Below are 114,409 nucleotides of genomic sequence, written 5' to 3' on the forward strand. Positions count from 1 at the left end.
TAGGGGGGACAGGTGTGAATTAGGGGGGACAGGTGTGAATTAGGGGGGACAGGTGTGAATTAGGGGGGACAGGTGTGAATTAGGGGGGACAGGTGTGAATTAGGGGGGACAGGTGTAATTAACGCGTCTGGCTGGTGTCTGCCATGCGCGGTCGGCGCCTCGCGTTAATTACACCTGTCCCCCGGCCTTAAATGCGCACCCGCTTCCCCCGACGCGGGACCGGTGTTAAGTCGCTCACCTGTCTGAGCCACCGGAAATATGAGCCCCGCCCCATGACCGACACTGCCCTGATCACCACCATCGATACCGCCTGGGACAATCGTGACAGCGTCTCGACCGACACGACCGGGGAAGTCCGCGACGCCGTGGAGACGGCTATCAATCTGCTCGACAGTGGCCAGGCTCGCGTCGCCTCTCGTGGGGATGACGGCAATTGGGTGGTGCATCAATGGTTGAAGAAAGCCGTGCTGCTGGGCTTTCGGCTCAACCCGATGGATTTGATCGAGGGCGGTATTGCCGGCGCCAAATGGTGGGACAAGGTGCCGTCCAAGTTTGACGGCTGGGGCGAGGCCGAGTTCAAGGCCGCCGGCTTCCGCGCCGTGCCACCCTGCGCCGTGCGCCGCGGAGCCTTCATCGCGCCGGGTGCGGTGCTGATGCCGTCCTATGTCAATCTGGGGGCTTATGTCGGCGAAGGCACGATGATCGACACCTGGGCCAGTGTCGGCTCGTGTGCGCAGGTCGGTGCCAATTGCCATATCTCGGCCGGGACCGGGATTGGCGGCGTGCTGGAGCCCTTGCAGGCCGACCCGGTGATCATCGAGGATAATTGCTTCATCGGTGCCCGTTCCGAAGTGGTCGAGGGCGTGATCGTGCGCGAGGGCTCGGTGCTGGCGATGGGTGTCTACATCACCCGCTCGACCAAGATCGTCGACCGCGCCAGCGGCGACATCAGCTATGGCGAAGTGCCGGCCTACTCGGTCGTCGTGCCCGGCGCCCTGCCCGATCCCAAGGGCGGTCCGAGCCTGTATTGCGCCGTCATCGTCAAGCGGGTCGACGCCCAGACGCGGGCCAAGACCTCGATCAATGATTTGCTGCGCTAGGCAATGATTTGCTGCGCTAGGCAATGACTTGCTGCGCTAGGCTGTTTCGTCCAGCCAGGCTTCAACGCCGCGCGCGGCTGCGAGACCGGTGGCGAAGCTGGCCTGCAACAGATAACCGCCCGTCGGCGCATCCCAGTCAAGCATCTCACCGGCCGCAAAAACGCCCGGCGCGGCTGTCAGCATGAAGTGATCATCAACGGCTGAGCGCGCGATGCCACCGGCCGAGGAAATCGCCCGGTCGAGATCGCGTTGCGCCGTCACCCGCAGGGGTACGGCCTTGATCAGGGCGGCCAGCGCCGCCGGATCGCGCGGCAGTTCACCGACGGCATCGCGCAGGACCGAGATCGCCTGCGGCGTCAGCCCGGCCTTGCGCAGCGTGTTGGTCAGCGATTGCCCCTTCTTCGCCTTGCCCAGCCACGTCGCGAGATCACCCGCATCGCGATGCGGTTTGAGGTCGAGCTGGAGGGTGACGGTATCGCCATTCGCCAGCGCCGAGCGAATGGTCGAGGACAGGGCATAGACGGCACCGCCCTCAAGACCGTAGCGCGCGATCATCGCCTCGCCGGCGACCCGTTCATCGCCCAGCGACAGGGCAATGGTTTTCAGCGGCGCACCGGCGAAACGGTCCTTGGTGATCGCGCTCCAGTCGATATTGACGCCGCAATTGGAGGCCGAAAACCCGACCAGATCGACGCCGCGTGCCGCCAGCGCCTCGGTCCATGCCCCGTCGGACCCCAGGCGCGGCCAGCTGGCACCGCCCAGGGCGAGCAAGGTGGCTTCCGGTGACGCCGTGACCTCGCCGTCCGGCGTCTGGAACACCAGTGCGCCATCGTCGTTCCAACCGGTCCAGGTGTGACGCAGGTGCAGCTTCACACCGTGCAGGTCCAACCGCTCACGCCAGGCCCGCAACAAGGGCGAGGCTTTCATCGCTTCGGGAAACACACGCCCGGACGAACCGGTAAAGGTCGCTTGGCCCAACCCTTCACACCATGCCCGAAGGTCGGCGGGGCCATGTTGTGAAATCGCCGGCCCAAGCCAGTCAGCGGCCTCGCGATAGCGACCCAGAAAGGCCGGCAGCGGTTCGCTATGGGTCAGGTTCAGCCCGCCCCGCCCGGCCATGAGGAATTTGCGCCCGGGGGTCGGCATGCGCTCATAAAGGCCGACCTCGTGGCCGAGCGTGGCGAGATGTTCGGCGGCGATCAGCCCGGCCGGGCCGGCACCGATGATGGCGATATGTCTTGGGCGGAGTGTGCTCATGTCCCCTGTGTAGCGGTGGTCGCCCCGGACCGCCATCTCGCGCTGCGCCAGGGGTGAGTCCGGGCTGCGCTGATGCGTCGCTACCGCTTCGGGCTCGAATCTGGTCACATGGGGCAAATCACACAACTAGGGGCGCGCCATGAGCGAAGACACCATCCGGGAAAAGCCGACCGCCAAGGATCCTGCGGCGCCATACGGCTCGGCCGACAATCCGTCGGAATTTGACGTGCTGCACCGCATGGGTACGGACGAACCCTATTTCATCATCCGGGGCGGCGACCCGCTATCCGACGCCCTGGTCGAGCTGCACGCCTATATCGGGGCCGGCCAGTCCGGCGCGGCGCATGACACGCTGGAGCGCATCCTGGCCCTGACCTCGCAGAAGCCGCCCCGCCCTGTCGGTTCACCCAAATACCGCGAGACCTTCAAGATCTCGGTCTCGATGGAGCGTTTCCGCGAGACCCACGGCCGGTCGCACTAGTCGGGTCCGTGAGGGCCATCGTTCATGTCAGGTGCGCTGACAGTCCGGCGCGGCACGCCCGCTGACAATCCCGCCCTTGGCGAGGTGATGTTCGACGCTGTGCGCAACGGGCCCAGCCTGTACACGCCAGCCCAACAGGCCGCATGGGTTCCGGAACCGCGCGGCGGCACCGATTGGGACGAGCGCCTGGCCCGCCAGTGCGTGTTTCTGGCCGAGCAGGCTGGCCTCATCCAGGGTTTCCTGACGCTCGACCCGCCCGATTATGTGGATTTCGCCTATATCCGCCCGGACTGCCAGGGCAAGGGCCTGTTCCGACGCCTGCATGACGCCCTCGAGCAGGAGGCCGGACGCCGCAAGCTGTCCGGCCTGCACGTCCACGCCAGCCTCATGGCCCGCCCGGCCTTTCTCGTCGTCGGCTATCAGGTCACCGCGGAAGAAACAGTCGAGCTCCGCGGCGAGCATTTCCGCCGCTTCGCGATGCAAAAAGTGTTGTAGAACACGCACCGACCCAACCTTGCCCGCCCGACGATAAGTCGGGGAAGTGCGCCGGAAAGTGAGCACGATTACGTCCATGAGGCTTGCCGCACGGAATCCGGCACGGAATGCGGCTTTACCGCCGCGCGCCGCCGGCACGGCAACATGTCGGCTCAACCATGGATCACTTCCCCTCCAGTGAGCTGAACATCGACCCGGTTCTGTGCTCGAGGTGGTGAACGACAAGAAACGCCGGCGTCACACGTCAAAATCGTGCCGCAGAACACTTCCTTATAAGGGATGCTAATGGGTCGATCAGCCGACCCTTGGCGGTCTTTACCAAGTGGTCGCCATGGCCTCCCATGCGTCGCTCCTGCGGCAGTGTGTGTCGATGCGCTCTCGACGCTCACCTTCGCCAATGCCCCGGTACAGAAGCTCAAGAAGCCCCTTATAAGCCGTCACGCCCCTTGACGAAGCTTAATATCCCTTACAAGGAAAAATGGATGGAGGCTGGCATGAGACAAATGGACGAAGAGACCGGCTGGTTGAAGCTTGATCTCGATGCCCATAGGGCATTGGAAGCTCGACGTGTTTCGCTGGAAGAGAGCCAGCTGGACATACTGAAACGCGCGCTCTTGCGGGCCGATGGCACGGCAAGCGCTGGCTCAACGGCTGGGCCAATGTCTCGCAAGCAAGCCGCGCATTCCCCGCTGAAAGCCCCCCCGGCGGACTGGCATGACAAATTTGGCGAATGCGATCGCAGAACAGGGCATTTTCAGGTTCAACTGCACGATTATGTTCAGTTCGCGGACAGCCAGAAGGCCGCTTATCGACTGGCGTTGGTCTGGATGGAGAAGACATACCCGGGAACTCTGGCCCGATTGGCGAGCCATCCGGGAGGGCGGGGACGGCGGATCGTCGCAGCCGACCAGGAAACGCTTTATACACGGTCTCCCGAACTGGCGAAAATGGCTGAAAAACTGACCGACGACTGGTATGTCGATGTGAACCTTTCGAAGGCGCAGAAGCTCTCTCGCCTTCGGACCGCCTGCCGCATCACCGGCCTCGAATTTGGCAAGGACCTCGTCGTTGACATCTGACCCCTCGAACGACCTCGCCAACCCCCTGCCGCTGGCCCAGGCGCTGATCCGTCGTCCGTCGATCACGCCAGCCGATGCCGGTGCGCTGGGTGTGCTGGAAGCCGCACTGGAGCAATTGGGCTTCGCCTGCCGGCGCTACCCGTTCGGCGAGGTCGACAATCTCTATGCCCGCCGCGGCGCTGCCTCGCCCTGTTTCCTGTTCGCCGGGCATACCGATGTGGTTCCGCCCGGTGACGACGAGGCCTGGCAGAAGCCGCCCTTTGGTGCCGAGGCCGGGGATGGTGTGTTGTGGGGGCGCGGCGCCGCCGACATGAAGGGCGCCATCGCCGCGATGGTCGCTTCGGTCCGGCGCTTTCTGGATACCTGTGAACCGGACGGCTCGATCGCCTTCCTGATCACTGGCGACGAGGAAGGCCCGGCGATTCATGGCACCAAGGCCGTGCTCCAGGCGCTGGCCGAAGAGGGCGAAACCTTCGACCATTGCCTGGTCGGCGAACCGACCAATCCCAATGCGCTGGGCGATACCATCAAGTCCGGTCGGCGCGGATCGCTGAACTGCACCCTCACCGTGACCGGCCGACAGGGGCATGTGGCCTATCCCGAGCGGGCGGAGAATCCGATTCCGGCCCTGCTCGACCTGCTCGGTCACTTGCTGGCCCGCAAACTGGATGACGGCGTGGCGCCTTTCCAGCCATCCAATCTGGAAGTGACCTCGGTCGATGTCGGCAATCCGACCACCAATGTCATCCCGGCGACCGCGACGGCCCGATTCAATATCCGCTTCAACATCGCCCATACCGGTGACGCCCTGTCCGACTGGATCCGGGCCGAAGTGGCGAAGGTCGATCTGGATTTCGACGGCCGGATCGAGGCCGATATCCATGTGACCGGCGAAGCCTTCCTGACGCCGGCCGGCTCCTTCACGACCCTGCTCCAGGACTGTGTGGAAGCGGAAACCGGACGCCGCCCGGCACTGACCACCGGCGGCGGCACCAGCGATGCCCGCTTCATCCAGCTTTACGCACCCGTCGCCGAATTCGGCCTGGTCGGAGCCACGATGCACCAGGTGGACGAGCGTGTTCAGGTCAGTGACATCGAGACCCTGACCGCCATCTACACGCGTATCCTCAAAGGCTATTTCAAGGATGTCCCGGCATGATCCGATTGATCGCCGAAGGCTGGCAGGGCATGCAGGGTGCCTTGCGCACCCTCACCTTCCGCGAGGGTGGCGAGGCGATGTTCGACGTCTCTATCGGCGGCTTCTGGCGTTCCTTCGCGGCGGCTCTGTTTGTGCTCCCCCTGGTCACGCTGGTCTTTTTCGAGCGGGCTCATCTGGGTGTCGGCATCAACGCGGCCATGTACTATCTGATCTTCGCCGCGACATGGCTGAGCTTTCCGCTCGCCGCAGCTCTGGCCGTCATGGTGATCGGGGCGAAGCCGCGCTATCTCGCCTGGGTCATCCTGCACAATTGGGGCGTGGTCTGGCTGTATCTGGTCATCACGGCGATCTGGTCTCTGCAGGTCGCCGGTATCATCAACGCCGAGTTCCGCGACTTCCTGTTCTTCCTGTACGGCTATCTGCGCATTCTGGTGCACTGGCGCCTGGCCTATGTGGCATTGGGCGTCCCAACCATCACTTCAGCCTTCACTGCCGCCGTTCCGGCGCTGGTCTCCTACATTGTGCTGGTCGGAATCAGTCAGGCCTTTGCCGCCTCGGCAGCCGCAGCGGCCAGCTAGACCGGGTCAGGATAGTCCACGGCCGTCAGGTACAGACCGTGAGCCGGCGCGACGGGCCCGCACTGGCTGCGGTCAGCCGCATCAAGCGCGCGTTTGAAGTCGCGCGCAGACCATTTGCCCACCCCGACCTCGACCAGCGAGCCAACCATTGAACGCACCTGTCGATGCAGGAAGGAGCGCGCCGAACAGGTCAGCTGAACCTCTTCGCCATAGCGCGACACCGATATCGCATCGAGTGATTTGACCGGGCTCTCGGCCTGGCACTGGGCATCGCGGAACGTGGTGAAATCATGTTGGCCGAGCAGCGCCTGGGCGGCACGATGCATGGCTTCGGCGTCGAGCTTGCGGGTGACCCGCCAGACCTGCCCCCGGTCCAGCGTCAAAGGCGCCCGCCGGTCGATCATCCGGTAGAGATAATGGCGCTGGGTGGCCGAGAAACGGGCGTGAAAATCCTCGCTCACGCGCACCGCTTCGATCACCGCCACCGGATCCGGTTTGAGATGGTAGTTGATGGCATCACGGACCTTGTCGGTGGAGAGGTCCTTGGCCAGGTCGAGATGGGCAACCTGGGCCAGGGCATGGACACCGCTATCGGTACGACCGGCGCCATAGACGAGGACCGGCGCGCCATCGAGCTTCTCCGCGGCCCGCTCGAGACTTTCCTGCACCGACGGCGCATTGTCCTGACGTTGCCAGCCCGAAAAGGGCCCACCGTCATACTCGATGATGATCTTGTAGCGCGGCATCAGTCGAGCACCGTCCCGGCGGGCAGCGAATTGCCGTTGAGGAAGGTCGCGGCATCCATGGCACCCTTGCCTTCGCGTTGCAGGCGGACAAGACGCAATGCGCCGTCCCCACAGGCAATTGTCAGGTCTTCGATCACCGTGCCGGGCGCCGCCTTGCCGTTGTCGGCCTCGGCCAGCAGCACCTTGACCCGCACCGGGCGCTTCTCGCCCGGCATCTCGAACCAGGCGCCCGGGAAGGGCGACAGGCCGCGTACATGACAGGCCAGTTCACTGGCCGGGCGGGACCAGTCAATGCGGGCCTCGTCGGACGAGATCTTGCTCGCATAGGTGACGCCCTCGCTCGACTGTGGCACGGCCTCCAGCGATCCGCGCTCCAGCGCCGACAGGGCACGCGGCCACATCAGGGCACCGGCATCCATCAACCGGTCATGCAGGCTGGCAGCGGTGTCGGTCTCTGTGATGCGCACGGTTTCCGACAGCAGGATCGGTCCGGTGTCGAGCCCCGCCTCCATCTGCTGCAGCTGGACACCGGTCAGCGTGTCACCGGCCATAATGGCGCGCTGTATCGGCGCCGCGCCGCGCCAGCGCGGCAGCAGCGAGGCGTGCAGGTTGAGACAGCCCATGCGCGGCGCATCAAGCGCGGCCTGCGGCAGGATCTGGCCGTAGGCGACCACGGCAGCCAGATCGAGGTCCAGCGCGGCAAACGCGTCAATCACTTGCGGATCGCGGAAACTGGCCGGCGTCGAGACCGGAATGCCGAGCACCTCGGCGAGCTGGTGCACGGGCGTTTTTTGTTCCGCCTGGCCCCGCCCCCGACGGCGGGGGGGCTGGGTGAAGACATGCACTACGTCATGTCCGGCCGCGGCAATCTCGGCCAGCGAGCGGGCGGCAAAGTCGGGGGTGCCCATGAAGGCGAGACGTAGGGTCATTGGCTCTCGGCGCTCAACGAGGAAGGGACGGTGCCTGTGTTATCGCCCCGATGGCGCAAACGCCAAGCTCGCTTTCCAGCCGCCGCAATAATTCGTGATAGGCGGGCCAAAGTATCCGCTACCCGGAAATTCGGCGAAATGATAAATCGCTGCCGCGTGCCAATCATGGCACGAGGGTCAAGGACACCCCCATGCGTATGCAAGTTACCGCTGCCATTTTCGGCGGCGCGCTTCTGATGGCCTGCTCGGCACCGGACACGGTTTCCGCCGCCCAGGACAGCGCCGAAACATCAATTCCGGCGACCAGCGAAACTGTCACCGATACCCAGTCAGAGATGACGTCCGAACCGGCCCCGGCCAACGTCGACATGACGGTTGCCGAGGTCGCCGCCGAGATCAGCTGCACACAGGAATATGCGCCGGTTTGCGGTGCTGATGGCGAAACATATGGCAATGCCTGCGAAGCCGCAGTCGCCAACGTCGAGACGGTCGCCACTGGCGAATGCCATGTGGACGAAGTCCCGCAGGACTAACCGCAGCTCACCACCATCGCCCTCCAGGGTTCAATCTCGCAGGGCAATACAGTCGCGGGCCGGTTCCGGAGACGGGGCCGGCCCGTTTCTATTCAGCGCCCCAGGGCGGCGGAGGGGTATCGACGGGATTGGTCAGGTCGAATTGCGCCGCGAAATGCCGGTCCGGACGGTCCAGCCCATAGGTGAAACTGGTCTCGGTCAGGGTCATAGACCAGATATTGTCCATCGAGACCGCGATCCCCTCACGGTCAAACAACATCCGGCTGAATGGATCGGCCGGAAATTCGGCGCGCCCGTCGGCAGGCGGCTCGGCCGTCGATCCGCCATACTGGGACAACACATCCTCACTGCCGTCCTCGTGCCGGTGGTCATGTTTGAGCTGCAACCCGCCCGAGACCCGCGACAACACGAATGTACGCGACCGGTCATCGCCGACATGCATCGGCATGCGGATCTGGGTAGCGGAGCATTCGCGCACATGAAGGGTCAGCGTCTGGTCGGCCCAATCGGCGTCGCGCGGGTCGTCGGTTATGACGCGCCCCTCAAAAGCCTGTCCGCACAGCTGCGAAAGACTGGCGAACAGGGAGGTGTCCTCCGGTGGCCCGGCCTGGGAACAGGCCGTCAGGACAAGTGGCACAAGTGCAAAACAGGACGCGCGCATGATTTTCTCCTCGGTCCGGACCAAACTGCCCGATCCCTTCCATCATGGAAACTGTGACTTTCGGGCCGGTGCATGGCTCTGACCGGAAAAACGCCTATCTTGTCCTGCATTGACTGGCCCTGACCGGCCGCACCTGCAGGACGTCACCACCATGCCCTCCTCTGACACCCTCACCCGAACACGCCGTATCACAAAGGTTTCCCGAGGCCTGCCAACCTCGGATGGAGCCGGCGTCAAACTCACCCGCATGCTCGGACATCGCGGTCTGATGGACCTCGACCCCTTCCTGATGCTCGACCAGATCCGTTCCGATGACAGTGCGGACTACATGGCAGGTTTCCCCAATCACCCGCATCGCGGCTTCGAGACGGTCACCATCATGCTGGAAGGCCGGATGCGTCATGGTGACAACAAGGGCCATTCCGGCGTGATCGAAGGCGGGGGCATCCAGTGGATGACCGCCGGGCGCGGCATCGTGCATTCCGAGCAGCCGATCGAGGATGAGGGCCGCCTCTGGGGTTTCCAGCTCTGGGTCAATCTGCCCGGCGCGCTGAAAATGACCGATCCGGGCTATCAGGAGTTTGACCAGTCACAGGTCCCGGTCGAAACCCGGCCCGGTGCCAGCTTGCGCGTACTCGCCGGCACCAGCTCGACCGGCGTCACCGGCCCGGCCCGGTCCGTCGCCATCCAGCCGACCCTGATCGACATCGTGCTCGAACCCGGCGCCACGCTTGAAGAGGCTATCGATCCCGGCCACACGGCCTTCATCGCCGTCTACAAGGGCATGGTCTCGACCGGCGAAGGCCGGGTCGAGGATCCGGACCTGGGCGTGCTGGAAGATGGTGACCGGATCGAGCTGAAAGCCGGGCCGCAAGGCGCCAGCCTGCTGCTCGTCGCCGGCAAGCCGATCAATGAGCCGGTCGCCCGCTATGGCCCCTTCGTGATGAACACCGAAGCCGAACTGCACCAGGCGGTAACGGATTTTCAGGCCGGCAAGTTCTGAGCCCTAAAAAGGGGACAGGTGTAATTAACGCGCGGCTCCACATTTGATCATGGATCCAACCTGGCGCTTTAATCCTGAAAAGGGGACAGGTGTAATTAACGCGCGGCTCCACATTTGATCATGGATCCAACCTAGCGCGTTAATTACACCTGTCCCCTTTTCAGGCCGCGTCGCGGTCTTTCGACTTTTCGACCTTCTTCACCTTCTGCACCGCACGCTGGCGTTTCAGGCGGGAGAGGTAGTCGATGAAGAGCACGCCTTCCAGGTGGTCCATCTCGTGCTGGATGCAGACGGCAAACATGCCTTCGGCGATCTCGTCCTGCGGGTTGCCGTCATAGTCCAGATACTGGATGCGGATCCGGTCCGGGCGTTCGACCTCGTCATAGACGGTCGGCACGGACAGGCAGCCCTCCTCATAGGGCTTCAGCGTGTCGGACGGGTCGGACAGGACCGGATTGACGAAATAGCGTGGCTTGGGCTCCTCGTCGGAACCGGCAAGGTCCATCACGATGATGCGCTTGGGCACGCCGACCTGGATTGCCGCCAGGCCGATGCCATCGGCGGCGTACATGGTCTGGAGCATGTCATCCATCAGCTCGCGGAGCTCGTCATCAACCCGGTCAACGGGTTGGGACACTTCCTTGAGCATCGGATCGGGGACGGTGAGGATATCGCGTATGGCCATTTGCCCTAGATAGTCGCACTGGCTTTCAGGATCAAGAATCGACCGCTTCCGGCGCTGTCAGGGCTGGCTTGGGGACAGTTTTGCCGTCTCCGCCATGTGACCCCTCGTCTGCGCCCGCCGACTCCAGGTATTCGGCCGGCAGCGATTTGCGGGCATTGGCGCCCAGGGATTTGAGCATTTCGGTCTGCCGCACCAGATTGCCGCGCCCCTCGACCAGCTTGCCCTTGGCGGCCGCCCAGGCGTCCTTGGCCCCGTCGATCCGCTTGCCGATGGTTTCGAGATCGCCGACGAATCCTTCAAACTTGTCATACAGCGCACCAGCGCGATCGGCGATGTCGATGGCGTGGCGGTTCTGGCGGTCAATCGTCCACAGATTGCCCACCGTGCGCATCGCCATCATCAGCGTCGTCGGCGTGGCGATCATCACATTGCGGTCCCAGGCATAGGCCGACAGCTCTGGGTCATTTTGCAAGGCCAGCGAGGCCGCGCCTTCCAGGGGAATGAACATCAAGGTGAAGTTCACGCCCTCATAGAGCTTGGCGTAATCCTTGTCCCCCAGCGCCTTGATATGGGCGCGGACCGAGGCGATGTGCTGTTTCAGCGCTGCCGCCCTGGCTTCGTCTTCCTCGGCATTGACGCAGCGTTCGAAGGCGGTGAGCGAAACCTTGCTGTCGATCACCAGTCGATGCCCGCCCGGCATGTCGACGATCACATCGGGTCGCAGCAGCGCGCCGTCGGCATTACGTTCGGTCGACTGGGTGTGGAAGTGTTCGTTCTCGATAAGGCCGGCGCGCTCGAGAATCGAGGCCAGTACCATCTCGCCCCAATCGCCCTGCACCTTGGACGAGGAACGCAGCGCATTGGCCAGTTTCTGGGCGTCCTCTGACATGCGCGAGGCATCCTTGCGCACGGTTTCCATCAATTGCTTGATCTCGCCGGCATGCCCGTGGCGCTGCTCGGCGTCTTTCTCCACTTTCGAGCGGAAATCGGTCAGCTGTTCGCGCAGCGGCTTGAGCAGCGTCTGCAGGCTTTCCGTGCTCTGCTTGTTCAGCTCGGCACCGGAGGCCTTGAGAATTTCCGCGGCGGTCAGCTTGAACTGGTCGTTGAGGCGCTCGCGGGCCTTTTCCAGTTCGGCGAGCTTCTCATCGTGATGGCGCAAGGCTGCATCATGCTCGGTCTTCAGCGCTTCATGGCTGGCGTTGAGCCCGTTGCGCTCGGCCGTGACGGCTTCCAGGGCGGCCCGCAGACGGTCGCGTTCCTCGACCACCCCGTCGAGCCGGGCCAAAGCTTCGCGCGCGGTGGCGAGTTCGGAGGCGGCGCGTTCCTGCCGACTGCGCCAGTCGTCGCGCTCGCTGCGCAGCCGCTCCAGGTCCGGGTGTTCCGTCGTGCCGGCCGGGTCGGATTTTCGTTGCAGCAACTGGCTGCCGGCAAGCACCACCAGCAAGACGGCCATGCCAGCCAGGATCAGCCAGGTTTCCGGGGAGATGTCTGAGAGGGTCACGATAGCAGTCGCCTTCCTGTTCGCGGTCATTCTGGACGAGTCGCCCCGGTGCGGCCAGTCATCCGCCCGCACAGCAGACACGCTGACAGCCCGCAGCGACAAAACCTGTCACCCGCCTTCCTGTCGACAGTCACCTGCTCCGGCCCGCCACTTGCTTGGTATCGGGCAGGGAGTACCGGGAGGACAAGCGTGCGGACGAAAACCGTTTCAATCGAAGACATTTCCGCGAGTCAGATCGCACAATGGAACCGTTGGGCGTCCCCGAACGGGAAACTTGTCAGTCCGTATCTGCGGTTCGAATTTGCTGAAACCGTCGCCCGCGCCCGCAGTGATGTCCGCGTCGCCATCATCGAAGACGGCAACAAGACCATCGGATTCTTCCCGCATCACAAGGCCCATGGCGGCATTGTCAGACCGGTCGGTGCCCCGATGAGCGATTATCAGGGTGTGCTCGCGGCCGACCCGGCGGCCATCCCGCCACAAGCCCTGGCCCGCGCGGCCGGTGGCTCGGCGCTGGTGTTCGACAACTGGCACGGCGACCTCGGCGCACAGAACCGCGACGCGCGGACCAGCAGCGGCAGCCATATCGCAGCCATCGGCGCTGACGGGGCAGAGTTCCTGGCGGACCGTCGTGTCCACCACAAGGACCATTTCAAGAAAATGGCGCGTCGCCACCGCGCCGCAGAACGGGACCTCGGTCCGGTCCGCGTGACCCTGGGCGATCCGGACGGCAAGGCGTTTGCTGCATTGAGCGCATGGAAGCAGACCCAGTATCGTGACACCGGCAAGCTCAATGTGTTCGGGATTGACTGGGTTCAGCGCGTCCTTGGGGATCTGCGCCAGCGCGAGGGCGAGGCCTTCTCCGGCCTGACCGCCGCGCTGTGGTTTGGCGATCGTCTGGCTGCGGTCGAGTTCGGCCTGGTTGCCGGCGACGTCTATCACTCCTGGTTCCCGGCCTATGATCCGGAATTGTCGCGCTATTCACCCGGCCTGCTGTTGCTGCACGGCCTGTTCGAGCAAGCCCCTGAGCGCGGCATTGCCCGTGTCGACCTGGGTCATGGCGGAGACCATTACAAGAAATACTATTCCAGCTACACCGTACCGCTCGGACAGGGCCGCGTTCTGGCTCCGGGCCTGGCCGCACTCGGCATCCGGACCTGGGAATTGGCGGAACAGACCGTTGAGCGGCTGCCCGGCAAGGTCGGAGCCCTCCCGGGGCGCCTGCGCCGCCGCTGGGCCCAGGTCAGCGCCTTCCAGCCCCAGCTGGCGCCGCGCCTGGCCAGCTTCGCCGGATCGATCGCACTGTAACGGGCGGCATACCGCATGCCGCATGCCGCATGCCACAGCGCCCCATGCCACAGGGTGTGGTCGTGACTACCGTGTGCGCGCCGATGCGCTAGACTCTGCTCCGGACCAGCAAGCACGGAGTGAACCCATGCGCATTGTTGCAAGCCTCGCCGCCACCGCCATTCTGACCTCTGGCGGTTTCGCCCAATCCGATATCCATGAGACCGAACAGGCTGATTTCCGGGTCGAGACAATTGCCGGTGGCCTGGCGTTTCCCTGGTCCGTCGCCTTCCTGCCCGATGGCGACATGCTGGTCTCCGAGCGTGAAGGCCGTCTGCGACTGATCGAGGACGGGATCTTGCGCGCCGCACCGGTCGCGGGCCTGCCGGACATTCTGGTCGAAGGTCAGGGCGGGCTGATGGGCCTGGCGGTCCACCCGGACTTTGCCGACAACCGGCTGGTCTATTTTGCCTATGCCGAAGGACGGTCCGGCGCCAACCATACCGCGCTTGGTCGGGGACGCCTGAACTCCGATGCCACGGCACTGGAAGCGGTCGAGACCCTGTTCCAGGTCAATTTCGAGAAGGAGCGCGGCTATCATTTTGGCGGCCGGCTGCAGTTCCTGGCTGACAGCACGCTTTTGCTGACCCTTGGCGACGGCAACCGCTATCGCAACGAAGCGCAGAACCTGAACAACCACCTGGGCACCATCGTCCGCCTCAATGATGATGGCACCGTGCCGTTCGACAATCCCTTTGTCAGCGCGCGGGGCGCCCGTCCCGAAATCCTCTCCTTCGGTCATCGCAATGTGCAGGGTATCGCCATCAACCCGCAGACCGGCTCGGTCTGGGCCCATGAACACGGCGCTCGCGGTGGCGACGAGATCAATCTGATCGAGCCGGGCAGCAATTACGGCTGGCCGCTCGCTACCTATGGCGTCAACTACAACGGCACGCCGATCTCCGATGACACCCACGGCGAGGGACTTGAACAACCGATCTGGTTCTGGGACCCGTCAATCGCGCCCTCCGGACTGACCTTCTACGACGGTGAAGGATTCGAGAACTGGCGCGGCGATGCCTTTGTCGGCGCCCTCGCCGGCTCCATGCTGGTGCGCTTTGAAGTGGAAGGCGACCGGGTCATATCGAGCGAGGAATTGCTGGTCGACCGGGGCGAACGCATTCGCGATGTCGCAGCCGGACCGGACGGCAATCTCTATGTCCTGACGGATTACCGGGAGGGTCAGGTGTTGCGGCTGGTACCCATCATTCCCTGAGCCGGCACGCCCCGCGCCGGCAGACGGGTTCAGCCTCTGAAATCGGTCAGTTTTCGCCCTTCGGCGATATTGCGCAGCAAATAGACGGCGGGCGTATCGAAAGCTGCGACCAGGAGTTTCACGATCACCTGCCCCAGGACGAGGCTGCCGATCACCGACCAGGTCTGGACACCGGCAAAGGCGACGGTGATGAAGATGGCGCTGTTGAAGGTTTGCGAGACCATGGTCGACACGTTGTTGCGCAACCACAGCCGGTTCTTGCCGACGTGTTTCTCACGCATGTGGTGGAAGATCAGGACATCGGCCAGGGCGCTGATCCCGAAAGCGACCATGCCGGCGAAATTGGTCCGGTTGCCGGATGAAAACACCTCGACGAATGCGGCTTGCTGGCCGTCGGTCCAGTTTCCGGCGGTGGTGATGAAAGGAAACACGTCTTCGGCATGCATCGCATACAGAAGCAGGAAGAGGATGACGAAGCGCATCAGCACGCCTGTCAGGACCACACACAGGGCATACCCCCTACCCCAGACTTCGGAGATCACATCGGTGGCCAGATAGGTCAGACCGAAGGCCAGCGTGCCCGCCGGGACCAGCACGGTGAGCGGGCCAAGATGAAAGGCCTGGATCTTGACCGCCGTGATCGCGGCCAGCACCAGCGACACCATGAACAGGCCGGTACAGAAGAACAGCACGAAAGCGCGACGGGTCACGCGGTCTGCCGGCAGGCCTCCATCGGTCGCTGTCGTCGAAATCGGTTCTTGCATGCCTGCCTCCCCGGGCGCCTGGTCAACAAGGATAGAGCGATTTGGGTCGATGAATAGGGTTATTCAGACACTTGACCGGCTGCGGAAGGCCGCAGCGAGGGTTCCATCGTCGAGATAGTCCAGCTCACCGCCAACCGGGACGCCCCGTGCCAGCGACGTAATCGACACATTGCACCCGGCCATCCGGTCGGCCAGGTAGTGTGCGGTTGTCTGGCCATCGACCGTGGCGTTGAGTGCCAGGACGATCTCGCTCACCTCGTCGCGGGCCGAACGCTCGACCAGCTTGGTGATGTTGAGGTCTTCAGGTCGCACGCCATCCAACGCCGACAGCACGCCGCCCAACACATGATAACGCCCCTTGAAGGCTCCGGCCCGCTCCAGTGCCCACAGATCGCCGACGGTCTCGACCACACAGATGGCGGCGTCCAGCCGGTTGGGTGCCGCACACACCGTGCACGGATCCGCCACATCCATATTGCCGCATTCACTGCAGGCGCGGATTTTGTCGGCCGCATCCGCCAGGGCTTCGGCGAGCGGCCGCATCAGCGCGTCTTTCTTGCCAAGCAGGTTTAGCGCCGCGCGTCGGGCCGAGCGCGGGCCAAGGCCGGGCAGCTTGGCCAGCAGCGATATCAGGCGTTCGATTTCCGGACCGGCGGAGGCTGTTTTCATGGCATGAGCGGTCCGGTCAGAACGGCATCTGCATGCCGGGTGGCAATTGCAGGTCGCCGGCCGCGTCTTTCATGATGTCCTGCTGGGCGTCCTCGCCCTTGCGGCGGGCATCGGCATGGGCGGCCTTGAGCAGGTCCTCCAGGATCCCCGGCTCGTCCGGATCCATGACACTCTTGTCGACATGGATCGACACCATGTCGCCCTTGGCGGTCAGGACCACACGGACAAGCCCGGCTCCGGCCTCACCCGTCACTTCGGTTTCGGCCAAGCGTGCCTGGGCCTCGGTCATTTTCTGTTGCATGGCCTGCGCCTGCTTCATCAAGCCCATCAGGTCCTTCATGCGCGTTTCTCCGTCGTTTCCTTGCTGTCAGTTTCAGCGGCCGGTTGGGGATCGCGGACCTTCACGATCTCGGCGCCCGGGAACAGCCGCATGACCTCGACCACGGCCGGGTCATGGCGGGCCGCTTCGAGCCGTTCGGCCTTCAGACGCAGGCGACGCTCGGACCAGGTCTCGCCACCTTCCAGCGAGCCATCGGCCAGGATCATCCAGCGGTCGCCGGTCCATTCCAGCAGTCGGCGTGACAGGCGTTGTGCCAGGTCGCGCGGTGCGTCCTCGATCGGCTGGAAGGTAAAGGAGCCAGGCTTGAAAACTGCCGGACGCACATAGCGCTCGACGTCCGACTGCAGGCCGATATCACGCTTCTCACGCAGCAGGTCCATCAGCGCTTCCCAGGTCTGCGGCCCGGAAAAAACCGGCGCATCCTGTTCAACATGAGCCACCGCTTCCGGCTCGGTCAGCGCCCGATGGGCAGCAGTGTTCCGGTCTGCCGCTGCGGTCGCCGGCGCGGCGGCCGGCTCAGGCTTTCCCGGCGCCTCCGCGGCACCGGCGGCCGGACTGCTTGCACGTGGCAGGCCGGCGAGCAGGCGTGCCGCATCCTCGGGCGGCGGCAGGCTTGCGGCCGAGGCCAGTCGCAGCACGGTCATTTCAGCCGCCGCCAGCGCGTCCGGCGCAGCGCGGACGTCATCAAGACCGGTCAGCAAAATCTTCCACATCCGGGTCAGCTGACCCAGCGACTGGCTCTCTGCAAGCGCCACGATCCGCGCCACGGTATCGGCAGCCTCGCCCAGATCGGCACCCGGCCCGGCGGCCTTCACGCGGGAGGTGGCGTGGACATAATCCAGCAGGTCACGGGTGATCACGACCGGATCGCCGCCGGCATCATGCAGGGAGGACAGCTCGGCCAGGGCATCGGCGGTCTTGCCGGTCAAAGTCTGTTCCAGCAGGTCGAGCACACGGGCGCGATCGGCGAGGCCCAGCATGTCGCGGATCTGCGGTGCGCTGACGGGTCCGTCTTCCTCGCTCCCCTGGACAATGGCCTGGTCGAGCAGGGACAGGGCATCCCGTACCGACCCTTCAGCCGCTCGGGAGATCAAGGAGAGGCCGTCACGTGCCACCGACGCGCCCTCGAGACCGCAAATGCGCTCGAGATGGTCGGTCAGGACTTCGCGATCGATCCGCTTGAGGTCGAAGCGCTGGCAGCGCGACAGCACGGTCACCGGCACCTTGCGGATCTCGGTCGTCGCGAAGATGAACTTGGCGTGCTCGGGCGGTTCCTCCAGCGTCTTCAACAAGGCGTTGAAGGCGGAGGCCGAGAGCATGTGGACCTCATCGATGATGTAGACCTTGTAGCGGGCCGACACCGGGGCGTAGCGCACGCCATCGAGGATCTCACGGATGTCACCGACGCCGGTGCGCGAAGCGGCATCCATCTCCATCACATCGACATGGGCCGAGCGGCCGATGGCGTCGCAATGACGCCCTCTTTCGGTCAGCGCCATGGAGGGCGCGTCAACCGCATCGGTCTCGAAATTCAGGGCGCGGGCGATCAGGCGCGCGGTGGTGGTCTTGCCGACACCTCGGACCCCGGTCAGCATGTAGGCGTGGGCGATCCGGCCGGCGGCAAAAGCGTTGGTCAGGGTCCGCACCATGGCGTCCTGGCCAATCAGGTCCTCGAAGGTGTCGGGGCGATATTTGCGGGCCAGGACCTGGTAGCCGGGCGTCGGGCCGGTTGCGGGAATGTCGAGCCCGGGCATCAACGCTTCGGTCGCTCCGGTGTCTGCGGCTGGGAGCGGCGTGTCGTCCATGACGTCCTGTCGGCTGGTGCGAGTGGAGTGCGGGTCGGGCGCTGCAACCCCCACGACGCCCCCTCGGGTCGTCGCGTTCGAGCCTAGAGCAAGATTCGCGTTCCGCGAAGGGCGATACGGGGTTTGAAGTGGAAGACCGGACAGCGACCCGAGCAAAACTCGTTACGGCTGCTTCCTTCCGGACCTGACCGGGTTGGCGAGGCGCTCGTCCACCGCCGATCTTCCGCGCTCTATATCGCGCGTGAGACGTCCCGGTGCAAGGCATGGCTTCATTGTGTCTGCAGGACCTCTCCCTCTCCTCTCATCGCGGCCGCCTGCAGGAAGCGAGCATGGTCATCGAGCGCTTCGATCAGGGCCAGGTTTCCGCCGGCCTCGAGCAGGACGTCGCGCCAGTAACCGGTCACCCGGGCCTGGGTCTCCAGCCAGTCGCGCACGGCGAGGCCGGCATGGGCTGCGGAGCGCGATGCGGTTTCGGGTCGTTCACAAGCCATCATGATCCTCCTGACCCGACAATAAATGCGACTCATTCTCAAAAACAAGCGGAAAGATGACAGGCTGGCTGCTTCGCGGCAGTTTTGCGGACCGCTTGATGAAGCGCGCAGGAGGAGACTCGATGATCCCGCACAACCTGGTTGGCAGTGCCGCGGTGTTGCTGACAACCGATCTCGCCCGAGCGGCGGCCTGGTATCGCGAAGCACTCGGTTTCACATGTCCGCTCGAGACAGCGAGCGGGCAGACCTTCGTGATCGCTGAACGGGATGGTGCGGCCATCATGCTGAAGCGATCCGACACCGTGCCACCCCCAAATCGTGACTTCACACCCGGGCTGGACCTGTTCGACGCCTATGTCTGGGTCCGCGACCTGAAGTCCGTGGAGGACGAGTTGAGGGATCGAGGCACGCCGCTTGTTGAAGGCCCGGTCAAACGTATTTATGGCTGCACGGAGATCGCGGTCCACGACCCGGATGGACACCGCATCGTGTTCGGATATTGCCCATGAATGATCGCACCCTGCTCGCCGGACGTGATCCGTTGGTTTTCGCCGGATCGCCGCTTGATCGCGGTGACCTGCTCCGCCGCGACGAGACCGCGATGGCAGACCTGCTGACCGGAGATGACGGCTGGTGGCTGGGACTGGTCGATGGCGACCCGGTCCTGCAGCAGAGCGGTGGCCTGTTCTGGTTTCGCCGCAGCGAGATTGCCGGACTGGCGGACCTACAGACCGGGTTGTTCCTCGGACACTACGCGGACCTACAGACCGGGTTGTTCCTCGGACACTACAAGGACTCGCCCTGTTTCGCCGCGGTGATCACCAAGCCCGACACCCTGCCGCTCGACGGCGAGATTACCCCGGCCCGCCAGGCCGCCATGGCACTCAGTCATGACGAGGCTGCCATCTATGCCCAGGCCAAGGCCCTGTTTGCCTGGCATGAACGCCATGGATTCTGTGCCGCGTGTGGTCACGCAACCCGGATTAAGTCCGGTGGCGCGCGCCGGGTTTGCGGGGCTTGCGACAGCGAACACTTTCCCCGCGTTGACCCGGTGGTGATCATGCTGGCCACCGATGGCGACCGCTGCCTGCTCGGCCGACAGTCATCCTGGCCCGAGGGAATCTGGTCGGCGCTCGCCGGCTTTGTCGAACCGGCGGAAACGCTGGAAGAGGCCTGCGCCCGCGAACTGGAAGAAGAAGCCGGTGTGAAGGCCGACATTGCGGCGATCCGCTATGTCATGGGGCAGCCCTGGCCCTTCCCGTCTTCGCTGATGATCGGTCTCATCGCGCCGGTGCTCGACGCGAGCCTGACCATCGACACGCACGAGCTGGAACAGGCGCGCTGGTTCAGTCGCGACGAGGTCCGCGACATGCTGGCGACCCGCCATCCCGATGCGGCCATGCCCCCCTCGATCGCCATCGCCCGGCGTCTGGCGGAGTTATGGGCAGACCAAGCGATCTGACGCCCAGCCCTTTTAAGGGACAGAGGGGCCGCGCACTGGCGCGACCCCTCCGAACCGATATCAGCCGCCGATGCGACGGACGTAGGAAACACCGAAGAAATCGGCTTCGCCGCCATCATCATAGTCAAAGCGGGTGTAATCGGCGCGGACACCATTGCGGGCGTCGAAGAAATATTCGCCGCCAACACCATAGGCCCAGGCTTCATCGCTGGCGCTGAAATTCAGGCCGGCCGCCGATGCGTCGGCTTCGGTCGTGGTGTATCCGGCGCGCAGGAACACCGAACCGTCTTCATTCGACCAGGGACGGACGACGCCGAAGACGCCGGCGACATAATCGAGGCTGACATCGCCGGTGAGGCCGCCAACGGTGAGGCTTTCATCGCCCAGACCGATATTGAGCTGGCCTTCGACACCCAGATAGCGGGTGAAGTCATAGCTGCCGCGCACGACAACCGTATCAAAATCGACACCGTCAAAATCGGCGGCTTCATAGCCGGCGCCAAGACGGATCTGGCCTTCCTGGGCCGAAGCGCCAGCGGCGAGGGCCAGGACGGAGAGGGAGGAGACGAGTACTGTACGGAACATTTGGATTACCTTGTTGAGTTTTATTGGCTGCACGCCATTGGCGCCCCCAGCGGCTGGCTATCTGGTGGTCGAATAAGACCGGATCAAGGCCAACCCCGAACAGAGTGCAGTCATCGCTTCATTCGGACGCCGATGCGCCACAGGGATCACACGTGGCGGGGCCCGCTTTCCGGTCGTGCGTCGCGATACCGCATGCAGATGAGCGCGTTGCGGTGTTGCCTGCGAGCGCGGCGCGTGCCAAACACGGGTCGATTTTCAACCTGCTGTATTTGGGGGCGTCCATGGGCGAACTCTTCTGGAACAAGGTTGCCGGCGTCGTGCTGGCAACAGTGCTGGGTGTCCTGGCGATCACCGAACTGGGACATCTCCTGGTTCCGTCGCATGCGGCCCACGAGCTGACGGCCGAGAACACCGCTTACCCCGTTGACTGGGCCGCGCTCGACTCCGGCCATAGCGCCGAAGTGATCGAAGAAGGTCCGACCGATTATGGTCTGGTCCTCGCGGCTGCCGACATCGGCGCCGGTGAACGAGCCGCGCGCCGCTGTGCGGCCTGTCACTCCTTTGACCAGGGCGGCGCCAACGGTGTTGGCCCCAATCTCTGGGGCATTGTGGGCGCAGACATCGCGAGCCATGACGGCTTTGGTTATTCCGGCGCCCTGCAGGGCCTTGAAGGCAACTGGACCTATGAGGCGCTCGACGCCTTCATCGAAAGCCCGGCCGGTTACGCTCCCGGCACGGCCATGTCCTATCGCGGCCTGGGCAATGACGACACCCGGCTCGAGTTGATCGCCTATCTGCGGTCCCTGTCCGACACTCCGATGCCGCTGCCGGCGCCGCTGGTCGAAACCGCCTCGGCCGAGGCTGTTGACGACGCCATGGGCACCATGACCGACGCGGTCGACGAAGCCGTTGAGGCAATGACCGAGGTTGTCGAGGACGCCGTCGACCAAGTGGCCGGCCCGGATGACGACAGCGAAGGCGACAATCCGTAGTCGCGCCTGAACTGGCATCACAATGATCAAAGCCCCGGATGACCTGTCCGGGGCTTTTTTGTGTCTGGGATTCGGGCAGCCGGTCAGCGCGGCCGGTAAATCGCCCGCACCGGGTTTTCGGCCGCGCGGATCCGGGCCTCGGCCTCGACAAAGGGTTCCAGCGTCACATCCATGCTGGTCGCATTGGCATGCAGGAGGTGTTCGCTGTCGGTCATGATGCCGACATGCCCCGGCCAGAACACCACATCACCACGCCGACGCTCCGCCGTGTCGGTGACGTCATCCCAGATCGCCCTCAGCGCCTTTTCCTGCTGGTCGGCATCGCGTGGCATCGTCTGCCCGGCCGCCTGCAGCGACATCTGCACGAGGCCGGAACAGTCCAGCCCCAGACTCTCCTTGCCGCCCCACAGATAGGGGGCCCCCAGAAACGCCTCGGCGACCGCGACGAAATCCGTCGCGGTCTCGCCAACCGGCGCACAATGAGCCTCCACGACCCAGCCCAGACCGACTGCCTCAACAAAACGCCCCTCTCGGCGCCCCGCCGTGAAACCCGCATTCAGGCTGAGAAGATGGTTCGGCGGCGCCTTGATGCTCGGTTCTGGAAAGGCGTAGGTCCGCAAAACGCTGATCACATGGTCAACAGGCCGGATTGTGTCAGACAGTCCGGACCACTCGACCCAGCCGACATATCCATCAGCCCGGGATTGTCCCCAGGCCCAACCGTCGCGGGTTTCCAGCACAGCGAAGATGTCGCCGGCCAGGACCTGGTCGTCCATTGCGGCGGACGGGTCGGGTGCCTTGCGGATCGGCAGGGCCGGAAGGATGACCTGATGATCGACCGGGGCGACGAAGCGCTCCGCCTCGACATGCCCCCTCAGCTCATCGGATGCGAGGTCGGGCCTCGCGGCTGTGACACGGGGATCCAACTGGGACATGAACGCGTTTCCTCGGCACGGTGGGCGACGGTCTCGCCATAATCGTACAGGAAAACCGCCCCCTTTACAGTGCGGTGCACCGATACGTCGCGCTTGTCGTGGCGATCGCGCTTGCGCCGCACAAAGCCTTGCCGTTCGAGCACGTCCAGCGCTCGCGTGACGGCTGGCTTGGGCAGGTCGAGCTGACGGGCCAGGTCGCGGATGGCGTGGGGTCCGGGCTTCATGAAGATCGACAAAAGCAGGGCGAACTGGCGCGCCGTCAGGTCAGCCGCTGCCCCGCGCACGGCATCGGCCGATACGCGTCGCATCATCTCAAGCGATGTCATCGCCTGTGACGGCATGGCTGACTCCAAAAACAAACCCGATCCGAGTGATCAGGCCTTATTCTGGAAGCGCTCCTTGAGCATTTGGTAAACGGCGCGCGCCGCATGCATGTCGCCGCCCTTGGGGCGTCCGGGACGGGGTTTCGGGTTCCAGGCAAAAATATCGAAATGGACCCAGCGCGCATCGCCGACGAAGCGGCGCAGGAACAGCGCCGCGGTGATCGAGCCGGCCATCGGGGTTGCGGCGCTGTTGACCAGGTCGGAAATTTCCCCGTCCATTTCGGATTCATAGCCGTCCCAGAGCGGCATCCGCCACAGGGGGTCGGCCACCTCGCCGGCCGATCGGGCCAGCGCCGCCGCGATGTCGTCGTCATCGGTATAGAAAGGCGCCACCTCCGGTCCCAGGGCCACGCGGGCGGCCCCGGTCAGGGTGGCGAAATCGAGCAGGAGCTCACACGGTTCCTCGACGGCGCGCGCCAGGGCATCGCCCAAGACCAACCGTCCCTCGGCGTCGGTATTGTCGATCTCGACGGTCAGGCCCTTGCGCGAGTCAATGATGTCGCCGGGCCGGAAAGCGCCTGCGCCGACCGCATTCTCGACCGCCGGGACGAGCAGGTGCAGGCGTACCGGCAGTTTGCCAGCCATTACCATGCGCGCCAGGCCCATCGCGTTCGCACCGCCGCCCATGTCCTTCTTCATCAGGCGCATGAACTGGGCCGCCTTGAGGTCCAGCCCGCCGGTGTCGAAACAGACGCCCTTGCCGACAATCGCCAGGCGCGGATGGGCCTCATCGCCCCATTCCAGCTCCAGCAGTCGCGGCGCCTCGCCGGCGGCACGACCAACGGCATGGATCATCGGGTAATTCTGGGCCAGCAAATCATCGCCGCGGGTCACCCTGACTGTCGCCCCGAAGGTATCGGCCAATGCGCGAAAAGCCGCTTCCAATCCCTCCGGACCCATGCGGTCGGCGGGCGTATTGACCAGGTCCCGCGTCAGATGGACCGCCTCGGCGATGGAGTTGGCCTCATCAAAGTCGGCCCCGTCCGGCGCAACAAGGCGTGCAGCCTCGCGCGGTGCCGGCTTGTAGGTCGTGAAGGTGTAGCCGCCCAATGCCCAGGCAGTCGCGGCCAGGGTTGGCTCGAATGCGTCGGGCAGATTGACCAGCTGCCAGTCACCCTCCGGCAGGGTCAGTGCCGCGGCGCCAAGGACGAAGGCGTCCCGGCCGGCACCGATCCCGAACAGGGCCTGCACCTCACCGCCGTCCGGCAGCAGGACGATCTGTCCCGGCTTGCCCTTGAAACCGGCGGCCAGACTGCGCTGGTCTGCCGGCAATTCCGCAACCGCAGCATCGACCCCGGCCTCACTGACAAGGCGCAGTTTGCGGGCTTTGGAGGTGGATGAAATGAGGGCGGTCATGATGGTTCCTTTCGCGTGTCCGGGCGTGTCGGACGGATTAACCCATTCTTGACCGGCGCGGCCCAGATTCAAGTCATGCTCAACAGTGGCCCGGTTTCTACCATGCGCAAACTCTTCGCCTTCGCCCCGCTTGGCGCCCTTTTGCTGGCAGCCTGTGCAACGACTGCTCCGACAGAGCAGGAACAGGCGGTCATCGATTCGATGAATGCCAATTCGATCGTCCCTGCCTCGGCCACCGAACGACAGGCGGTACGCAGTCAGGACGTGCTCACCCAGGCCGCCTTCTGGGCCGAAGCCCATGAGCTCAACCCGACAGACCTCGAGGCCGCGCTGGAACTCTCCCGCGCCTTGCGTCAGCTGGGCAATCATCAGCGCGCGGCCGAAGTTGCCCGCCAGACGCTGGCGCTCTATCCCGAGAATGCGGATCTCCTGCTGGCCCATGGCAGCGCCTTGGCGGCCGCCGGACGGGGTGCCGCGGGGGTCGAATCGCTGCGCCGTGCCAGCCAGCTCGAGCCCGGGCGCTGGGAGATCTTCAACGCGCTCGGTATCGCCCTGGAGCAGGCCGGCCAGAGCGACAGTGCCCGGACGGCCTTCCGCTCCGCGCTGAGCCTGTCACCGGGTCAGCCGTCCATCCTGTCCAATATCGCCATGTCCTATGTCACCAGTGGTGATCCGGACACCGCCGAGCGGATGCTGCGCGAAGCCATGATCCGCCCCGGTGCCGATGCAACCGTGCGACAGAACCTGGCCCTGGTGATTGCCTTGCAGGGACGGTTCGATGAAGCCGAAGAGATGGCCCGCATCGATGTGTCGCCGCAAATGGCCGAGGCCAACATGGCCTATATCCGGTCGATGCTGACCAGCCGACGCCGCTATGACGCGGTGCGCGAGAACTAGGACGCCGCCACAGGCCGCCCCTTGAGCAGGCCGAGTGCGGTGATCATAACTACCGCCGACAACGCGACCAGATTGATCGTCACACCGAGATAGCCGTTCATCTCCATGCCGATGAACGGATTGCCGACCAGCAGCAGCCAGTCGACCATCATCGCCAGGAAAAACCCGCCATAGGCGAAGGCTGACCATTTCGACCGCATCAGCAACAGCACGATGGCGATGATCGACGCGATCAGCGCGACGATGAAGACGCCCTCCTGAAGCATCGACATGCTGGCAACATAGCCATGCGCGTCAAAACCGAACCAGTCGGACGGCCAGGTCCCGGTCCGGACCAGCAATTCGAGCAGACCCCAGCGTCCGTAGGTGAAGGGCCCGTAGGCACACAGCAGCACTGTGCCCCAGTAGAGCGCGACCTCGCGCGTGATTTTCATCAGTCTGATCCGCCCGTGTTGTGCGTCGCCTCACCCCGCCCCGGTTGTACACCGGCGCCTGGCAGATGCCGAATAGCAATATTCAGCCGGCGTCGCTGGGCATCGGCGGTGGCGGCGGCGGTGGCGGAGGCGGCACGTCCTGCTCGTCCACGGCCTTGAGGGGAAAGTCCTTGCGCAGCAGCGGCGTGACCAGTGTGTGGTCAAAGCGGAAATCCTCGACCAGGGCCCGCATCTCGACCGGAGCCCGACCGTCCTTGCTGGCCTCGCTGCTGCGATAGAGCGCATACAGGCGCAGATAATTCTTGTCGTCACGCGACAGCGAGGTGTCGTCGAGACGGGAACAGACTGTGATCAGCTTTTGCAGCCCCGACTTTCGCTTGCCGGCCTTCAATTCGATCATCGCGCCGGCCAGGCCGACCTTCCAGCCCATGTCGACGAAATGGGTTTTCGGTGCCAGGGACAACGCCTTGCGCGCCGCGCCGGTATCGCCGGTGACCAGCACGCTCATGGCTTCACCCACAGCGGCATCTGCGCTGCGGATTTCCTCGCGGAGCTTTTCAGCTGTCTTGCGCCCGGAAAACATGGGCTGTGTCCACCTGTTCAACATGCTCGATACCATTCAAGTAACGCGCCAGAACGGATTCGTCACATGCTTTGGAAGCGGATGATAGCCGGGCCGAGGATGACCACGAACAAGACCGGCAGGAAGAAGATGATCATCGGCACGGTCAGCTTGGCCGGCAACGAGGCGGCTTTCTTCTCGGCGGCGGCCAGGCGCATGTCCCGATTTTCCTTGGCCATGACCCGCAACGCCTGACCCAGAGGGGTACCGTAGCGCTCGGCCTGGATCAAAGAGGTACAGACCGCCTTGACGCCAGGATGATTGGTTCGCTTGGCGAGGTTCTCATAGGCCACACGGCGGTCTTGCAAATAGGATAGCTCGGCGGTGGTCAGGGACAGTTCCTCTGCCAGTTCAATGGATTGCGAGCCGACCTCGCTGGACACCTTGTGGAAGGCGGCCTCGATCGACATGCCACTCTCGACACAGATCAAGAGCAGGTCCAGCCCGTCCGGGAATGCGCCCATGATCGACTGCTGACGCTTGGCAGCCAGATTGGAAAGGTAGAGGTTTGGCGCGTAATAGCCCAACAGGCCGAGCCCGAACGAGAAACAGACCCGGGTGATTTGCGGCAGGCCGAAATCATTGATCATGAAGACGTAGAACAAAGCCGCTCCGAACAGGAGAAAGGGCGACAGCAGGCGGAAGAAATAGAACGTCATCGCCGGCCGTTGCCCGCGCATGCCAGCCTGCGCCAGCTTCTCGTGCAGGGCCGGGTCTTCGAACGCTTTTTGCAGATCGAGCGCCTCGACCACCTTGCGCACCAGGCCCTTGGCCTCGGCACCCCGGATCGTTCCCTTGCCGGACATGGCGGCAGCATCCAGCGCCGCACGGTTCTTGCGGCGCAGCTCTTCGCGGCGGTTGTTGACCGACTTGATGCGCTTGTCGAGTTTGTCGGACCCGAGGCCCGGCGAGGTCAGGGTGACAATGGTCGCAAACACCAGGATGGCCGCGACCATGGCGATCAGGGAACCCGGATCGGTCAGGAAGTCGCGTATCTCGGTGAAGCCGATGCCGAACATGCCCGCCTCAGATCTTGAAGTTGATCATGCCGCGCATGACCATGATGCCGATGAACATCCATGTCAGCCCGCCCAGCAGCATCAACTGACCGGTCGGATGGGTGAACATCGAACCCATGTAGGACGGCGTGGTTGCATAGACGATACCCATCACGCCCGGCGGCAATGAGCCGATGATCGCGGCCGAGGACTTGGCCTCCGAGGACAGGGCGCCGATCTTCTCGCGCATCATTTTTCTCGACCGCAGCACCACCGACAGATTGCCCAACGTCTCGGCGAGATTGCCGCCGGTCTTTTGCTGGATAATCAGGACGGTGCGGAAGAAATTGAGCTCGGGCAGCGGCATGCGCTCACACATCCGGTCCAGCCCGTCTGGCAGCGCAACACCGACCGCGATGCCCTCGACCAGTTTCTCGAACTCGGTGCGGATCGGCTCGGGGCTCTCGACCGAGAGGATTTTCAGGCACTCATTAAGCGGCAGGCCCGATTTCACGCCGCGGGTGATCACGTCCAGCGCGTTGGCGAATTCGCCGGAGAATTTCTTCTGGCGACGTCCGCGCAGAAAGCCTAGCCACCAGCGTGGCAGACCCAGACCGCTGACCAGGCCGATCCCGCCCGTCACCAGCAGGCTCTGCCCCGTTATGAAGGCGATCAGCAGGCCGGCGACCGCCATGCCGGCTGACACCATCCAGAATACGGCCGGTGTGAAGGACATGCCGGCCTGCTGGATGCGGGCCTTTATCGACAGCGATCTCTTGCGCTGGTCGCGCTGGCGCTGTTCGAGATCCTTCAGCGATTCCTGGACCTGGCGCTTTCTCTGCGCCGCCTGGTCGAGCGCGGAGGTCTGACGGCGACCGCGATTGAGGCCACCGACACCGACAGCCCGGTTCATGCGCTTTTTCGATTGCGCGTCCCCGACGGCGCCAACAGCCACCCAGCCGACACCGCCCACTGCCATGAAGGCGGCGACGGCGGCGATGATGAAGGCCATGTCTCCATTCATCGCGATCAGGCCTCCGACGCGTCGAGCGCGTTGGCGAGCTCGCGTTCGAGGCCGAAATAGCGGGCGCGATCCCAGAATTTCGGTCGCGCGATACCGGTGGAGGCGTGCTGGCCGATGATCTTGCCGTGCTCGTCCTCACCCTTGATCTCGTAGAGGAAGAGGTCCTGGGTGACGATGACATCGCCCTCCATCCCCACGACTTCGGTGATGTGGGTGATCTTCCGCGAACCATCGCGCAGGCGCGCTGCCTGGATGATGACGTCGATCGATCCGACAATCATCTCGCGGATGGTCTTGGCGGGCAGGTTATAGCCCCCCATCGTGATCATCGACTCGATCCGGGACATGGCTTCGCGCGGCGAGTTGGCGTGCAGTGTGCCCATCGAGCCGTCATGGCCGGTATTCATGGCCTGCAGGAGGTCAAACGCCTCCGGGCCCCGCACCTCGCCGACAATGATCCGCTCGGGACGCATGCGCAGGCAGTTCTTCACCAGATCCCGCATGGTGACCATGCCGGACCCTTCCAGGTTCGGCGGCCGGGTCTCCAGTCGCACGACATGGGGCTGTTGCAGTTGCAGCTCGGCGGCGTCCTCACAGGTCACGACCCGCTCGTCTTCCTCGATAAAACCGGTCATGCAGTTCAGCAGCGTGGTCTTGCCCGAGCCGGTGCCGCCCGAAATCAGGACGTTACAGCGCGAGGCGCCGATGATGGACAGAACCTTGGCGCCCTCCGGCGTGATGGAGCCGAACTCCACCAGGTTCTGCATCTGCAGTTTGTCCTTTTTGAATTTCCGGATGGTCAGCGTCGGTCCGTCCAGCGCCAGCGGCGGCGCGATGACGTTGACGCGGGAGCCGTCCATCAGGCGCGCGTCACAAATCGGCGAGCTCTCATCAACCCGGCGGCCGACCTGGCTGACGATGCGCTGACAGATATTCATCAGCTGGGCATTGTCGCGGAAACGGATATTCGTTTCCTCGAGCTTGCCGTTGACCTCGATGAAGACCTTGTCGGCGCCATTGACCATGATGTCGGCGATGTCGTCGCGGGCCAGGAGCGGCTCCAGCGGACCAAAGCCGAGCACGTCGTTGCAGATGTCCTGGAGCAGTTGTTCCTGCTCCGCAATCGACATGGCGACGTTTTTGATCGAGATGATTTCGGTGACAATATCGCGGATTTCCTCGGCCGCGGTTTCATTGTCCAGACGCGCCAACTGACCCAGGTCGATGGTGTCGATCAAGGCGTTGAAGATCGTCGTCTTGATGGCGTAATATTCTTCGGACCGACCGCCGGGCTCGGCAGCCCGCACGGTGCGCTTGGCAGCCTTGGGTCCGGTATAGGCCCCGGGCGCCGGCTTCGCGACCGGCTTGGGGGCAGAGGTCGCCGGTTTGGCCGTCCCGCCCTTGGGGGCCGGCGCAGAAACCGCTTCCCGGCGCGGCGCAGGATCCGGACGCGCCTCGGCCTTTGGCGCAGCAGGCGGCGGCGTCAGCGGGGCGGTCGTGGGTGTCGGTCCTCCGGCACGCTTGCCGAACATGGGCTAACTAGCCTCCGAAAAGTTTCGCGATGAGTGAGCGTTTGGGTGGCGCTACCGGTGTCCGGCCGGAAACGAGACTGGCGAGGTGCGAAAAGCCCTCTGCGGCTTTCGACTTCGGATCGAGTTCGGTGATCATCTGGCCGTTATTGGCGGCCTTGCCGAACAATTGCGGTTCGAACGGCAAAACCAGCGTCGGAGGTGTCCCCAGCGCCTCGGCAAAATCCTTGATCGGAATCTCGGGACGCTTGGGCATGCCAGCCATGTTGATCACCACACGCGGCGGCTCGTCGTTCGGACGGGCACCGGAGACCAGGTCAAACAGGTTCTTCGCATTGCGCAAGGAAGCCAGGTCGGGCGAGACCGTTACCACCACCTGGTCGGCGGCCAGCAAGGTCTGCTTGACCCAGGGCGTCCAGATGTGTGGCAGGTCAAGTGCGACATAGGGCGCTTGCCGACGGACCTTTTCCAGCACGGTCTCATAGTCCTGGGGACCAAAGTCCCACTCGCGATCGAGTGTGGCCGGGGCCGAGAACAGGCTGAGCCGATCGGTGCAGCGGACCAGCAAGCGGTCAAGCAAGGCATCATCAAGCCGGTCCGGCTCGGCGAGCGCGTCACCGAGGGTCTGGGCCGGGTCCTGATTGAAATCGAGCCCGGCCGTACCGAAAGACAGGTCCAGATCGACCAGGACAGCATCCGACTGCATGCCCTCGGTCATGGCCCAAGCGCAGTTGTGCGCGATTGTCGACGAGCCGACCCCGCCCTTCGAGCCGACAAAGGCAATGGTCTTGCCGGCAAAGGGTTGTTCGGGATCGAGGAAGAGTTCGGAAATGGTGCGAATGACGTGCATCGGCGTCATCGGCGGCACCAGGTATTCACTGACACCGCGCTTCATCAGTTCGCGATAGAGGCTGATATCATTGGCGGCGCCGACGATGATCACCTTGGTTTCCGGGTCGCAGACCCCGGCCAGCTCCTCGAGCTGGTCGAACAGGCCACGGCCCCGCATGCCGCTTTCGATGATCAGCAGATTTGGCGTGGTCTCGTCATGATAGCGCTCGATGGCAGCCGGCAGTCCACCCAGCTCGACCGTCACATGAGCCTTGGCCAGGCGGCGGTCGCCGGCGGCGTTATGGATCAGGGCGCCGGTCTCCGGACGCTCACAGAACGCGCCGACGGAAATACGCGGAACCGGCTGGTCGGAGACATCATTGCCGACCTCGCCATAAAGGGTTTCACCGACCGTCAGGCTCGCGACTTCCTCTTGCAGGTCCTCGAATACCGGATCGATCACGCGCCCCTGGGGTTCCGGCGCCGGGGCAGTCGCCGGTGCCGGTTCGGGGTCCGCCAGAAAGGGATCAGCATCGCCGAAATCATCGCTGATATCATCGCTGATATCATCGGCCGGTGCCGCGTTGGTCGGGCGCCGGTCGAGTTCTTCACGGGTCGCTTCACCCAGCAACAAACGCTCGACATCGGCCGCGTCGAGGAACGGGTCATCACCGTCCAGGAAAGGGTCTTGCTTCATAGCGCGATTGGCATCTGACATGACGGGCCCTCCCTAGTTGCCGCTGCCGACGCGGGACACGGCACCACTCTCGTGATCGCTGCGTTCGCTGGCCGTGGACTGGCCTTCGCGATAACCGTCGATCACGGTCTGGCGGCGACCGGTATCGCCGGCCTCCAGGTCACGCGCCGCGACGAGGTCGCGCGGATCAGCGACCATGGCGGCCAGGTTGACAGCCATGGCGCAACCGAAATTGGCGTGATGCAGATTGTCGAATTCCAGCGCCATCTGGTCCCAGCTGCCATCGCACTCGGCCGGCGCCTCGGCGGCGTAGCGGGTGAAGGAGAAGATCAACTCGCCATTCTGGCGGCCGCGAGCGTCATAGGCGCCACCGGCGATGACCCGCCAGTCAATGCCCTGGTCGTAGAAGAAGGTGCGCGCTTCGGCGATGGCGCCGATGGCTGCGTCTTCATTGCCGGCACCCTGGGGATAGCTGATCACCAATGGTCCATGGCCGCGCGCCTTGTATTCATTGGCGACCGCAGCGAGCAGGCCCTGTTGCGCCCAGGTCAGACCGCTGTCACGCGGGTCGACCGCAAAAGCGGCACGATAGGTTTCCGACACGGCGCTGGCCTGCGGCAGCCCCAGGCCTGTCGGCGCGGTTGTCGCGCAGGCTCCGAGCGTCACAAGGCCGGCCAGTCCGATCAGGGCACCGATTGTTCTCTTGTAGGCCACCATCACCAACTCCACTACTCGAACAGGAAACCGACCGGGCCACTCCAGCCGCGCTCGCCCGTATCCGATCCGGGGACCGAATAGGCGCGATTGATGCGGCCAAAGAGCAAGCCCGAGGCTTCACTGGCATTACGGAAACCGTCCGCAGGCGTCTGCAACTGGTTCGGGTTCGTCGGGTCGACCAGATAGGGCGTCACCAACACGACCAGTTCGGTTTCCTGGTTTTCATAGTCCCGCGAGCGGAACAGCGAGCCCAGGACCGGCAGGTTCTGAACGCCGGGAACCCCGTCGAGGTTCTGGCGTGTTTCTTCCTGGATCAGGCCGGCCAGGACCAGGCTGCCGCCTGATGGCAGCTCCACCGTGGTCTCGGCGCGATTCACATTGAGCGCCGGAATCGTCAGGCCCGGGACCGTACCGATGACATTGCCGTCATCGTCGAGGACATTGTTGGACTGGAAGGTGAGCGAGCCCTGGCTCGTCAGCTCGGAGACTTCGGTGGAGATGCGCAAGGAGATGCGACCTTCCGACAGGACCACGGGCGTGAAGCCCAAGCCGACACCGAAGGGTTTGTATTCAATAATGATATTGCCGTCACGATCGCGTCCGACCGGAACCGGGAATTCACCGCCTGCCAGGAAGTTGGCGCTTTCACCGGTGATCGCGGTCAGGTTCGGCTCGGCCAGGGTGCGAACCAGTCCGACACGCTCCATGGCCTGCAGCATGGCGCTGACCGATTCGACGCCACCGGTATTGCCACTGACCCAGTCGAGCATGGCGCTGGTGCCGCCAAGAAAGCGACCGACCCGCGAGAAATCGGGATTGGTCGACACACCGAAGCCGAACTCGCCGGTTGTACCGGCGGTCGACAGGTTGACGCCCAGCTGGCGCACGATGGTGCGCTGCATTTCGACAATGCGAACCCGCAACATGACCTGCTCGCGAGCCTCGACGGTGATCATCGACAGGATGTTGTCGGGGTTCTCGACCCAGCGCTGGGCGATGCGCAAGGCGGCATCGGCGTCGGCGGCACTGGGTGCACGACCGGACAGAACGATATGGTCGTTCATGGCCTCGACCTCGACCCGCGCATTGGGCAGGAACCGATCAATGGACTCCTGAAGCGGCGACAGGTCGCGCTCGACCCGCAGGTCAAGGTCCAGGATCAACTGGCCATTGGCGTCGAAGAAGAAGGCATTCGTCTGACCGATGCCCATGCCCATGATGTAGGCGCGACGCGGCGTCCGCACGATGGCTTCAACCACCGCGGGATTGGTAACCAGGACATCGGCCACATCGACCGGCAGGTGCACCACGGCAGCCTTGGACAGAGGCAGGTCCAGCGTCTCCGAAACCGGACCGTTGCCCGGCTCGCGGATATAGACCTGCATGGTATTGCCACGTTCGGTCCCGGCCGGTTGCGCGGCAACAGGCGCGGCAACGGCCAGGCTGGCCAGCAGGAGCAGGGTGCGGATCATCATCTCGGTCCTCATTCGTCCCCGCCCAGTGCAACTTGCTGGGCACGGCCATAGCGGATCAGGGTGACGGAGCTGGAACGACGCTCCTGGTAGGACGGCGCCGGGGCCTCCGGCAGTTCACCACCGGACACCAGTACCGGCGCTCCGGTATTGTCGGTCAGACTGCGCAGAACGAGCGCGATCTCGCCGCGGGCAACCGCGACAGACACGGCCCGCGCCTGGTCCGGCGTGAGCTCGAGCGTGGCGGTTTCACCGACCACGACATCATCATCGGCGTCACTGGAGAAAGACTGGTCGATCGCCAGCACACGGGCGTTCTCGACAATCGTGCGGGCAACAAAGGCCCGACCGGCCCCACGACGGCCCTCGGACTCTTCCTCGAAGGAAACGATCACATCAACGCGGTCATTGGGCAGGATAAAGCCACCCGCCCCGGTTTCCGCGGAAATCGGGACAGCGACGGCCCGCATGCCGGGCGTCAGGACGGCAGCCATGAACCCGGCATCGCCGGGCTGTACCAGCCGGCGACCGGTGATCGGCTCACCCTGGCTGATCGGTGCTCTCACAACCGAGCCGGCGAAGTCGGCGATCGTCTGCCCGCGGTTCTCAACCACATAACCCGGTGCCAGCGCTTCGTCCGGCCAGGCCTGCCAGTAAAAATCAGCCGCACCGATTCGCTCGCCGATTTCGACGTCGCGGCGTGCAGCAAGGATGCGCACAGCCGGCCTCTGCTCGACCTCGACGACTTGCGCGGATTCGTTGCTGGACATGGCTTGGCGAACAAAAAATGCCACGGCAACCGCGGCCAAGGCGGCGGCAGCAAGAATGGCGATGCGGACGGCGTTCATCAGGCGTCTCGAACCTCTCAGGCACACGAATACGTATGCTAGGAGACGCTGAATTCCTCAAAGTCGCGTTAATGCTTCCGGGAGAATGCCGCCTAACCCGACCTTTTGTCAGGGCCACTAAAACGCGCATCAAATGCGTTTAAAATGCCGCCCAGAAGACGGTATTGGGCAGGCTCCAGAAAACACCCGCCGCGATGGCGATTCCGTAAGGAACCGGGGCATTTGCGCCAAGCGCGGTCCCCTCGACCCGGTCCGCCAGGGTCGGCAGTCGCGGTGCCAGCCAGCGCACCGCCAGGAGCAGGATCACCAATACCCCGCCGGCGAGCACGGTATGGATAAGAAATGCAAGGATTTCCGGCCAGCCAAACCAGAGTGCTGCCGCGGCGAACAGTTTGGCGTCGCCGCCGCCGATCCAGCCCGGTGCGAAAAGGGCGAAGCCGATCACCAGCGCGATGGCTCCACCCAGCAAATGATTGCCGGCCTCGCCCCAACCCAGGCCGGCCGCAAGTGCCGCGACCGGAAAGGTCAGGATGACCAACCCGCTCAGCCAGTTCGGTATGGTGAAACTGGTCGCGTCATAGAAGGCGGCGGCCAGCATCAGCCCGGCCAGGACCAGTATCGTGATCTGCATCAGCATGCGTGAAATCCCCGCTCATTCGTCGGGGCAGAGACTGACGTCGAAGACTTAATGAGCGGTTGGCAAAACGAAACGGGGCCGCTCCGATTGGAGCGACCCCGCCATTCGTGTCACATTTGACGGACGCTTAGAGCGCGCCGGCAACCGTGTTGAAGTTGTCGCTGACGCCCGTACCCAGGGCTGTCACGGCGCCGATAATGACAACGGCGATAAGGGCGGCAATCAGGCCGTACTCGATCGCGGTGGCGCCAGACTCGTCTTTGAAGAAGCGTGAAATCATTTTCATTGGTGTTACTCCCGTGTTTTTTTTCCCAACCATCAGGAGCCGATCCGTCCCGACCCCTCCTGAACGAGACCCAATAAACACGAGAAGGATTTCGACCGAGTAAAAATTCGTACTTAACAAAATCTATAAATGCGGCAACGTGCGCTATAGTTAATACTTGGATAATCACACCCCTCATTGAAGAACTCAAATTTTGGCAGCTACGTTTAGAAAAGATTCAGACGCGCGCGCGAGGATGGCCATCACATTTTTCACTCGCGGCTCGGAGCCCTGCCATGTTCAACCGGATTGCCACAGCCTTCACCCTGGCGATTGTTTGCGTCGCGTCTGCGGCGGCTCACGATCTCGCCGTTCCGGTCGAGCACGCCGAGGTGATCCGCTTGCCCGCCGAGGCATCTGCCATCGTGGTCGGCAATCCGTCCATCGCTGACGCCATGGTCCATGATGGTCGAACCCTCGTGGTGACCGGCCGCCTGCAGGGCCGTACCAATGTAATCGCGCTCGATCGCGTTGGTCGCATCATCTATGAACGCGACATTGTCGTCTCCAATCCGGTCGAAGGCCAGGTCGCCCTGTTCCGCGGCCCGAACCAGAGCACGCTGTCGTGCGGCGCGGTGTGCGACGAGATCCCGCGGGTCGGCGGTGATGCGACCCGAACCGAAGTCCTCACCGACCAGCAAGGCGCCCGCCTGGCGACCGTCGACGCCGCGATGGCCGGTGACGCACCACAATAAACGGCACCACACTCAACCGGGCCCGGGCATTGCGGGCACCTGAAGGGCACTCCGCCATGACCCCCGCGTCAGACACGGCATCCACGAACCGGCCTGCATCCCGCATCGCGCGCTTCGCGCGGGCGCAGTCCGGCGCGACCGCGGTCGAGTTCGCGATGATCGGCGCGCCGTTTTTCCTGCTGCTGTTCGCGATGATCGAAATTGCCGCCGTCTTCTTCACCAGCACAGTGCTGGAGAACGCCGTTCTGGAATCAGCGCGAAAGATCCGCACCGGCGAGGCCCAGACCGGTGGCATGTCCCAGGCCGGCTTTCGCCAGGAAGTCTGTTCGCTGATCGAAGCGGTCGCCAATTGCGACAATCTGGAGATCGACGTCCAGGTGTTTGAGGACTTCGACACTGTCGATCAGTCCAGCCCGATCCAGGAAGACGGAACCATCGATACCGACGAGTTTGGCTGGCAGCCCGGCGATGCCGGTGACATCGTGCTGGTCCGTGTCTTCTACCGCTGGTCCTTGATGACCCCGAATTTCGGTGGCGCCCTGTCCAACATGGAGCACAACCAGCGCCTGATCACCTCGGCGACGGTTTTCCGCAACGAGCCGTTCGATGACTGAATTCATCACCCGCTTCATACGCAGCGTCCTGCCCGACGCCCTTGGCCGCCTCTGCCGTGACCGGCGCGGTGTGTCTGCCGTGGAGTTCGCCTTGATCGCGCCCTTCATGATCCTGCTTTATCTGGGCTCGGTCGAGATCAGCCTTGCGCTGTCGATCGACCGCAAGATCACTTCGGTGTCCAGCGCCCTTGCCGACCTTGTGGCCCAGGACGACGTCGTCACCGATGACGAGATGCGTGACATCCTCAATGCCGGCTCGGTGATCGTTGCCCCGTTCGATCCGGTCCCGCTGGAGATCCGGATCACCTCCATCCTCATGGACGCGGCCGGCGAGGTCGAGGTTCAATGGTCGGACGCTGACGGCATGTCGCCCTATGCCGAAGGCAGTGCCCTGGCAGTCCCTGCCGGGGTCCTGCAGCCCAATCGCTCGGTGATCATGGTCGAGGTCGAGTATCGCTATGAGACCATGTTCGGCGAGCTGGGCGTCAATCACTTCGATATTTCCGAAATCTTCTACCTGCGGCCACGACGCTCGATCGTGGTGTCACGCAGCTAGCCGAACAGTGCGTTGATCCGGGCCGGCAGCTCGCCGGAGCCAAGGGTGCGTCCGTCCAGCTCGACAACCGGTACCGCGCCGAACGCGGCATTGGTGACAAATACCGCCTCGGCACCCTCCAGCACATCCAGTCCGAATGCCCCGGTCTCGACCGGCATCGAGTCCAGTATCTCGGCGCGCACCGTTCCGGCCAACACACCGCAGGCCGTCGCCGGCGTGTAGACCTCACCGCCGATCAGCCAGAACAGGTTGGCGCAATCGCAACCGGATACATTGCCGCGCGTGTCCAGCAACAAGGCCATGTCCGCGCCCTGCCCGCGCGCTTGCCGACGGGCCTGGATATTGTCCATGTAAGAGAGCGTCTTGTGACGCGCGGCCACACTCGCCGGCGAGCGCCGGATCTCGCTCAGCGCCAAGCGGATCGAAGCAGGAGGTTGCGACCGGGGCGCGGCAGTCAGGGTCAGCGACGGGACCAACCCGTCCGCCCGCTCCAACCCGCGCAATCCTGGCCCGGCGGTCAGGGTAAGGCGCACGATGGCGTCCTTCAGCGCATTGCGAGCCACCAGTTCTGCGACCAGCTTGGCAATGCTGTCGCTATCGCGTGGCCCCGGCAGGCCCAGCTCGGCGGCGCTACGGGTCAGTCTTGCCATGTGGCGATCCAGCCGGACGACCTTGCCCTTGATGACATGCATGGTCTCGAACAGCCCGTCGCCCAGAAGGACGCCGCGATCAGCCAGCGCCCAGCCGGTCTGGCCGGTTTCCAGCCAGTCCCCGTCCTTGAAGACAATGCCCGTCATCGCTCCTCAGCTCCCAATGCCCGCCGCAGGGCAGACACCTTGGTCAGTGTTTCCTCATACTCGGACACCGGATCGCTGTCGGCGACGATGCCGCCACCGGATCGCAGGCTTGCCCGCCAGCACCCGCCACCGGTCTCCCGGCGCAGGGCCGCGGTCCGGATCATGACGTTGAGGTCCATATCGCCGCTGTCGCAATCGATCCAGCCCAGCGCACCGCAATAGGCGCCGCGCGGCTCACCCTCGAGTTCGGAAATGATTTCCATCGCCCGCACCTTGGGTGCACCGGTGATCGAGCCGGGCGGGAAGCTGGCGGCCAGCAGGTCCAGGACATCATGGCCGTCGGCCAGATCGCCTTCGACCACCGAGACAAGATGATGGACATTGGCGTAGGTCTCGATGTCACACAGCACCGGCACCCGGACCGAGCCGGGACGGCAGACCCGCGACAGGTCATTGCGCATCAGATCGACGATCATCAGGTTCTCGGCCCGGTCCTTGGCGCTGGCGGACAGTTCCACCGCCAGTTGCCGGTCCTCGACCGGGTCGGCGGCCCGCCGCCGGGTGCCCTTGATTGGCCGCGCCTCGACCCGTCCGCCATCAACCCGCAAGAAGCGCTCGGGCGAATTGGTCAGTACGATCCGGTCGGGGTCCAGACACAGATAGGCAGCGTGCGGCGCCGGCGAATTGGCGCACAATCTCCGGAATACCTGCCACGGCGTCCCCGCCGGATCGAGGCAGACATCGAACGCCTGTGACAGGTTCACCTGGAACACATCACCAGCGTGCACATAATCGCGGGCCTTGCGGGCCGCTGCGAGATAAGTGTCCTGACTCCAGCGTGCCGACCAGCTGGCGGTTCCCGCCGCATCGATCGGATCGGTCGGGTCGGCGAGCGCCTCGATTGCGTCTGCCAGTTTTCCGGCTGCGTCCCGACAGCGCCCGCGTATGACGAGCGTGCCCGCCGCCTGGTCGAACTCGGCCCAGGCCGGATAATGCGCCATCGCGAGCGGTGGCCAACGCGGATCGAGATGCGGCAGGCGCTCGAAGGCGGCGGCCAGGTCGTATCCCAGCAGACCGGCCCACATGCCGCCCTCCTGCCGGGCGGCGGCCGCAAACCGGTCAAACCCGGCCCGACCCTCGCCGCTCAGGACATGGTCCGGGTCGACAAACATCCGGGCCCGTCGCTGCCGGCCATCATGCAGGAGCAGCGCCTGCGCCTGATCACTCCACGGGGCAAACACCGCGACCGGATCACGCCAGGCCAGGAAAATCTCGTGTCGAGAGACCGTCATCGGCCGTGCCCGGCCTAGCCCGTCAGCCAACGCGCACGCAGCGCATCCCGCTCGTGCTCGGAGATGCCCAGATGCTCGCGAACATAATGATAGACACCGCCCATCACCTCGAAGGCCTGGCGCAGATAGTCACCATCGACACCCAGGAAAGTGCGCATCATGGCCGGTTCCATCGCCTGGCCGTAATCGGCCAGGATGCGTTCACGGATACGCGGGATGATGGCGTCGAAATCGACCGCCTGGTTGGTCATTTCATAGTCGGCGACAATCGTGTCGGCATCGACCCCCAACTCGTCGAGAATGATGGCGCAGAATATGCCGGTCCGGTCCTTGCCGGCGGCGCAATGGACCAGAAAACCGGCCTCGGCATCGCCGGTCGCCAGGGCCCGGTAAGCCTCGCGATAGACGTCCATATTGCCCGCTTCCATCGGAATGCGGCGATAGGCCGAGAGCATGTAGTCACGCACGCCTTCGGTCGTGTGAACACCAGTGCGCAGGAAGCGCAGATGCGGCGGTTCGCCGGTGTCACCCTTGTCGGAGGCCAACACGCGCGGTGCGATCGGGTCGGGCCAGTTGGACGGCTCATTGGTGCGTTCGCGCGGCTTTCGCAGATCGGCCACGACCTGGATCCCCAGCCCGCCGATATGATCCCAGTCAGGAGCACTGGCACGGGAGAAGTGGCCCGAGCGATAGAGCCCGTCCTTCACGCGCGCGCCATCCAGGCCGTCATAGCCGTGGAAATGCCGGAAATTGTGGACGCCCTCGAGCGATTTGATACGTGTCATATGTCGGAGGTACGCAATCGCAGGCAGGGCGGCAAGGGAGGCCGCCGACAATTTGCCATGCGACCAGAATGTCCCGCCACTGGATCAGCGCGTATCAACCCGCCTCCGGTTCGCGCAAATCATCTAACACACGTCGATAGTAGCTGATCAAAAAACGCTCTTGGGAAGCCAGTTCGGTGAAACCGATCTGCGTGAAGCGCAGGCTGGGGAGCAATGGCTGGGCGTGCATTACCTGAGGCCCCGCAAAAAGGAGTTCCACGATCTGGCGCCAGGTCGATTCGACACCGTAAGCCTGCATGTCATAGACCCGCGCCACCGCGGCGACGCGCTCATAGGGCAGGACATCCAATCGGCCGTGCTGTTGGGCGTGCTCCCAGGCGAAACGCGATAGGCCGGGCGGATTGACCCCACGAAACATCAGCATCATGAGATCATCAAACACCACACCTTCGGCCAGCTCCGGCGAGCTCTCGATCTCGGCCAGCCGCGCGCCAATGCGCTCGACCACCTCCTCGTGATAATCAACGACCGCTTCCAACGCCTCGATATTGGCTTCGATCTCGGCCACCACACGCCCCATCGCGGCCTCCGCCGCGCGCCGGTCGGCGACATCCTCGCGCCATTCATTGACGATGAAACCGAGCACGACCGCAAAGACGATCAGCGTGCCCTCAACAAAAGCCCGGCCGAACCAGGAGGGGAGAGAAGGCGTGCTGGCGGTCGACATGCGCGGGTTCCGGTATTGTTTCAAACGAGACTATGCAGAATTGCCGCCGGACAACAACAGGACGCGTGCGTGGTGCGTCCCTCTGTTTATGACGGTGAGCGCCGGGCCGGCGCCTTGAATATTCGCGCCCGGCGCGGAAACATCCATAGATCGCTTGTCAGCCAGCAGGCCGCATCCGCTTCTTGAGGTCAAGGGCGCCGCAGGCGCCGCTCCGCGGGCATGCCCCTTGAGCTCAAGAAGCGGATGCGGCGAACTCTCGGCAAGCGGTTTATGGGCAGGTGTGCGCCAAGGCGCTGGATTTTAACCCCAAAACCAGCCCCGTTTTCCTCCCCATGACATGGGGACGAAAAACACACCCCTACCGGAACGGCGGCTCGTCGAAACTCCGTAACTTGCGTGAATGCAAGGCCTCGCCCTCGTCGCGCTTCAGGATCTCGATGGTCTCGATCCCGGCGGCCAGGTGTTCGGATACCGAGCGCTGGTAGAAGAGGTTGGCGGCGCCCGGCAGTTTCAGCTCACCGTGCAGCGGCTTGTCGGAGACGCAGAGCAGCGTGCCATACGGAACGCGCAGGCGCAGGCCGTTGGCAGCGATGGTGGCGGATTCCATGTCAACGGCGATGGCCCGGGACTGGTTGATGCGTCTCGCTTGTGCGGCGTAGCGCAGCTCCCAGTTCCGGTCGGCATAAGTTGCAACCGTGCCGGTGCGCAGCCGCGCTTTCAGCGCTTCGCGATTATCGCCGGAGACCGAGGCAACGCCCTGTTCCAGGGCGATCTGGATCTCGGCGATCGGCGGGATCGGGACTTCCAGCGGCAGGTCCTCGTCCAGCACCGCGTCATAGCGCAGATAGGCGTGGGCGAGCACGTAATCCCCAAGGCGCTGCGAGTGACGCAGCCCGCCGCAATGACCGATCATCAGCCAGCATTGCGGACGCAGCACAGCGAGATGGTCGGTGATCGTCTTGGCATTCGACGGACCGACGCCGATATTCACCAGCGTGATGCCACGACCGCCCGGGGCGATCAGGTGATAGGCCGGCATCTGGAAGCGGCGCCAGGGCGCGCCTTCGACCACGGCATGGGCGTTTGGCGTCGACGCATCAACACGCACATTGCCCGCCGCCGAGAAGGCTTCGTAGTGATTGTCTTCCTTCAGCTGGCGGATTGCCCAGGCGGTGAAGGCATCGACATAGCGGTGGTAGTTTGTGAACAGGATGAATTGCTGCGTGTCTTCATAGGGCGTGCCGGTGTAGTGGCGCAGCCGTTGCAGCGAATAATCGACCCGCGGCGCCTCGAACAGGGAGAGCGGCTTGACCGCTTCCTGCTGCATCACCTTGAGCCCGTTGGGCAGGTCGTCATTGACCTTGGACAGGTCGGCATAGGGGAAATGACGGACCAGATCAGCCGGCGAGGCCGCGTCCATGTCCAGGTCATCGGCGCCGTCGAGCACATAGGAGAAGGGGATTTCCGTTTCTGACGGCCCGGTCTCGATGGTGATCTCGTACTGGTCGGCCAGCAGGGTCAGCTGCTCGATCAAATAATCGGCGAACAGTTCGGGGTGGGTGATGGTGGAGGCATAAAGCCCGGTATCGGTGAATTTGCCGAAGGCGCGACTGACCGGTGGCGGCGGGCCGTCCGGCTCATAGGTCACGCGCAGCTCAGGATAAACGAAAGCCCCCGACTTTCGCGTCGCTTCTGTCGGCGGCGGTCCGCCATCAAGAAAGCTTTTCAACGCGGTCTGGAGGCGTTCAACGGACGTCTGGTAGAGCGCTTCGAGTTGCTCCACCGCTTCAGCGGGTGTCTTTGCGACCTTATAGTCTTTTTTCATCGCCGCTCTCATGCCTGATTTTGCGCTCCGGATAAAGGGCAAACCCGCTTCCCGGAATTGCAGGCTGCCAAAACTCCATGACAATCGTAATCAGTGATTGGCCTTGCGGCGCCAAGCGGATATGCACGCGCGTTGCCCGGCAACGGCACCAGACTGGAGAATTCAACATGGAACATGCGCGAAATTGGGTCGTCCTGAAATTTGGCGGCACCAGCGTTCAATCGCTGGCTGATTGGCGTGTGATCTCCAAACGGATCGAAGCCGTTCGGGCGGAGGGCAAGCGCGTCTTCGTGGTGCACTCGGCCATCGCCACCATTTCCAACCTGCTCGACACGCTGGTCGCCCGCGCCATCGAGGGTGAGGGCGAAGCCGAGCTGGACACCATCAAGGCGCGCCATCTGGCGCTGGCCGACGAGCTCGGCGTGGACGGCAAGACCCTGCTGGCCGACCACTTCGACGCGCTGACCCGGTTGCGCGCCGGCCTTGCCCTGACCGGCGATGCCTCGCCGCGCCTGAAAGCGCGCATCATGGCCCAGGGCGAGCTGATGGCGACCCGGCTCGGCCAGGCTTGGCTGGCCCGGGGCGGTACCGACTCGATCTGGCTGGATGCGCGCCACCATCTTGCCGCCCTGTCCGCTCCGGGTGCGCGCGGTTATCTGGCGGTCGATTGTGAGCATGATCGCGATGACGAGCTGATACGCCTGTGCGCCGAGCTGCCGCCGGTCATCATCACGCAAGGCTTCATCGCCCGGCGCGAGGATGGCGACACGGCGCTTCTGGGACGCGGCGGATCGGACACCTCGGCCAGCTATTTCGCCGCCAAGCTGGGCGCCGAGCGGATCGAGATCTGGACCGATGTGCCCGGCTTCTTCTCGGCCGATCCGCGCCTGACCGGCGCCGCCCGCCAGATCCGCTCCCTCGCCTATGCCGAAGCCCAGGAACTGGCCTCGATGGGTGCCGGCGTGCTGCATCCCCGTGCCATTTCGCCGGTCCGCAAGGCCGGGATCGAGATGCAGGTGTTGTGCACCCACCGCCCGGAGATGTCCGGCACCACGATCTCGGTCAATCCGTCCGAGGATGCGCCGCGCCTGAAGGCCGTGTCGGTCAAGCAGGGCGTGCGCCTGATCACGCTGGAAACCGACGGCATGTGGCGCGCTTCGGGCTTCCTCTCGAAGGCCTTCGAACCCTTCTCCCGCCATGGAGTCTCGATCGACCTGGTCTCGACGTCGGAGACTTCGGTCACCGTCTCGCTTGACGACGATCCGGGCCTGACGCCGGACGTGCTCGGCGCGCTGGAAGATGACCTGGCCGGGATCGCCCGCGTCGAAATCATCGAGAACTGCGCCGCCGTCAGCCTGGTCGGACGCGGCGTTCGCGCCCTGCTCGCCCAGTTCGGCCCGGCCATGGAGGCCTTCGCCCATTATCCCGTCCGCCTCGTCTCGCAAGCGGCCAACGATCTCAACCTCACCGTCGTCGTCGATGGCGACCAGGGCAAGCCGCTGTGCCGGCGCCTGCACGACCAGCTGATCCAGCCACGGCCCATGGACAAGACGTTCGGCCCCTCCTGGCGCGAGATCGGTGAGAACCTGACCGAGACTTCACCGGCGGGCACCGGCACCTGGTGGCGGGCCAAGCGTCAGGCCTTGCTCGATCTCTGCCCGGTCGATGGTGCGACCTATGTCTATGATCTGGAGACCGTGAAGACGCGCGCATCCGCCGTTGCCGGGCTGAAAGGACTTGATCGCGGCTGGTATGCGATGAAGGCCAATGGCCATCCCGACATGATCCGCACCGCGGTTGAGGCCGGGCTGGGCGTCGAGTGCGTCTCGATGAATGAGGTCCAGGCCGCCCGCAAGGCGGTGCCGGACCTGCCCGTCGACCGCATCCTCTTCACGCCCAATTTCGCGCCAAGGGCGGAATACGCGCAAGCGCTGGAGATGGGTATCCACCTGACCCTCGACGGCCTCCACCCATTGCGCGCCTGGCCGGAGATTTTTTCCGGCCGCAAGATCACGCTGCGGATCAATCCCCAGCGCCCCGAAGGCCATCACAAGCATGTCCGCACCGCCGGGCCGGAAGCCAAATTCGGTCTGCATGCCGACGAGCTGGTCGAGGCGCGCAAGCTCGCCGCCGAGGTCGGGGCCATCATAAATGGCCTGCACGTGCACTCGGGGTCCGGCATTTCGGATCCGGATCACTGGCGCCGCGTCGGGCTTTTCCTGGTGGAGACGGCGCGCGACATGCCGGATGTCGAAATCCTGGATCTGGGCGGCGGTCTCTCGGTCGACGAAGCCTCCGGCGTGCGCCGGATCGACATGGCGGCGCTGGACCAGGTGCTGACCGACCTCAAAACGGCCCATCCCAAATACCAGCTCTGGATCGAGCCGGGCCGGTATATCTCGGCCGAGTCAGGCGTTCTGCTGGCCCGCGTCACCCAGCTCAAGCACACGCCGGATGCGCGCTTTGTTGGCATCAATACCGGCATGAACTCGCTCATCCGCCCGGCGCTCTACGGCGCCCGCCACGAGATCGTGAACCTGACCCGCCTCGACGAGGCACCCGCCTGGGTCGCCGATATCGTCGGCCCGATCTGCGAAACCGCCGACCGCCTCGGTGCCCAGCGCCTGATGCCGGAAACCGAGGAAGGCGATGTCATCCTGATCGCCAATGGCGGCGCCTATGGGCGGGTCATGGCGTCGAGCTATAATATGCGCGAGCCGGCGGGTGAGGCGGTGATCTAGGCGGTGATCGAGGCGCTGCCCTCACCCGTGCCGGCGCTTGTTTGACGGCCGAAACGGGTCCGGATGCTGGCATAAACCGTCAGGCCTGTGACCGTCAGGACCGGTGCCAGCAGCGCCAGCGGCGTGCGCAGGACGGGCGGCAGCACAGAATTATTGCCAAAGAAGAAGATGAAGCTGGCGATGAAGAGGGCAAAACCCATGCGCCAGACATGCCGGGTCAGGCGTTGGCGGTCATTCGCAGGTCCACGCCGCAGGGCGAAGACATCGATGCCCGCGATCCAGAACGCCACGCCACCAAGGCTGTAAAAAGCCACGGGCGGCAAGTCGTTCAATGTGCCCGAGGGCAGGCTGGCGACCACCAGGCCAGAGCCAACAGCCGCCATGGCGACCAGGGAGATCACGCCAGCGGCGAGCCGCTCGGCCCGGCCGGCGATCCGGGCGGCGGCCATCCAGCCGGTCGTCACGGCATGTCCGGCCAACAGGGCGAGAAAGGCCGTGAACAGGATCGAGCGGGACAGGCTCATATACAGGCCGCTGGCGCACAGGAGCAGCATGCAGACCACAAACACCCGCCCGGCCAGGCGATGAGGAAGACGGCCCTTGCGGGCAAGAAACGCCGCGCCGCCCGCGACAAGACAAATCACACCGACGAGGAAATGGAGCTGTCCGACAAGCGGCAGGTTGCTGATGGTACTGATCATGACGCCTCTCCCGGATGACGGCGTGACCGCTTGAACAGGGTGCGGACAAGGAACAACAGGATCAGCAGGGCCGTCAGCCCCTCGGGCGCCGACAGCAACCCGCTCTCTCGCACCGGCTCGGGAAAGACGCGGGCGCCCGGACCAGTAAAGAAGGAGCCGACGGCGATGAAATAGGCCAGACCCATGCGCCAGAGATGGCGGGCGATACGGTGACGCGGCGACAGCGGGCCGCGCACCAGCAGCGTCAGATCGGCGACTGCGCCCAGCGCCGACATCATGGCCAGCATTGCATAATCCTCACCGGCAAAGCCGAGCAGACGGCCGGTCTCTGTCTGCAGGGCCAGAACGGCCAGTGTCACCAGCCCGGCCGTACCGGCAAGGATGGCGACCAGGGCCGTCCACTCGAAACCACCGGGGCGACTGGTGCGCCAGCGCGCCGTCCGCCACCCGGTCAGAACCAGATAGGCGCCCAGCAGACCGGCAAACGCCGTGATCAGCAAGCGCTCGGGATCAAGCAGTCCGATCACGGCGCCGGACAGCGTCGTCGCCAGCATCGAGACCAGGAAGACCGTGCCCGCGGCCCGGTGCACCGGCTTGCCCTTGGGCGCAAGGAAGGCCGTCCCTCCCGCGCCGACACACAGCGTGCCGGACAGGATGTGAAACAGTGTGAGCAGTTCAGGCAACATGCTGGATTCCCGATTTTGGCTGTGTCAGAGAGCGAGGGGGTCAATCTGTCCGCGCGTGCACGATCCCGCGCCCCGCCCTGCAGGCGCGGACACCGGACATGTCCGGTCCAGCCGGTCCGGACAGACAGACGGACAGACAGACAGACAGACAGACAGAACCGAGCAGAGGCCATTGCCGACATGACCACACCCGCCGCCGTCGACTTGCTGCCGCTTGTTCTGGCCTCGGCCGCGACCGGACAAGCGCTGCTCGGCCTTCTGGTGGTGCTGACCGGCCAGTCCGGCGAATTGCCGCGACGCTGGCTCGCCGGCCTGTTCGCCATGCTGGCCATCCTCGCAGCCGGCCCGGTGATGGTCGCCATCCAGCCCGCCGGAATGACGCTGATGGCCGGCCTGGTACTGGTCGCGCTATACGCGTTACCGCCGCTGTTCTGGGGCTATGTCAGGGCGCTGACCCGACCGGGCAGGAGCGGCGGCGCGTCCCTCCCTGCCTGGCATCTGGCCGGACCGGGCCTGGCCCTGGTCAACGCCGTGCTGATCTGGACGCTGCCGGCGGGCAATGTCGAATTCATGCTCACCAGCGGAGACCTGCCCGGAGGGGCGCAGGCCGCAATGGCGGTTCTCGGCGTGTTTGTCCTGGTCATCGCCTGGAGTTTCGTGTCGGCCTTTTATGTCTGGCGCATCCTGGCCCGATTGCAGGCCTACCGCCGCGCGCTGCACGATCACTTCTCCAACACCGGGCGCCGCGAACTGGCCTGGCTGCGTGTCATGATCCTGGCGATCATTGTCGTCTGGCTGGCCATCATCGCCCTGCTTGTGTGGGACAATCTTGTCGCCAGCCTGGCAGTGCCGCCGGTCGTTGGCAGCCTCATCATCATGGTGCTCACGGCGATGCTCGCAGCCCGTGGCCTGTCACAATATCCAGGACTGGCGGCGGTCGAACCGGTCAACCAGGAGGCGGACATGGACACAGACGCCTCAGCCAGCGCCTCGGCGGCTGAAGCCGCGGATGAGGACGCGCGGCGGGCCAAGTACCGCAAATCAGCCCTTGAACCGGATCACGCGGCACGCATCGCGGCGCGGATCGAGGCGGCCATGACCCGGGATGCGCTTTATCTCGACCCCAACCTGTCCCTGCCCAAGCTGGCCAAGGCGGTCGCCGTGCCGGCCAATCTGGTGTCGCAAGTCCTCAACCAGACCCTCGACACGACTTTCTTTGATTACGTCAATCGCTGCCGGATCGAAGCGTCGCTGCCGCGCATCCTGGCCGGCGAGGACACCGTCCTGACCATTGCGCTCGATGTCGGTTTCAACAGCCGCTCGACCTTTTATACGGCTTTCAAGGCGGTCACCGGCCAGACGCCGCGGCAATGGCGTGCAAGCCGGAGCACTGGGCCGGGATGAGGCCATGCGGTCTGGCTTCCACCGTCAAACTTGTCTCCCCGTCATCCCGCGGTCACGACAACGTCGTGATCCGGGGGACCTCAACCATCCATCTGACGGGGAAGCGAAGGTCCCCCGGATGCCTGCTTTGCAGTCACCGGGGGATGACGAGAGTTTGGAGGGGAGGTGAAGGCGCGCGCGGCGCGGACTGGGCCATAAATCCCTTGCCGGGAGTTCGCCGTATCCGGGTCTTCAGCTCAAGGGTGAAACCGCGAAGCGGCGGCTGCGCCGCCCTTGACCTGAAGATCCGGATACGGCCCGCTGGCTGACAAGAGGTTTATGGAGGATTGTGCGCGTGGCGCCCTCATAGAAAAAGGGCCCCCGGCATCTGCCGAGGGCCCTCCGATACGGTCCGGGTGGCGACGAATTACTCCGCCGGCTCTTCCGTCTTCTCCGTCTTCATCTTGTCGAACATGCCCCACACGCCTTCGTCGCCGTGCCAGTCGCCCTTGGTGGCGCCCTTGGAGTATTCGGTGGCTCTGGCTTCAAAGAAGTTGGCGTGTTCGACGCCGTTGAGGATTTCCGACAGCCAGGGGAGCGGGTGTTCCTTGACGCCATAGATTTTGGGCAGGCCCAGCTGGCCGAGGCGCCAGTCGGCGATATAGCGGATATAGGTCTTGATATCGTCCGGCGTCATGCCTTCGACGTCACCGGCCTCGAAGGCGAGATCGATGAACTTGTCTTCCAGGCCGACCACGGTGCGGCAGCACTCGGTAATGTCGTCCTTGACCTCTTGCGTGAGGGCACCGGTCTCCTCGGCGAAGGCGTGGAAGAGCTTGATCATGCCTTCGCAGTGCAGGCTCTCGTCGCGGATCGACCAGGTCACGATCTGGCCCATGCCCTTCATCTTGTTGAAGCGCGGGAAATTCATCAGCATCGCAAAGGAGGCGAACAATTGCAGGCCTTCGGTGAAGGCCCCGAACATCGCCACGGTACGCAGGATGTCGGCTTCGTCCTCGACGCCGAAGCGCTGCATGTAGTCATGCTTGTCGGCCATGGCCTGGTATTCCATGAAAGCCGAGAACTCCGAGTCCGGCATGCCGATGGTCTCCAGCAGGAGCGCATAAGCGGCAATGTGGATCGTCTCCATGTTGGAGAAGGAGGCCAGCATCATCTTCACCTCGGTCGGGCGGAAGACGCGGCTGTAGCGCTCCATGTAATTGTCATTCACCTCGACATCGGACTGGGTGAAGAAGCGGAAGATCTGGGTCAGCAGATTGCGTTCGCCATCATTGAGCTTGGTCGCCCAATCCTTGCAGTCCTCGCCCAGCGGGACCTCCTCCGGCATCCAGTGGACCTGCTGCTGCTTCTTCCAGAAGTCATAGGCCCACGGATAGCGGAACGGCTTGTAGGAATGACTGGTCGTCAGGAGGCCCGGCAGGGTGTCGGTTTCAGTGGTCATGGTTTCGGCTCTCCTGCTTGGCGTCGGCAGCCTGGATGGCGCGCGCCCGAATCAATGCGATGAACACAACATATTGTGTTCGAGGTTTCCAAATCGTCTACAGCTTGATGACGCGCAGACGGATCCTGACTGTGGAAACTGCCCGATTCTCGAACGGGTGGGCAGGCTTGGAGTCATCACGAATTCTGTCAGGCAGAGGAACGCGGCCAACATGCAGCCCGGGATCTACCAGCGCCAGTTCACCGTTACGGCACCGAATTCCTCGGTTTCGTCAAATGAGCGGACGCCGGCGACATGGCGGTACTCGCGGCGCACATAGGCCAGCGACAGGTCGGCTTTGCCCATGCGCATGGCGATCCCGGCCTGGGCATCGCCAATCACTTCGCGCTGGGTGAAATACATGGCGTTCTGGAAGTCGACGCCTTCGGCCGGATTGTAGAGCAGGGCCCGGCGGTCGGCACCGGCGAACGCGTACCAGCTGGGACTGGCGGCCCGATTGTCCTCACGCAGGTATTGCCCGACCCGTACTTCCGCACCGGCGCTGGTCGCCGAGCCGTCCGGCCCGACGCTCACTGCGGCGCGCGGTGTAAAGCTGACATCCAGCTCCTCACCGGGGCCGGTCGACTGGAAGGACCGTTCATAGGCCACGGCGATGGTCGGCTCGCGCTGGCCGCGGTCAAGCACGACCGGCGAATAGCTGTCGCCCCGCGCGGCAAACAACTGGTGGGCGCGATCGCCGCGTGTGTCCTCGAGAACCGCGACCTCGATCACACCGGCATTGCCGAGGTCAATCCGGGTGGCGCCAGTGGGCGTCAGGCCCGCAAGCGGGTTGCCGCTGAACGGGTCGTCGCTCAGCGCCAGCGCCGACAGGGCCACGCGGGCCGCTTCGGGAGACAGCGGACGCACGTCGCCATCAATGGCGATCTGTTGTTCGATCATCTGCGAGGACGAGGCCCAATCGGACGCAGCGTCACCCGGCTGGGTCAGCACCCACGACACACCACCGAGCGCAACCAGCCCGGCCGTCATGATCTGTGATGTGCGCCCCAATCGCATCCCGCGTCTCCCCTTGGCGCGACCTTGGGCAATCTGCGGCACCAACGCACGCTGATTCACCCTTGAGGCGAAAAGGTTAACGGCGCCGGTGATCCGGGTCCATCAAAACGCTTGCTGCAATGCGAGATCACGGCCGCCGGATATGAAAAGGGGCGCCTTGCCGCGCCCCTTTTCTGCCGGCCCCTCCCCCTCGAAGCGACCGGCGATAATCCGTCATTCCCGCCTTCCGGCAGGCGAACCTACTGGCAGGCGAGGCATTCCTCGTAATCGGTCGGGGCGGCCTCGGCCATCGAGGCCTCGGCATCCGACTTTTTCTCGGAGCCGGCATAGGCGGCGCGCTGGATCGACTTGGAGCGGCAATAGTAGAGCGATTTCACGCCCTTCTCCCACGCCGACCAATGCAGCATGTGCAGGTCCCACTTATCGACATCGCCGGGCAGGAAGATGTTGAGCGACTGCGACTGGCACACATAGGGCGTGCGGTCGGCGGCATGTTCGATCACCCAGCGCTGGTCGATCTCGAAGGCGGTTCGGAAAGTCGCCTTCTCGTGCTCGTCGAGGCAATCGAGGTGCTGGACCGAGCCCTCGGCTTCCAGGATCGACGCCCACATGCCAGGCGTGTTGAGGCCCTTGGCTTCCAGAACCGCTTCCAGTTGCGGATTCTTGACCGTGGTCGAGCCGGACAGGGTCTTGTGGGTGTAGACATTGGCCGGGATCGGCTCGATGCCGGCCGAGACACCGCCACAGATGATCGAGATCGACGCCGTCGGTGCGATCGCCAGCTTGTGCGAGAAGCGGGCCTTCACACCCGAGGCTTCGGCATCCGGGCAGGCGCCGCGCTCCTCGGCCAGCTTGACCGACGCGGCATCGGCGGCGGTGCGGATATGTTTGAACAGCTTGAGGTTCCAGGACTTGGCCATGGCGCTCTCGAACGGCGCATTCATCTGCTGCAACAGGGTGTGCATGCCCATCAGGCCCAAGCCCACCGAACGCTCCTGGATGGCCGAATAGACGGCGCGGTCCATCTCTGCCGGTGCGCGGTCGATGAAGTCCTGCAGCACATTGTCGAGGAAGCGGTAAATGTCCTCGATGAAATCGGGATTGTCCTTCCACTCCATGTATTTCGCCGCATTGAGCGAAGACAGGCAGCAGACCGCCGTGCGCTCCTTGCCGTTCTGGTCGAAGCCGGTCGGCAGCATGATCTCGGCACACAGGTTGGATTGGCGCACCTTCAGGCCCAGCTTGCGCTGGTGGGCCGGCAGGGCCCGGTTCACCGTGTCGGAATAGATGATGTAGGGCTCGCCCGTCTGCAGGCGCAGCTCGATGATCTTCTGCCACAGCTTGCGGGCATTGACCGTCTTGACGACCTCACCGGATTTCGGGGATTTCAGTTCGAACTCTTCATCATCACGGACGGCTTCCATGAAGGCGTCAGAGATGTTGAGGCCGTGATGCAGGTTCAGGGACTTGCGGTTGAAATCGCCGGACGGCTTGCGGATCTCGAGGAATTCCTCGATTTCCGGATGGTGGATGTCGAGATAGACGGCGGCCGATCCGCGGCGCAGCGAGCCTTGCGAGATGGCCAGGGTCAGGCTGTCCATCACGCGGATGAAGGGAATGATGCCCGAGGTCTGGCCGATCTCGCCGATCTTCTCGCCGATCGAGCGAACATCGCCCCAATAGGTGCCGATCCCGCCGCCATTGGACGCCAGCCAGACATTCTCGGTCCAGGTACCGACAATGTCGTCGAGGCTGTCGCCGACCGAATTCAGGAAACAGGAGATCGGCAGGCCGCGATCAGCGCCGCCATTGGACAGGACCGGCGTCGCCGGCATGAACCAGAGCTGGGAGATGTAATCATACAGACGCTGGGCGTGCTCGGTATCGTCGGCATAGGCCGTGGCGACGCGGGCAAACATGTCCTGATAGCTTTCGCCGGGCAGGAGGTAGCGGTCTTCCAGGGTCTTCTTGCCGAATTCGGTCAGGAAGGCGTCGCGCGAACGGTCGATGCGCACGCTTTCAACCACGCGCAAATGGGTGGCGTCGGCCGCCGGTTTGGACGTTGTGGACTTGGGCTTGCCACGACGGGTCGTGGAAACGGTCTGCCGGGCGCCGTCCGGTGTCTGTTTGGCGGCTGTATCCAGTGGCGTCATGGTAAGTCTACTCCCCAAGCCCGAGGCAAAAAATCCCTGCTGCGACAGCCCCAATGCTGCGCACCGAACCAACCCAAAGGTCGTATGAAAATCTGTATAGTGTGCCGCTGTCGCCAGCCGACCCAACATATAGTGGATCAATGCCGGGGCACTGGTCAACGGGGAGAATGATCCTTGAGCGGATTTTTTGGTTAACAAGCCGCTAATAAGATATGCGCCCCGTCACACATCGTTAACGGGGCGCATCTGCGTGTCCAACAAGGATTAACAGCGGTTAACCCCGGCTCATTCCAGATTGAGCAGTTCCGGATCTCCGCCCTGTGCCGCAATATTGATGGTAACCGTCCGCTCACCCGCAAAGCGATGCAGATAGTGCGGTCCGCCCGCCTTGGGACCCGTGCCAGACAAGCCCTCTCCGCCAAACGGCTGGACCCCGACAACGGCCCCGACCATGTTGCGGTTGACGTAGATATTGCCCGCCGGAACCAGCGACTGAATTTGCCTGTGGAAAGATGACAGGCGCGAGTGGATGCCCAGGGTCAGACCATACCCCTTGTCGGCGAGCTCGGCGGCAATGGCGGTCAATTCCTTGCGCTTGTAGCGAATGACATGGAGAATCGGGCCGAACACCTCGCGCTCGAGCAGGTCCAGCGACGGCAGCTCCACAAGGGTCGGACCAAAGAAGAAGCCGGTGTCGAAACGCTCACCGACATCGATCTGCTTGATGATCCGTGCGCCGGCCTCCATCCGCTCGACATGGCGCAGCAGGATCTCGCGGGCCTCATTGTCGATCACCGGACCGACATCGGTCGCCGGGTCGGTCGGGTCGCCGATCTGCAACTCGTCCATGGCCCCGGCCAGCCCCTCGATGATCTCGTCCGCCGTGTCCTCCGGCAGGAAGATCACACGCAGCGCCGAACAGCGCTGCCCGGCCGACCCGAAGGCGGAATTGATGGCATCATCGATGACCTGCTCTTTCAGGGCTGTCGTATCGACAAACATGCCGTTGAGACCGCCGGTCTCCGCGATCAGGGGCGCGATCGCGGTTTCACGGGCGGCCAGCGACCGGTTGATCAGGCGCGCCACCTCGGTCGACCCGGTAAAGGCGACACCGGCCGTGCGCGGGTCTGTGGTCAGCGCCGCACCGACAATCTCGCCGCGCCCGGGCAGCAGGTGCAGCACATCGGCCGGCAGGCCGGCTGCGTGGAACATCTTCACGGCTTCAAAGGCGATCAGCGGCGTCTGCTCGGCCGGTTTGGCGAGCACGGTATTACCGGCCGCGAGGGCGGCAGCGACCTGGCCGGCAAAGATCGCCAGCGGGAAATTCCACGGACTGATGGTGACGAAGACACCGCGCCCCTTCATGCCCAGGTGATTGGTCTCGCCCGCCGGTCCCGGCAGCCGCACAGCGCTGTCGAACTCACGCTCGGCCTGGGCTGCATAATAACGACAGAAATCGACCGCCTCGCGAACCTCGGCAATGCCGTCGGCGAGGGTCTTGCCGGCCTCGACCGCCATGATCGCCAGCAACCGGTCCATGTCCGCTTCCATGGCATCGCCCATGGCGCGCAGGATGGCGCCACGCGCCCGTCCCCCGCGCTGGTCCCAGCCTGGCTGGGCCGCGACCGCACTGTCAAAAGCCGTATCGACATCCTCGACCGAGGCGTCGACCACAGACCCGACCTGACGCGCCATGTCGACCGGCGACATAACCTGGTGGGCGGCGCCATCGACCGCGTGTCCGGCGACCAGGGGTGACGCCATCAGCTGGTCTTCACGGTTGAACGCCTCGAGCGCCCGCGCCACCCGATTGCGGGCGGCCGCCTGGGCCAGGTCCAGCCCGTCGGAATTGGCGCGCTCCTCGCCATAAAGGTCGCGTGGAAGGGCGATCTTTGCGTGACGGTTTATGGTTTCGGCGGCTTCGAACGGACCACCGGCGACCTGCTCCACCGGCACTTCGGGATCAAGGAAGGAGTGGACGAAAGAGGTGTTGGCGCCGTTCTCGAGCAACCGCCTGACCAGATAGGGCAGAAGGTCCTCATGACTGCCGACCGGCGCGTAGACGCGAACCGGAATGTCCGGGTTCAGCTGGCCGTCGGCGTCGTAAAGGGCGTCGCCCATGCCGTGCAGACGCTGGAACTCGAACGAGTCGACACCGGCCTGCTGGGCCAGTTCACGAACAGCGGCGAGCGAATGGGCGTTGTGGGTCGCAAACTGGCCATAGATCGCATCGGGCGCGCCCAGCATCACCCGGGCGCAGACGAGATAGTTCAGGTCGGTCGCCGGCTTGGTGGTCCAGACCGGAAAGTCCGGCCAGCCATTCTGGTGACCGAACTTGATCTCGCTGTCCCAATAGGCGCCCTTGACCAGACGGACCATGAAGCGGCGCTCGCTGGCCCGGCCCAGCTCGATCAGGGTCTCGATCACCCGGCGGGCGCGCTTCTGGTAGGCCTGCACGGCCAGGCCAAGACCGTTCCAGCCGGCCAGTTCCGGCGCCCGGGCTAGCTTGTCGAGCAGTTTCAACGACAGCACCAGCCGATCGGATTCCTCGGCGTCGAGGCAGAAACTGATATTGTGGGACTTGGCCGCGACCGCCTGTTCGAGCACCAGCGGATACAGCTCCTCCAGCACCCGCTTTTCCTTCACCGCCAGGTATTTGGGATGGAGGGCGGAAAGCTTGACCGAGACTCCATGGACCCGCTCGACCGGTCCGTCCTCGCGAGCCTTTCCGACCGCGGCGATCGCTTCCAGATAGCGCTTGTGATAGCGCGCCGCGTCCTTGGCCGTACGGGCGCCCTCGCCCAACATGTCGAAGGAGCACAGCTCTCCCTCGCCCTTCTTGGCTCGCTTGAGGCCTTCCTTGATGGTCCGGCCGAGAACGAATTCCTCGCCCATGATCCCCATGGCGCGGAAGACGGCGGCACGGATGACCGGTTCGCCCATTTTCTGGGTCAGCTTGCGCAGATAGGTGCCCGGACTTTTGCGGGCCTCCGGTTCGACATCGATGATATTGCCGGTCAGCATCAGCCCGAGGGTCGAGGCGTTGACCAGCCAATTCTCCGACCGTCCCATGTGCTCCGACCAGGCACCGTCGGATATCCGTTCGGCGATGAGCTTGTCGGCGGTCGCCGCGTCAGGCACGCGCAACAGGGCTTCCGCCAGGCACATCAACGCCAGGCCTTCGCGGTTGGAGAGGGTGAATTCCTGCAGGAAGCTGTCCATCAGCCCGCGCGCCCGCGACGACTCGCGGGCCGTCCGCACCAGATCGATCGCAGCCTGGCGCACGCGTTCCCGGGCCGCTTCATCCAGCCCGGTTGCGGCTGCCAGGTCGCGGACAGCCGCCGTCTCGTCGGCGAATTTCACCGCATCAAGATCATCCCATCGCATCATGTCTCGGGCCTGGACATTCATGGCGGAAACTCCCTGTTGGGCAAGTGATTGGCGCGGACAATGGTATGGCGTTTTGACAAGAGCAAGCGAAGTCTTCCGCTCGTCTGTCTTCGGGCCCACATGCCTTGGGCGGGGCAAACAGCGCACGCCCTTCGACTTGGAGACAATCATTGCGTGGCGACCGGTTCAAGCCCGCCCGGATCACAAATTTCTTGCCCGCCGGGCCATTCCCGGCGGCGAAGTCTCCCGGTTCCGGCGGCCTGCTTTTTCACAGCCCGGCACGGCAACCGCTTTCTTCGCTTCAAGCCGCGACATTCGCCGCTATGCTGACAGCTGACTTTGTGACCCCGTTCCGCTACATCCGCAGCGCAACAACCGGAACTGCCCGGCGCCTCGTGCGCCCGACCCGACACAGGATGCCATGACCGACGCCACCAAAACCCCGTCCTCTGACACCGATCTCGAAACCGATCTGGATACGGATACCGAAATCGAAACCGGCAATGGCGGCGATGAACGCCCGCAGCGTATCATGCTGGTCACCGATGCCTGGGAACCACAAGTGAACGGCGTCGTACGGACGCTGTCCCGAACCGTCGAAGAAGCCCGGGCCATGGGTCACCAGGTCGAAGTGATCCATCCCGGCCTGGGTTACAAGACGATCCCGATGCCGACTTATCCGGAGATCAAGTTGGCGCTTGGTGCGCGCAAGGACATTGCCCAGCGCTTCAAGGCCTTCGAGCCGGAAGCGATCCATATTGCCACCGAGGGTCCGCTTGGCATGGCGGCGCGGCGCATCTGCGTGAAGTGGAAACTGCCGTTCACGACCAGCTACCACACCAAATACCCTGAATACATCAATGCCCGCTTCCCCTTTGTTCCGGTTGGCCTGGGCTATGCCTTCATGCGCTGGTTCCACAACGCCTCTGGACGGGTGATGGTCACCACGCCGTCCATGCGCGACGATCTCGCCGGGCGCGGCTTCAAGAATCTCACCGCCTGGGCCCGCGGCGTCGATATCGAATTGTTCAACCCGGACAAGCGCTTCATCGGCGGCGAAGACGTCTATGCCGGCCTCGAACGCCCGATCTACGTCAATGTCGGCCGGATCGCGGTCGAGAAGAATATCGAGACCTTCCTCAAGCTCGACCTGCCCGGCACCAAGGTTGTGGTCGGCGACGGTCCGCAGCGCGAGGAGTTGCAGGAACGCTATCCCGACGCGGTCTTCCCGGGACCGAAATTCGGTGCCGAGCTGGCGCGCTGGTTCGCCGACGCCGACGTCTTCGTCTTTCCCAGCTGGACCGACACGTTCGGCCTGGTCAATCTGGAAGCGATGGGCTGCGGTACGCCGGTCGCGGCCTTCCCGGCCCATGGTCCCAAGGACATCATCCCGGGGTCGGGCGGCGGCTTCATCAATGACGATCTGCGTCAGGCCTGCCTGGACTGTCTCGAAATCAAGCGGGAAGCCCCGCGCGCCCACGCTGAAAAGCATTCCTGGCGCCAGTGCGCGATCGACTTCATCACCAATCTCACCCCGCACCCCAAACCCGAACGCCGCCGCTTCTGGCGCCGGCTGCGCAAGCGCAAGACGCTGTACTAGGGGTTAGTCGCCGCCCCGGTCCAGGTCCGCTGAATCGATCTCGTAGTCGAGAATGTCAGCGGGCTTGCATTCGAGCACCAGGCAGAGCCGGGACAAGGTGTCAAAGCGGACTCCTCGCACATGTCCGCGTCGCAGCAGCGACAGCTGGGTTTCGGATATGCCGATCTGTTCGGCGACATCGCGAGCGCGCACCTGTCTTCGGGCGAGGACAAGGTCAAGTGTGACGCGGACCGGCATCAGACGAATCCGTCCAGATGCGTCTTCATCACCGCCGCGCGACGCGCCAGCATGACCAGCGCCAACCCCACGAGGGCGATCGCCAGCGCATTAACATCAAGCGCGAACTCAACTCCGCGCATCTGCGTAAAACCATTGCCGATCAGGTAGATGAGGCCCGGCTGAACAATCACAACTGCCACCGCACCCAGCATTAGGGACGCGCCCATGGCCTGAAGACCCCGGATCATCGCCTCGTCGAACGCATTCCCTCGGTCGAGATCGGCGAGGACATTGGCAACGGACCACACAGCCCACAGAAAGAAGGCCGGCGCAATCAGGCCAACCAGTCCAGCGGCCATCCGGGTGCCCACCCCGGGCCCCGGTGATGACAGGGCCGACAGATCGACCTGGCCAGCGAACAGGACGAGCCCGAGCCCGCAGACGCCGACGCGAATGAGAAGCGGGGTGGACAGATTTGGCATGCGAAACCTCCTCGCAGAAAATTTAATCCGGAGGTCAATATATTTAGGTTTTAATTAAAATCAATCTACAAACAAAAAAGGGGGCGGCACTAGGGCCGCCCCCTTGATAGCAATCGAGAAGCGAGACCTATTCCGGCGACTGGGTCATCGCGGTCAGGTTGACGGCGGCGTCGCGGGTGGCGTCGCGGTCGGCGTCGGGCAGCGGGATCAGGCCGCGATCGGTGAGATAGCCGAACTCGCCCCAGGAATCCTCGGAGGTAAACTCTTCGACATAGCCGGCCAGGCCCGGGATGATCGCGGCATGCTGGTTCTTCACGTAGAAGAAAAGCGAGCGCGAGACCGGGTAACTGCCATCGGCAATGGCTTCGAATTCAGGTGCAACACCGTCGATCGAAACAGCCGAGATCCGGTCGGAATTCTGGTCGAGGAAGGAGAAGCCGAAGACCCCGAAGGCGGTCGGCGTGTTGACCAAGGTCTGGACGATCGCATTGTCATTCTCGCCGGCATCGATCCAGGCGCCGTCTTCGCGGATGCGGCTGGCGATCTGCTCGAAGCGGTCGCGGTCCGTGTCGCGCAGCGCGTCCATGCAGGCGATATGGCGGGCGCCGTCCTGCAGGGCGAGCTCGACAAAGGCGTCGCGGGTGCCCGAGGTCGGCGGCGGACCGAACACCTCGATGCGCTGGCGCGGCAGCGACGGGTCGATATCGGACCAGCGGGTGTTCGGATTGGGGATAAAGCTGGAGCAGCTCTCATCGGCCGGGACTTCGGCGGCCAGGGCCAGCCAGACCTGGTCGAGCGTCATGTCGATATCGGCCACACCGCGATCGGCAGCGCCGATGACAATGCCGTCAAAACCGAACCGGACCTCGGTGATCTCGCGCACGCCATTCTCCTGGCAACGCTCATACTCCGATCCCCGCATTCGGCGCGACGCGTTGACGATGTCAGGGTGTTCGGTTCCGACGCCCGAGCAGAACAGGCGCAGCCCGCCACCGGAACCGGTCGATTCGACGACCGGGGTCGGCTGTCCGGTCTTGGCACCGAAGCTCTCGGCGACCGCCGTCGAGAAGGGGAACACCGTCGAGGAGCCGACGATGCGGATCTGTTCACGCTGTTGCGCGTCTGCGCCGCCAGCGACCATTGCCACCGCAAGGGCGGCTGCGAGTTGAGCTTGGAGTTTCATGTCTTCAATTCCTTGCCACTAAACGATACGGGGCCGGTCAAGCCGCACCCGGGTTGATCAGAAGTCCCACTGCAGTCGAAGCTGTGCGCCCGACACGTCGGTGTCGGCTGCGCCCGGAACAGACAGCTGGCCGTCAACGAGATTGGCCATGATGCGAACATGGTCTTCCAGATACCAGTTCACGCCCAGGGTCCAGTTCGTGAGTTCGCCCGCCGCCACACTGTCGAGGTCGGCACGGTCGTAGCGCACCGCCACTTCCCAGGCACCGGCACCGCCTTCGGAAACGGTGGTGGTCGGACGGGTGCGGCCGAACTTGCCGGAGCTGGCCGAGTAGGAGCGCGTTTCGCCGGTAATGAACCAGGCGAAATTGATGTATTGAGCGCTGAAATCCGGGTCACCGGTCGGGCCGTCCAGGGTCTGGTTGAACCACTCGGCCTCGACGTGGAATGGACCATTCACGGCGGCGAATTCCAGGCCCCAGAAGAAGGACGTTTCGGCCTCGCCAAGCGGCCGGCCCGGACGGAAGTCCGCCGTTACGACGCGGTCTGTGATGTGGGTTTGCGGGCGGACGCGGATGCGGGTACCGGCATCGCCATAATCCATGTGGCGGACCGATGCTCCAAGATGCACAGTGGCATCATTGGTGTTGAAGGTCCGGGTCGCGCGGGCCGAGATGGCCGAGCTATCATCGAGTTCCAGCGACTGGGACAGGTCGCCCGGGCGGCCGCCATAAACACCGGCACTGAGCGAGTAATTGTCGCCACCGCGCGCCAGAGTTACACCGACGCGGCGATCCAGGCCGAACAGGTCGGTACCCAGGCCGCGTTCCATAAAGGTGATATAGCGCGACGAAGTCAGCTCCTCGATCGAATTGGTGGTCTTCATGTGACCGACCTTCACGTCGAACAGGTCGGCGTCGAAGGTCAGGTAGACGTCGTTGGCGCCAATGGCTTCATTGATCCAGTCGAACTCGGCCACATAATCAACGCCACCAAACGACCCCGTGACGCCCAGCCGGGCGGTGCGGATTTCGCTGTCGGAGTAGTCGGTTTCGACACCGGCGGTGTCGAAGGTGATGTCGCCATAATCGAGGAAGACCCGGCCCCGGAAGGTGAAACTGTCACCACTATGCGGATTGGACCAGGACGGCACGCCGTCAAATTCCCAACCACCCGCCTCCTGGGCGGAGGCTGTGGGCGTGGCTGTGGCGGTAGCGATAAGGGCAGTGCTGGCAGCCAAGAAGGTGCTCGCAAGAAGACGTCGGGTCACGATGTTATTCCTGATCATCAGGACGCCGCATTGTTTCGCGGTGTTGCAGGCACAAGGCTTTGCAGCGGCGTCGGTTGCTTGGGACTTTTGCTACGGTTTCGCGTTTGATGGTTCGCGAGAACTCGTAGTTCGACTCGATGACAGTTTTGCTACGGACGAATGACACGTTTGTTGCAGTTTTGGGTCGGCACAAAAAAGGCCCGGAACGCCAGCGCTCCGGGCCTTTCTCGATTACTCCCGACTGATCAGGTCAGACGCTTGCGCAGCAATTGTGACATCATGTCGATCGCGCTGACCGCCACGACGATGACGATCACGATGGCGGCGGTTCGCTGGTAGTCGAAGGCACGGACAGCCTCGAACAGGATCTGTCCGATACCGCCGGCGCCGATCAGGCCGAGGACCGTCGCCGAGCGCGCGTTCGACTCGAAGCGGTAGAGGCCGAAGGAGGTCCACAGCGGCGCGACCTGGGGAATCACCGCCCAGATCACTTCATGGATCGGCCGCGCGCCGGTCGCCCGCACGCCCTCGACCGGACCGTGATCAATCGACTCGACCGCCTCGGAGAACAGTTTGGCCAGCACACCGGTGGTATGGAAGGCAAGCGCCATCACACCGGCCAGCGGCCCCAGTCCCACAGCAGCAATAAAGACCAGCGCGATGATCAGCTCGTTGATCGAGCGGCAGACATCCATCATCCGCCTGACCGGTTGGACAACCCAGCCCGGCGCCACGTTGCGCGCACTCATGAGGCCGAACGGAATGGCCGAGACCACCGCGATGAACGTCCCCCAGATGGCGATCTGGACTGTCACGACCATTTGCGGAATGGCCTCTTCCAGCCCGCTCGACAGGGCTTCCCAATAGGTCGCGCGCGAAGCGCTGTCGGCAATGTCCCCCGGCAGGAAGCCGCCAATGAACTCGCCCATGTCGCCGGCATTCTCGACCAGCAGGTAGGCGCGATCCATGTCGGCGGAGTTGAAGCTCCAGACCAGGATGACAATCGTTCCTGCAGCAATCACCGCATTGGCGATGCGCTCCATCAGCGGAACCTTCGGCCCCGGGCCCCGCGGCGATGAAGCCCAGAGCAACAGCACCAGGCCGCCAACCGCGACGACCATCAGGATGCCCCCCATCAACCAGTCGACACCCGGCTCCTCGGTCGCGGTCTGATTGCTGGCGGCTTCCGCCATCTGCTCAAAGGAATTGCCCTGACTGGTGAGCCCGGAATTGCCAGCCTCGACTTCCGCCAGTCGCGCCTCGAGCGCGGCGATGCGCGTCGCGCGCTCCTCGTCGGTCAGATCGCTGTCATTGCGCAGATTGGTCAGGTCGCGAACGATTTCCAGCTGGACGATGGGGTCCAGATGCGCGTTCGAGGCCGGCAGGAAGGTACCGAAATAGAGCGGGTCGAGAATGGCCCGCGCCTCGGCGATTTCCTCGGCTGTACCCATGCGGCCGTAATTCATGAAGAAATACTGCAGCCGCTGCTTGGCTTCGACATCGAGGTCGGCCCGCCAGATGATCGGGTCGGTGCCGATCATCGGTGAGCGCCAGATCTCGCGCAGCCGGTTGAACATCTCCGGACGCGACCGCTCGAGCAGAACCATGTTTGTGGTGTTGTTGGTGCCGACATCGATCAACCCGTTGGCGACCGCCACCGCATTGGCCTCGTGATTGGCGTTGCGGACCGAGTTGTAGCACTCGTTGGGGTCAATCCCGCGCGGCGCGAAGATGAAGGCCGACGGGACCAGATATCCCGACGTTGAGTTGGGATCGCCCATGCCGAAATCGAGCGTGCCGTCGCAGGCGAGGATATCGTCCAGCGACTGGATCGGGCTTTCATTGGGGACCAGAAGCACCGAGTGATAACCCTCGGAGCCATCCGGATAGGTCGCCTTGGCGAACACTTCGCCTCCGGCGCGGCGTACGGCCTGCAGGCCGGAGAAATTGGAGAACCAGGCGAACTGGACGCTGTCATAGCGCATGGCCTGGATCACGCCGGCATAGTCCGAGGCATAATAGGGTTCGATGTCATAGCCGGTCCATTCCGACATCGCTTCGATGAAGGGCCGCCAATTGGTCTCCTGGGTGGAAGAGGATTCGGTGGCGATGATGCCGAAGTTGAGCACCCGGCGCGGGCCGTCGATCGGGCTGGCTGCAGCGTCGCCCCCGCTCGCCGAGCGGGGTTCATTGGCACTGCCGGAACAGGCGGCCAGCGACAGGACAACCAGCACCAGAAGGGCTTTGGCCAGGAGGCGGAAAGGTTGGGTCACAATCGTGCTCATCACGCGTCTCCACCTTCGAAGGCGGTCTCGAATTCGGGGCCGTAGATTTCAATCAGCTTGTCACGGGACAGTCCGTCCGCCGGCCCGTCATAGACGATCCGGCCCTTGTTCAGGGCGACGATGCGGTCGCAGAAACGCGAGGCGTAATCAACCTGGTGCAGGGTCACAACGACGGTCAGGCCGTCATCCTGGTTCAGCTCACGCAGGGTCTCCATGACCTTGCGGGCCGAGACCGGGTCGAGCGAGGCGATGGGTTCGTCGGCAAACAGGACTTTCGCGCCCTGGACCAGCGCGCGGGCGATGGCGCCGCGCTGCTGCTGGCCACCGGACAGGTTGGAGGCGCGGCGGGCCGCGAAACTCTCGACACCGACACGGGTCAGCGCGTCCATGGCGGACTGTTTCACATCGTTGGGGAAGATACCCAGCACGCCGCGCCAGGTCGGCAGCCGGCCCAGCGCACCGACCAGCACATTCTGGAACAGGGACAGGCGGCCGACCAGATTGAATTGCTGGAAGATGAAACCGAGCTGGACCCGGTTGCGCTGGACGCCACCCGACAGCTTGCCGCGTTGCTGCATGGTCTTGCCGAGAACGGACACGGGTCCGCTGTCCGCGTCCGCGACCTGCAGGGCTGCCGCGACACGCAACAGCGTCGACTTGCCCGAACCGGACGGACCGATCAGGGCGACCATCTCGCCCGGCTTGACGCCCAGGCTGACATCGTCGAGCGCCTTGGTTTCGCCGAATGTCATCCGGAGATTTTCGGCTTGGAGCGCCAGCGCGGCGTCTGTCATGGTGTCGTCCCTCATTGAGTCCAGACCTTGTGGCCCATGCGTATTACACTTTTGTGACAGGACGGGAATGATTCACATTCACCTCGCAACAGCCGTCCTTGCCCTCAGCCTGGCCTGGCTCGCCTGGATTGATGCGCGCAGCTTGCGCCTGCCGGACATTGGCACCCTGCCCCTCATCCTCGCCGGTGTCATCCTGAATGCGGTCTGGCTGGGGACCCCCTGGACATCGCTGATCGGGGCCGGGCTGGGCTATGGCAGTTTCGTGGCGATCGAGATCGGCTATCGCCAGCTGCGCGGCCGTGACGGGCTGGGGCGCGGCGACGCCAAGCTGATGGCCGCCGCCGGCGCCTGGTGCGGTGGCTGGCTGCTGCCCCTGATCGTGCTGATCGGCACCGCCAGCGCGCTCGCCTTCATCGGCCTGCTGGCCCTGGTCAGGCGCAGCATGCCCGATGGCAGCCAGCCCTGGCCGTACGGCCCCTGGCTGGCACTGGGCTTTATGCTTGGTTGGCTGCACCGCGCCTACGGGCCGGGGCTTTATCCCGGAATCTGACCGCGCCGACCGGCACCGGCCACACCGGCATGACGTCGCGCGACAGTCCATGCCGGAGCAAAAAATCAGGCCTCACAAATTTCCCGCTTTACACACCCGGAAATTGACTTTAATCGCGATTTTCCCGGCGGAGGTGACGATGCCGGATTGGGTTAACAACGAGCAGGGGGTCACGTGAATTGCACACGTACCATACTCCCCTGGACCTGGTCCGTTCGCGGCACGTAGAAAGTCCGGTCGTCTGTGTACGTCCTGACCGTGTTGCCGAAGCAGGACGCTGGTTCCAGGACAATTTCCCGGGCGAAGTCCTCTACGCCGTCAAAGCCAACCCGGCGCCCTGGATTCTCCAGGCGCTGCACAAGGCCGGAACGCGGTTTTTCGACGTCGCCTCCATCCCGGAAATCCAGCTGGTCGCGACACACTGCCCGGGCAGCCGCATGGCCTACCTGCATCCGGTCAAGAGCCGCGAGTCAATCCGCCGTGCCTATTACGAGTTCGGCGTGCGCATCTTTGCGCTCGATTGCGAGGCCGAGCTGGCCAAGATCCTGGAAGAGACCAACCACGCGGACGACGTCACGCTGATCGTGCGGCTGGCGGTCTCCAATGACGGCGCGATGTTCTCGCTGGCCGGCAAGTTCGGCGTGCCCGCCTATGAGGCTGCCGAGCTGATCCGCACGGCGCGCGCCCATGCCTTTGAGCTGGGCGTGAGCTTCCATGTCGGCAGCCAGTGCATGCAGCCGTCCGCCTATCGTTCGGCGATGATGGAGGCCTCGCGCCTGATTGCCCAGGCGGGTGTCACCGTTGACATTGTCGATGTCGGAGGCGGTTTCCCGTCCATCTATCCCGGCATGCAGCCGCCGCCGATGGACGACTACATCACCGCCATCGAAGACGCCTTCGAAGAGATGATGGTGCTGGAGAATGCCGATCTGTGGTGCGAACCCGGTCGTGCCCTGGTGGCCGAAGCCGAGTCGGTTCTGACTCGTGTCGAATTGCGCAAGGGTGACGCGCTCTATCTCAATGACGGCGCCTATGGTCGCCTGTTTGATGCGGCGCACGCCAAATGGCCCTTCCCGGTCCGCCTGCACCGCCCACGTGTCAGCCCGTCCGATGACGACAGCGGCGAGCAGACCGCGTCCTTCCGCTTCTTCGGGCCGACCTGCGACAGCCTGGATGCCATTCCCGGCCCGTTCGAACTGCCGGCCGACATCCGCGAGGGTGACGTCATCGAGATCGGCATGCTGGGCGCCTATGGCACCGCGCTGGCCACGGATTTCAACGGCTTTGGTGCGATCGAACGGGTCGCGGTTGAGGATATGCCGTGGCCGTCTATGTTCGAGGCCCAATCCGACCTGGCCGAGGACGACGATGCCAAGGTCATCAATTTTGCCCGCGCCCGCCGGCGCCGCCCGCGCCTGAAACGGCGCGCTTGAGGAAACTGACATGAGCGACAAATCCAACCGCAAGGCCGAGTTGCTGTCCAACCCGGTCGAACACATCGACATCACCGCGTTTGACGGCCGTTCCATGATTGACGCCTGGGAGAAGATGTCCTTCACCTCGCGCGATGCGGCACGGGCTGCGCGCATCCTGGAGCAAGCGGTCGCCGATCCGGATTGCTCGGTCATCCTGACCCTGGCCGGCTCCACGTCGGCCGGCGGTTGCATGCATGTCTGGCGTGACATGGTGCGCAACAACATGGTCGACGCCATCGTCTCGACCGGCGCCTCGATCGTCGACATGGACTTCTTTGAAGCGCTCGGCTTCAAGCACTACCAGGCCCGCGAGATCCCCGACGACCGCGAGCTGCGCGATCTCTATATCGACCGCATCTACGACACCTATATCGACGAGGAAGAGCTGCAGGCCTGCGACGCCGCCACGCTGGAAATCGCCGATCTGCTGGAACCCGGCCCGCGCTCCTCGCGCTCCTATATCAAGGCGATGGGCAAATGGCTGGCCGACGGCAATGCCAAGAAGGAAGGCTCGCTCGTCCAGGAATGCTATGAGCAGGGCGTGCCGATCTTCTGCCCGGCCTTCTCGGACTGTTCCGCCGGTTTCGGTCTGGTCAAGCACCAGGTCGAGCGGATGAAGGCCAATCAGCCCTACCTGTCGATCGACAGCGTCGCCGATTTCCGCGAACTCACCGACATCAAGATCAAGGCCGGCAAGACGGGCCTGTTCATGGTCGGTGGCGGCGTGCCCAAGAACTTCGCCCAGGACACCGTCGTCTGCGCCGAAATCCTCGGCGTCGAAGTCCCCATGCACGCCTACGCCGTCCAGATCACCGTCGCCGACGTGAGAGACGGCGCCTGCTCCTCCTCAACGCTGAAAGAAGCCTGCTCCTGGGGCAAGGTCGATGTCGCCCTGGAACAGATGGTGTTCGCGGAAGCCTCGACGGTGGCCCCGGTCATCGCCTCCGACGTCTACCACCGCCGCGACTGGGAAAAGCGCCCGCGTCACCGGTATGGGGATATGTTCCAGGACTAAGCGCTTGGTTCTGCGTCAATGAAAAGCCCTGGCGGGGACGCCGGGGCTTTTTTTATTGCTCAACGGTCGTCGGGGGCTCGATCAACGAAGTGTCGTGTTATCTGATCTGCCTGAGCAATCCGGCCTCGCAACCTTCGTTGGAGGGATTGCCGTTCACTAGGGTGACGAGCCTTATCAAGTCCTCGCTTGAGCGCCGCCAACTTCTCGTGCTGACGATTCGGTAAAAGCAAAGTCTCGCCACTAACAATGACCCCAGTCACGTCAGCTGTAGTATCGATCAGACTACGCTCTTTGGCTTTGCTGTATCTGAATCCGAATCGAAACAGGCACGACTTGACCGACCAAATTGTCTTTTCGCGCACCACCCTGCCTGAAATTGTAATATCATCGGCGTAGATACTGAGAGTAGCACCTGATCCTGTTACTATTTGATCGATTTCCGCCCACATATCTTCATACGCGAAGTAGGCCATGACCGGGCTGCACGGACTTCCTTGAGGTAAATATCCCTTGAAGGTGACCAATTTAGTGAGGAGCGCCGCGACATCTGGCGAACATTTCATTCGCTTATGAAAGAACCAATACACGCGCTGGCTTGTGCACGACGGGAAAAAATCTTCGATATCAAGCAACCGAAATGCGACAGCACCGACATGTCGTGCCGCATTGTTTACATATGACCGCCCTCGAACGGGCGCCATTAGGAAATCCGGCTTTTCAATGCGTTGAAGAAGGGCGGCAATCCGCCTCTGAACGGATTTCAGATTGTCGTGGGGAGCATCAATTCGTCGCGTTCCACCATTTTTCTTCTGCTCGTCCCAGCTAGAATATCGATCAGTGGAACGACCAAGTTCCTCAAGGGCTTTTACGGAAGCAGGAAGCAAGCTTGCTAGCTTGCTACGACTGCGGAGCTTGAAAAGACACGACTGATCGAGAGGATGACCGGTCATCCTACGCGAGGTCCTCTACCTCTGTTCTAGTTTCCAGCCACCTCAGGAACCCTAAAATTTTATCTGAAATTGCCGACTTGCCCGGATCAGATTTTGATACCGTCGACGAAGGACTCTCAATGCTCTCTGCGAAGAACATAATCGATGAAACTGGGACGCGGAACACTTCTGCATAGCGCTGAATGACGTCCAGAGATGGAGTTCGATTGCCATTTTCAATCTCCGAAACATGGGATTTTGAAATGCCAAGCTTCTCAGACAGCTCATATTGTTTCAAGTCGTGGAAAACCCGCAACAGTCTCAACGCTTCCGAAATCATTATTTTCTCCAATTACATAGGGTGTAATCAGGTTAGCGACTTACCCGTCCGCGGCACCAATAAGGTTCCGCATAAACCGCCAGAGGCGGTAAACGTGTGGCCCCAAAATGAAGGCCCAGCGGATCAAGCTCTTTGAGCGAAGCCAAGTCGGCCAAGCTCGCTTGTTCTGCCTCAGTCGCCGCTGTCGTCGTTCAGTTTCCAAATCGACCATGTCAATTTACTCCGAGTTGCCTTTGACGGAATTGCCAAAGGGTCTTCACCAACTCGGAGACGGATCACGACTAGCTTCACCATCATACACAGACACGACCCGTCTTTGGTCGTGTCTGCTTCGCTCTTCCCGCGAGGAGCGCCACGGTGACCTGGGCGCCCTTCTGGGAGGGAAGTGATAGAGAACCGAAGTTCCCCTCGGGGCTTACACGCCCCCACATCTAAAGACTTCTACTTCCGAACGCGTTGCGCCCTGAACAGTTGGAAGATAGTCGGCCGAATAGCAAACCGCAAGAACTAAGTTCACTTTCAGTGATTTTATTTTGAGCGTTGGGGTTGGAACTCCCGGCAGCGCTCTTCTCATGCCAGCCATCCAGCCGCATCCGCTATTCCAGCTCAAGGGTGGAACCGCGGCGCGGCATCTTCGGCGCCCTTGACCTTGAGAACCGGCTACGGCGCATTCTCTGCAAGGGATTGAGGGTGTGGTGCGCGCCCGGGGGCGCATCATTTCAATCCCACCCGACCGTCATCCCACGGTGACCGCGAGGCGGGCATCCGGGGGACCTGTGCTTCCCCGTCGACAGGCTGGCTGAGGTCCCCCGGATCGCGGCCTTGCCGCGACCGTGGGATGACGGTGATTTGAGAGTGCCTGCCCAGTATGCAATTATAAATAGCATGAAAGATCGCGAAGGCACTATTGCCGTCTACATGATGGCGAACCGTTTTGACGGGGTGATTTATACCGGTGTCACGGCCCACCTTCTTTGGCGTATCCAGCAACACAAGGACGGGACTGCCTCGAAATTCACGCGACGATACCGGTGCACCAGCCTAGTCTGGTGGGAGCCGCATGGCGTGATTGTCGAGGCCATTCACCGCGAGAAACGGATCAAGAAATGGTCGCGCCAGTGGAAGGTCAATCTGATCGAGGCTCGCAACCCGCACTGGTTGGACTTGTGGGACGAGCTGTGGGCCGTACCGCCAAACCCGAAGCTCGATCTGGGGCGCTGAAACGTGATGCTCGCCCCAATCCCACCGTCATCCCCCGGTGACCGCGCAGCGGGCATCCGGGGGATGACGGGGGGTTGGGGTTCTGGGGTTGAGGAGTGGGCGCTCGGGGCCGGAACGCTGCGCGTGTCCTTCGTCCCGAGCCGAGACCGCGCTGAGCCCGACTTATCCCCGCTGTGACCCCTTTTCCTTCTCCCCGGGGAGAAGGTGCGCGTAGCGCGGATGAGGGGGAAAACGCCTGCTCTCACCGGGATTTACCCCTCACCCGGCCTTCGGCCACCCTCTCCCGAGGGAGAGGGAAAGGGCGTTTTTTCAGAAAACTTGTCCCCACCCCTTTGACCCCACCGCATACTCACCCCGTTCCCACGTCACCTGAGGCCCGGACTGGTTATCCGGGGGCGTGGGGAGGACGGAGCTCGTCCGGTTGGGTGGCGTTGACCATCACCTGACCCGGCGTGGCCATCGGTTGGACGGCGGCACAAAGCTCGACCGCTTCTTCCAGCCGGTTTCGAGACGGGACCCGCAAGGGGACCGAGTAAATCTCCGTGTGCGAGGTGCCCCCGGCGCCACCCATACACACTCACATAGCAAGGCTCCGGAACGGCACCTCGCACCCCTCTACTGCCCAAACCGCCAGGCCTTCACGCCATGGCGCGGTGGGGCTTGTCATCCACCTGTTCCATCTATGAAAGGACCTGCCATGTCACGTCGCCTCCCCTGCCAACACCGTCGGAATTCCGGCTTGGCGCATTCGCGCCTCCGACCGGCCGGGGAGGCGCCCGACCCGGGCCTCCGTGACGGTGCGACGACCGGGCGCCGATGCCTGGGCGCGGCGGCGGTGGCGCTCAATTCCGGTGATGACGTGGCGGCGCTGAAGCTGCTCGGCCTGGCCAGGGATTTCATCGCCCAAGCGCGCGCCAATGTCGCGCTGGCGCGTGAGCAATTGCGGCTGGCGGCGGAAAACGAAATTGCCGAGCGTGATGCTGAGGTCGCCTGGTACAAGGCGGCCGGAATGTCGGTCGAGGAGGTCGAGCTCGATCTGCAGATCCGCGAGGATGCCGAACGCATCCGACGGGCGCGTGAGGCTGGCGATCCCGATCCCGAGCCGCGCTGGCCGGAGAGTTGGGAGCTGGTGGAGGGTGGCCGCAAGCCAGAGGCTGCGGCAAGGGATTGAGGGTGCGGTGCGCGCCGGTTGGCGCATCATTTCAATCCCAATCCACCGTCACCCCACGGTGGCGGCGTCGCTGAGGTCCGCTGTGTTCACGGCGAAGCGGGGGGTTCGGCGCGAGCGTCGCGTGCGGGTTCACTCCCCGGCGGACGGGTTGCGAACAGGAAGAAGGCGATCGCGACCGGGATCAGCGAGATCGCCGCGAAGCCCGGATTTCCGTTCGCCAGGATAACCAGGGTCGAGACCAGAAAGCCAAGTCCGGTCAGGCCGGCGCCGATCCGGCGGGTACGGCCCAGCAGCGTCAGCGCGGGGCCGATGACCTGCAGCGCGCCCAGCGGCAAGAGCCAAACCGGCTGCAGCCCGGCCGCCAGGAAGAAGGAAACTTCCTGATCCACCTGCATGAGCTTGGCCGCCCCCGCCGCCAGGCTCAAGGCGCCCACAATCACCAAAAGTCCGATCCGAACGTATGTCACAGGGTCGCCCCTCCTTGTTTGCCGGGACCCGGAGCCTGACTGGCAACCTCGCCCTTGCATGGCCAGTCTTCGAGCGCCGCGGGCCTACTCCGTCGCATCCACCACACACAGCCAGCGACTTTGATTGATGCCGGGCGGATTGGTCACCCAGCCGGTGATGCGCGGCGAGACCAGCATGCGATTGGCCTCGAAGAAGACCGGGCTGTTGGCATGGGCGTCGAGGAACATCTGTTCCGCCTCGCCGAACAAGGCCATGCGGCGCTGAGGGTCGACCGTATGCAGGGCGGCCTCGGTCAGGGCGTCATAGGCGGGATCGGTCCAGCCTGTATTGTTGATCTCGCCGGCCCGCGTCTCCCATTGCAACAGGATGCCATAGGGATCGAGAAAGTCGGGGATCCAGGCCGTGGTTGCGATCTGGAAATCGCCCACCCGCATCGCGGCATAGTGGATCTGGCTGTCACGCACCGCGACCTCGGCTTCGACCCAGGGCGCGATCAGGCGCCAGTCCTGCTGGATGACCGGTGCCACACGGGGCCAACCGGCGGCGGGTTGATAATACAGCGTGAAACGCAGCGGATTGTCGGGCCCGAAGCCGGCCGCCTCGAGCAAGGCCCGCGCCTCGGCGCGGCGCTCTTCGATGGGCCGGTCGGCATAGTCCAGCCGCACCGCGTCAGCCCGCCCGGGAATGCCGGCGGGCACCTGGCGGAAGGCGGGGATGTCGTCACCGCCCAGAATGTCATTGGCGATGAAGCGGCGGTCGATCGCCATGGCCAGCGCCCGGCGGACATCGAGATTGTCGAAAGGCGGGCTGGCGGTGTTGAAATCGAGCGAGCGCGTCGACACGCCCGGCACGGTCCGCACCAGTTCGGGGGCCGTCTCGAGCAGGAATTCGGTATTGGCTGCGTTGAATTCGATATTCAGATCGAGTTCGCCGCCCCGCACCCGTCGCTCGGCCGAAGCAGTATCGACGGTCGGGTAGAAATAGACATCGTCGGCGCAAACCTGGTCGGCCTCGTAGAAGCGTGGATTGGCGGTCAGGTGGATGAAATTTCCGGTCCGCCACGCGGCCAGGGTGAAGGCACCGCTGGTGACCATATGCTGCGGTCGGACCCAGGCGGCCCCGTGTTCGGCAATCACATGGCGCGGTTGCGGCTGGCCCCAATACATCAGGATCGAGGGCAGATAGGGGGTCGGATAGGCCACCGTGATCTCGACCGTGCGATCATCGATCGCCCGGGCGCCGAGGGCGCTGACCGGCAGCTCGCCGGCATAGATCTGCGACGCATTGACGATCGGGAAGAGCGGCGCGGCATACTGGTTTCCGGTCGCCGGGTCGAGGGTGCGTTGAAGGCCGAAGACCACATCATCGGCGGTCAGGGCGACACCGTCAGACCAGCTGGCCTCGCGCAGGGTGAAGGTCCAGACCCGTCCGTCTTCGGACGTGTCCGCCCGCTCGGCCAGGCCCAGTTTCGGCGTCCCGGCTGCGGTCGGCTCATACAGGCCCGCGAACAGGTCGGCGACAAGGGTGCGTTCATCCATGATCAGCGCCGTGGCGGGATCCAGCGAGCCCGGCTCCAACCGGTTGCCCCGATGGATCGAAACGCCCTCGTCAGCCGGCGCACCACAGGCTGCCAGGGCCGTCACGACAGCGAGTAGAAACAAAAGCCCGGCGGTTGGCCGGGCGGGATTGGATGAAGTCATGTCGTCCCCCGTTTGAGGAAGCTTGGCCTCTTGCTCCGGTAGCGGCAACCCATTTCGGGCCGACCGGTCCGATCTGCCTTTTTGCATGCCTCACCTGCTTATCCATGCGTCAGTTTTTCCGTGACCTTCGTCTCGGTCCCGGTTATGCGGGCCCCTGAAACAGGAATACCGCCATGCTCGAGATCTTCACCTCTGCCCTTGTCACGTTTTTCGTGGCCATCGACCCGCCCGGCGTCGCGCCGATCTTTGCGTCGCTGACCAATGGCGCGCCGAACTCGCACCGCCGCAACATGGCCATCAAGTCTGTCGTGATCGCGACCGGCGTCCTGCTGGGCTTTGCCCTGGGCGGGGGTTGGTTGCTCAACGCGATGCATATCAGCCTCGACGCCTTCCGGATCGCCGGTGGCGTGTTGCTGTTCCTGATGGCGCTGGAAATGATCTTCGAGAAGCGCACCGAACGCCGCGAGGAACGGGCCGAGTCGATCATGGACGAGCATGATGCCCATCCGGAGACCTGGGACGACATCTCGGTCTTCCCGATGGCGATCCCGATGCTGGCCGGTCCCGGTGCGATTGCCACGGTCATGCTTTACATGTCCGATGCCGGTGGCTGGGCCGAGCGCGGTGTCGTGCTGGCGGCAGCGGGCGTGATCCTGTTGATCTGCCTCATCACCTTCCTCGCAATCGGACCGGTAATGCGGGTCATCGGCGACTCCATGGCCGCCATGATCACCCGCATCCTCGGCGTCATCCTCGCCGCCCTCGCCGCCCAGTTCATCATCGACGGCATCCTTGGCGCGCTGGTGAATACCCACTGATCCAGGCCGGGACGGGACAGGCGGGCCCTAGTCGGCGACGCGTGTCAGCGTCATCGACAGGGTGGGAAAGCACTGACCGGTCGGGTCGCAATACCGGCCGGTCTCGGTCCAGCTGTCGGCGGTGAAGACCGCCTCATAGACCACCCGGCCATGCGGCCCGAGCGGGATCTCCCACGTATATCCGGCATCGGTGATATCCAAGGCGAAGGCATCAGCGCCATTCATCGCGGTCGCGGCGAACATTTCGTAGCCTCCGTCCTCGCGCAGGCGGACAATGCCACCGGCATCGTGGACCAGCCGGCCATCCTCGCCAGCACCCGACGGCGCGTAGCCACGGCCCCGGACCAGGACCAGATGGCCTCCGGCAACGGACTCGACCCGCTCGAACACGTCGAAGGTTTCACGCTCCCGGCTGGGGGTCATGGACCATCCCGACCCTTCCCAGGTGCCGATCATGGCCGCGAGGGCCTGAGCCGGTCGCTCGCTGTCACCGGCGTCCTGGGCCAGGGCCGGAGCAGCGGTCATGACCGTGGCTGCCAAGGCGGCGGCCAGCGGGGTCAGGCACTGGCGCACCCTGTCGCCGCGGTTTTGCGATGGGGATGTCTCATGGTTCGGCATATCGGTTCTCCTTGTTCGAATGCACAAGAACTTTACAACATAAAGTACTTGTGGGGACACGGGATTGGAACACCTTCCGTCCCCCGGTTTCCGATCCGGACATTCGGAAACCAAGTATTAGCCCATTTCTGCCATGCTCAGGCCATAGAGGGGTCGATCATAACGACCACGCGGGGGTGTTGGAGGAATGCATGGGCTACAGCCTTTCCATGCTGCTCAGCGCAGCGACCGTGACCGCCGGCGGATTGACCGCCTCCGCTTTCAGCCTGACCCAGGGACAGACTGACCAGGCCATCGCCTTTGGCTGGCCGGCCATTGCCGTTGCCTTTGTGGTGGTGATGCTGGCCCCGACCGGGCGCCGGGGCCGCAAGGCCCGCGACAATCAGGACGAACGCGGCGTGAAATAGGGCTCGTAAAGATCGGGCCGCCGATCCCGGAAAAAGCCCCAGGCGGCGCGATGGCGCTGCAGGTAGTCCAGATCGAACTCACCGATCACAAGGCCGGCTTCCGACCGGCCCAACTCGCTGACCTTCTCGCCGGTATGGCTGGCTGCGAAGGACGAGCCATAAAATACCTGCCCCCCCTCATCGCCGATCCGGTTCGCGGCAATCACCGGAATCACGTTTGACACCGCATGACCCTGCATTGCCCTTTGCCAGCGCGCCGCCGTGTCGAGGCTGTCATCATGCGGTTCCGATCCGATCGCTGTCGGATAGAGCAGCACCTCGGCGCCCAGCATCGTCATTGCGCGCGCCGCTTCCGGGAACCACTGGTCCCAGCAGATACCAACGCCAATCCTGCCAAATCTCGTGTCCCAGACCTTGAAGCCGGTGTTGCCGGGCCGGAAATAGAACTTCTCCATATAGCCCGGCCCGTCGGGGATATGGCTCTTGCGGTAGACCCCGAGGGCCGAACCGTCGGCGTCCAGCATGACCAGAGAATTGTAGTAGTGCGGCCCCTCGCGCTCATAGATCGAGACCGGAATGACCACGCCCAGCTCGGCCGCCAGCGGCTGCAGCGCGGTGACGCACGGATGCTCCAACGCCGGATAGGCCGTCGCAAAGAAGGATTCGTCCTGGACCTTGCAGAAATACGGCCCCTGGAAGAGTTCCGGCGGCAGGATGACCTGCGCACCCTGGCTCGCAGCTTCGCGCACCAGTGTGCTCACGGTGGCGATATTGGCGGTCATGTCAGACCCGAAAGCGGCCTGCAGGCCGGCGACCTTGAGTGTGCGTGCCATCGCGCTCAGTCCTCTTCGAAACGGTCGAGCCAGCTGCCCGCCCCGTTGCCCGTGCGTAGATCCATAACCGTCGGCCACAGCCACCAGGCCGGCCGGTTGTCGGAATTCCAGAGCGCTACAAAAGCGAAACCCGTCTCCGGTTCAAGCACGATCTGCGCGCCATAGCCGGACAGATAGCCTGAGTGCAGGACCAGGGTGCGTCCTTCCCAGTCATAGATGCGCCAACCCAGCCCGTACCAGGTCTGGTCGACGCGCTGGCGCAGATCGCCCAGCCGGCGGGTCTCCCGCAGGGTCACCGTCAGCGGCGCATGGATCCGGCCGCGCACACTGTCGGACAAGCCGGGCCGGGTGCCCAGATGCAATTGCGCCCAGACGATCATGTCATCAAGCGACAGGTTGAGCCCGGAGGCCGAGGGAATTCGGTCATAGGGCGTCGCCGGGTCACCGGGAATATTGATCAACCGCCGCCAGCCACTGTGCGGCCTGGCCCAGGAGGGCGACGCTGTCAGCGCCGCCGAGCCGACCGAGGCGGCCGGCAGGCCAAGCGGCTCGAGCAGGCGGGATCGCAAAGTCAGGGAAAAGTCCTCGCCCGTCGCTTCGGCAACCACGGTCTCGAGCGCCGAGAAGGCGATGTTCTGATAGGTATAACAATCGCCGACCGGACACAGAAGATCGACCGAAGCCAGCCGGGTCCGGATACGGGCCGGAGACTGGCCGGCCTCGAGGTCAAGGTCATAGGCATTGGGTGGCAGACCGGTTCGGTGGCTGGCGATTTCCTCAAGCGTGGGCTGCCGGCTGCCCTGCAGGCGCAGGACATCGCCAGGCACCGGCGCCGCCAGATCGATCACCCCCTCCGCCTCAAGCATGCCAAGAAGGGTGCCGGTGAAGGTTTTGGAGACCGAGGCGGCGCGAAACAGGGTCTCCCGCGTCACCGCATCGCCGCTGCCGGCCGACGTCTCGCCATGGGTATAGACGAAAACCGGCTCGCCCTGCTCGATCACCGCCGCGACAAGACCGACAATGCGCCGGTCAGACATGGCCCTGTCGAGACGCGCTTCGAGGCTGTCGAGATACGGGTAGGCCGCCCGCGGATCCGCCAGACCGGATGGCGCCGCCGCGGCGGTCAGCGGCTCAGGCCCCTGTGCGCCCGCGAGGGCAGACAGGGTCAGGCTGAAAGCGGCGGTCAGAACGGTTCGGATCAATCCTTACTCTCCGGCTTGGTGACAGGTCACACAGTGAAATGCCCCTCCGCCGGTGAGTATGGCACGCGATGCAACGCCGACCACCTCATGCCGCGGGAAAATATCACGCAAGGCCGCAACAGCGGCATCGCCTGCCGCCCGATCATAGACCGGGACAACGACATGGCGGGGCCCGATGACCCAGTTCATGTGGCTGGCCGGCACTATATCGCCATCGCCGAGATCAACCCGGCCCGGTGACGGGATGCGCCGGACGTCCAGACGGCGGCCGCGGGCGTCCGTCATCCCGGCCAGTTGGGCCGCAATGGCGTCCAGCGCTTCGGCCTGGGGATCATCATCGCCCCACGGGCTCTGGCAGACCACCACGCCGGGTGCGGCGAAGCGGGCAATATTGTCGACATGGCCATCCGTGTGGTCGGCCAGCAGGCCTTCGTCGATCCACAATACTTTCCCGACGCCGAGTGCCTCTTTCAGCACGGCTTCGACCTCGGCTTCGCTGCGGCCCGGATTGCGATTGCTGTTGAGCAGGCACTGGCGGGTGGTCAACACGGCGCCCTCGCCGTCAAACTCCAGAGCGCCGCCTTCCGCGACCAGATCGACGCGGCGTTCGGTGGCGCCGGCCAGCTTGGCGATGACGCCGCCAATCGTATCGTCGCCCGGCAGCTCATACTTGCCGCCCCAGCCATTGAAGCGGAAACGAACCGCCACCGCCTCGCCGCCATCACGCAGGAAGACAGGACCCGTGTCACGGGCCCAGACATCGCCGAACGGGGCGCGGACGACCGTTGCCCGGTCGCCGAGGGCCCGCTTGGCAGACGCCTCGGCCTGGTCGGTCGCCGCCAGAATGATCAGGTCCAGTGTCACACCCGCCGCCGACGGCGCGGTCACGGCCTTCAGGAAGGCACCGAACTCGGTCTGTGCCGGTTCCAGATTCTCCTCCCACAAATCGGCAGCGGACGGCCAACAGGTGAACAGGCGGGACTGGCGGGCGGTTTCGTGGGGCAGGGTCTTCGTCATGGCCGCGCATCTATCATGCAGCCAAGACCTTGGCGAGCCGCAAAAAGGCCGGGGCGTGGCGGCAAAAAAGAAGGGCGGCCCGAGAGCCGCCCTTCCAATCATTTCGTGAGTTACCGGTCGATTAGAACTGGTAGCGCACGCCGAACTGGACCTGCCAGACCGAAGACGTGGAAACACGCGATTCGGAGGCCGCATCACCGCGGAAGTCGTCATACAGGTAGGCACCGGAAACCGGGTCTATATTGTCGATCTCGACGACCGGCTGGAAGTACTCGTAGCCGACCTGCTCGAATCGACCCCAGTTTTCGTTCAGCAGGTTACCGAAGTTCTCGATGTCCATGTAGAAGACACCGCGAGCCGCGGCCGGGAAGAAGGCCGGGATTTCCTGCTGGAAGCGCATGTCGACACGGGTCGACCACGGGCTGTCAAAACCGTTACGCGGAGCAATTTCGCCCGCATAATTGATCAGGCCGGTACGCTGCAGGTACTCGTTGAACCCGGTGATGTCGAAGCCCGCAGTGTAGTTGATGAGCGGGTCAGACGTCAGCGTCACATTGCCCGTGCCATCGGTCATCGGCACGTAGAGCAGCGTTCCCTCATCGTCAGCGGCACTCTCGTGAATACCGAACGGCGACTGGTTGCGATACTGGTTCGCATTGCCGTTCGAGTAGTCATAGGTGTAGCTGAAGTGACGGCCGGAACGGTGGTTCACGAACATCTCGACGCGGGTCTCATAGTCTTCGTAGAAGGCGTGAGACCAACCCAGACGCAGCTTGAAGTCATGCTGGATTTCATAGTTGGACGTCGAAACGCGGGCGTTCTGGCGGTCAAACGATGCGTAATCCGAGTAGTTCGACGTTGCCGTCGACGACGTTCCGGAGTGGGCATCTTCGACATTCTGGTTGGTATAGCCGAACCAGAAGCTGATCGCGTTGTCGAAGTCTTTTTCGACTTCGAACGACCAGATATCGGACTGACCCAAGTCAACACTCGTCAGGACGATGTCCTGGCGGTCGGTGTTGCAGTTGTAGATCGGGCGTCCGTCGACCGGCGACGTTCCGTTTGCCGGGCAGTTGGCATCATACCAGAACGGCGCATTGGCCTGCTCGTCGTGGAGGTATTCCACGGTGAACATCCAGTCGTTGCTGTCGAACATGTCGAACATCACGTCCGCACCCAGCGAGGCACGGAGTGTCGACGGAATGTCGAAACCCGGAGCGATCGCATTGACCGAACCGTCGCCGGCCGTCAGGGCACCCTGGGCACCAGCGGGGACATTGTAGGCGTCCACATTGGTGATCGGGCCCGGCACGAAGACGCTGTCGATGTTGACGCCGTTGTTCGAGTAGGTGTTGGAAATCCAGACCAGCGGGTTACCGCCCGAGAAGCGGCCGATACCACCGCGCAGGGTGACGCCCGTGACCGAGAAGTCAGCGAAGCTGGCATCATAGGTGAACGGAGCTTCATAGTTGAACGAGGCCCGCGGCATGATCACGTCAAGACCATCGATGGTGCCGGCGTTGCTGTAACCGTAACGGCCAAGGAAGTTGGCGTTGGCGGTCGGAGCATCGTCGGTGGAGTAGCGATCATAACGAACACCGAACGCCACCGTCAGGCGGTCGCTGACATCGATTTCGTCTTGCAGGTAAAGGGTATCGAGCGTGAAGGAGAATGCAGCTGCACCATCGTTTTCGTCGTTGGTGACTGCGTTCTGGTAAAACAGGCTGTCAGCAACCTGGTTCCGGAAATCATTGACGGAACCGAAGTCATAGGAGCCTTCCGAACCCGGAACGAAGAGATTGAAGATGTCCTGGGTACGACGCTCATAGCCGCCAGAGATGACGTGGTTGTCGTAGACATACTCGCCGCGCAGCTTGAACTGGAAGGTTTCATTGGCCAGCGCATTGGCGTGACGGAAGAAATCCGGGCCGACCGACACAACGCTGCCGCTTGCCAGCTCGATATCCATCTGGGCGAAATCGGAACCGTCTACCGAGTCCTGACCGGTGTCCTGGGTGGACTGGGAGATGGTCAGCTCGGTGGAGAAGTTGTCAGACCAATCAGAGAAGACCTGCAGGGACAGGGTCTCTGTGGCTTCGGAACGATTGTACCAGGTCGACGGCGTGCCGAGGTCCGCACGGTCAGAACGCTCCTGGACCGAGCCACCATCATTGGTGTTGTAGGTCAGCTTGGCGCGATGATCTTCGTTGATGTTCCAGTCGAGCGAGATCAGCAGCTTCTCGTCGAGGCTGCCGAGGCTGGCATCCGGGAAGTTGGTCAGGTTGAGACCATAGACCGTATTACCGATATTGATGATTTCATCGATGTCAGCCTGAGTGATGCCGCTGCGCTCATTCAGGGCACCTGAGCCTAGCGGACCATTGAACAGCGGCTGTGCGCGCTCGAATTCTTCGTAAGACACGAAGAAGAACAGACGGTCTTCGATGATCGGGCCGGACAGCCAGCCACCGCGGGTCTCTTCGGCAAATTCGCTGAAATTGATGGCGCGGCCGCGGCTGCTGTCACCAATCAGGCTGTCATCCGTGCGGAAGTAGTAGAGCGAGCCGTGAAGGTCGTTCTCGCCCGAACGGGTCACGGCGTTGATCGTGCCGCCGGTGAAACCACCATACTGGACGTCAAACGGAGCGATCTCGACCGAGAGAGCCGCCAGGGCGTCGATCGAAACCGGACCGCGGTTCTCGGACGGGAAGCCCGAGGAGTTCAGGCCGAACAGGTCATTCTGCGCAACACCGTCCACGGTGAAGGAGTTGTAACGGTTGTTCGAGCCAGCCAGCGAGATGGCGTCAGAGTTTTCCGGGTCGAGATTGGCGAAAGTGCTCAGGCGAGCCACGTCGCGCGGGTCGCGCGAGATCGACGGCAGGCCGTTGATGTCGTCAGCGGTGAAACGCGCCGACGGGCCGGTTTCGATATCGGTGAACATGCTGGCGGAAGCGGTGACGACGATCACGTCTGCGGCACCGGACGTCAGAACGATCGGCAGGTTGGCCGGGGCGCCGAGCGCGAGGTAGACATCCTCGACCATCTGGCTGCCATAGCCGGCTGCATCGACACGGACCGTGTAAGGACCGCCGACGCGCAGGTCGCGGGCATTGAAGCCACCGTTGGCGGTCGTCGTCACGCGAGACACGGAGCCGGACGGCACGTGCGTGACGACAACGGATGCACCGGAGACCGGTGCACCGTCAGCGCTGACGGTGCCGCGGACACCACCAGTGGTCTCCTGCGCGTAAACAGCAGCCGGAGCCGCGGCCAGCAGGGCGATGGCCGCCGTGCCGAGAGAAAGTTTCTTAGTAAAAGACATTGATCATGTCCCCCGATAAACCGAAGAGCGAGGAGTGAGTTCCCCGAGCGAAGCAAGCGCCGTCTACGCCGGGCGGCCGAACTTTCCAAGACACCAGCGCGAAGCTTTTGTGACAGTCGCCGCTTCGAGGACCGCCATCAACACCCTTCGCGAACGCAACAAACCGCAAGATATGTGTGTGCAGCCGCACAAAACCTCAAAATCCGCGACGTTTGCAGATTTCGGACGAAGAATTTTATCCCCACGGCTCTTTACGGTCGGAGTCGAAAAGCGCATAGCCTGCGGCGAAAATGTAACACTTTTAGGCAGCCTTCCGGACCCATCATGCCCGAGTCACCCACTGCTTCTCCGCTGAGTCGGGACACCTGGACGCGCGCCGCGATCGCCCTGATCATCGGCTTCGCGGTCCTGCGCATTATCGCGCTGGCGATCAGCCCCGTGTCCCTCTACCAGGACGAGTCCCAATACTGGGTCTGGTCGCGCCATTTCGATTGGGGCTACTACTCCAAGCCGCCGATGATCGCCTGGCTGATCAGCCTGTCGACCGGCCTGCTGGGCGACAGCGATTTCGCGATCCGGCTGCCGGCGACCCTGCTGCATACCGGAACCGCGATTTTCCTGATGCTGAGCGCCCGCCAGCTTTGGGATGAACGCAGCGGATTCTGGGCCGCCGCCCTCTATCTCACCATGCCCGCGATCTGGGTGTCCGGCGTTGTGATCTCTACAGATGCCGTGCTTTTCCTGGCCTGGTCGGGCGGTTTGTATGCCTTGCTCCGCTTGCGCGCGGATGGGGGCTGGGGTGCCGCGGCCGGACTCGGCCTGGCCCTCGGATTCGGGTTCCTGTCCAAATACGCGATGATCTATTTCCTGGTCTCGACCGCACTGGCGATCGTGTTTGACGCGCCGGCTCGGCGGGCCTTGCTGGGCCTGCGCGGTGCCGCGACCCTCGCCATCTTCCTCGCGCTGCTGGCTCCCAACCTGGCCTGGAACGCGGCCCATGATTTCGCGACGGTCACGCATACCGCCGCCAATGCCAATTGGGGTGGCGAGCTGTTCCATCCGGGCGAACTGTTCGAATTCCTGATCGCCCAGCCCGGTGTCTTCGGACCGGTCACTTTCGGCGTGCTCGTGACCCTGTTCGGCCTCACCCTCGGAAAATTCCTGCGTGCCGCCCCGGACCAGCGGCTCCTGGTGCTCTACGCCTTGCCGCCGCTGGCCGTCGTTGCGGTGCAGGCCTTCATTTCCCGCGCCCATGCCAACTGGGCCGCCGCGACCTATGTCGCGGGAACCTTGCTCGTAGTCGGGTTCTTGTTGCGCGGTGCAACATGGCGTCGCTGGGCCCTGTTCGGTTCGATCGGCCTGCACACGGTGATCGGCCTGACAATCATCACCCTGGCGGCCAGCCCGGCGCTGGTCGTTGCCGTCGGCGCGGAAAACGCGACCAAGCGAATCCGGGCCTGGGACGTCACCGCCGAACAGATCATCGCCGCGGCCGAGGCGGACGACTATGCGATGATCGTGTTCGACGACCGCAATGCCTTCCACCAGATGCAGCGCTACGCGCCGCAGCTGGAAGGCCGCATGGCGATGTGGTTGCGGTTCGCCGGACCGTCCAATCACGCCGAAGATGTCTGGCCGCTGTCCGAAGGGCAGGCCGGACGTCTGCTGGTGATCTCCAACCGGCCTCGCGAAGTGCCGCGAATGCGTGAGGATTTCGACGTCTTCGAGCCCGTCGGCCGCCTCGCCATTCCACTCGATGGCACCTACACGCGCGACTTCACGCTCTGGCAAGCCGAGGGTTATCAGCGGGTCGAGCGTGACGAGGCCTACGAGATCCGCTGGCAGGCGCATGACGAAGCCGACAGGACAACCCCGCTGCGCGGTTACAGCGGCGAAGGGCGGTAACGGCCTTCCGGCAGACCCAGTGCCAGCGTCAGGTTTTGCATGGCCTGAACGGCGGCGCCCTTGAGCAGGTTGTCGAGCACGCTGACCACGACCAGTTGGTGGCCGTCCCCGCCAAGGCCGAAACCACCCACCACCGCGCCGGGTTGGCGGGCGCCGTCCCGGACTTCTGGAATATCGGCGGTGACCCGCACCAGCGGTTCGCCGGCATAGGCGTGCTCGTACACCCCGCGCACCGCGTCTGGCGTCATCGGCGATTGCAGCGTCAGGTGCGTGGTCGCGACAATGCCGCGAAAAAAGGCCGCGACATGCGGCGTGAAACGTACCGTCGCGCCGGTGTGACGCGTCATCTCCTGTTCGTGCAGATGGCCGGTCAGCGCATAGGGCATGAGATTGTCGGCGAGGGCCTCGACGTCATTCTTGCGGGATGGCGCGGTGCCGGCGCCGGAATATCCGGACACGCCGAACACATGCGCTTCACCGGCCAGACGACCGCGAACCGGGGCGATCGCCAATTGGCCCGCCGTCGCATAACAGCCCGGATTGGCGATCCGCCGGGCAGCGGTGAGGCCGTCCCGGCCGTAAATCTCCGGCAGGCCATAGGTCCAGGACGCGTCGAAGCGATAGTCAGCCGACAGGTCAACGATCACGGTATCCTCGGCGATGGCGGCCACGAAGGGGGCTGCGGCTCCGTTCGGCAGGGCGAGAATAACCGCGTCCACATCGCGCGCACTGACTGCGTCCGGGGTCAGGGCTTCAAATTCGAGACCAGTGGTGATTTCCGGCGCCATCTCCGCGACCGGGCGACCGGCCCATTCGCGCGAGCTGGCAAAGGCCAGCTCCAGATCCCCGCGCGCCCCGATCAGGCGCAAGAGCTCCCGTCCGGTATGGCCGCGCGCACCGACCAGACCGACACGGCGGACGGTCATTGCGGCGCCTCCAGGGTCGGCGGCAGGGAGAAGGCTCTTTCCACCACAGCGGCCACTTCGACCGGACCCATCTCGCCGCGCCAGAACACGGTCCACTCGTCACGCCGCACCGCGCCGTCACACTCCTCGAAATAAAAGCCATTGACCGGATTGCTGGTACGCGAGCGCCAGATCAGTCGCGGCGCATAGTCGACCAGACGGTTCCACACTGTCCGGCCGAGCCCTTCCCCACGGGCCTCGTCGAGCACCGCAAACTTGTCCAGATAGATCCAGCCGTCCAGACGTGTGGTGATCGCCGCGGCGCGGTAGCTCTCGGTAACAAAGGCCCGGTCGATGTCCAGGCGGTCCCAATAGCCAGCAACCGCCCGTCGCCCGAACGCCGCCCTGACCAGCTCGTCCAGACGGCCGATATCGAGGGTCGACTTGTCGGAAGTGGTGACAATCCGCTCGCCGCGGCGGATCAGCGTGCCCGACCCGGCATGGGTGAACAGCTCGCGCGCCAGTTCGGCCGGCCGGGTGATCGATACCGATGAAGAGAGCGGCAGGTCATCGAGGAGACGCTTGATCTCCTCCAGCTTCAGGCGCATCCCGCCATTGACCCAGTCAGCCTGCATCAGATCACCGAAATCGGTCGCCAGGTTGATCGAGGACAGGATGTCGCCATCCTCGTCCAGAAGCCCGCCGGTGCCGGTCAGGAAGACCACCTTGTAGGGCTGCAGGGCGTGGACCAGCGCCCGCACGGCGACATCGGCATTGATATTGACCAGCGTGCCGTCCGGCGTTTCGCCGAGGCAGGCGAGGATCGCGGCCTGCCCGGCCCGCGCCGCCGAACCCACCAGATCGAGATGGATATGGCTCGGCTCGCCGACCCGGCCCAGCCGTTCAACGTCGACAAGATCGGCCTCGAACACCCCGCGCGGAACTGCGGCGGCGCGTCCGCCGGCATCACGGATCGCGTCGACCAGGGCCAAATTGGCCTGGGTCAGCGTGTCCCGGATGATCGGGATCGCCTTGTCGCGGGTGACCCGCAACCCATCGACGCGCTCGGTCGGGATCTCGGCGGCTTCCAGCGCCGCATCGAGCTGCGGACCGCCGCCATGAACGACGACCGGTGTCAGCCCGACCGTCTGCAGGAAGGCCAGCGCCGATGCGAGCCCGTTCAGGTCGTCGCGGATGACCGCGCCACCGACCTTGATGACCGCAAAGCGCTCCTGGTCGATGCCGGAAAAGCGGTGCAGGTATTCACGGATCTCCTTGCCGTCGCGCATGTGCGACAGCAATTGGACGATGGTCTGGCGGACACCCGGTGCGTTCGGATTCATTCCGACCCTCCCGGTTGTGAGGCGAGCGCTTCCATCACCGCCATCTGTACCGGCAGGCGATTGGCCGCCTCCTCGATGCCCATGAAGGCGGGACTGTCGACCACCGCGTCAGCGATCTTCACATTGCGGCGCATCGGCAGGCAGTGACTGACGACGGCGTTATTGGTCAGCGCCATCTTCTCCGGCGTGATCATGAAACCGGCACCCTTGGCCCGGAGCGGGGCTTCCTCGCCCCAATTGCCGTAAAACGGCAGCGCGCCCCAGCTCTTGGCATAGACCACATCGGCGCCGTCATAGGCGGCCTCGACATCGGTCGTCAGCCTCACCGAACCCCCGCCCTCGGCGGTAAAGCGTTCGGCCGCCGACATGTAGCGCTCGTCCAGACGATAGGCCTCATCGGGCACCAGGATGCGGACATTGGCGCCGAATTTGGAGGCGATCAGCAGGGATGAATTGGCCACCGCCGTATTGAGCGGCTTGGGATGCGGCACCCAGGTCAGAAGATAGGTCTTGTCGGCGATCGGCCCCATCCGCTCCTGCAGGGCGAGCATGTGGGCCAGCTCCTGACAGGGATGGACGATGGTCTCCATGTTGATGACCGGCACGGTGGCGTGCTTTGCGAACGCCTCGATCAGCGGATCCTCGCGCTCGGACTGCCAGTCCTTGAATTCGGGGAAGCAGCGAATGGCGATCAGGTCGACATAGGAGGACAGCACCCGCGCGGCCTCGCGCACATGCTCTTCCTTGTCCCCATCCATCACCGCGCCCTCACCGAACTCCATCGGCCAGGTCGCGCCCTTGGCGTCGAGCACGATGGCATGACCGCCCAAGCGCTGCGTGCCGATATCGAAGGAGGTCCGCGTCCGCAGCGACGGGTTGAAGAAAACCAGCGCCACCGACTTGCCTTCGAGTGATCGGCTGACCGTGCCGGACTTGAAAGCGCTGGCTCGGTCGACCAGGCCCTGAAGTTCGTTGCGGGTCCAATCTGCGGTCGAAAGGAAATGGCGCATGTCCGGTCCTTGCTGGCGGTTTGAGGGGTAAATCTGTGCGCAGGCCAAGCGGCGCGCCCGCACTCTCTAGGACATCCGTGCACGCGGCGCACGGAAAAATCCAGCCTCGGGACCTGTCAGGCCGGATGCGGGAGTGGAAATTGCAGCCGGTGTGTGGAACAAGCCGGTCATCACAGGAATTGAGGATCGCCGATGTCCGTTCTCGCCGTCATTCCCGCCCGTTACGGATCGACCCGTTTCCCCGGCAAACCGCTGGCGATGATCGCCGGCCGGATGATGATCGAACGGGTCTGGCGCATCGCCGCCGCGGCACCGGGTGTCGACCGGGTTGTGGTCGCCACCGACGATCAGCGGATCATGGACGCGGTCGCAGCCGCCGGCGGCGAAGCCGTCATGACCGACCCTGCCTGCCGTAACGGAACAGAGCGGGCGCTGGACGCGGTGAAACGGCTGAACAGCGACGCCGAGATCGTCATCAATGTGCAGGGCGACGCGCCCCTCATTCCGCCTTGGGTGATCGGCGGCGTCGCCGAGACCTTGCGCGCTGACCCGGCCCTGCAGATGGCCACCCCCGCCATCGCCTTGCCGCCCGAGACCGAAGCCCGCATGCGCGCCGACAAGGCCAAGGGTTCTGCCTCGGGCACCACCGTTGTCTTCAACAAGGCGATGGATGCGATGTATTTCTCCAAGAATGTCATCCCCTTCCGCCGCAAGCCGGATGAGGGCGCGCCGACCTATCAGCATATCGGCCTGTACGGCTATCGCCGCGACACGCTGGAAGAGCTGGTCGCGCTGGAACCGACACCGTTCGAGCTAACCGAGAGCCTTGAGCAATTGCGAGCGCTGGAAAACGGCATCCCGATCCGGGTTGTGCTGACCGACTATCGCGGCCGCTCGGCCTGGTCGGTGGACGCGCCGGAAGACGCCGTCCGGGTCGAGGGCATCATCGCGGCTGAAGGCGAGCTGGTCTGATGGGACGGATCCTGCTCGCCCGCCATGGCAATACATTCGGCCCCGGCGACACGCCGGTCTGGGTCGGGGCCAAGGAAGACCTGCCCCTGGTCGACAGCGGCGAGGCGCAGGCCTGCGCTTTGGGCGAGGCCCTCAAGGCGGCCGGTGTCATCCCCGCCCGGCTCATTTGCGGCCCCCTCAAGCGGACCCGCCGGGCGGCAGAGATCGTCGCCGGACTGACCGGCTTTGCCGGCGAAATCGAGATCGACCCCCGTTTGACCGAGATCGATTACGGGTCCTGGGGCGGCAAGTCGAATGATCAGATCATTGCCGAATTCGGCCAGGAGGCGCTGGATTGCTGGGACAAGCGCCATACCCGCCCGGACGGGGTCGACTGGTCACCGTCAGATTCCGAGCTCAAGGCCAACGCCCTCGCCGCCATGGCCGACGCGGCATCAACCAAAGGCCTTGCCCTGGTGATCACCTCGAACGGCATTTTGCGCTACATGCACGCGGCACTGAGCGGCAATGATGGCAATGCCAAGGTAAAGACCGGCAATCTGTGCTCCGCCGAACTCGACGGCGCGACCGGATCACGCCTGTTCTGGAACGAGAAGCCGGACGCCGACCTCATCACCCGACATTTCAGCTGATCAGTCGACCCGTCCGAGGAAGGCTTCGACGGCCTGCCACGCTTCCGGCTCGGTGATGAAAGGCGCATGCCCCACATCGGGCACCTCGACCGTTGCCAGGTCGGGTTTGCGACGTTTCATTTCGGCCACGGTTGCCGGCGTCAGCAGGTCTGATATGCCGCCGCGCACGACCAGGGTCGGAATGTCGGCAAAGGGCGTCCAGAAAGCCCAGAGATCAGGCAGTGGTCCACCCTCATCCATCTGGTCAACCAGCGCGCCGTCATAGGCCAGCGCGATGCTGCCATCTTCACGCTCATCCCAGGTCTTGCGGGCAAAGTCGTCCCAGAAGGCCACATCGCTGTCGCGCTTGGGGAAGGCGGCCAGGTTCGACTGCCGCGTTCGCGCCGCCGCGTCGGACCAGCGGGTGACCGGCTCACGGCTGGAGACATTCGACTTGATACGGTCGAGCCCGTCGCTGTTGATCTCGGGCCCGATATCATTGATCACGGCGGCCGCAACTAGGCCCGGCTGGTGGTCGGCAATGATGAAGGTCATCAACCCGCCCATCGATGTCCCCACAAAGACCGCGCTCGTCAGCCCGATCGACGCCATGAGCGCCATCACGTCGTCGGCATAGGTTGGAGGCTGGTAACGGGCGACCACGGGGTCATGGTCCGACTGGCCGCGCCCACGGGCCGAGATCGAGATGACCCGACGGCCGGTCGCCGTGATCATCGGCGCAAGGTCTTCGAAATCCCTCACATTGCGGGTCAGCCCGTGAAGGCAGATGACCGGCAGGCCGCTTTCCCCGCCGGACGCCGGATAGTCCCGCCAGTGGATGCGCGGACCATCCGCCGTCTCGAAGAAATGATCAGTGAAGTGCACGTCAGTCATCAGGACGGTTCAGCCTCCGACGGCGGTTCGACCTGGGGGACCGGAACGGTCTTGCCATCGCCTTCCCAATCCCGTGCCAGATAGCGCGACGCCCAGAACATGAAGAAGGCCGCGACCAGGTAGAGGCTGGCACCGATCACGATCGAGATTCGCAGCGAACCATCGCCGAAGGTCGGCTGCAGCACGGTCGACACACGACCCAGAACGTACACGCCGCCGCCAATGCCCAAGAGGTTGTTGATCAGCAGAAAGACCGAGGAGGCGCTGGTACGCATGTGCGGTGGCATCAGGTGCTGGAAGGCGGACAGGACCGGACCCAGCCACGCCAGACCCAGCGCAGTCGGGATAAACAGGATGATCACTGCCATCATCGGCGACGGCGCCATGATACCGGCCCAGTAGAGCGGAGCACTCAACAGGAAGGCGATGGCCGGTACGGTCGCGAAGGCAGACCGTTTGGCCTTGCCCATCACATCGCCCATCACACCGCCGAGGAAAATGCCCAGGCTGCCGGCCACGAACAATACGCCACCAAACAGCCAGCCGGTTTCAACCAGGCCCAGCTGGAAGCTGCGCGAGAAGAAGGAAGGCAGCCAGAAAAACACGCCATAGCCCATCATGGACGAGGCCGAGGCGCCCATGATCATCAGCCAGAAGCTCGGCTTTTCGAGCGCCAGCGACATGAAATCCCGGAATGCGGCGAAGAAGGCACCGATCAGGAAGCCCGCCACCGCGTGCCCGGTCAGCCATCCAATGGCGGCCGCCGAGAGACCTTCGCCGCCGATCGCCGGCACGATCCAGGCGACCAGGGCGGACAACGGCATCAGTACGGTCAGTCCGAGCATCAGCATGAACGGGCTGGTGGTGCGGGCGACCCATTGTCCGGCCATCCAGCCGGACACGGCGCCAACGCCTGCGGCCGCCAGCAAAAGCGGAATGGACTGCTGCGATGTCGCGCCAAATACGGTGATATTGAAAATGGAAAGGAGGCTCGGCAGAGTAAAGATAACCGCTCCGGCGATGGAAAGAATGCGGGCTTTCTGCGCCGGATAGACGCCGACTTCCTGTTTGGCCTGGGCGGTCTTGGTCGGGACACTGTCAAACTGGCCACGCTTGGGCTCACGCACCACCAGTTTGAAAATTGGCGCCAACACAATTCCGGCGATGCCGACGATGAAGAAGGCCGAGCGCCAATCCAGCGCATCGGAGATTCCACCACCGGCGATTTGCGAACCGGCAATGACCCCAAAAGCACTGCCGACCGGAATCCCGAGCGAGTAAATCGCCAGGGCTCGTGACCGTTCACTCGGCGGGTGGTAGTCGGCGATGATGGTGTAGGCCGGGGCCACCCCGCCTGCTTCGCCAATGCCGACGCCGACGCGTGCGAGGAAAAGATGGGTGAAATTCTGGGCAAAACCGCTCAGTGCGGTGAAGCCGCTCCACACCGTTAGCGCGGCGGTCATGATCCAGGTCCGGCTCATGCGATCGGCAAACCAGGCGATCGGAACGCCCAGTGTCGAGTACAGAAGCGCAAAGGCAATACCGCCGAGCAAACCGAGCTGCTCGTCGGTGAGATTGAGGTCTTCCTTGATCGGAATGGCGAGGATGGAGATGATCTGGCGATCCAGGAAATTGAAGGTGTAGACCAGAAACAGCAGCAGCATCACGAGATTGCGATACCCTTTGCTGGTTTTCGTCGCGGCGCCGGATGCACCGTCCCCGTTTTCACTCGCCATGATGTCTCCCCTCAAGGCCTGCCGGTCGTTGTCCGACCATGCGATACGTCGCTCTCCATCGACGCAAACATGAATGGTCATTCAGGTTTGGTCAAACCCGATTTCCATCCGACGCCTGCCTGCGCTAGTTTGCAGCGCGCAGCGACGCAGGCACGATGTTGCACACAAATCGGGCATTGCCCAATGATTGATAGGGGTTGAGATGAAACATACCGGAATTCCCGCGGCGCTGATCGGCTTGACGATCGCCGCCTGCTCCCCAGCCAGTGACAACGGCACCGACGCGGCCACCGCGCCGTCCGGTGACGGGGCTGCCAGCCATACCGAAAGCATGACCAGCGTCGCCATCACCGAGGCCGACCTGCGTCATCGCATCTCGACCCTGGCCGATGACAGCTTTGAAGGCCGCGCTCCGGCAACGCCGGGCGGCATTGCCGCCAGCCAGTGGATTGCCGACGAGATGGCTCGTATCGGCCTGGAACCGGGCTATGAGGGCAGCTATTTCCAGCCGGTCTCGCTGCTCGCTGTCACTCTGGACGCCGAACAGTCCAGCTTTGATGTCGCCTTCGAGGGTGAGCCGCTCGGTCTGAGCATGGGCGAGGATGTGGTCTACTGGTCCAAACTGAACTCGTCCGACATCGCCATCACCGAAAGCGAGCTGGTCTTCGTCGGCTATGGCGTTGTGGCACCGGAATATGGCTGGGACGACTATGCTGGCCTCGATGTCGAGGGCCGTACGGTCGTCATGCTGGTCAATGACCCCGGCTATGCCAATCCGGATAGCGGCCTCTTCAACGGCAATGCCATGACCTATTACGGCCGCTGGACCTACAAGTATGAAGAAGCGGCACGGCAGGGCGCGGCCGGGGTCATCCTGATCCACCAGACGGCGCCTGCCTCCTATGGCTGGAACGTGGTCTCGGGCTCGTGGTCGGGCACCCAGCTGGATCTGGCGCGCGAGCCGGGCCAGGGCACATTCGCCGATATCGAGAGCTGGGTCACCGAAGACCGGGCCCGGCAGATGTTCGGCCTCGCCGGCCTCGATTTCGACGCCCTGACCGCTGCCGCCGCCGAACCGGGCTTTGAAGCCGTGCCGATGACCGGACTGACCGCCTCCGGCACGCTGGTCAACACGACGGAGACAATGGAGTCCCGCAATGTCGTTGGCATCGTGCCGGGAACAACGCGTCCGGACGAATACGTGCTCTACACCGCGCACTGGGACCATATCGGCATCCGCGACGTGCCCGAGGGCGAGGACGGGATCTATAACGGCGCCGTCGACAATGCGACCGGCACCGCGGCCATCCTCGAAATCGGTGAAGCCTTCGCGGCCAATCCGCCGGAGCGTTCGGTCATGGTCCTGGCGGTCACCGCCGAGGAGTCCGGCCTGCTGGGCTCGGCCTATTACGGTGAAAACCCGATCGTGCCCTATGGCCAGACCGTGGGCGGCATCAATATCGACGCCATCCTGCCGTCGGGCCGGTCACGCGATGTGGTCGTGGTCGGCCATGGCGCCTCGGAGCTGGAAGATATCCTGACAGAGGCCGCCGCAGAACAGGATCGCTACATCGTCGCCGATCCGACGCCGGAAGCGGGCTATTTCTACCGCTCGGATCATATCTCGCTGGCCAAGCAGGGCGTGCCGATGCTCTACGCCGATGGCGGGTTCGACCTGCGTGAGGGTGGCAGCGAGGCCGGAATGGCGGCTGGCGAGGACTACCGTGCCAATCGCTATCACGGTCCGGCCGACGAATACTCCGCCGACTGGGACATGTCCGGCATGGTCGAGGACACGACGCTCTTCTTCAATGTCGGCTCGCGTCTGGCGAATTCCGACGACTGGCCGAACTGGTATGAAGGCAATGAGTTCCGCGCCCTGCGCGACGCGCAGATGGGCGAGTAGTCCTGACGGGCTGAACAGATGGAAAAGGGCGGCCCTGCGGGTCGCCCTTTTTTGATCGCGCAGATATCCCGGACATCAGCGCCCGATCTGAAACCGGAGATTAATCCAATCGCATTATCGTCCTGCCCGAGTGGAAAAGCTGTTCAGGGGACAAATAATGAAAATTTTCAGCGCTACATTGGCCGTGGCCGCGGTCGGGCTCAGCCTTTCCGGGGCCGCCCATGCCCAGGACGTCAACATGCCCGAGGGCGAGTATTTCACCATCAGCCACGACGGAACGCCCGCAGGCGACTACGATTGGGCCCGACTGATGCCCGCTGATCCCAGCTTGGGCACGTCGGGAAGCAGCGGCGGCATGGCGAATTTTTCACTGGCAGGCGAAGAGTTCCCCGGAACCTGGAGCATTGACCACGCGACCGGGGCGATGACGGTTTCCGTGACTTTTATGTCAGACGCCCACTGTGATGCATGGCCGGACTATGTGGTTGGGGAGACCATCGACATGACCGAGCGGTCCGACAAGACATGCTGGATCCCGAACCAGGCCTATCTGGGTGTCGAAATGACCTATGTAGGCCTGAATCCACCGGAGGAATAGCCGCCGGAGCCCAGGCCACGGCTCCCGGCCCGGCTTGAACAGGAATGCCGGGCCGGATCAGAAAGTCCGGCGCACCACGACCTTGTCACCGCGCTCTTCAAGGCGCGCCGAATAGCGCTTCTCGTCGAGCGTCGCGCCGGAGTGGATGCAATAGACGGTGCGGGCCTCGGAAATGCGGGGCCAGTGGATGAAGTCGCACAGCAGCGATTGCATGCCAGCCGACACATTGACCTCCAGCGTGCCGATGCTTTGGGCGAAGGCGAGATTGTTCTGGAACATGCCCTCGGCCCGCAATTGCTCCAGCGCCGTCGAAAAGTCTCCCCCGACGAAATCACGGACATTGCGGCCTTCGATCTCGTTGCGCCGGATACCGAACAGATCAAGTGCGCCCAGAGAAATGGCCTTGATCATACCCATGGAGTCGGTCACGAACTCGACGGTCGGATTGAGCGAGACCAGGTCGACCCAGGTCGGCGCCGGGGCGACCACAAATGCATCCTGCACCAGCTCGGCCATGCGCCGCTTGATACGTTCCGGCGGTTCGCTATCGCCGTTCTCCCAGCGTGAAATCATGGCCTGGGTGACGCCGAGATCGCCGGCCAGTGCGGCCTGTTTAAGCCGTTTGGACATCCGGAAATTGCGGATCACCGACGGCCAGTTCACCTTGCTCGACGTCATCGACAATTTCATATCGTGAACCAAATCCGCCCCCCTTGCAGGTTCAATCCTGCGCTGTCAGTTCGGCCTGCCCGCCCAGCTCCCGGCGCAGGCTTTCAAAGTCCGTCTGGCTGATCCTCGCCCCGGTCAGCATCCAGCGGACCCGGTTGTCTTCAGCCCGATGTGGCCAGTGCAGACCATGTACCGGCCCAATATCGCGATTTTTCCGTGGTCTGGCAAAACAATACACGTCCGCACTTTCGACGCTTTCAAGCGCGCCGTCAAAGAAACCTTTTGCGATGAGGGTGTTGTACAGGCTGACAAGGTCGCCGGCAAAGAGGCTCCCGATGCCCTGCCCCTCAATCCTGCCGCGCGGCAGTTCGAGTTCGCGGGCCAGGCCGCGACTGGCCGTTTCGATAACACCGTCGGCATTCACCACTGCTGCCATGCCGGGCTGGGCGGCGACATGCTGGCGCCAACCGACCAGGGGCGACGCCATTGCCTCGGATGCGCCGGCCAGGGCCCGTATCCGGTCCTGCATTGCTGCGGCCGGACTGACCGCACCGGATTCCCAGCGCGACACCATCGCCTGGGTGACCCCCAGATCATCGGCGAGAGCCGCCTGTTTGATATTGTTGGTGAATCGGTAGCGACGCAGGAAATTGCGCCAGATGGTGACATCGCCCGGTTTGGATTGATCACCGCCCGCCATTGCCTAGATCGCCTTGCGGACAATCAGCTGGCCGCCAAGGCGGGCCCTGACATCGTCGCGCACCCGTTCCGAAACTTCTGCGCCGGACAGGAGCCAGACGATTTCGGGACCCGGCAGGAAGCTTGGCCGGTGCAATCCGTGAACATGCCGGGTCCGGCGGGCGCCGTCGCGGTCGTGGAATGTCACGGTATCCATGCTTTCCGCCGATGAAACCCGGCCTTCAAACAGACCCGATGCGGCCAGCGTGTCATACAGGCCGGCCCAGTCGCCTTCGAACGCTTCATGCAGGTAGCGCCCTTCCAGCCCGTGGCGGTCACAATCAAACGTCCGGCAAAATCCGCGGCTTGCCCGGACCATCCGGCCAGCCGCATTGATCACGCCGACTACCGCCGGGTGGCGCTCGATACGGTCAAGCCAGACATCACGCGACACCGACGCCTGGGAGGCCCAGTAAAGATCAAACAGCCGGGCCTGGATCCGCGCCGAAGGGATGGCGGTCGCCGACTCCCAGCGCGAGACCATGGTCTGGGTCACGCCCAGATCATGCGCCAGCGCGGCCTGTTTGAGGCCCTTTGAGAGTCGGTAATGTCGAATGACGGACGGCCAGTGTATGGCCTGTACGTCAATGGTCGGCAGGGGAGCGGACATTTGCGCTTCTCCATTTCAAGAGGGCGCGCCGGTGCCGGTCATCGGCGGTTATATTTTATAACGCATTTGCGCCTCGATGTGAAGACTGGAGCCTGACGCAACCAAATGGTCGCAATCGCGCCATGGTTTGCGACACTTGTGCGAAAAAGTCGCCCGACTGTGCCTCGCTGATTGATTGATCGCGCTGCTCATTGCTACGTGACGCGGGGTTTCGTCTCAAAGGGTAGCGGGCAATGGCCGATCTGAGCACGACTGTGTGGATCTTCTCGATCCTCGGATTTCTCATCGCCGCGTATTCCATCGTCGCCAATGACGCCATCCAGACGCTGGGCACCTTTCTGAGCTCCAACGCGAAACGGTCCTGGTGGGTGCTGTGGGCCTATGCCTGCTCGATCATCGTGGCGGTCATGCTGTGGGGTTATTTCGGCGATGGCGGCGACATTGCCTTTGGACGCCTGAACTCCCTGCCCTACCCCGAGGGCGGCGTGCAATGGTGGCATGCCATACCGCCGGTCTTCCTGCTGATCCTGACCCGCTATGGCATCCCGGTCTCGACGACCTTCCTGGTCCTGACCATCTTCGCGCTCACGGGCGGCGCCAATACCGAAGGCGTGCTGCCAAAAATGCTGACCAAGTCGGCATTGGGCTACATCGTGGCGATCAGCGCGGCCTTCTTCGTCTACATGGTCGTCGCGCGACTGTTCGAGCGCTGGATCGACCGCACCAAGGACCAACCCCATCATCCTGTCTGGTATGTCGCCCAATGGGCGGCCACGGCTTTCCTGTGGTCGCAATGGCTGATGCAGGACCTCGCCAACATTTTCATCTTCCTGCCACGCACGACCGAGCTGGTCCCGGTTCTGGACAGCGCCGGCCTGCCGGTGATGCAGGAGGGCGTTGCGGTCCTGCAGACCCAGGTCACCTTCTCCCCGGTTTTGCTGGTATTTGCGACGGTCGTGATGCTGGCCCTGCACGCCATCATCTTCCGCAATCGCGGGGGCGAAATCCAGAAGATCGTCCTGTCGAAGACCAACTCGACCGATATCCGCGCCGCGACGGCCATCGACCTCATCTACGGCGTTATCCTGTTCATTTTCAAGGAGCTCAATGACGTGCCTATGAGCACGACCTGGGTGTTCCTTGGCATGCTGGCCGGTCGCGAAATCGCCATCGCCTATGTTGCCGGCCTGCGGTCGAGGCTGGCGGCACTGTGGGACGTGACCTCGGACGTTCTGCGCGCCTTCCTGGGGCTTCTGATCAGTGTCGTCCTGGCGATCTTCCTGCCCGCCTGGGCGCGCGGCGAGCTGGCCGAGCTGATGGCCGACCTGCCCGGCTATGTCGCCCGGGCCCTGGGTTTCTAGGCTCCCCTCTCACCCGGCCGGATGTGGTCTATTCATATTTTATGAGTGCTCATTCATCTTCGTTGGACGGCAAGATAATCCCTAGATTCAAAGGGGTTAGAATTCGATCTTGGACACGGACTGGGCAAAGAAGACCCGCGCCTTGCGGATGCGGTTGCGGCTGAAACAGGGCGCAATGGCAGAGCTCATCGGAGTCAGCCAGACCTATGTGTCACGGCTGGAATCCGGCCTTGTCCAGCCGCCTGAGCCGGTCGCCGCCGCGATCATGAAACTGGCCGAAGACCCCCGCACCCGCTCCCTCTTCGACGACCTGCGGGCCACGGTCGATCACAGCCCGTTCCCGTGTCTGCTGCTGCAGACCGGTGTCGACGGGCCCGACGTCGCGGCCGTCAGCGAGGTCATGGCACGTGATTTCCTGGCCGGCTCCCGGCGTCTGACGGACACGCCCGCCCTGCGCCGACTGAGCGGCGACCTCGACGCGCTGACCCGGGACGGACTCAACACCGGACACATTCTTGGAGCGACGTCTGTCTGGGTCGATCACGCCCATCCCGATCGTTTCTGGCAGGTCCGCTACACACCGATCCGCGACGAAACCGGTGCCGGCTTTGTCCACATCACGCTGGCCCGTCTGGACGACAGCCCGGCCGCGCGCGCCGCAGCGAAAGCCGCGACGCCGCGCATTGATCATGTCACCGATGGTTGACCGTCAGCGATAGCGGGCCTGCAGTTTGGCAAGCGCCGCCTTGCCCGGGTTCAAGCGCTCATAAGGCACCTGGTTGAGCGGCATCTTGGGCAGCTTGTTGGCCGCCTGCATGTCCGGCAAATCGCTGTTGAGATAAAGCAGTCCGGTGCGGATTTCGCCCTCGGTCTTGTTCATCATCAGGGTTTCGATCGCCTGGGCCCGGTCGCGCGGATCGTAGTCGCTGTCGGTCTTGCGTAGGAACAGCTCGCCACCATCCTGCATGGTCACCCGCATGGCGCCATCCCGGTCATAGGAGCCGGTCACCTCGTCGGCATGGGCGACAAAGTCCGTGTGCACCATCGGATGGTAGTATTTGTAGGTGTGGGCATAGCTCTTGGTCGAACCCTTGTGATCATTGAAGGTCACGCAGGGCGAGATCACATCGATCAGGGCAAAACCCTTGTGCTTCAGTCCGGCCTTGATCAGCGGGATCAGCTGCGACTTGTCACCGGAAAAGGCGCGCGCGACGAAGCCGGCCCCCAGGGTGAGCGCCTGGACACACGGGTCGATCGGCATCTGGTCATTGGCCAGGCCCTTTTTCGACTTCGAGCCATAGTCCGCCGCGGCCGAGAACTGGCCCTTGGTGAGGCCGTACACCCCGTTATTCTCGAGGATATACAGCATGTTGAGATTGCGCCGGATGGCATGGGCGAACTGGCCAAAGCCGATCGACAGGGAATCCCCGTCACCGGAGATACCGATATAATTGAGATCGCCATTGGCCGCGTTGGCGCCGGTCGCCACGGACGGCATGCGCCCGTGTACGCAATTGATGCCGTGCGACTGGCCCATGAAGTAAGCGGTCGTCTTGGACGAACAGCCAATGCCGGAGACCTTGGCCGCGCTCTCCGGTGCCAGATCCAGTTCCCAGAAGGCCTGGACCAGGGCGGCGGTGACCGAGTCGTGGCCGCACCCGGCGCACAGGGTCGACATCACGCCTTCATAGTTGCGGACAGACAGGCCCAGCTTGTTCTTGGGCAGGTGCTTGTCGATGAAGGGTTTGCTCATGGAGGTCATGCGACGTCTCCCAGGGCTTCCAGATGGGCGGAAATGCCCTCGATGATGAATTTCGGATTGGCCGCCATGCCGGCGTAATCAAGGATCGGGACCAGCTTGTGCTTGGGCGCCTCGGTCTCGTTGACCAGCAGGCTGCGCAGCTGGCCGTCGCGGTTCTGTTCGACCACGAAGACCTCATCATACTGGTCGATGAAGGCATCAACCTCGGCATTGAAGGGGAAGCCGCGGACACGCAGGTAATCCAGGTTCACGCCATTCTCGGCGAAGCGGTCGAGCGCTTCCAGGACCGCGCCATCACAGCCGCCGACCGAGATGATCGCCCGCCGCGCGTCCTGGCCACACCGCGTGATGACCGGTGCAGGAACGGCATTGGCGGCGTTTTTCCACTTGGTGGTCAGCCGGTCGAGCACTTCCTTGTACTCGTCGCTGTCCTCGGTATAGCCGCCCTTCCAGTTATGGCCGGAGCCGCGCGTAAAGTACGCGCCCTTGGGATGGCTGCCCGGCAAGGTGCGCCAGGGAATGGCGTCCCCGTCACGATCTTCATAGCGATAGAATTTCTCGAGCTTTTCGATCTCGTCAGCTGTCAGCACCTTGCCGCGATCGGGCTGGTAGCTGTCATCCCACTCCAGCTCCGGGATCATCCAGTCATTCATGCCGATATCGAGATCGGTCATGAAAAAGACCGGAGTCTGGAAGCGCTCGGCAATGTCAAAGCTCTGCACCGCCATCTCGAAGCATTCCTTCGGATTGGCCGGGAAGAGGAGGATATGCTTGGTATCGCCATGGCTGGCATAGGCCGCCAGGGTGATGTCGCATTGCTGGGTCCGCGTCGGCAGGCCGGTCGAGGGCCCTGCCCGCTGGACGTCGAACAACACCACCGGAACCTCGCCATAATAGGCAAAGCCGATGAACTCGCTCATCAGCGAGATGCCGGGACCCGAGGTCGGGGTGAAGGAGCGGGCGCCATTCCAGCCGGCGCCGATGGCCATGCCGACCGAAGCCAGCTCGTCCTCGCCCTGGATGATGCAGAAATTCTTTTCACCCGTATCCGGATCAACTCGGAATTTTTCGCAAAAGGCCTTGAAGCCATCCATCAGCGAGGTCGACGGCGTGATCGGGTACCAGGCGCCAAAGGTGGCGCCGGCATAGACACAGCCCAAGGCCGCGGCGGTATTGCCGTCGATCATGATGTGACCGGCCGTCTTGTCCATCGGCTCGATGCGCAGCGGCAGCGGGTCGGGATGGTGCTCGCGGACATAATCAAGGCCCAGGCCGATCGCCTTCATGTTGGCGTCGATGAGATGCTCCTTGGTGCCGAACATCTCCTTCACCAGACCGCGGATCACCTCGACATCGAGGCCGGTCAGTCCGGCGACGGCACCGACATAGGCCATGTTCTTCATCAGCACGCGGGTGCGGGCATTGTCGAAGGCGGCATTGACCAGGCGGGCCAGCGGCACACCGATTGCGGTGACGTCGGCGCGGGCATGCAGGTCCGGGCGCGGCCAGGTACTGTCGTACAGCAGGTAACCGCCGGGTGAGACTTCGGCGAGGTCCTGGCGGTAGGTCTCGGCATTCATGGCGACGATGAACTCGGCTGTGCCCGAGCGCGCCATGTAGCTGTCCTTGGTCAGGCGGATCTCATACCAGGTAGGCAGGCCCTGGATGTTGGAGGGGAAGAGGTTCTTGCCCACCACCGGCACGCCCATGCGGAAGATCGCCTTCATCAGGAGACCATTGGCCGAGGCCGACCCGGTGCCGTTCACATTGCCGATCTTGATGACGAAGTCGTTGACCCGCACTTCGCTGGAAACGTCCACGAGATCCTTCATTCGGCGGCCACTTTCTTCGTTTCATCGTCGACATGCGGAATGAAGATGTCGGCATCCTGCATGTCCCACGCGGCGGTCGGACAGCGCTCGGCACACAGGCCGCAATGCAGGCAGAGATTTTCGTCCTTGACCATGACCCGCCCGGTATCCTTCAGCGGCTCGGAGACAAACAGGTCCTGATCCTTGTTATGGGCGGGCACGCGCAGCGACTGGCGCAGCTGTGCTTCCTCGGCAACCGGCACGATCGACAGGCAATCGACCGGGCAGATGTCCATGCAGGCATCACACTCCTTGCACAGCGGCGCCTCGAACACGGTCTGGACATCGCAATTCAGACAGCGCTGGACCTCGGTCGCGATCTGCTCGGCGGTATAGCCCGTCTCGACTTCCATCTTGCGGTTGGACAGGCGTGCCTTGAGCTCGGCCAACGGCATCTGCCGACGATGCTCGCCGGTATAGCTGTTGGAATACATCCACTCATTCACGCCCATCTTGGCCGATTGCAGGTTCACGCCACGCGGCAGGCGGGCCTTGAGGTCGCTCGCCTCGCAATGCTTGTGGATCGAGATCGCCGCCTGGTGCCCGTGCTCGACCGCCCAGATGATGTTCTTGGGGCCAAAGGCACTGTCGCCGCCAAAGAAGATGCCCTTCCTGGTGGACTCGAAGGTTGTCTCGTCGACGACCGGCACGCCCCATTTGTCGAACTCGATACCGATATCGCGCTCGATCCAGGGAAAGGCATTCTCCTGACCGATGGCCAGGATCACGTCGGTACAGGGAATGATCCTGGTGCCGGTTATCTTGGTGTCGGTGATCCGGCCGTCCTCATCGAGCTGATACTCCATCAGCTCGAATTCCATGCCGGTCAGCTGGCCGTTCTCGACCACGAAACGCTTGGGCGAGTGATTGACCAGGATCTCGACATTCTCGTCCTCGGCGTCTTCCAGCTCCCAGGGTGAAGCCTTGAAGAATTGCCGCGGCTTGCGGGCCATCACTTTCACATCGTCGGCGCCAAGGCGCAGCGAAGTGCGGCAGCAATCCATCGCCGTGTTGCCGACGCCGATGATCAGGACCTGCTTGCCGATGGCCTCGACATGCTCGAAGGCAACGCTTTCCAGCCAGTCGATGCCGATATGGATATTGGCATCGACCTCGTCGCGGCCCTCGATCTTCAGGTCCTTGCCCTTGGGCGCGCCGGACCCGATGAAGACGGCATCATAGCCGCTTTCGCTCAAGGCCTTCAGGCTCTCGATCCGGTGACCGGTTTTCAGCTCGACGCCCTGGTCGAGGATATAACCGATCTCCTCGTCCAGCACTTCCTCGGGCAGGCGGAAGGAGGGGATGTTGGAGATCATCAGCCCGCCGGGACGGTGATGGGCCTCGAAAATCGTGCACTCATAACCCAGCGGGGCGAGATCATTGGCCACTGTCAAGGACGCCGGACCGGCGCCGATCAGGGCGATCTTCTTGCCATTGGTGCCGGCCGGCTTTTGCGGCACGAGATGCTTGACCTCGTCGCGATGGTCGGCCGCAACCCGCTTCAGGCGGCAGATCGCGACCGGCTCCTCCTCGACCCGGCCGCGCCGGCAGGCCGGTTCGCAGGGGCGGTCACAGACCCGACCGAGAATGCCGGGAAAGACGTTGGAACGACGATTGACGAGATAGGCTTCGGTAAACTCACCTTGCGCAATCAGGCGGATATATTCGGGCACCGGCGTGTGTGCCGGACAGGCCCATTGGCAATCCACGACCTTGTGAAAATAGTCGGGATCGCGCGTATCGGTCGGCTTCATGCTCCTCACCCCGGGCTCTCACCCGTTCTGTCTGTATGGGCCGGCGACCGTCGAGGGTCGCAGAATTGACCCCATACTCACATGCTGAACGCGCCAAGGGTCAAGCAATTTCCCCCTTAAGCGACCGATTGCGCACGGCTTTGTTTGTTAGTGCGAGTGAATTGCAATATGGTCACGGTAACGCGCCCCATGAACCCGATTCCTCCGCTCGCAGGAGCAGGGGCAAGGCTGCACACGGGGCAGAAAGCCAATTCCCTCAATGCCCGGACAACACCTGCCCCCGCCGACAAAGCCAGCTTGAGAGCCCGGATACCCCTACAGCCGCAGGGCAATCGCACGTTTACGAATAATTAGGGACGCCACCGATTAAGGCTTTGGAAACCAAGTAAAATTTCAAATTTTTAGCAAATCCCCGCGATATTGGAGGCATCACAGGAAACCCTCTGGGGGACGTAAAAATGAATAATCGCCTGAAGCACTCGACCGCCATGTTCGTCGTCGCCAGCGCCGCGCTCTCTCTCGCGACCGCCGCCGGTTCGGCCCAGGACACTGTCGCAACTTCAAACGATATCAACGAAACGCTGCTCGAGCGCTTCGACGCGCGCGGGTGGAACCATCAACGGGTGCAAAGCGGTCGCTTCCACATTCCCGAAGACGCCTTCACCCTTCGCTTTGATCCGCGTCAGAGCGAAGCCCGCTCGATCGGCGCCATGTATGGCGACATCAACCCGTTCTACGGCGACATCAACCCCTTCTATGGTGACATCAACCCGTTCTACGGCGACATCTCGCCGTTTTGGGGCGACATCAATCCGTTCTGGGGCGACATCAATCCTTTCGGCGGCGATATCAATCCCTTCTACGGTGACATCAATCCGTTCTGGGGTGACATCAATCCCTTTGGTGGCGACATCAATCCCTTCTACCAGGACATCTCCCCCTTCTGGCGCGATGTTGGCCCGCTGTGGGGTGACATCAACGCATTCTGGGGTGACATCAACCCGTTCGAGGATGATGCACCGGCCCAGTACGGCCAGGTCCTCAACGACCTCACGCAAGTGCTGGATCAGGCCGAAGCAGTATTCGGTGAACTGGTTGCCGATGCCTGGGATTGGGACGAGGACGGTTTTGATCTCGACGGCGACGGTGACGACGATGATGACGGCGATTCAGAGAAGGCCGCCAATGCCTTCCGTGACGGTTTTCTCCGCACCCTGTTCGAACGCTATGGCATCGATCCGGACAATCCGGAAAGCCTGTCCGAACTGGATGCCCGCGCGCGCTCGGAATTCTTCCTCGACTTCTATGACGGGCTGATGTCCTTCGTCGAGGTCGACCGGGTTGACCATTGGATGGCGACCGTCAACTGGTCCCCGCGCCTGGCGCAACAGGCCAATGAAGGCAAGGGCGTCTATATCGGTGTGGTCGACTTTTCCCTGCCCCACGAACTCAACTTCCATCTTCAGGATGCTTTGGGCCTGGAAGACTATCTCGACGTCAATCACGGCGTGGCCGTGGCCGGCCTGATGGTCGACGAACATGATGGCGAGCTGGGCATGGGCATGGCGCAGGATGCCAAGGTCACGGTCTACAACCCGTTTGATGACAGCCACAGCACCAGCTGGCGCGATGTCCGCGATGGCCTTCGCTATCTCTACGAGAAGCGCGAGGACACCCATATCATCAACATGTCCCTGGGCGTGTCCGGCTGGACCCTGCACGGAAACTGGGCTTCGATTTTCTCTCATCGCCGGGTGCGCCAACACACCGAGAACACGCTCTTTGTCCTCGCCGCCGGCAATGACGGACTGGCGCAGACTGCCGATATCGACTGGACCAATGTGCCGGTGCTCGACAACCTGCTGGTTGTGGGATCGGTGTCTCCGAGCGGGGAAATCTCCTCCTTCTCCAATACACCGGGCACGGCCTGTCTGACGACCAACGGCACCTGCGAAGCCGGCAATCGCCTGATGGACCGTTTCCTGGTCGCACCCGGCGAACTGATCCTGGTCAATGACGGCGAAGGCGGCCTGACCCGCATGTCCGGCACCTCCTTCTCGGCTCCGCTGGTCACGGGTGCGGCGGCACTGGTGATGAGCCGCTGGGAATGGCTGGAAGCCAGCGATGTCGCCGATGTCCTGCTGTGGTCGGCCCACGACCTCGGTGAGGAAGGCGTCGATGAGGTCTATGGCTGGGGTCTGCTCGACGTCGACGCCTCACTGTCGCCCTTCCGCGACCAGTCGCTCTACTATTATGTCGACAAGGACCAGGCCGAGGCAGTCGACGGCATGGCACTCGTCCTCGATCATGTCGACGTCAAGGCTGACGAAGACAATTCAGTCGCTGTCTTCCAGCGCCTCAACGACACATTCCGCGACTTCGAAATCCCGCTCAGCCAGCTGACCCAGCAATCGGGCCCGCTTGATGAGGCCGATGCGGCCGGCAATCTGGCCGAACGTGTCTACACTTGGGATGGCAATACGTCCTTCCGTGACACCGGCGACATGAGCCGGCTGATGAGCCAGCGCGGCAATTTCCGGATCCATGCCCTGATGTCCCGCAGCGATCCGCGTGATGTCCACACCGATGGTGCCCTGCCATTCCAGGCCGGCCTCGTCATCGAAGACACCGAATCCGGTCGCCAGCTGCGCTTCGGTGCCGGTGAGGGCGCCCTGGCCCTGAACAGCCAGTCCGGATTTGGAATGTTCTCGGACCACCGTCCGGAAACCGGCGGCGTGAACCCGATCCTCGGCTTCGCATCCGGTGGCGCCTATGCCATGGCCGGACTGTCGATCTCCGACAGCACGCGGGTCTCGTTCGGCTTCTCGTCCGGTCAGAGCGAGCGGGTCTGGACCAATCCGTTCACCGGTGAGGAAAACGACCTCATCCCGGGCATGGATGACTATCGCTCACTCGCTTTTGTGACCGATATCCGCCACCAGCTGAACGACGCCGTCAGCCTGAACGCGACCTATACCCGCCTCGACGAGGCCACCGGCCTGCTTGGCGGCCAGGGTGCCGGCATGCTGTCGCTGTCCGGCGGCGCGACCACCAATGCGGTCACGTTCGGTGCCGATGCCGACCTGCCGGCAGCGCTCACCCTGAGCGCCTCGGCCACGGTGTCCCATACGGCGGAGACGCGGTTCGACGGCAGTGCCCTTGCTCTGACCGACGCCCCGATCGCCACGGCCTTCCAGATCACCGCCCGCCGCGACGGCGTGTTGGGATCGTCGGATGCCCTGCGCTTCAGCCTGATCCAGCCGCTGCATGTCGAAACCGGCAGCCTGCAGTACACGGCCGGCCGGGTCACCGACCGTGAAACCGGCGGTATCGGGATCACAACCCAGACCTGGCAGCTCGGCGGCGAACGCCCGCTGCAGGCCGAAATGCTCTACGCGACGCCGCTTCTGGACGGGGCCGGCAATCTGAGCCTCTTCGGTCGGCTCGACCTCTCCGAGGGTCGTGAAGTCATTCAGGATCCGGCCCTGGTTTCCGGTGCCCGTTTCCACTTCACGTTCTGATCATCCCGCCATCCACTGGCGATCTGGCCGCCGCTCCCCGGAGCGGCGGCCCTTTTTTTTAATGTCGCAGGAACCGGATTGCACCGCAGCCCAGGGCGCACCATCCTGATCGCATGACCCGTCCCTCACCGCTCCGGAACCGCGTTGCCCCCACCGGTGACATCTGCACCCATACCGCCCGGGGCACGCTGATGGGCAATCGCGGCATCCTGCATGATGCCCGCCACCAGCTGGGCACCGCCCGCTGGAAGCACCAGGCCTGGGTGACCTGCACCCTCGCCTTCAAGGCGCGCCGCCGCGAACTGATGGCGCCGGGCAATTATACCGAGCTCTTCTTCACCGACGAAGCCGTCGCCCTCGCCGCCGGACACCGACCCTGCGCCGAATGCCGCCGGGCGGATTTCAACCGCTTTCGCGCTGCGTTCGCGAGCGCGCATCCCGACCTGCCCAACCCCGTCCGCGCGGCTGACATGGACCGTCTGATGCACAAGGCGCGGGTCCATTCGCGGTCGCGGGCGCAGGTGACGCATGAAGCGAAGCTGGCGGATCTGCCGGAGGCCGTGTTCTTCCGGGCGTCTGAAAACGGCCCGCCGCTGGTACGCTGGCGGGGCAAGGTCTGGGCCTGGTCGTTCGCGGGCTATTCAGCGGGACCAGAGACCCTGCCGGAGCGGGTAGAAGTACTCACGCCAGAGCCAACGGTGAAGGCGATTGCAGCGGGTTATGTGCCGGTGTGCGCTGCAACTGAATGAACACCATTCCCACCGTCATCCCACGGTGACCTCGTCGCGACCGTGGGATGACGGTGGAGAAGGAGACTTATCGGAACTCGGCGCCTCGCGCGGAACTACCCATAAACCGCTTGTCAGCCAGCAGGCGCTATCCGGTTTTCAAGCTCAAGGGTGAAACCGCGAAGCGGCGCGTACGCGCCCTTGACCTTGAAAACCGGATAGCGCGAACTCTCGGCAAGCGATGTATGGCTCGGAGTGCGCGAGCGCCCCGCGTCCATGCCCTACTCACAACTCATCCACCGAATGCTCATGCACCCGCGCTTCGGCCTTGAGCCAGGCAATGAAGGCCTGGGCGTCCGGGCTCAGGGGCCGGTTGCGGGCCGTAACGATGTGATAGGCCGAGCGGACCGGCGTCGTGCCGTCGGCGAACAACGCCACGAGGCGTCCCGAAGCGAGATCGTTCTGCACCAGGGCCCGCTTGGCCAGGGCCACACCACGGCCGGCGACGGCGGCATCGATGACCAGCGCGGACTGGTTGAACCGCACACCACCGGCGACATCAACACCCCGCGCATTGCGGGCCTTCAGCCAGGAGGCCCAATCGGCGCCATCAACCTCGGTTTCCGGTGAGGCGTCATGCAACAGCGTCTGGCCCCGCAGGTCATGGGCGCGGATGAGCGCGGGACCGTCTCGCAGGAGGTCAGGCGAACAGACCGGCAGCACTTCCTCCGCCAACAGCCGCTCTTCATTCAGCGTCATGTCGCCACCGGGCCCGTAGCGGATGCCCAGATCGGCGGCACCGGCCGCCAGATCGACCCGTTCCGAGGTGGCCGCAATCCAGACTTCAACGCCCGGCACTTCTTCCTGAAAGCGGAACAGGCGCGGCGCCAGCCACTTGCCGGCGAATGAGGGCGCGACCGAGACCGTCAGCGCGCGGCGATGGACCGGTTGGCGCATCGCGGAGACGGCGCGTTCCAGGGTTTCGAAAGCTTCCGACGTCACGCCCGCCGCGGCGCGACCGGCCTCGGTCAGCACCAGACCGCGCCCCTGCCGGACAAAAAGCGGGGCCCCGACATGCTCTTCCAGCTGCCGGATCTGCTGGCTGATCGCGCCGGGCGTCACCGCCAGCTCGTCGGCGGCGCGGGCGAAACTTTCAAGCCTCGCAGCAGCCTCGAAGGCACGCAGGGCATTGAGCGGCGGAAGGCGGGATGTCTGGACCATGGAATGAGTTTAGATTTTCTAACGTGAAAAGCCAATAATCGTCGTTTGTAATCACTGCATCGAATAGAAATATTGAAGCCGTCGCGCCACGAAGGCGCAGGAACGGACGAGTGACCATGCGTGTTTTCCCTGCCTCCATTCCCCTAGATGGACAGACGGTGATCGTTGTCGGGCATGGCCCGATGGCCGAGCCAAAAGCACGCCTGTTTGCGTCTTCCCCAGCCCGGTTGCTTTGGTTCACCGGTGAGTCCAGCGATCCTGTTGCTTCGGATATTGCCCAATATGCGAAGATCATCCGCCGTGTGCCGACGCGGCGGGACTTTCGTGGCGCGACATTGATTTTCCTCGCCGGTGGCGAGACCCATGAGCTCGACAAGCTGGCCCGTTGGGGCCGCAGCCAGGGCGCGATGGTCAATATCGTCGACAGCCCGGCCGCCTCCGACTTCCAGACCCCGGCCATTGTCGACCGCGACGGCATCGTTGTCTCGATTGCATCCGGCGGGGCGGCCCCCGTTCTCTCCGTCGACATCCGCGCCGCAATCGAACAGGTCCTGCCGGCGCGTATCGGCCTCATCGCCGATCTCGCCCGCGAGCTGCGCGGCACGGTGAAGTCGGTCTTCGACAAGTTTGATGACCGCCGCGCCTTCTGGGAACGCGCCCTGCGCGGCAAGGCCCGCGACCTCGCGCTGGCCGGCGACAGGTCCGGCGCCCGCCGCGAGATGCTGCGCGAGCTGAACGGCGAGACCGGACCCCGCGACGGGATCGTCCATCTGGTCGGCGCCGGTCCGGGCGATCCCGACCTTCTGACCCTCAAGGCCGCCCGCCTGCTGCGCGAAGCCGATGTGATCGTGCATGACCGCCTCGTTTCGCAAGGCGTGATGGAACTGGCCCGCCGCGACGCGCTGCGCATCGATGTCGGCAAGACCAAGGGCCACCACCCGGTGCCGCAGGAGCAGATCGGCAATATTCTGGTCCGCGAGGCCCGCAAGGGTCAGCGCGTGGTCCGCATCAAGGGCGGCGACCCGTTTGTCTTCGGGCGCGGCGGCGAAGAGCTGGATGTGGTCCGCGCCGCCGGGATCGCGGTCGAGGTCACCCCTGGCATCACGGCCGCTGTCGCCTGCGCCGCCTCAGCCGGCATCCCGCTGACCCATCGCGACCATGCCCAGTCGGTCACCTTTGCTTCCGGCGTCGTCAAGCAGGACGGGCCGGACGCCGATTACCGCACCCTGTCCGCCGCCAATTCAACGACGGTTTTCTACATGGGGGTCGGCGCCGCGCCGGATATCCAGGCGAAGATGGTTGCGGCCGGACGGGATCCCTCCACCCCGGTCGCCCTCATAGAGAACGGCACGCTGGACACGGAGCGCCGGGTTTACGGGACGCTCGGCGATCTCGCCGGGCTGGTCACGCGTGAAGCCATATGCGGACCCACCATCATGATTGTCGGCGAAGTCGCCGGCACTGCCATCAGCCAAGTCGCCGCAACAATCGGCCAGGAGCAATTCGCATGAAGGCCGTCACCGCCAACCGCCTCACCGATGGCCGCGTGATCTATCGCACCGCGACGGGTCAGTGGACCACCGAGCTCGCCGAGGCCGCCCGCCTCGATGACGACCAGGCCGACGCCACGCTGGAGATCGCCTCGGACGAAAGCCAAATCGCTGTCGGCGCCTATCTCATCGAACTCGAGGAAGACCGGCCCGGCGGTCAGAAATGGCGCCGCGAGAGCATCCGACTTTCCGGTCCCACGACCGGATCCACCCACGCCCAAGCGACGGCCTGAGCCATGTACAAGTATGACAGCTATGACCACGCCATGGTGGCCGACCGGATCGCGGAGTTTCGCGACCAGGTGACACGTCGTCTCGATGGTCGCCTGACCGAGGACCAGTTCAAACCCCTGCGGCTGATGAATGGCGTCTATCTTCAGCTGCACGCCTACATGCTGCGGGTCGCCATCCCCTACGGAACGCTCAACAGCACGCAGATGCGCACCCTGGCCGGTATCGCCCGCGATTATGACCGGGGGTATGGCCATTTCACCACGCGCCAGAACATCCAGTACAACTGGCCGGCCCTCGTGGACATTCCCGACATTCTCGACCGCCTCGCCGCGGTTGAAATGCACGCCATCCAGACCTCGGGCAATTGCATCCGCAATGTCACCGCCGACCCGTTTGCCGGCGCCGCCGCCGACGAGCTGGAAGATGGTCGCCCCTGGGCCGAGATTGTCAGGCAATGGTCCAGCTTCCACCCGGAATTCACCTTCCTGCCGCGCAAGTTCAAGATCGCCGTCAATGGCGCCTCGGCCGACCGCGCCGGGATCCGGGTCCATGATATCGGCCTGCAGATCGTGCAGAACGACGCCGGGACAACCGGGTTTGAAGTCTGGGTCGGTGGCGGCCAGGGCCGCACGCCGCGCCTGGGCCAGCTGATCAAGCCTTTCCTGGCGCCGGAAGACCTGTTGTCCTACCTGACCGCCTGCCTGCGCGTGTACAACCAGCACGGTCGCCGCGACAACCTCTACAAGGCCCGGATCAAAATCCTGGTCGAGGCGCTGGGCGCCGAGGAATACGGCCATCAGGTCGAGGACGAATGGGCGGCGATCCGCGACGGCGAACTGAAACTCCCGGCCGAGGAAATTGCCCGCATTCGCGCCTTCTTCGGCAAGCCGAAAACGGCCGCGACCGCGCCCGTCCCGGTGACCGAGAACCGCGCTTTTGCCCGCTGGATAGACCGCAATCGCCGCGACCATGCGGTCAATGGCCTGTCCTCTGTGGTGATTTCATTGAAGCCCATCGGCGGCACGCCGGGCGATATCACGGACGCACAGATGGACGCCGTCGCCGACCTCGCCGAACGCCACGGCTTTGACGAAATCCGCGCCACGCCGGACCAGAACCTGATCCTGCCGCATGTTCGCAATGACAAGCTTGAAGCGGTGTGGAGCGGACTGGTCGAAGCCGGCCTCGCTACGGCCAATGCCGGTCTGGCGACCGATATCGTCGCCTGCCCGGGCCTGGATTACTGCAATCTCGCCAATGCCCGCTCGATCCCGATCGCCCAGGCGATCTCCAGCCTGCTGGACGAGACCGGCCTGTCGGAAAAAGCCGGCGACGTGACCATCAAGATCGATGGCTGCATCAATGCCTGCGGGCACCATCACGTCGCCCATATCGGCGTGCTCGGCGTCGACAAGCGCGGTGAGGAATTTTACCAGATCACGCTCGGCGGCGCCTTCGGGACCGATGCCGCCATCGGCTCGATCATCGGCAAGGGCCTGGCCGGCGAGGATGTTCCCGCCGCCATCGCCCGCACGCTGGAAACCTATCTCGACATCCGCGCTGACGGAGAGCGCTTCATCGACACGCTGCGCCGTGTCGGTCCCGACGCCTTCAAGGAGGCCATCTATGCTGACGCTTGATCGCAAGGACGACACCCGCCCCATCATCGACGCCCAACTGGCCGCCGGTGGCGGACAGATCGTGGAACTGGCCGGTGATGCCGACTGGCGCCAGGCGAAGGCCGAGATCGCCGGCGCCGTCCGTGTCGACATCCGCTTTCCCAAATTCAGTGATGGCCGTGGCTTCACCCTGGCCACCCAATTGCGCCAGCGCGTCGGATATGCCGGCAAGCTGCGTGCGGTCGGCGATCTCATCCCCGATCAGGCCCAGCACCTGATCCGCGTCGGCTTTGACGATGTCGATCCGGATCGCAAGGGTCTGGACGCCGACTGGGCCCGCGCCCGCACGCGCTTTACCCACGCGTATCAACCGGGACGGGGCAATGTGACGCCGCTCTTCCGACATCGTCACAGGCGGCCGGAGGACGATCTCGCCGCGCTGAATGCCCGCTATCGCGACATGTCCCCACCGGACATTTTGCGCGATGCCATCAAGAATGAGTGGATTGGCAAGATCGCCATCATGTCGTCCTTCGGGGCCGAAGCGGCTGTCGGCCTGCACATGATCGCACAGATCGATCCGGCGACCCCGGTCATTTTTCTCGATACCGGCCGCCTGTTTGCCCAAACGGAACAGTATCAGCGCCAGCTCACTGATCAGCTCGGTCTGACAAATCTCCGCCTCCTGAAGCCGGACGCCGAAGCGGTGGCAGAAGTGGACGGCGACGAACGCTTGTGGCGTCGAAATCCCGACGCCTGCTGCGCCTTGCGCAAGGTGCGCCCGCTGGACGAAATCATCGGCGATTACGACGCCCTGATCACCGGCCGCAAACGCTTCCACGGTGGTGGCCGCATGGCGCTGCCCGTCGTCGAGCGCATCAATGGCCGCGTCCGGATCAATCCGCTCGCCAATTGGGACGCGACCGCCATCGAGGACTATTTCCAGCGCTTCGATTTGCCGCGACACCCGCTGACCGATATGGGGTATGCCTCGATCGGGTGCTGGACCTGCACGGCACCGGTTCAGGCCGATGGCGACATCCGCTCCGGTCGCTGGCTTGGCCAGACCAAGACCGAATGCGGAATCCACACCCCGGCCCAAGTTGCGGCTGAATAAGAAAACTGACGAAAGGACACTGCCCGTGTCTGCCAAACATGTGCTTGACCTGATCGGCAACACCCCGCTGATCCGGCTGGATGGTCCGTCCGACGCGACCGGTTGCGAAATCCTCGGCAAGGCCGAATTCCTCAATCCGGGCGGCTCCGTGAAAGACCGCGCCGCGCTCAATATTGTCCGCGAAGCGGAAGCCGACGGGTCGCTCAAGCCCGGCGGCTCCATCGTCGAGGGGACAGCCGGCAATACCGGTATCGGCCTCGCCCTGGTGGGCGGCGCGCTGGGCTATGACGTCATCATCGTCATGCCGCGCACCCAGTCGGAAGAGAAGAAAGCGGCCATTCGCTCCTTTGGTGCCCGCCTGATCGAGGTCGACGCGGCCCCCTTCTCAAGCCCCAATCATTTCGTCCATTATTCGCGCCGCCTCGCCGAGGAGCTCAATGAGAGCCAGCCCAAGGGCGCGATCTGGGCCAACCAGTTCGACAATCTCGCCAACAAGCGTGCCCACGCGCTGACCACCGGCCCGGAAATCTGGCAGCAGACGGGCGGCGATATTGACGGTTTCATCTGTGCGGTCGGTTCCGGCGGCACGCTGGCCGGCGTCGCCGAAGCCCTGCGCGCCCAAAAGCCCGATATCGCCATTGGTGCGGCGGACCCGGCCGGGGCGGCGCTCTATAATTACTACACCAAGGGTGAGCTGAAAGGCGAAGGTTCGTCGATCACCGAAGGCATTGGCGTCAACCGCATCACCGGCAATCTGGAAGGCCTCGCGGTCGACCATGTCTACCGGATCGAAGACGCCGAAATGCTGCCCATCCTGTTTGGCCTGGTGAAGACGGAAGGCCTGTCCCTGGGCGGTTCGGCCGGCATCAATATCGCCGGCGCCATCCGTCTGGCGCGTGATCTGGGGCCCGGCAAAACCATCGTCACCATGTTGTGTGACAGTGGTGCCCGCTATGCCGGCAAGCTGTTCAACCCGGACTTCCTGTCGTCGCGGGGCTTGCCTGTTCCGCCTTGGGCCGATACCGAAGCGCCGCGCGTGACGGCCTGACGCTTCGCCCCGACAGACCCCACCCGAAACCGAGTACGAGACCATGACGATGACCGCGACCGCGCCTTCCAAGAAGAATGCCGTTTCCGCCAAGCCCGGCCCGTTCACGGTGGAGACGGTGTTGTCGGTGACGCATTACACCGACCGGCTGTTCCATTTCCGCATCACGCGACCGGACGCCTTCCGCTTCCGCTCCGGCGAATTCATCATGATCGGCCTGCCCAAGGAAGACGGCAAACCGCTGCTGCGCGCCTATTCGCTCGCCAGCCCGTTCTGGGATGAGGCGCTCGACTTCTACTCGATCAAGGTGCCCGACGGCCCACTGACCTCACGCCTCCAGCACATCAAGGAAGGCGACGAAATCCTGCTCGGCCGCAAGCCGGTCGGCACGCTGGTGCTCGATGCGCTCAAGCCCGGCAAGCGGCTCTACATGATCTCGACCGGCACCGGCATCGCGCCCTTTGCCAGCCTGATCCGCGACCCGGAGACCTATGAGAAATTCGACCAGGTCATCCTCACCCACACCTGCCGCGAAGCCGCCGAGCTGACCTATGGCAACGAGCTGGTCGCCGCCGTCAAGGACGATGAACTGATCGGCGAGTTCGCCCGCGAAAAACTGGTCCATTTTGCCTCGGTCACCCGCGAAGACGGGCCGATCAAGGGCCGCGTCACCGACATGATCGAGAGCGGCGAACTGTTCGAACGCCTCGGCGTCCCGCCGCTCGACCCCGAAGCAGACCGCGTGATGATCTGCGGCTCGGAAGGCCTGCTGAAAGACGTCAAACAGATCTGCCTCGACCGCAATTTCATCGAGGGTTCGAATGCAGCGCCGGCGGATTTCGTCGTCGAGAAGGCGTTTGTCGCGACGTAGCGGCGCGGCTTTGGCCGGTCAGGCCATTCCTCACCTCCTTTCCCCTGTCATTTTTCCCGGAGGCGGGCATCGCCATCCGGAACCGACGGGAAACGCATCGCTTGCCGGACGGTCTCGTGGGTCCCGGATCTGCAACCTGCTTGCGCAGGTTTTCGTCCGGGGTGACAAAATTTTTGTGCATTTATCCCCGCTGCGCACCCCCTTCCTTCTCCCTTGGGAGAAGGTGGCCGGAGGCCGGATGAGGGGGATTCCTGGTGCACTCACCGGGATTTACCCCTCACCCTGCCCCTCTCCCAAGGGAGAGGGAAAGTGCGCTTTGGCAATTAAATTCACCAAACTTATCCTCCCCCCTTCCCGCCAACCCATAATGGCTTTGGTTTTCGGGACGGGAGGCACGAGCTCAGTCACTTGTGCCCGGAAACGAGCGGAGCCTGTCCGCGTGCGGGGATGACAGCCCGACACTCCGGCAGGGCGTGCGACCAGGTCGCGGG

Annotated in this window: 106 protein-coding genes and 1 other RNA gene; 42 read left to right on the forward strand and 65 right to left on the reverse strand. The window is 63.7% G+C overall.

The window, feature by feature from the left end:
* Positions 1-272 precede the first annotated feature (272 nt).
* Positions 273-1,100: a 2,3,4,5-tetrahydropyridine-2,6-dicarboxylate N-succinyltransferase gene (gene dapD / locus VOI18_RS13515; protein ID WP_323762944.1), complete on the forward strand. Its 828-nt coding sequence runs from the start codon at positions 273-275 to the stop codon at positions 1,098-1,100.
* A 36-nt stretch (positions 1,101-1,136) separates the two neighbouring features.
* On the opposite strand, the gene VOI18_RS13520 is transcribed toward dapD, so the two are convergent.
* Positions 1,137-2,357: a TIGR03862 family flavoprotein gene (locus VOI18_RS13520; RefSeq protein ID WP_323762945.1), complete on the reverse strand. Its 1,221-nt coding sequence runs from the start codon at positions 2,355-2,357 to the stop codon at positions 1,137-1,139.
* Positions 2,358-2,496: 139 nt separating this feature from the next.
* Between VOI18_RS13520 and VOI18_RS13525 the strand changes: the two genes are divergently transcribed.
* From VOI18_RS13525 to VOI18_RS13545, 5 genes are all read left to right on the forward strand, one after another.
* Entirely contained in the window at positions 2,497-2,838 is a 342-nt protein-coding gene (locus tag VOI18_RS13525; protein WP_291764055.1) for an aspartate decarboxylase, read from the forward strand.
* 24 nt (positions 2,839-2,862) lie between these two features.
* Positions 2,863-3,333, forward strand: a complete 471-nt coding sequence (locus VOI18_RS13530; RefSeq protein WP_323762946.1) for a GNAT family N-acetyltransferase — start codon at positions 2,863-2,865, stop codon at positions 3,331-3,333.
* A 446-nt stretch (positions 3,334-3,779) separates the two neighbouring features.
* Entirely contained in the window at positions 3,780-4,412 is a 633-nt protein-coding gene (locus VOI18_RS13535; protein WP_323762947.1) for a hypothetical protein, read from the forward strand.
* The gene (gene dapE, locus VOI18_RS13540; RefSeq protein ID WP_323762948.1) at positions 4,402-5,571 is read left to right on the forward strand and encodes a succinyl-diaminopimelate desuccinylase; all 1,170 of its coding nucleotides are present in this window, start codon (positions 4,402-4,404) and stop codon (positions 5,569-5,571) included. Before VOI18_RS13535 ends, dapE begins: the two co-directional genes overlap by 11 nt.
* Complete coding sequence (locus tag VOI18_RS13545; RefSeq protein ID WP_323762949.1) at positions 5,568-6,149, forward strand: hypothetical protein; 582 nt, start codon at positions 5,568-5,570, stop codon at positions 6,147-6,149. Before dapE ends, VOI18_RS13545 begins: the two co-directional genes overlap by 4 nt.
* Here the strand turns inward: VOI18_RS13545 and truA are convergent.
* Both truA and fmt read right to left on the reverse strand, forming a co-directional pair.
* Positions 6,146-6,895 (reverse strand): tRNA pseudouridine(38-40) synthase TruA, encoded by a 750-nt coding sequence (gene truA, locus VOI18_RS13550; RefSeq protein ID WP_323762950.1) that lies wholly within the window; start codon positions 6,893-6,895, stop codon positions 6,146-6,148. The genes VOI18_RS13545 and truA overlap by 4 nt on opposite strands.
* Entirely contained in the window at positions 6,895-7,824 is a 930-nt protein-coding gene (gene fmt, locus VOI18_RS13555; RefSeq protein ID WP_323762951.1) for a methionyl-tRNA formyltransferase, read from the reverse strand. Before fmt ends, truA begins: the two co-directional genes overlap by 1 nt.
* Positions 7,825-8,015: 191 nt before the next feature.
* On the opposite strand from fmt, the gene VOI18_RS13560 reads away from it, so the two are divergent.
* Positions 8,016-8,357 (forward strand): Kazal-type serine protease inhibitor, encoded by a 342-nt coding sequence (locus VOI18_RS13560; RefSeq protein ID WP_323762952.1) that lies wholly within the window; start codon positions 8,016-8,018, stop codon positions 8,355-8,357.
* Positions 8,358-8,445: 88 nt separating this feature from the next.
* Here VOI18_RS13560 and VOI18_RS13565 read toward each other — a convergent pair whose 3' ends face one another.
* Entirely contained in the window at positions 8,446-9,018 is a 573-nt protein-coding gene (locus tag VOI18_RS13565; RefSeq protein ID WP_323762953.1) for a hypothetical protein, read from the reverse strand.
* A 151-nt stretch (positions 9,019-9,169) separates the two neighbouring features.
* Between VOI18_RS13565 and VOI18_RS13570 the strand changes: the two genes are divergently transcribed.
* On the forward strand, positions 9,170-10,021 hold the full coding sequence (locus tag VOI18_RS13570; protein WP_323762954.1) for a pirin family protein: 852 nt from the start codon (positions 9,170-9,172) through the stop codon (positions 10,019-10,021).
* Between the two features lie 160 nt (positions 10,022-10,181).
* Here VOI18_RS13570 and def read toward each other — a convergent pair whose 3' ends face one another.
* Positions 10,182-10,706, reverse strand: coding sequence for a peptide deformylase (gene def / locus VOI18_RS13575; protein WP_323762955.1), 525 nt, complete (start codon positions 10,704-10,706; stop codon positions 10,182-10,184).
* Positions 10,707-10,737: 31 nt separating this feature from the next.
* Entirely contained in the window at positions 10,738-12,207 is a 1,470-nt protein-coding gene (rmuC, locus tag VOI18_RS13580) for a DNA recombination protein RmuC (RefSeq protein WP_323762956.1), read from the reverse strand.
* 189 nt (positions 12,208-12,396) lie between these two features.
* On the opposite strand from rmuC, the gene VOI18_RS13585 reads away from it, so the two are divergent.
* Together VOI18_RS13585 and VOI18_RS13590 are read left to right on the forward strand one after the other, a co-directional pair.
* Entirely contained in the window at positions 12,397-13,515 is a 1,119-nt protein-coding gene (locus tag VOI18_RS13585; protein WP_323762957.1) for a GNAT family N-acetyltransferase, read from the forward strand.
* Positions 13,516-13,642: 127 nt separating this feature from the next.
* Entirely contained in the window at positions 13,643-14,770 is a 1,128-nt protein-coding gene (locus tag VOI18_RS13590) for a PQQ-dependent sugar dehydrogenase (RefSeq protein ID WP_323762958.1), read from the forward strand.
* A gap of 29 nt (positions 14,771-14,799) precedes the next feature.
* Here the strand turns inward: VOI18_RS13590 and VOI18_RS13595 are convergent, their stop codons facing one another.
* The 6 genes from VOI18_RS13595 to VOI18_RS13620 form a co-directional block, all read right to left on the reverse strand.
* Positions 14,800-15,534, reverse strand: coding sequence for a queuosine precursor transporter (locus VOI18_RS13595; RefSeq protein WP_323762959.1), 735 nt, complete (start codon positions 15,532-15,534; stop codon positions 14,800-14,802).
* A 63-nt stretch (positions 15,535-15,597) separates the two neighbouring features.
* A complete protein-coding gene (gene recR / locus VOI18_RS13600; protein WP_323762960.1) occupies positions 15,598-16,203 on the reverse strand; it encodes a recombination mediator RecR in 606 nt (201 codons plus the stop codon).
* 16 nt (positions 16,204-16,219) lie between these two features.
* A complete protein-coding gene (locus tag VOI18_RS13605; RefSeq protein WP_323762961.1) occupies positions 16,220-16,543 on the reverse strand; it encodes a YbaB/EbfC family nucleoid-associated protein in 324 nt (107 codons plus the stop codon).
* A complete protein-coding gene (locus VOI18_RS13610; protein WP_323762962.1) occupies positions 16,540-18,348 on the reverse strand; it encodes a DNA polymerase III subunit gamma/tau in 1,809 nt (602 codons plus the stop codon). The genes VOI18_RS13605 and VOI18_RS13610 overlap by 4 nt, the downstream gene beginning before the upstream one ends.
* Before the next feature lie 127 nt (positions 18,349-18,475).
* Positions 18,476-18,573, reverse strand: an RNA gene (gene ffs / locus VOI18_RS13615) — signal recognition particle sRNA small type.
* Between the two features lie 44 nt (positions 18,574-18,617).
* Complete coding sequence (locus tag VOI18_RS13620) at positions 18,618-18,839, reverse strand: hypothetical protein (RefSeq protein WP_323762963.1); 222 nt, start codon at positions 18,837-18,839, stop codon at positions 18,618-18,620.
* 122 nt (positions 18,840-18,961) lie between these two features.
* Between VOI18_RS13620 and VOI18_RS13625 the strand changes: the two genes are divergently transcribed.
* Both VOI18_RS13625 and nudC read left to right on the forward strand, forming a co-directional pair.
* Positions 18,962-19,348: a VOC family protein gene (locus VOI18_RS13625; RefSeq protein ID WP_323762964.1), complete on the forward strand. Its 387-nt coding sequence runs from the start codon at positions 18,962-18,964 to the stop codon at positions 19,346-19,348.
* Entirely contained in the window at positions 19,345-20,301 is a 957-nt protein-coding gene (nudC, locus tag VOI18_RS13630) for an NAD(+) diphosphatase (protein ID WP_323762965.1), read from the forward strand. The genes VOI18_RS13625 and nudC overlap by 4 nt, the downstream gene beginning before the upstream one ends.
* A gap of 60 nt (positions 20,302-20,361) precedes the next feature.
* Here the strand turns inward: nudC and VOI18_RS13635 are convergent, their stop codons facing one another.
* Complete coding sequence (locus VOI18_RS13635; protein ID WP_323762966.1) at positions 20,362-20,886, reverse strand: porin family protein; 525 nt, start codon at positions 20,884-20,886, stop codon at positions 20,362-20,364.
* 281 nt (positions 20,887-21,167) lie between these two features.
* Here VOI18_RS13635 and VOI18_RS13640 point away from each other — a divergent pair, with 281 nt between their 5' ends.
* Positions 21,168-21,878 (forward strand): cytochrome c family protein, encoded by a 711-nt coding sequence (locus tag VOI18_RS13640; protein ID WP_323762967.1) that lies wholly within the window; start codon positions 21,168-21,170, stop codon positions 21,876-21,878.
* A gap of 83 nt (positions 21,879-21,961) precedes the next feature.
* On the opposite strand, the gene VOI18_RS13645 is transcribed toward VOI18_RS13640, so the two are convergent.
* From VOI18_RS13645 to VOI18_RS13655, 3 genes are all read right to left on the reverse strand, one after another.
* Positions 21,962-22,813 (reverse strand): NlpC/P60 family protein, encoded by an 852-nt coding sequence (locus VOI18_RS13645; protein ID WP_323762968.1) that lies wholly within the window; start codon positions 22,811-22,813, stop codon positions 21,962-21,964.
* Entirely contained in the window at positions 22,753-23,124 is a 372-nt protein-coding gene (locus VOI18_RS13650; protein WP_323762969.1) for a MarR family transcriptional regulator, read from the reverse strand. The genes VOI18_RS13645 and VOI18_RS13650 overlap by 61 nt, the downstream gene beginning before the upstream one ends.
* A 63-nt stretch (positions 23,125-23,187) precedes the next feature.
* Positions 23,188-24,552, reverse strand: coding sequence for a leucyl aminopeptidase family protein (locus VOI18_RS13655; protein ID WP_323762970.1), 1,365 nt, complete (start codon positions 24,550-24,552; stop codon positions 23,188-23,190).
* A gap of 102 nt (positions 24,553-24,654) precedes the next feature.
* On the opposite strand from VOI18_RS13655, the gene VOI18_RS13660 reads away from it, so the two are divergent.
* Entirely contained in the window at positions 24,655-25,449 is a 795-nt protein-coding gene (locus VOI18_RS13660) for a tetratricopeptide repeat protein (protein WP_323762971.1), read from the forward strand.
* Here VOI18_RS13660 and VOI18_RS13665 read toward each other — a convergent pair.
* From VOI18_RS13665 to VOI18_RS13715, 11 genes are all read right to left on the reverse strand, one after another.
* Entirely contained in the window at positions 25,446-25,883 is a 438-nt protein-coding gene (locus tag VOI18_RS13665) for a hypothetical protein (protein WP_323762972.1), read from the reverse strand. The genes VOI18_RS13660 and VOI18_RS13665 overlap by 4 nt on opposite strands.
* An 82-nt stretch (positions 25,884-25,965) precedes the next feature.
* Positions 25,966-26,466, reverse strand: a complete 501-nt coding sequence (locus tag VOI18_RS13670) for a hypothetical protein (RefSeq protein WP_323762973.1) — start codon at positions 26,464-26,466, stop codon at positions 25,966-25,968.
* 62 nt (positions 26,467-26,528) lie between these two features.
* Positions 26,529-27,524, reverse strand: coding sequence for a type II secretion system F family protein (locus VOI18_RS13675; protein WP_323762974.1), 996 nt, complete (start codon positions 27,522-27,524; stop codon positions 26,529-26,531).
* 7 nt (positions 27,525-27,531) lie between these two features.
* Complete coding sequence (locus VOI18_RS13680; RefSeq protein WP_323762975.1) at positions 27,532-28,527, reverse strand: type II secretion system F family protein; 996 nt, start codon at positions 28,525-28,527, stop codon at positions 27,532-27,534.
* 5 nt (positions 28,528-28,532) lie between these two features.
* Positions 28,533-30,059, reverse strand: a complete 1,527-nt coding sequence (locus VOI18_RS13685) for a CpaF family protein (RefSeq protein WP_323762976.1) — start codon at positions 30,057-30,059, stop codon at positions 28,533-28,535.
* Between the two features lie 7 nt (positions 30,060-30,066).
* Positions 30,067-31,605 (reverse strand): AAA family ATPase, encoded by a 1,539-nt coding sequence (locus tag VOI18_RS13690; protein ID WP_323762977.1) that lies wholly within the window; start codon positions 31,603-31,605, stop codon positions 30,067-30,069.
* 12 nt (positions 31,606-31,617) lie between these two features.
* Positions 31,618-32,301: a CpaD family pilus assembly protein gene (locus VOI18_RS13695; RefSeq protein ID WP_323762978.1), complete on the reverse strand. Its 684-nt coding sequence runs from the start codon at positions 32,299-32,301 to the stop codon at positions 31,618-31,620.
* Positions 32,302-32,312: 11 nt separating this feature from the next.
* Positions 32,313-33,776 carry a type II and III secretion system protein family protein gene (locus tag VOI18_RS13700; protein ID WP_323762979.1) on the reverse strand — a complete coding sequence of 488 codons (1,464 nt, stop codon included), beginning with the start codon at positions 33,774-33,776 and terminating at the stop codon, positions 32,313-32,315.
* A gap of 8 nt (positions 33,777-33,784) precedes the next feature.
* On the reverse strand, positions 33,785-34,621 hold the full coding sequence (cpaB, locus tag VOI18_RS13705) for a Flp pilus assembly protein CpaB (protein WP_323762980.1): 837 nt from the start codon (positions 34,619-34,621) through the stop codon (positions 33,785-33,787).
* A gap of 139 nt (positions 34,622-34,760) precedes the next feature.
* Positions 34,761-35,258 (reverse strand): A24 family peptidase, encoded by a 498-nt coding sequence (locus tag VOI18_RS13710; RefSeq protein ID WP_323762981.1) that lies wholly within the window; start codon positions 35,256-35,258, stop codon positions 34,761-34,763.
* A gap of 127 nt (positions 35,259-35,385) precedes the next feature.
* On the reverse strand, positions 35,386-35,544 hold the full coding sequence (locus tag VOI18_RS13715; RefSeq protein ID WP_011642356.1) for a Flp family type IVb pilin: 159 nt from the start codon (positions 35,542-35,544) through the stop codon (positions 35,386-35,388).
* Between the two features lie 275 nt (positions 35,545-35,819).
* On the opposite strand from VOI18_RS13715, the gene VOI18_RS13720 reads away from it, so the two are divergent.
* From VOI18_RS13720 to VOI18_RS13730, 3 genes are read left to right on the forward strand one after another with little or no spacing between them, the layout of a single operon-like run.
* The gene (locus tag VOI18_RS13720; RefSeq protein WP_323762982.1) at positions 35,820-36,278 is read left to right on the forward strand and encodes a pilus assembly protein N-terminal domain-containing protein; all 459 of its coding nucleotides are present in this window, start codon (positions 35,820-35,822) and stop codon (positions 36,276-36,278) included.
* A 56-nt stretch (positions 36,279-36,334) separates the two neighbouring features.
* Entirely contained in the window at positions 36,335-36,892 is a 558-nt protein-coding gene (locus VOI18_RS13725; RefSeq protein WP_323762983.1) for a TadE/TadG family type IV pilus assembly protein, read from the forward strand.
* A complete protein-coding gene (locus VOI18_RS13730; protein ID WP_323762984.1) occupies positions 36,885-37,448 on the forward strand; it encodes a TadE/TadG family type IV pilus assembly protein in 564 nt (187 codons plus the stop codon). Before VOI18_RS13725 ends, VOI18_RS13730 begins: the two co-directional genes overlap by 8 nt.
* Here the strand turns inward: VOI18_RS13730 and VOI18_RS13735 are convergent.
* The 5 genes from VOI18_RS13735 to VOI18_RS13755 all read right to left on the reverse strand — a co-directional run bounded on the left by VOI18_RS13735 (position 37,445) and on the right by VOI18_RS13755 (position 42,874).
* Positions 37,445-38,245: an aminotransferase class IV gene (locus VOI18_RS13735; protein WP_323762985.1), complete on the reverse strand. Its 801-nt coding sequence runs from the start codon at positions 38,243-38,245 to the stop codon at positions 37,445-37,447. The genes VOI18_RS13730 and VOI18_RS13735 overlap by 4 nt on opposite strands.
* A complete protein-coding gene (gene pabB, locus VOI18_RS13740) occupies positions 38,242-39,537 on the reverse strand; it encodes an aminodeoxychorismate synthase component I (RefSeq protein WP_323762986.1) in 1,296 nt (431 codons plus the stop codon). The genes VOI18_RS13735 and pabB overlap by 4 nt, the downstream gene beginning before the upstream one ends.
* Positions 39,538-39,551: 14 nt before the next feature.
* Positions 39,552-40,322 carry a tyrosine-protein phosphatase gene (locus VOI18_RS13745; RefSeq protein ID WP_323762987.1) on the reverse strand — a complete coding sequence of 257 codons (771 nt, stop codon included), beginning with the start codon at positions 40,320-40,322 and terminating at the stop codon, positions 39,552-39,554.
* A gap of 94 nt (positions 40,323-40,416) precedes the next feature.
* A complete protein-coding gene (locus VOI18_RS13750; RefSeq protein ID WP_323762988.1) occupies positions 40,417-41,049 on the reverse strand; it encodes a hypothetical protein in 633 nt (210 codons plus the stop codon).
* A 358-nt stretch (positions 41,050-41,407) separates the two neighbouring features.
* Complete coding sequence (locus tag VOI18_RS13755) at positions 41,408-42,874, reverse strand: AMP nucleosidase (protein ID WP_323762989.1); 1,467 nt, start codon at positions 42,872-42,874, stop codon at positions 41,408-41,410.
* Positions 42,875-43,041: 167 nt separating this feature from the next.
* On the opposite strand from VOI18_RS13755, the gene VOI18_RS13760 reads away from it, so the two are divergent.
* Positions 43,042-45,615: a bifunctional aspartate kinase/diaminopimelate decarboxylase gene (locus VOI18_RS13760; RefSeq protein ID WP_323762990.1), complete on the forward strand. Its 2,574-nt coding sequence runs from the start codon at positions 43,042-43,044 to the stop codon at positions 45,613-45,615.
* Here VOI18_RS13760 and VOI18_RS13765 read toward each other — a convergent pair.
* Together VOI18_RS13765 and VOI18_RS13770 are read right to left on the reverse strand one after the other, a co-directional pair.
* Positions 45,612-46,316, reverse strand: coding sequence for a hypothetical protein (locus VOI18_RS13765; RefSeq protein WP_323762991.1), 705 nt, complete (start codon positions 46,314-46,316; stop codon positions 45,612-45,614). The two genes, VOI18_RS13760 and VOI18_RS13765, sit on opposite strands and share 4 nt — an antisense overlap.
* Positions 46,313-47,002 carry a hypothetical protein gene (locus VOI18_RS13770; RefSeq protein ID WP_323762992.1) on the reverse strand — a complete coding sequence of 230 codons (690 nt, stop codon included), beginning with the start codon at positions 47,000-47,002 and terminating at the stop codon, positions 46,313-46,315. The genes VOI18_RS13765 and VOI18_RS13770 overlap by 4 nt, the downstream gene beginning before the upstream one ends.
* 180 nt (positions 47,003-47,182) lie before the next feature.
* Here VOI18_RS13770 and VOI18_RS13775 point away from each other — a divergent pair, with 180 nt between their 5' ends.
* On the forward strand, positions 47,183-48,406 hold the full coding sequence (locus VOI18_RS13775; protein ID WP_323762993.1) for a helix-turn-helix transcriptional regulator: 1,224 nt from the start codon (positions 47,183-47,185) through the stop codon (positions 48,404-48,406).
* A gap of 406 nt (positions 48,407-48,812) precedes the next feature.
* On the opposite strand, the gene VOI18_RS13780 is transcribed toward VOI18_RS13775, so the two are convergent.
* From VOI18_RS13780 to putA, 4 genes are all read right to left on the reverse strand, one after another.
* The gene (locus tag VOI18_RS13780) at positions 48,813-49,847 is read right to left on the reverse strand and encodes a ribonucleotide-diphosphate reductase subunit beta (RefSeq protein ID WP_323762994.1); all 1,035 of its coding nucleotides are present in this window, start codon (positions 49,845-49,847) and stop codon (positions 48,813-48,815) included.
* A gap of 225 nt (positions 49,848-50,072) precedes the next feature.
* Positions 50,073-50,903 (reverse strand): lipid A-modifier LpxR family protein, encoded by an 831-nt coding sequence (locus tag VOI18_RS13785; RefSeq protein ID WP_323762995.1) that lies wholly within the window; start codon positions 50,901-50,903, stop codon positions 50,073-50,075.
* Positions 50,904-51,142: 239 nt separating this feature from the next.
* Complete coding sequence (locus VOI18_RS13790; protein ID WP_323762996.1) at positions 51,143-53,056, reverse strand: ribonucleoside-diphosphate reductase subunit alpha; 1,914 nt, start codon at positions 53,054-53,056, stop codon at positions 51,143-51,145.
* 285 nt (positions 53,057-53,341) lie between these two features.
* On the reverse strand, positions 53,342-56,467 hold the full coding sequence (putA, locus tag VOI18_RS13795; RefSeq protein ID WP_323762997.1) for a bifunctional proline dehydrogenase/L-glutamate gamma-semialdehyde dehydrogenase PutA: 3,126 nt from the start codon (positions 56,465-56,467) through the stop codon (positions 53,342-53,344).
* Positions 56,468-56,978: 511 nt separating this feature from the next.
* On the opposite strand from putA, the gene VOI18_RS13800 reads away from it, so the two are divergent.
* Positions 56,979-58,046: a glycosyltransferase family 4 protein gene (locus VOI18_RS13800; protein WP_416374889.1), complete on the forward strand. Its 1,068-nt coding sequence runs from the start codon at positions 56,979-56,981 to the stop codon at positions 58,044-58,046.
* 3 nt (positions 58,047-58,049) lie between these two features.
* On the opposite strand, the gene VOI18_RS13805 is transcribed toward VOI18_RS13800, so the two are convergent.
* The 6 genes from VOI18_RS13805 to phnC form a co-directional block, all read right to left on the reverse strand.
* Complete coding sequence (locus tag VOI18_RS13805; protein WP_323762999.1) at positions 58,050-58,283, reverse strand: helix-turn-helix transcriptional regulator; 234 nt, start codon at positions 58,281-58,283, stop codon at positions 58,050-58,052.
* A complete protein-coding gene (locus tag VOI18_RS13810) occupies positions 58,283-58,747 on the reverse strand; it encodes a hypothetical protein (RefSeq protein ID WP_323763000.1) in 465 nt (154 codons plus the stop codon). The genes VOI18_RS13805 and VOI18_RS13810 overlap by 1 nt, the downstream gene beginning before the upstream one ends.
* A gap of 127 nt (positions 58,748-58,874) precedes the next feature.
* A complete protein-coding gene (locus VOI18_RS13815; protein WP_323763001.1) occupies positions 58,875-59,930 on the reverse strand; it encodes a substrate-binding domain-containing protein in 1,056 nt (351 codons plus the stop codon).
* Positions 59,931-59,987: 57 nt separating this feature from the next.
* Positions 59,988-61,199 carry an OprO/OprP family phosphate-selective porin gene (locus VOI18_RS13820; protein WP_323763002.1) on the reverse strand — a complete coding sequence of 404 codons (1,212 nt, stop codon included), beginning with the start codon at positions 61,197-61,199 and terminating at the stop codon, positions 59,988-59,990.
* Positions 61,200-61,444: 245 nt separating this feature from the next.
* Positions 61,445-63,484: a phosphonate ABC transporter, permease protein PhnE gene (gene phnE / locus VOI18_RS13825; RefSeq protein WP_323763003.1), complete on the reverse strand. Its 2,040-nt coding sequence runs from the start codon at positions 63,482-63,484 to the stop codon at positions 61,445-61,447.
* Positions 63,484-64,278 (reverse strand): phosphonate ABC transporter ATP-binding protein, encoded by a 795-nt coding sequence (gene phnC, locus VOI18_RS13830; protein ID WP_323763004.1) that lies wholly within the window; start codon positions 64,276-64,278, stop codon positions 63,484-63,486. Before phnC ends, phnE begins: the two co-directional genes overlap by 1 nt.
* A gap of 67 nt (positions 64,279-64,345) precedes the next feature.
* Here phnC and VOI18_RS13835 point away from each other — a divergent pair, with 67 nt between their 5' ends.
* From VOI18_RS13835 to VOI18_RS13845, 3 genes are all read left to right on the forward strand, one after another.
* Entirely contained in the window at positions 64,346-64,828 is a 483-nt protein-coding gene (locus VOI18_RS13835; RefSeq protein ID WP_323763005.1) for an A24 family peptidase, read from the forward strand.
* Positions 64,829-65,007: 179 nt separating this feature from the next.
* The gene (locus VOI18_RS13840) at positions 65,008-66,261 is read left to right on the forward strand and encodes a type III PLP-dependent enzyme (protein WP_323763006.1); all 1,254 of its coding nucleotides are present in this window, start codon (positions 65,008-65,010) and stop codon (positions 66,259-66,261) included.
* 10 nt (positions 66,262-66,271) lie between these two features.
* Entirely contained in the window at positions 66,272-67,318 is a 1,047-nt protein-coding gene (locus tag VOI18_RS13845) for a 1,9-bis(guanidino)-5-aza-nonane synthase (protein ID WP_323763007.1), read from the forward strand.
* A 59-nt stretch (positions 67,319-67,377) separates the two neighbouring features.
* On the opposite strand, the gene VOI18_RS13850 is transcribed toward VOI18_RS13845, so the two are convergent.
* Both VOI18_RS13850 and VOI18_RS13855 read right to left on the reverse strand, forming a co-directional pair.
* Positions 67,378-68,268, reverse strand: a complete 891-nt coding sequence (locus VOI18_RS13850) for a reverse transcriptase family protein (protein WP_323763008.1) — start codon at positions 68,266-68,268, stop codon at positions 67,378-67,380.
* Position 68,269: 1 nt separating this feature from the next.
* On the reverse strand, positions 68,270-68,587 hold the full coding sequence (locus tag VOI18_RS13855) for a helix-turn-helix transcriptional regulator (RefSeq protein ID WP_323763009.1): 318 nt from the start codon (positions 68,585-68,587) through the stop codon (positions 68,270-68,272).
* Between the two features lie 885 nt (positions 68,588-69,472).
* On the opposite strand from VOI18_RS13855, the gene VOI18_RS13860 reads away from it, so the two are divergent.
* Positions 69,473-69,808: a GIY-YIG nuclease family protein gene (locus tag VOI18_RS13860; protein ID WP_323763010.1), complete on the forward strand. Its 336-nt coding sequence runs from the start codon at positions 69,473-69,475 to the stop codon at positions 69,806-69,808.
* Between the two features lie 697 nt (positions 69,809-70,505).
* Positions 70,506-70,979 (forward strand): hypothetical protein, encoded by a 474-nt coding sequence (locus VOI18_RS13865; protein ID WP_323763011.1) that lies wholly within the window; start codon positions 70,506-70,508, stop codon positions 70,977-70,979.
* 86 nt (positions 70,980-71,065) lie between these two features.
* On the opposite strand, the gene VOI18_RS13870 is transcribed toward VOI18_RS13865, so the two are convergent.
* Entirely contained in the window at positions 71,066-71,446 is a 381-nt protein-coding gene (locus VOI18_RS13870) for a hypothetical protein (protein WP_323763012.1), read from the reverse strand.
* An 84-nt stretch (positions 71,447-71,530) separates the two neighbouring features.
* Positions 71,531-73,147, reverse strand: a complete 1,617-nt coding sequence (locus VOI18_RS13875; RefSeq protein WP_323763013.1) for a peptide ABC transporter substrate-binding protein — start codon at positions 73,145-73,147, stop codon at positions 71,531-71,533.
* Between the two features lie 173 nt (positions 73,148-73,320).
* On the opposite strand from VOI18_RS13875, the gene VOI18_RS13880 reads away from it, so the two are divergent.
* The gene (locus VOI18_RS13880) at positions 73,321-73,965 is read left to right on the forward strand and encodes a MarC family protein (protein ID WP_323763014.1); all 645 of its coding nucleotides are present in this window, start codon (positions 73,321-73,323) and stop codon (positions 73,963-73,965) included.
* 27 nt (positions 73,966-73,992) lie between these two features.
* On the opposite strand, the gene VOI18_RS13885 is transcribed toward VOI18_RS13880, so the two are convergent.
* Entirely contained in the window at positions 73,993-74,583 is a 591-nt protein-coding gene (locus VOI18_RS13885) for a hypothetical protein (protein ID WP_323763015.1), read from the reverse strand.
* A gap of 191 nt (positions 74,584-74,774) precedes the next feature.
* On the opposite strand from VOI18_RS13885, the gene VOI18_RS13890 reads away from it, so the two are divergent.
* Complete coding sequence (locus tag VOI18_RS13890; RefSeq protein WP_323763016.1) at positions 74,775-74,990, forward strand: hypothetical protein; 216 nt, start codon at positions 74,775-74,777, stop codon at positions 74,988-74,990.
* Here VOI18_RS13890 and aguB read toward each other — a convergent pair.
* From aguB to VOI18_RS13910, 4 genes are all read right to left on the reverse strand, one after another.
* On the reverse strand, positions 74,966-75,823 hold the full coding sequence (gene aguB / locus VOI18_RS13895) for an N-carbamoylputrescine amidase (protein ID WP_323763017.1): 858 nt from the start codon (positions 75,821-75,823) through the stop codon (positions 74,966-74,968). The two genes, VOI18_RS13890 and aguB, sit on opposite strands and share 25 nt — an antisense overlap.
* A 5-nt stretch (positions 75,824-75,828) precedes the next feature.
* On the reverse strand, positions 75,829-77,025 hold the full coding sequence (locus VOI18_RS13900; protein WP_323763018.1) for a serine hydrolase domain-containing protein: 1,197 nt from the start codon (positions 77,023-77,025) through the stop codon (positions 75,829-75,831).
* 3 nt (positions 77,026-77,028) lie between these two features.
* On the reverse strand, positions 77,029-78,042 hold the full coding sequence (locus VOI18_RS13905; protein ID WP_323763019.1) for an agmatine deiminase family protein: 1,014 nt from the start codon (positions 78,040-78,042) through the stop codon (positions 77,029-77,031).
* Positions 78,043-78,163: 121 nt separating this feature from the next.
* Positions 78,164-81,364, reverse strand: a complete 3,201-nt coding sequence (locus VOI18_RS13910) for a TonB-dependent receptor (protein WP_323763020.1) — start codon at positions 81,362-81,364, stop codon at positions 78,164-78,166.
* A 324-nt stretch (positions 81,365-81,688) separates the two neighbouring features.
* Here VOI18_RS13910 and VOI18_RS13915 point away from each other — a divergent pair, with 324 nt between their 5' ends.
* The gene (locus tag VOI18_RS13915; protein WP_323763021.1) at positions 81,689-83,269 is read left to right on the forward strand and encodes an ArnT family glycosyltransferase; all 1,581 of its coding nucleotides are present in this window, start codon (positions 81,689-81,691) and stop codon (positions 83,267-83,269) included.
* On the opposite strand, the gene argC is transcribed toward VOI18_RS13915, so the two are convergent.
* Genes argC through VOI18_RS13930 form a run of 3 tightly spaced genes read right to left on the reverse strand, consistent with a single transcriptional unit; the run spans position 83,248 to position 86,527 of the window.
* The gene (gene argC / locus VOI18_RS13920; RefSeq protein WP_323763022.1) at positions 83,248-84,195 is read right to left on the reverse strand and encodes an N-acetyl-gamma-glutamyl-phosphate reductase; all 948 of its coding nucleotides are present in this window, start codon (positions 84,193-84,195) and stop codon (positions 83,248-83,250) included. The genes VOI18_RS13915 and argC overlap by 22 nt on opposite strands.
* Complete coding sequence (locus VOI18_RS13925) at positions 84,192-85,517, reverse strand: acetylglutamate kinase (RefSeq protein ID WP_323763023.1); 1,326 nt, start codon at positions 85,515-85,517, stop codon at positions 84,192-84,194. Before VOI18_RS13925 ends, argC begins: the two co-directional genes overlap by 4 nt.
* Complete coding sequence (locus VOI18_RS13930; protein WP_323763024.1) at positions 85,514-86,527, reverse strand: N-acetylornithine carbamoyltransferase; 1,014 nt, start codon at positions 86,525-86,527, stop codon at positions 85,514-85,516. The genes VOI18_RS13925 and VOI18_RS13930 overlap by 4 nt, the downstream gene beginning before the upstream one ends.
* A gap of 192 nt (positions 86,528-86,719) precedes the next feature.
* Between VOI18_RS13930 and kdsB the strand changes: the two genes are divergently transcribed.
* Complete coding sequence (gene kdsB / locus VOI18_RS13935) at positions 86,720-87,499, forward strand: 3-deoxy-manno-octulosonate cytidylyltransferase (protein WP_323763025.1); 780 nt, start codon at positions 86,720-86,722, stop codon at positions 87,497-87,499.
* A complete protein-coding gene (locus VOI18_RS13940; RefSeq protein WP_323763026.1) occupies positions 87,499-88,131 on the forward strand; it encodes a histidine phosphatase family protein in 633 nt (210 codons plus the stop codon). The genes kdsB and VOI18_RS13940 overlap by 1 nt, the downstream gene beginning before the upstream one ends.
* On the opposite strand, the gene VOI18_RS13945 is transcribed toward VOI18_RS13940, so the two are convergent.
* On the reverse strand, positions 88,132-89,004 hold the full coding sequence (locus VOI18_RS13945; protein WP_323763027.1) for an alpha/beta hydrolase: 873 nt from the start codon (positions 89,002-89,004) through the stop codon (positions 88,132-88,134).
* The gene (locus VOI18_RS13950; protein WP_323763028.1) at positions 89,004-90,740 is read right to left on the reverse strand and encodes an MFS transporter; all 1,737 of its coding nucleotides are present in this window, start codon (positions 90,738-90,740) and stop codon (positions 89,004-89,006) included. The genes VOI18_RS13945 and VOI18_RS13950 overlap by 1 nt, the downstream gene beginning before the upstream one ends.
* Positions 90,741-90,942: 202 nt before the next feature.
* Between VOI18_RS13950 and VOI18_RS13955 the strand changes: the two genes are divergently transcribed.
* Both VOI18_RS13955 and VOI18_RS13960 read left to right on the forward strand, forming a co-directional pair.
* Positions 90,943-92,646 carry a M28 family metallopeptidase gene (locus VOI18_RS13955; RefSeq protein WP_323763029.1) on the forward strand — a complete coding sequence of 568 codons (1,704 nt, stop codon included), beginning with the start codon at positions 90,943-90,945 and terminating at the stop codon, positions 92,644-92,646.
* A 157-nt stretch (positions 92,647-92,803) separates the two neighbouring features.
* Complete coding sequence (locus VOI18_RS13960; protein WP_323763030.1) at positions 92,804-93,244, forward strand: hypothetical protein; 441 nt, start codon at positions 92,804-92,806, stop codon at positions 93,242-93,244.
* 57 nt (positions 93,245-93,301) lie between these two features.
* On the opposite strand, the gene VOI18_RS13965 is transcribed toward VOI18_RS13960, so the two are convergent.
* From VOI18_RS13965 to VOI18_RS13975, 3 genes are read right to left on the reverse strand one after another with little or no spacing between them, the layout of a single operon-like run.
* Positions 93,302-93,922 carry a helix-turn-helix domain-containing protein gene (locus tag VOI18_RS13965; protein WP_323763031.1) on the reverse strand — a complete coding sequence of 207 codons (621 nt, stop codon included), beginning with the start codon at positions 93,920-93,922 and terminating at the stop codon, positions 93,302-93,304.
* Between the two features lie 43 nt (positions 93,923-93,965).
* Positions 93,966-94,613: a helix-turn-helix transcriptional regulator gene (locus VOI18_RS13970; protein ID WP_323763032.1), complete on the reverse strand. Its 648-nt coding sequence runs from the start codon at positions 94,611-94,613 to the stop codon at positions 93,966-93,968.
* Between the two features lie 3 nt (positions 94,614-94,616).
* The gene (locus tag VOI18_RS13975) at positions 94,617-95,261 is read right to left on the reverse strand and encodes a helix-turn-helix transcriptional regulator (RefSeq protein ID WP_323763033.1); all 645 of its coding nucleotides are present in this window, start codon (positions 95,259-95,261) and stop codon (positions 94,617-94,619) included.
* 233 nt (positions 95,262-95,494) lie between these two features.
* Here VOI18_RS13975 and VOI18_RS13980 point away from each other — a divergent pair, with 233 nt between their 5' ends.
* A complete protein-coding gene (locus VOI18_RS13980; protein WP_323763034.1) occupies positions 95,495-96,622 on the forward strand; it encodes a hypothetical protein in 1,128 nt (375 codons plus the stop codon).
* Positions 96,623-96,770: 148 nt separating this feature from the next.
* Positions 96,771-97,328, forward strand: coding sequence for a helix-turn-helix transcriptional regulator (locus VOI18_RS13985; protein WP_323763047.1), 558 nt, complete (start codon positions 96,771-96,773; stop codon positions 97,326-97,328).
* 3 nt (positions 97,329-97,331) lie between these two features.
* On the opposite strand, the gene VOI18_RS13990 is transcribed toward VOI18_RS13985, so the two are convergent.
* Genes VOI18_RS13990 through VOI18_RS14000 form a run of 3 tightly spaced genes read right to left on the reverse strand, consistent with a single transcriptional unit; the run spans position 97,332 to position 102,009 of the window.
* The gene (locus VOI18_RS13990; protein ID WP_323763035.1) at positions 97,332-98,384 is read right to left on the reverse strand and encodes a 2-oxoacid:ferredoxin oxidoreductase subunit beta; all 1,053 of its coding nucleotides are present in this window, start codon (positions 98,382-98,384) and stop codon (positions 97,332-97,334) included.
* The gene (locus VOI18_RS13995; protein WP_323763036.1) at positions 98,381-100,216 is read right to left on the reverse strand and encodes a 2-oxoacid:acceptor oxidoreductase subunit alpha; all 1,836 of its coding nucleotides are present in this window, start codon (positions 100,214-100,216) and stop codon (positions 98,381-98,383) included. The genes VOI18_RS13990 and VOI18_RS13995 overlap by 4 nt, the downstream gene beginning before the upstream one ends.
* On the reverse strand, positions 100,213-102,009 hold the full coding sequence (locus VOI18_RS14000) for an FAD-dependent oxidoreductase (protein ID WP_323763037.1): 1,797 nt from the start codon (positions 102,007-102,009) through the stop codon (positions 100,213-100,215). Before VOI18_RS14000 ends, VOI18_RS13995 begins: the two co-directional genes overlap by 4 nt.
* Before the next feature lie 458 nt (positions 102,010-102,467).
* Between VOI18_RS14000 and VOI18_RS14005 the strand changes: the two genes are divergently transcribed.
* Positions 102,468-105,530, forward strand: coding sequence for a S8 family peptidase (locus VOI18_RS14005; RefSeq protein ID WP_323763038.1), 3,063 nt, complete (start codon positions 102,468-102,470; stop codon positions 105,528-105,530).
* A 113-nt stretch (positions 105,531-105,643) separates the two neighbouring features.
* The gene (locus VOI18_RS14010) at positions 105,644-106,279 is read left to right on the forward strand and encodes a hypothetical protein (protein WP_323763039.1); all 636 of its coding nucleotides are present in this window, start codon (positions 105,644-105,646) and stop codon (positions 106,277-106,279) included.
* 264 nt (positions 106,280-106,543) lie between these two features.
* Here VOI18_RS14010 and gcvA read toward each other — a convergent pair whose 3' ends face one another.
* A complete protein-coding gene (gcvA, locus tag VOI18_RS14015; RefSeq protein ID WP_323763040.1) occupies positions 106,544-107,479 on the reverse strand; it encodes a transcriptional regulator GcvA in 936 nt (311 codons plus the stop codon).
* Positions 107,480-107,595: 116 nt separating this feature from the next.
* On the opposite strand from gcvA, the gene cysG reads away from it, so the two are divergent.
* The 6 genes from cysG to VOI18_RS14045 are packed head-to-tail and all read left to right on the forward strand — an operon-like array spanning position 107,596 to position 113,918.
* Complete coding sequence (gene cysG / locus VOI18_RS14020) at positions 107,596-108,990, forward strand: siroheme synthase CysG (protein ID WP_323763041.1); 1,395 nt, start codon at positions 107,596-107,598, stop codon at positions 108,988-108,990.
* Positions 108,987-109,262 carry a DUF2849 domain-containing protein gene (locus tag VOI18_RS14025; protein ID WP_323763042.1) on the forward strand — a complete coding sequence of 92 codons (276 nt, stop codon included), beginning with the start codon at positions 108,987-108,989 and terminating at the stop codon, positions 109,260-109,262. The genes cysG and VOI18_RS14025 overlap by 4 nt, the downstream gene beginning before the upstream one ends.
* Before the next feature lie 3 nt (positions 109,263-109,265).
* On the forward strand, positions 109,266-110,903 hold the full coding sequence (locus VOI18_RS14030) for a nitrite/sulfite reductase (protein WP_323763043.1): 1,638 nt from the start codon (positions 109,266-109,268) through the stop codon (positions 110,901-110,903).
* On the forward strand, positions 110,890-111,999 hold the full coding sequence (locus tag VOI18_RS14035; protein WP_323763044.1) for a phosphoadenylyl-sulfate reductase: 1,110 nt from the start codon (positions 110,890-110,892) through the stop codon (positions 111,997-111,999). The genes VOI18_RS14030 and VOI18_RS14035 overlap by 14 nt, the downstream gene beginning before the upstream one ends.
* A gap of 25 nt (positions 112,000-112,024) precedes the next feature.
* On the forward strand, positions 112,025-113,047 hold the full coding sequence (locus tag VOI18_RS14040) for a cysteine synthase A (protein ID WP_323763045.1): 1,023 nt from the start codon (positions 112,025-112,027) through the stop codon (positions 113,045-113,047).
* Between the two features lie 43 nt (positions 113,048-113,090).
* Positions 113,091-113,918: a ferredoxin--NADP reductase gene (locus VOI18_RS14045; RefSeq protein WP_323763046.1), complete on the forward strand. Its 828-nt coding sequence runs from the start codon at positions 113,091-113,093 to the stop codon at positions 113,916-113,918.
* Positions 113,919-114,409: the final 491 nt, after the last annotated feature.

Origin of the sequence: Maricaulis sp. (assembly GCF_034670125.1) — a bacterium.
Taxonomy (GTDB): domain Bacteria; phylum Pseudomonadota; class Alphaproteobacteria; order Caulobacterales; family Maricaulaceae; genus Maricaulis.

Coding starts and splice junctions, on each gene's coding strand:
- VOI18_RS13995 (WP_323763036.1), bottom strand. CDS start 100,216: ATGAAGGATCTCGTGGACGTTTCCAGCGAAGTGCGGGTCAACGACTTC.
- VOI18_RS13610 (WP_323762962.1), bottom strand. CDS start 18,348: ATGGACGACACGCCGCTCCCAGCCGCAGACACCGGAGCGACCGAAGCG.
- VOI18_RS13860 (WP_323763010.1), top strand. CDS start 69,473: ATGAAAGATCGCGAAGGCACTATTGCCGTCTACATGATGGCGAACCGT.
- VOI18_RS13670 (WP_323762973.1), bottom strand. CDS start 26,466: ATGTTTTCCGGGCGCAAGACAGCTGAAAAGCTCCGCGAGGAAATCCGC.
- VOI18_RS13990 (WP_323763035.1), bottom strand. CDS start 98,384: ATGACCTCCATGAGCAAACCCTTCATCGACAAGCACCTGCCCAAGAAC.
- VOI18_RS13730 (WP_323762984.1), top strand. CDS start 36,885: ATGACTGAATTCATCACCCGCTTCATACGCAGCGTCCTGCCCGACGCC.
- VOI18_RS13810 (WP_323763000.1), bottom strand. CDS start 58,747: ATGCCAAATCTGTCCACCCCGCTTCTCATTCGCGTCGGCGTCTGCGGG.
- VOI18_RS13950 (WP_323763028.1), bottom strand. CDS start 90,740: ATGGCGAGTGAAAACGGGGACGGTGCATCCGGCGCCGCGACGAAAACC.
- VOI18_RS13850 (WP_323763008.1), bottom strand. CDS start 68,268: ATGACCGGTCATCCTCTCGATCAGTCGTGTCTTTTCAAGCTCCGCAGT.
- VOI18_RS13720 (WP_323762982.1), top strand. CDS start 35,820: ATGTTCAACCGGATTGCCACAGCCTTCACCCTGGCGATTGTTTGCGTC.
- VOI18_RS13520 (WP_323762945.1), bottom strand. CDS start 2,357: ATGAGCACACTCCGCCCAAGACATATCGCCATCATCGGTGCCGGCCCG.
- VOI18_RS13970 (WP_323763032.1), bottom strand. CDS start 94,613: ATGGCGGGCGGTGATCAATCCAAACCGGGCGATGTCACCATCTGGCGC.
- VOI18_RS13715 (WP_011642356.1), bottom strand. CDS start 35,544: ATGAAAATGATTTCACGCTTCTTCAAAGACGAGTCTGGCGCCACCGCG.
- VOI18_RS13985 (WP_323763047.1), top strand. CDS start 96,771: ATGCGGTTGCGGCTGAAACAGGGCGCAATGGCAGAGCTCATCGGAGTC.
- VOI18_RS13645 (WP_323762968.1), bottom strand. CDS start 22,813: ATGTCCCAGTTGGATCCCCGTGTCACAGCCGCGAGGCCCGACCTCGCA.
- VOI18_RS13855 (WP_323763009.1), bottom strand. CDS start 68,587: ATGATTTCGGAAGCGTTGAGACTGTTGCGGGTTTTCCACGACTTGAAA.
- VOI18_RS13940 (WP_323763026.1), top strand. CDS start 87,499: ATGGGACGGATCCTGCTCGCCCGCCATGGCAATACATTCGGCCCCGGC.
- VOI18_RS14035 (WP_323763044.1), top strand. CDS start 110,890: ATGCTGACGCTTGATCGCAAGGACGACACCCGCCCCATCATCGACGCC.
- VOI18_RS13785 (WP_323762995.1), bottom strand. CDS start 50,903: ATGCGATTGGGGCGCACATCACAGATCATGACGGCCGGGCTGGTTGCG.
- VOI18_RS13625 (WP_323762964.1), top strand. CDS start 18,962: ATGATCCCGCACAACCTGGTTGGCAGTGCCGCGGTGTTGCTGACAACC.
- VOI18_RS14030 (WP_323763043.1), top strand. CDS start 109,266: ATGTACAAGTATGACAGCTATGACCACGCCATGGTGGCCGACCGGATC.
- VOI18_RS13765 (WP_323762991.1), bottom strand. CDS start 46,316: ATGATCAGTACCATCAGCAACCTGCCGCTTGTCGGACAGCTCCATTTC.
- VOI18_RS13620 (WP_323762963.1), bottom strand. CDS start 18,839: ATGGCTTGTGAACGACCCGAAACCGCATCGCGCTCCGCAGCCCATGCC.
- VOI18_RS13590 (WP_323762958.1), top strand. CDS start 13,643: ATGCGCATTGTTGCAAGCCTCGCCGCCACCGCCATTCTGACCTCTGGC.
- putA (WP_323762997.1), bottom strand. CDS start 56,467: ATGAATGTCCAGGCCCGAGACATGATGCGATGGGATGATCTTGATGCG.
- VOI18_RS13745 (WP_323762987.1), bottom strand. CDS start 40,322: ATGACACGTATCAAATCGCTCGAGGGCGTCCACAATTTCCGGCATTTC.
- VOI18_RS13965 (WP_323763031.1), bottom strand. CDS start 93,922: ATGACGTCGAGCAAGGTGAACTGGCCGTCGGTGATCCGCAATTTCCGG.
- truA (WP_323762950.1), bottom strand. CDS start 6,895: ATGCCGCGCTACAAGATCATCATCGAGTATGACGGTGGGCCCTTTTCG.
- VOI18_RS13680 (WP_323762975.1), bottom strand. CDS start 28,527: ATGAATGGAGACATGGCCTTCATCATCGCCGCCGTCGCCGCCTTCATG.
- VOI18_RS13880 (WP_323763014.1), top strand. CDS start 73,321: ATGCTCGAGATCTTCACCTCTGCCCTTGTCACGTTTTTCGTGGCCATC.
- kdsB (WP_323763025.1), top strand. CDS start 86,720: ATGTCCGTTCTCGCCGTCATTCCCGCCCGTTACGGATCGACCCGTTTC.
- VOI18_RS13955 (WP_323763029.1), top strand. CDS start 90,943: ATGAAACATACCGGAATTCCCGCGGCGCTGATCGGCTTGACGATCGCC.
- VOI18_RS13685 (WP_323762976.1), bottom strand. CDS start 30,059: ATGTTCGGCAAGCGTGCCGGAGGACCGACACCCACGACCGCCCCGCTG.
- VOI18_RS13945 (WP_323763027.1), bottom strand. CDS start 89,004: ATGACTGACGTGCACTTCACTGATCATTTCTTCGAGACGGCGGATGGT.
- VOI18_RS13635 (WP_323762966.1), bottom strand. CDS start 20,886: ATGTTCCGTACAGTACTCGTCTCCTCCCTCTCCGTCCTGGCCCTCGCC.
- VOI18_RS13665 (WP_323762972.1), bottom strand. CDS start 25,883: ATGAAAATCACGCGCGAGGTCGCGCTCTACTGGGGCACAGTGCTGCTG.
- VOI18_RS13750 (WP_323762988.1), bottom strand. CDS start 41,049: ATGTCGACCGCCAGCACGCCTTCTCTCCCCTCCTGGTTCGGCCGGGCT.
- VOI18_RS13905 (WP_323763019.1), bottom strand. CDS start 78,042: ATGACGAAGACCCTGCCCCACGAAACCGCCCGCCAGTCCCGCCTGTTC.
- VOI18_RS13695 (WP_323762978.1), bottom strand. CDS start 32,301: ATGGTGGCCTACAAGAGAACAATCGGTGCCCTGATCGGACTGGCCGGC.
- gcvA (WP_323763040.1), bottom strand. CDS start 107,479: ATGGTCCAGACATCCCGCCTTCCGCCGCTCAATGCCCTGCGTGCCTTC.
- aguB (WP_323763017.1), bottom strand. CDS start 75,823: ATGGCACGCACACTCAAGGTCGCCGGCCTGCAGGCCGCTTTCGGGTCT.
- VOI18_RS13885 (WP_323763015.1), bottom strand. CDS start 74,583: ATGCCGAACCATGAGACATCCCCATCGCAAAACCGCGGCGACAGGGTG.
- VOI18_RS13980 (WP_323763034.1), top strand. CDS start 95,495: ATGGCCGATCTGAGCACGACTGTGTGGATCTTCTCGATCCTCGGATTT.
- VOI18_RS13605 (WP_323762961.1), bottom strand. CDS start 16,543: ATGAAGGACCTGATGGGCTTGATGAAGCAGGCGCAGGCCATGCAACAG.
- VOI18_RS14045 (WP_323763046.1), top strand. CDS start 113,091: ATGACGATGACCGCGACCGCGCCTTCCAAGAAGAATGCCGTTTCCGCC.
- VOI18_RS13660 (WP_323762971.1), top strand. CDS start 24,655: ATGCGCAAACTCTTCGCCTTCGCCCCGCTTGGCGCCCTTTTGCTGGCA.
- VOI18_RS13640 (WP_323762967.1), top strand. CDS start 21,168: ATGGGCGAACTCTTCTGGAACAAGGTTGCCGGCGTCGTGCTGGCAACA.
- VOI18_RS13530 (WP_323762946.1), top strand. CDS start 2,863: ATGTCAGGTGCGCTGACAGTCCGGCGCGGCACGCCCGCTGACAATCCC.
- VOI18_RS13925 (WP_323763023.1), bottom strand. CDS start 85,517: ATGAATCCGAACGCACCGGGTGTCCGCCAGACCATCGTCCAATTGCTG.
- VOI18_RS13805 (WP_323762999.1), bottom strand. CDS start 58,283: ATGCCGGTCCGCGTCACACTTGACCTTGTCCTCGCCCGAAGACAGGTG.
- VOI18_RS13525 (WP_291764055.1), top strand. CDS start 2,497: ATGAGCGAAGACACCATCCGGGAAAAGCCGACCGCCAAGGATCCTGCG.
- VOI18_RS13845 (WP_323763007.1), top strand. CDS start 66,272: ATGAGCGACAAATCCAACCGCAAGGCCGAGTTGCTGTCCAACCCGGTC.
- VOI18_RS13910 (WP_323763020.1), bottom strand. CDS start 81,364: ATGTCTTTTACTAAGAAACTTTCTCTCGGCACGGCGGCCATCGCCCTG.
- VOI18_RS13595 (WP_323762959.1), bottom strand. CDS start 15,534: ATGCAAGAACCGATTTCGACGACAGCGACCGATGGAGGCCTGCCGGCA.
- VOI18_RS13875 (WP_323763013.1), bottom strand. CDS start 73,147: ATGACTTCATCCAATCCCGCCCGGCCAACCGCCGGGCTTTTGTTTCTA.
- VOI18_RS13815 (WP_323763001.1), bottom strand. CDS start 59,930: ATGAAACTCCAAGCTCAACTCGCAGCCGCCCTTGCGGTGGCAATGGTC.
- VOI18_RS13545 (WP_323762949.1), top strand. CDS start 5,568: ATGATCCGATTGATCGCCGAAGGCTGGCAGGGCATGCAGGGTGCCTTG.
- phnE (WP_323763003.1), bottom strand. CDS start 63,484: ATGAGCACGATTGTGACCCAACCTTTCCGCCTCCTGGCCAAAGCCCTT.
- phnC (WP_323763004.1), bottom strand. CDS start 64,278: ATGACAGACGCCGCGCTGGCGCTCCAAGCCGAAAATCTCCGGATGACA.
- def (WP_323762955.1), bottom strand. CDS start 10,706: ATGGCCATACGCGATATCCTCACCGTCCCCGATCCGATGCTCAAGGAA.
- VOI18_RS14010 (WP_323763039.1), top strand. CDS start 105,644: ATGACCCGTCCCTCACCGCTCCGGAACCGCGTTGCCCCCACCGGTGAC.
- VOI18_RS13650 (WP_323762969.1), bottom strand. CDS start 23,124: ATGATGCGACGCGTATCGGCCGATGCCGTGCGCGGGGCAGCGGCTGAC.
- VOI18_RS13710 (WP_323762981.1), bottom strand. CDS start 35,258: ATGCTGATGCAGATCACGATACTGGTCCTGGCCGGGCTGATGCTGGCC.
- VOI18_RS13835 (WP_323763005.1), top strand. CDS start 64,346: ATGATTCACATTCACCTCGCAACAGCCGTCCTTGCCCTCAGCCTGGCC.
- VOI18_RS13655 (WP_323762970.1), bottom strand. CDS start 24,552: ATGACCGCCCTCATTTCATCCACCTCCAAAGCCCGCAAACTGCGCCTT.
- VOI18_RS13760 (WP_323762990.1), top strand. CDS start 43,042: ATGGAACATGCGCGAAATTGGGTCGTCCTGAAATTTGGCGGCACCAGC.
- pabB (WP_323762986.1), bottom strand. CDS start 39,537: ATGACGGTCTCTCGACACGAGATTTTCCTGGCCTGGCGTGATCCGGTC.
- VOI18_RS13675 (WP_323762974.1), bottom strand. CDS start 27,524: ATGTTCGGCATCGGCTTCACCGAGATACGCGACTTCCTGACCGATCCG.
- VOI18_RS13755 (WP_323762989.1), bottom strand. CDS start 42,874: ATGAAAAAAGACTATAAGGTCGCAAAGACACCCGCTGAAGCGGTGGAG.
- VOI18_RS13570 (WP_323762954.1), top strand. CDS start 9,170: ATGCCCTCCTCTGACACCCTCACCCGAACACGCCGTATCACAAAGGTT.
- cpaB (WP_323762980.1), bottom strand. CDS start 34,621: ATGAACGCCGTCCGCATCGCCATTCTTGCTGCCGCCGCCTTGGCCGCG.
- VOI18_RS13560 (WP_323762952.1), top strand. CDS start 8,016: ATGCGTATGCAAGTTACCGCTGCCATTTTCGGCGGCGCGCTTCTGATG.
- VOI18_RS14005 (WP_323763038.1), top strand. CDS start 102,468: ATGAATAATCGCCTGAAGCACTCGACCGCCATGTTCGTCGTCGCCAGC.
- VOI18_RS13790 (WP_323762996.1), bottom strand. CDS start 53,056: ATGACGCCACTGGATACAGCCGCCAAACAGACACCGGACGGCGCCCGG.
- argC (WP_323763022.1), bottom strand. CDS start 84,195: ATGACCGTCCGCCGTGTCGGTCTGGTCGGTGCGCGCGGCCATACCGGA.
- VOI18_RS14000 (WP_323763037.1), bottom strand. CDS start 102,009: ATGAAGCCGACCGATACGCGCGATCCCGACTATTTTCACAAGGTCGTG.
- VOI18_RS13725 (WP_323762983.1), top strand. CDS start 36,335: ATGACCCCCGCGTCAGACACGGCATCCACGAACCGGCCTGCATCCCGC.
- VOI18_RS13735 (WP_323762985.1), bottom strand. CDS start 38,245: ATGACGGGCATTGTCTTCAAGGACGGGGACTGGCTGGAAACCGGCCAG.
- VOI18_RS13890 (WP_323763016.1), top strand. CDS start 74,775: ATGGGCTACAGCCTTTCCATGCTGCTCAGCGCAGCGACCGTGACCGCC.
- VOI18_RS13975 (WP_323763033.1), bottom strand. CDS start 95,261: ATGTCCGCTCCCCTGCCGACCATTGACGTACAGGCCATACACTGGCCG.
- VOI18_RS13865 (WP_323763011.1), top strand. CDS start 70,506: ATGTCACGTCGCCTCCCCTGCCAACACCGTCGGAATTCCGGCTTGGCG.
- VOI18_RS13915 (WP_323763021.1), top strand. CDS start 81,689: ATGCCCGAGTCACCCACTGCTTCTCCGCTGAGTCGGGACACCTGGACG.
- cysG (WP_323763041.1), top strand. CDS start 107,596: ATGCGTGTTTTCCCTGCCTCCATTCCCCTAGATGGACAGACGGTGATC.
- VOI18_RS14025 (WP_323763042.1), top strand. CDS start 108,987: ATGAAGGCCGTCACCGCCAACCGCCTCACCGATGGCCGCGTGATCTAT.
- fmt (WP_323762951.1), bottom strand. CDS start 7,824: ATGACCCTACGTCTCGCCTTCATGGGCACCCCCGACTTTGCCGCCCGC.
- VOI18_RS13960 (WP_323763030.1), top strand. CDS start 92,804: ATGAAAATTTTCAGCGCTACATTGGCCGTGGCCGCGGTCGGGCTCAGC.
- VOI18_RS13770 (WP_323762992.1), bottom strand. CDS start 47,002: ATGTTGCCTGAACTGCTCACACTGTTTCACATCCTGTCCGGCACGCTG.
- recR (WP_323762960.1), bottom strand. CDS start 16,203: ATGAAAACAGCCTCCGCCGGTCCGGAAATCGAACGCCTGATATCGCTG.
- VOI18_RS13780 (WP_323762994.1), bottom strand. CDS start 49,847: ATGACCACTGAAACCGACACCCTGCCGGGCCTCCTGACGACCAGTCAT.
- VOI18_RS13800 (WP_416374889.1), top strand. CDS start 56,979: ATGCTGGTCACCGATGCCTGGGAACCACAAGTGAACGGCGTCGTACGG.
- VOI18_RS13775 (WP_323762993.1), top strand. CDS start 47,183: ATGACCACACCCGCCGCCGTCGACTTGCTGCCGCTTGTTCTGGCCTCG.
- dapD (WP_323762944.1), top strand. CDS start 273: ATGACCGACACTGCCCTGATCACCACCATCGATACCGCCTGGGACAAT.
- VOI18_RS13700 (WP_323762979.1), bottom strand. CDS start 33,776: ATGATGATCCGCACCCTGCTCCTGCTGGCCAGCCTGGCCGTTGCCGCG.
- VOI18_RS13690 (WP_323762977.1), bottom strand. CDS start 31,605: ATGTCAGATGCCAATCGCGCTATGAAGCAAGACCCTTTCCTGGACGGT.
- VOI18_RS13930 (WP_323763024.1), bottom strand. CDS start 86,527: ATGCGCCATTTCCTTTCGACCGCAGATTGGACCCGCAACGAACTTCAG.
- nudC (WP_323762965.1), top strand. CDS start 19,345: ATGAATGATCGCACCCTGCTCGCCGGACGTGATCCGTTGGTTTTCGCC.
- VOI18_RS13565 (WP_323762953.1), bottom strand. CDS start 9,018: ATGCGCGCGTCCTGTTTTGCACTTGTGCCACTTGTCCTGACGGCCTGT.